Origin of the sequence: Kitasatospora sp. NPDC092948, from assembly GCF_044754805.1 — a bacterium.
In the GTDB taxonomy this organism is placed as follows: domain Bacteria; phylum Actinomycetota; class Actinomycetes; order Streptomycetales; family Streptomycetaceae; genus Kitasatospora.
Window position 1 is genome coordinate 228544 of record NZ_JBIVPU010000001.1, and the last position, 115343, is coordinate 343886.

General features: G+C 73.4%; 95 protein-coding genes and 1 pseudogene (1 of these 96 running past the window's edge). 40 read left to right on the top strand and 56 right to left on the bottom strand.

The genetic code is table 11. The annotated features are described in order from the left end of the window. The 4 genes from ACIQF6_RS00750 to ACIQF6_RS00765 all read right to left on the bottom strand — a co-directional run. Positions 1–105, bottom strand: the 5' end (the start) of a protein-coding gene (locus tag ACIQF6_RS00750; RefSeq protein WP_400888406.1) for a hypothetical protein. Its footprint begins 147 nt before the window's first position; 105 of the gene's 252 nt are visible here — the first part of the coding sequence; it begins with the start codon at positions 103–105; the stop codon falls past the left edge of the window. A gap of 582 nt (positions 106–687) precedes the next feature. Continuing rightward, a complete protein-coding gene (locus ACIQF6_RS00755) occupies positions 688–1539 on the bottom strand; it encodes a helix-turn-helix domain-containing protein (RefSeq protein WP_400890057.1) in 852 nt (283 codons plus the stop codon). Then, on the bottom strand, positions 1536–1988 hold the full coding sequence (locus ACIQF6_RS00760; protein ID WP_400888408.1) for a DUF6879 family protein: 453 nt from the start codon (positions 1986–1988) through the stop codon (positions 1536–1538). Before ACIQF6_RS00760 ends, ACIQF6_RS00755 begins: the two co-directional genes overlap by 4 nt. 43 nt (positions 1989–2031) lie before the next feature. Further along, complete coding sequence (locus ACIQF6_RS00765; protein ID WP_400888410.1) at positions 2032–2259, bottom strand: hypothetical protein; 228 nt, start codon at positions 2257–2259, stop codon at positions 2032–2034. Positions 2260–2481: 222 nt separating this feature from the next. Here ACIQF6_RS00765 and ACIQF6_RS00770 point away from each other — a divergent pair, with 222 nt between their 5' ends. After that, entirely contained in the window at positions 2482–4296 is a 1815-nt protein-coding gene (locus ACIQF6_RS00770) for an APC family permease (RefSeq protein WP_400888412.1), read from the top strand. Positions 4297–4321: 25 nt separating this feature from the next. Here ACIQF6_RS00770 and ACIQF6_RS00775 read toward each other — a convergent pair whose 3' ends face one another. The 4 genes from ACIQF6_RS00775 to ACIQF6_RS00790 form a co-directional block, all read right to left on the bottom strand. Continuing rightward, entirely contained in the window at positions 4322–4585 is a 264-nt protein-coding gene (locus ACIQF6_RS00775) for a hypothetical protein (RefSeq protein ID WP_400888413.1), read from the bottom strand. Between the two features lie 135 nt (positions 4586–4720). Next, a complete protein-coding gene (locus tag ACIQF6_RS00780; RefSeq protein ID WP_400888415.1) occupies positions 4721–5545 on the bottom strand; it encodes a carbohydrate ABC transporter permease in 825 nt (274 codons plus the stop codon). Then, positions 5542–6501, bottom strand: a complete 960-nt coding sequence (locus tag ACIQF6_RS00785) for a carbohydrate ABC transporter permease (protein ID WP_400888417.1) — start codon at positions 6499–6501, stop codon at positions 5542–5544. Before ACIQF6_RS00785 ends, ACIQF6_RS00780 begins: the two co-directional genes overlap by 4 nt. Next, entirely contained in the window at positions 6491–7780 is a 1290-nt protein-coding gene (locus ACIQF6_RS00790) for an extracellular solute-binding protein (protein ID WP_400888419.1), read from the bottom strand. The genes ACIQF6_RS00785 and ACIQF6_RS00790 overlap by 11 nt, the downstream gene beginning before the upstream one ends. Positions 7781–7868: 88 nt before the next feature. Between ACIQF6_RS00790 and ACIQF6_RS00795 the strand changes: the two genes are divergently transcribed. Continuing rightward, positions 7869–8003 (top strand): hypothetical protein, encoded by a 135-nt coding sequence (locus ACIQF6_RS00795; protein ID WP_400888421.1) that lies wholly within the window; start codon positions 7869–7871, stop codon positions 8001–8003. Here ACIQF6_RS00795 and ACIQF6_RS00800 read toward each other — a convergent pair. The 8 genes from ACIQF6_RS00800 to ACIQF6_RS00835 form a co-directional block, all read right to left on the bottom strand. Continuing rightward, positions 7990–9180 (bottom strand): cytochrome P450, encoded by a 1191-nt coding sequence (locus ACIQF6_RS00800; RefSeq protein WP_400888423.1) that lies wholly within the window; start codon positions 9178–9180, stop codon positions 7990–7992. The genes ACIQF6_RS00795 and ACIQF6_RS00800 overlap by 14 nt on opposite strands. A 115-nt stretch (positions 9181–9295) precedes the next feature. Further along, positions 9296–10258, bottom strand: a complete 963-nt coding sequence (locus ACIQF6_RS00805) for a DUF2332 domain-containing protein (RefSeq protein WP_400888425.1) — start codon at positions 10256–10258, stop codon at positions 9296–9298. Then, complete coding sequence (locus ACIQF6_RS00810) at positions 10246–11304, bottom strand: polyprenyl synthase (protein WP_400888427.1); 1059 nt, start codon at positions 11302–11304, stop codon at positions 10246–10248. The genes ACIQF6_RS00805 and ACIQF6_RS00810 overlap by 13 nt, the downstream gene beginning before the upstream one ends. A 124-nt stretch (positions 11305–11428) precedes the next feature. Continuing rightward, the gene (locus ACIQF6_RS00815; RefSeq protein ID WP_400888428.1) at positions 11429–11581 is read right to left on the bottom strand and encodes a hypothetical protein; all 153 of its coding nucleotides are present in this window, start codon (positions 11579–11581) and stop codon (positions 11429–11431) included. Between the two features lie 195 nt (positions 11582–11776). After that, positions 11777–12637 carry an alpha/beta fold hydrolase gene (locus tag ACIQF6_RS00820; RefSeq protein ID WP_400888429.1) on the bottom strand — a complete coding sequence of 287 codons (861 nt, stop codon included), beginning with the start codon at positions 12635–12637 and terminating at the stop codon, positions 11777–11779. Positions 12638–12800: 163 nt separating this feature from the next. Next, positions 12801–13967: a glycosyltransferase family 4 protein gene (locus tag ACIQF6_RS00825; RefSeq protein WP_400890059.1), complete on the bottom strand. Its 1167-nt coding sequence runs from the start codon at positions 13965–13967 to the stop codon at positions 12801–12803. 41 nt (positions 13968–14008) lie between these two features. Beyond that, positions 14009–15073, bottom strand: a complete 1065-nt coding sequence (locus tag ACIQF6_RS00830) for an acyl-CoA desaturase (protein WP_400888430.1) — start codon at positions 15071–15073, stop codon at positions 14009–14011. 243 nt (positions 15074–15316) lie between these two features. Then, positions 15317–15898 carry a TetR/AcrR family transcriptional regulator gene (locus tag ACIQF6_RS00835; protein ID WP_400888432.1) on the bottom strand — a complete coding sequence of 194 codons (582 nt, stop codon included), beginning with the start codon at positions 15896–15898 and terminating at the stop codon, positions 15317–15319. A gap of 137 nt (positions 15899–16035) precedes the next feature. On the opposite strand from ACIQF6_RS00835, the gene ACIQF6_RS00840 reads away from it, so the two are divergent. Beyond that, on the top strand, positions 16036–16704 hold the full coding sequence (locus ACIQF6_RS00840) for a DsbA family oxidoreductase (protein WP_400888434.1): 669 nt from the start codon (positions 16036–16038) through the stop codon (positions 16702–16704). Then, positions 16701–17852: a hypothetical protein gene (locus ACIQF6_RS00845; RefSeq protein WP_400888436.1), complete on the top strand. Its 1152-nt coding sequence runs from the start codon at positions 16701–16703 to the stop codon at positions 17850–17852. The genes ACIQF6_RS00840 and ACIQF6_RS00845 overlap by 4 nt, the downstream gene beginning before the upstream one ends. 20 nt (positions 17853–17872) lie before the next feature. Here the strand turns inward: ACIQF6_RS00845 and ACIQF6_RS00850 are convergent, their stop codons facing one another. The 5 genes from ACIQF6_RS00850 to ACIQF6_RS00870 form a co-directional block, all read right to left on the bottom strand. Further along, complete coding sequence (locus tag ACIQF6_RS00850; RefSeq protein ID WP_400888438.1) at positions 17873–18559, bottom strand: alpha/beta fold hydrolase; 687 nt, start codon at positions 18557–18559, stop codon at positions 17873–17875. A gap of 72 nt (positions 18560–18631) precedes the next feature. Next, the gene (locus ACIQF6_RS00855; protein ID WP_400888440.1) at positions 18632–19147 is read right to left on the bottom strand and encodes a (2Fe-2S)-binding protein; all 516 of its coding nucleotides are present in this window, start codon (positions 19145–19147) and stop codon (positions 18632–18634) included. Continuing rightward, positions 19144–20103 (bottom strand): FAD binding domain-containing protein, encoded by a 960-nt coding sequence (locus ACIQF6_RS00860; RefSeq protein ID WP_400888442.1) that lies wholly within the window; start codon positions 20101–20103, stop codon positions 19144–19146. Before ACIQF6_RS00860 ends, ACIQF6_RS00855 begins: the two co-directional genes overlap by 4 nt. After that, the gene (locus ACIQF6_RS00865; protein ID WP_400888444.1) at positions 20100–22397 is read right to left on the bottom strand and encodes a xanthine dehydrogenase family protein molybdopterin-binding subunit; all 2298 of its coding nucleotides are present in this window, start codon (positions 22395–22397) and stop codon (positions 20100–20102) included. The genes ACIQF6_RS00860 and ACIQF6_RS00865 overlap by 4 nt, the downstream gene beginning before the upstream one ends. Before the next feature lie 182 nt (positions 22398–22579). Further along, entirely contained in the window at positions 22580–22876 is a 297-nt protein-coding gene (locus ACIQF6_RS00870) for an SAV_915 family protein (RefSeq protein WP_400888446.1), read from the bottom strand. A 305-nt stretch (positions 22877–23181) separates the two neighbouring features. Here ACIQF6_RS00870 and ACIQF6_RS00875 point away from each other — a divergent pair, with 305 nt between their 5' ends. After that, positions 23182–23385, top strand: a complete 204-nt coding sequence (locus tag ACIQF6_RS00875; RefSeq protein WP_400888447.1) for a hypothetical protein — start codon at positions 23182–23184, stop codon at positions 23383–23385. Positions 23386–23461: 76 nt separating this feature from the next. Further along, positions 23462–24808 (top strand): diaminopimelate decarboxylase, encoded by a 1347-nt coding sequence (gene lysA / locus ACIQF6_RS00880; protein ID WP_400888449.1) that lies wholly within the window; start codon positions 23462–23464, stop codon positions 24806–24808. 16 nt (positions 24809–24824) lie between these two features. Here the strand turns inward: lysA and ACIQF6_RS00885 are convergent, their stop codons facing one another. Both ACIQF6_RS00885 and ACIQF6_RS00890 read right to left on the bottom strand, forming a co-directional pair. Next, complete coding sequence (locus ACIQF6_RS00885) at positions 24825–25538, bottom strand: TNT domain-containing protein (RefSeq protein WP_400888451.1); 714 nt, start codon at positions 25536–25538, stop codon at positions 24825–24827. A gap of 145 nt (positions 25539–25683) precedes the next feature. Beyond that, positions 25684–27072: a BTAD domain-containing putative transcriptional regulator gene (locus tag ACIQF6_RS00890; RefSeq protein WP_400888452.1), complete on the bottom strand. Its 1389-nt coding sequence runs from the start codon at positions 27070–27072 to the stop codon at positions 25684–25686. 210 nt (positions 27073–27282) lie between these two features. Between ACIQF6_RS00890 and ACIQF6_RS00895 the strand changes: the two genes are divergently transcribed. Then, positions 27283–27834: an RICIN domain-containing protein gene (locus ACIQF6_RS00895; RefSeq protein WP_400888454.1), complete on the top strand. Its 552-nt coding sequence runs from the start codon at positions 27283–27285 to the stop codon at positions 27832–27834. A 58-nt stretch (positions 27835–27892) separates the two neighbouring features. Here ACIQF6_RS00895 and ACIQF6_RS00900 read toward each other — a convergent pair whose 3' ends face one another. The 5 genes from ACIQF6_RS00900 to ACIQF6_RS00920 form a co-directional block, all read right to left on the bottom strand. Next, on the bottom strand, positions 27893–29227 hold the full coding sequence (locus ACIQF6_RS00900) for a flavin monoamine oxidase family protein (RefSeq protein ID WP_400888456.1): 1335 nt from the start codon (positions 29225–29227) through the stop codon (positions 27893–27895). Positions 29228–29272: 45 nt separating this feature from the next. Beyond that, entirely contained in the window at positions 29273–32245 is a 2973-nt protein-coding gene (locus tag ACIQF6_RS00905; protein ID WP_400890061.1) for an aminotransferase, read from the bottom strand. 50 nt (positions 32246–32295) lie between these two features. Further along, positions 32296–32733, bottom strand: coding sequence for an Lrp/AsnC family transcriptional regulator (locus tag ACIQF6_RS00910; protein WP_400888458.1), 438 nt, complete (start codon positions 32731–32733; stop codon positions 32296–32298). Positions 32734–32902: 169 nt separating this feature from the next. Continuing rightward, the gene (locus ACIQF6_RS00915) at positions 32903–33676 is read right to left on the bottom strand and encodes an ABC transporter permease (protein WP_400888461.1); all 774 of its coding nucleotides are present in this window, start codon (positions 33674–33676) and stop codon (positions 32903–32905) included. Next, positions 33673–34656: an ABC transporter ATP-binding protein gene (locus ACIQF6_RS00920; RefSeq protein WP_400888463.1), complete on the bottom strand. Its 984-nt coding sequence runs from the start codon at positions 34654–34656 to the stop codon at positions 33673–33675. Before ACIQF6_RS00920 ends, ACIQF6_RS00915 begins: the two co-directional genes overlap by 4 nt. Positions 34657–34820: 164 nt before the next feature. Between ACIQF6_RS00920 and ACIQF6_RS00925 the strand changes: the two genes are divergently transcribed. The 3 genes from ACIQF6_RS00925 to ACIQF6_RS00935 all read left to right on the top strand — a co-directional run bounded on the left by ACIQF6_RS00925 (position 34821) and on the right by ACIQF6_RS00935 (position 38084). After that, positions 34821–36071 (top strand): sensor histidine kinase, encoded by a 1251-nt coding sequence (locus tag ACIQF6_RS00925; protein WP_400888465.1) that lies wholly within the window; start codon positions 34821–34823, stop codon positions 36069–36071. After that, positions 36068–36736, top strand: a complete 669-nt coding sequence (locus tag ACIQF6_RS00930; RefSeq protein ID WP_400888467.1) for a response regulator — start codon at positions 36068–36070, stop codon at positions 36734–36736. The genes ACIQF6_RS00925 and ACIQF6_RS00930 overlap by 4 nt, the downstream gene beginning before the upstream one ends. 109 nt (positions 36737–36845) lie before the next feature. Beyond that, complete coding sequence (locus ACIQF6_RS00935; protein ID WP_400888470.1) at positions 36846–38084, top strand: alpha/beta hydrolase family protein; 1239 nt, start codon at positions 36846–36848, stop codon at positions 38082–38084. Positions 38085–38105: 21 nt separating this feature from the next. Here the strand turns inward: ACIQF6_RS00935 and ACIQF6_RS00940 are convergent, their stop codons facing one another. Beyond that, complete coding sequence (locus ACIQF6_RS00940; protein ID WP_400888472.1) at positions 38106–38540, bottom strand: hypothetical protein; 435 nt, start codon at positions 38538–38540, stop codon at positions 38106–38108. 311 nt (positions 38541–38851) lie between these two features. On the opposite strand from ACIQF6_RS00940, the gene adhP reads away from it, so the two are divergent. Then, on the top strand, positions 38852–39868 hold the full coding sequence (gene adhP / locus ACIQF6_RS00945; RefSeq protein ID WP_400888474.1) for an alcohol dehydrogenase AdhP: 1017 nt from the start codon (positions 38852–38854) through the stop codon (positions 39866–39868). Positions 39869–39908: 40 nt separating this feature from the next. Further along, on the top strand, positions 39909–40349 hold the full coding sequence (locus ACIQF6_RS00950; RefSeq protein ID WP_400888476.1) for a universal stress protein: 441 nt from the start codon (positions 39909–39911) through the stop codon (positions 40347–40349). A gap of 59 nt (positions 40350–40408) precedes the next feature. On the opposite strand, the gene ACIQF6_RS00955 is transcribed toward ACIQF6_RS00950, so the two are convergent. The 7 genes from ACIQF6_RS00955 to ACIQF6_RS00985 all read right to left on the bottom strand — a co-directional run bounded on the left by ACIQF6_RS00955 (position 40409) and on the right by ACIQF6_RS00985 (position 56646). Then, complete coding sequence (locus ACIQF6_RS00955; protein ID WP_400888478.1) at positions 40409–40912, bottom strand: peroxiredoxin; 504 nt, start codon at positions 40910–40912, stop codon at positions 40409–40411. After that, entirely contained in the window at positions 40875–41990 is a 1116-nt protein-coding gene (locus tag ACIQF6_RS00960; RefSeq protein WP_400888479.1) for a Rieske 2Fe-2S domain-containing protein, read from the bottom strand. The genes ACIQF6_RS00955 and ACIQF6_RS00960 overlap by 38 nt, the downstream gene beginning before the upstream one ends. 32 nt (positions 41991–42022) lie before the next feature. Then, complete coding sequence (locus ACIQF6_RS00965; protein WP_400888481.1) at positions 42023–43078, bottom strand: MDR family NADP-dependent oxidoreductase; 1056 nt, start codon at positions 43076–43078, stop codon at positions 42023–42025. 19 nt (positions 43079–43097) lie between these two features. Further along, positions 43098–44756 (bottom strand): phytoene desaturase family protein, encoded by a 1659-nt coding sequence (locus ACIQF6_RS00970; RefSeq protein ID WP_400890063.1) that lies wholly within the window; start codon positions 44754–44756, stop codon positions 43098–43100. A gap of 20 nt (positions 44757–44776) precedes the next feature. Then, positions 44777–46411 carry a phytoene desaturase family protein gene (locus ACIQF6_RS00975; RefSeq protein ID WP_400888482.1) on the bottom strand — a complete coding sequence of 545 codons (1635 nt, stop codon included), beginning with the start codon at positions 46409–46411 and terminating at the stop codon, positions 44777–44779. Then, positions 46398–55688, bottom strand: coding sequence for an amino acid adenylation domain-containing protein (locus ACIQF6_RS00980; protein WP_400888484.1), 9291 nt, complete (start codon positions 55686–55688; stop codon positions 46398–46400). Before ACIQF6_RS00980 ends, ACIQF6_RS00975 begins: the two co-directional genes overlap by 14 nt. Positions 55689–55749: 61 nt before the next feature. Beyond that, positions 55750–56646: a sterol desaturase family protein gene (locus ACIQF6_RS00985; RefSeq protein ID WP_400888485.1), complete on the bottom strand. Its 897-nt coding sequence runs from the start codon at positions 56644–56646 to the stop codon at positions 55750–55752. A 184-nt stretch (positions 56647–56830) separates the two neighbouring features. Here ACIQF6_RS00985 and ACIQF6_RS00990 point away from each other — a divergent pair, with 184 nt between their 5' ends. From ACIQF6_RS00990 to ACIQF6_RS01010, 5 genes are all read left to right on the top strand, one after another. After that, on the top strand, positions 56831–57991 hold the full coding sequence (locus ACIQF6_RS00990) for a cytochrome P450 (protein WP_400888487.1): 1161 nt from the start codon (positions 56831–56833) through the stop codon (positions 57989–57991). 94 nt (positions 57992–58085) lie between these two features. Next, on the top strand, positions 58086–60827 hold the full coding sequence (locus tag ACIQF6_RS00995; RefSeq protein ID WP_400888489.1) for an AAA family ATPase: 2742 nt from the start codon (positions 58086–58088) through the stop codon (positions 60825–60827). Positions 60828–61107: 280 nt separating this feature from the next. Further along, entirely contained in the window at positions 61108–62709 is a 1602-nt protein-coding gene (locus tag ACIQF6_RS01000) for a tannase/feruloyl esterase family alpha/beta hydrolase (RefSeq protein ID WP_400888491.1), read from the top strand. Positions 62710–62777: 68 nt separating this feature from the next. Then, entirely contained in the window at positions 62778–63926 is a 1149-nt protein-coding gene (locus ACIQF6_RS01005) for a hypothetical protein (protein ID WP_400888493.1), read from the top strand. Positions 63927–63928: 2 nt separating this feature from the next. Further along, entirely contained in the window at positions 63929–65164 is a 1236-nt protein-coding gene (locus ACIQF6_RS01010; protein WP_400888495.1) for an ATP-grasp domain-containing protein, read from the top strand. Positions 65165–65171: 7 nt separating this feature from the next. Here ACIQF6_RS01010 and ACIQF6_RS01015 read toward each other — a convergent pair whose 3' ends face one another. The 4 genes and pseudogenes from ACIQF6_RS01015 to ACIQF6_RS01030 form a co-directional block, all read right to left on the bottom strand. After that, positions 65172–65351, bottom strand: a complete 180-nt coding sequence (locus ACIQF6_RS01015) for a hypothetical protein (protein WP_400888497.1) — start codon at positions 65349–65351, stop codon at positions 65172–65174. Next, positions 65348–66442 carry an alpha/beta fold hydrolase gene (locus ACIQF6_RS01020; protein ID WP_400888498.1) on the bottom strand — a complete coding sequence of 365 codons (1095 nt, stop codon included), beginning with the start codon at positions 66440–66442 and terminating at the stop codon, positions 65348–65350. The genes ACIQF6_RS01015 and ACIQF6_RS01020 overlap by 4 nt, the downstream gene beginning before the upstream one ends. A 32-nt stretch (positions 66443–66474) precedes the next feature. Further along, positions 66475–66660 (bottom strand): annotated as a pseudogene (locus ACIQF6_RS01025) (response regulator transcription factor); the annotation flags it as partial. Between the two features lie 1085 nt (positions 66661–67745). Further along, positions 67746–68351, bottom strand: a complete 606-nt coding sequence (locus ACIQF6_RS01030; protein WP_400888500.1) for a VOC family protein — start codon at positions 68349–68351, stop codon at positions 67746–67748. Between the two features lie 212 nt (positions 68352–68563). On the opposite strand from ACIQF6_RS01030, the gene ACIQF6_RS01035 reads away from it, so the two are divergent. From ACIQF6_RS01035 to ACIQF6_RS01050, 4 genes are all read left to right on the top strand, one after another. Further along, positions 68564–69973: an AAA family ATPase gene (locus ACIQF6_RS01035; RefSeq protein ID WP_400888502.1), complete on the top strand. Its 1410-nt coding sequence runs from the start codon at positions 68564–68566 to the stop codon at positions 69971–69973. A 129-nt stretch (positions 69974–70102) separates the two neighbouring features. Then, positions 70103–70675 (top strand): hypothetical protein, encoded by a 573-nt coding sequence (locus tag ACIQF6_RS01040; protein ID WP_400888504.1) that lies wholly within the window; start codon positions 70103–70105, stop codon positions 70673–70675. A 261-nt stretch (positions 70676–70936) separates the two neighbouring features. Continuing rightward, a complete protein-coding gene (locus ACIQF6_RS01045) occupies positions 70937–73846 on the top strand; it encodes an AfsR/SARP family transcriptional regulator (RefSeq protein WP_400888506.1) in 2910 nt (969 codons plus the stop codon). A gap of 167 nt (positions 73847–74013) precedes the next feature. Then, positions 74014–74418 carry a hypothetical protein gene (locus ACIQF6_RS01050; RefSeq protein WP_400888507.1) on the top strand — a complete coding sequence of 135 codons (405 nt, stop codon included), beginning with the start codon at positions 74014–74016 and terminating at the stop codon, positions 74416–74418. Here ACIQF6_RS01050 and ACIQF6_RS01055 read toward each other — a convergent pair. The 10 genes from ACIQF6_RS01055 to thpR all read right to left on the bottom strand — a co-directional run bounded on the left by ACIQF6_RS01055 (position 74396) and on the right by thpR (position 85553). Continuing rightward, a complete protein-coding gene (locus tag ACIQF6_RS01055) occupies positions 74396–75760 on the bottom strand; it encodes an acyltransferase (protein WP_400888509.1) in 1365 nt (454 codons plus the stop codon). The genes ACIQF6_RS01050 and ACIQF6_RS01055 overlap by 23 nt on opposite strands. A gap of 109 nt (positions 75761–75869) precedes the next feature. Further along, positions 75870–76784, bottom strand: coding sequence for a JmjC domain-containing protein (locus ACIQF6_RS01060; protein ID WP_400888511.1), 915 nt, complete (start codon positions 76782–76784; stop codon positions 75870–75872). Further along, positions 76781–77269 carry a hypothetical protein gene (locus ACIQF6_RS01065; protein ID WP_400888514.1) on the bottom strand — a complete coding sequence of 163 codons (489 nt, stop codon included), beginning with the start codon at positions 77267–77269 and terminating at the stop codon, positions 76781–76783. Before ACIQF6_RS01065 ends, ACIQF6_RS01060 begins: the two co-directional genes overlap by 4 nt. An 89-nt stretch (positions 77270–77358) precedes the next feature. Next, positions 77359–77601 (bottom strand): DUF397 domain-containing protein, encoded by a 243-nt coding sequence (locus ACIQF6_RS01070; protein ID WP_400888515.1) that lies wholly within the window; start codon positions 77599–77601, stop codon positions 77359–77361. A gap of 145 nt (positions 77602–77746) precedes the next feature. Next, positions 77747–78214, bottom strand: coding sequence for a hypothetical protein (locus ACIQF6_RS01075; RefSeq protein WP_400888517.1), 468 nt, complete (start codon positions 78212–78214; stop codon positions 77747–77749). 94 nt (positions 78215–78308) lie between these two features. Then, the gene (locus ACIQF6_RS01080) at positions 78309–79436 is read right to left on the bottom strand and encodes a helix-turn-helix transcriptional regulator (protein ID WP_400888519.1); all 1128 of its coding nucleotides are present in this window, start codon (positions 79434–79436) and stop codon (positions 78309–78311) included. Between the two features lie 179 nt (positions 79437–79615). After that, positions 79616–82366: an alkaline phosphatase family protein gene (locus tag ACIQF6_RS01085; protein ID WP_400888520.1), complete on the bottom strand. Its 2751-nt coding sequence runs from the start codon at positions 82364–82366 to the stop codon at positions 79616–79618. A gap of 5 nt (positions 82367–82371) precedes the next feature. After that, positions 82372–83724 carry an ABC transporter permease gene (locus tag ACIQF6_RS01090; RefSeq protein WP_400888522.1) on the bottom strand — a complete coding sequence of 451 codons (1353 nt, stop codon included), beginning with the start codon at positions 83722–83724 and terminating at the stop codon, positions 82372–82374. Next, positions 83721–84638: an ABC transporter ATP-binding protein gene (locus tag ACIQF6_RS01095; protein ID WP_400888524.1), complete on the bottom strand. Its 918-nt coding sequence runs from the start codon at positions 84636–84638 to the stop codon at positions 83721–83723. The genes ACIQF6_RS01090 and ACIQF6_RS01095 overlap by 4 nt, the downstream gene beginning before the upstream one ends. Before the next feature lie 297 nt (positions 84639–84935). Further along, complete coding sequence (thpR, locus tag ACIQF6_RS01100) at positions 84936–85553, bottom strand: RNA 2',3'-cyclic phosphodiesterase (RefSeq protein ID WP_400888526.1); 618 nt, start codon at positions 85551–85553, stop codon at positions 84936–84938. Between the two features lie 262 nt (positions 85554–85815). Here thpR and ACIQF6_RS01105 point away from each other — a divergent pair, with 262 nt between their 5' ends. The 3 genes from ACIQF6_RS01105 to ACIQF6_RS01115 all read left to right on the top strand — a co-directional run bounded on the left by ACIQF6_RS01105 (position 85816) and on the right by ACIQF6_RS01115 (position 91610). Beyond that, entirely contained in the window at positions 85816–88455 is a 2640-nt protein-coding gene (locus tag ACIQF6_RS01105; protein WP_400890065.1) for a glycosyl hydrolase, read from the top strand. Between the two features lie 236 nt (positions 88456–88691). Continuing rightward, a complete protein-coding gene (locus ACIQF6_RS01110; protein WP_400888528.1) occupies positions 88692–90533 on the top strand; it encodes a glycoside hydrolase family 15 protein in 1842 nt (613 codons plus the stop codon). A 51-nt stretch (positions 90534–90584) separates the two neighbouring features. After that, complete coding sequence (locus ACIQF6_RS01115; protein WP_400888530.1) at positions 90585–91610, top strand: alcohol dehydrogenase catalytic domain-containing protein; 1026 nt, start codon at positions 90585–90587, stop codon at positions 91608–91610. 5 nt (positions 91611–91615) lie between these two features. Here the strand turns inward: ACIQF6_RS01115 and ACIQF6_RS01120 are convergent, their stop codons facing one another. Together ACIQF6_RS01120 and ACIQF6_RS01125 are read right to left on the bottom strand one after the other, a co-directional pair. Further along, complete coding sequence (locus tag ACIQF6_RS01120; protein ID WP_400888532.1) at positions 91616–93628, bottom strand: HAD-IIB family hydrolase; 2013 nt, start codon at positions 93626–93628, stop codon at positions 91616–91618. Positions 93629–93943: 315 nt separating this feature from the next. After that, positions 93944–94867, bottom strand: a complete 924-nt coding sequence (locus ACIQF6_RS01125) for a carbohydrate kinase family protein (RefSeq protein ID WP_400888534.1) — start codon at positions 94865–94867, stop codon at positions 93944–93946. A gap of 140 nt (positions 94868–95007) precedes the next feature. On the opposite strand from ACIQF6_RS01125, the gene ACIQF6_RS01130 reads away from it, so the two are divergent. The 4 genes from ACIQF6_RS01130 (at position 95008) to ACIQF6_RS01145 (ending at position 99372) form a co-directional block, all read left to right on the top strand. Next, complete coding sequence (locus ACIQF6_RS01130) at positions 95008–95742, top strand: SDR family NAD(P)-dependent oxidoreductase (protein WP_400888536.1); 735 nt, start codon at positions 95008–95010, stop codon at positions 95740–95742. Positions 95743–95959: 217 nt separating this feature from the next. Then, a complete protein-coding gene (locus ACIQF6_RS01135; RefSeq protein ID WP_400890067.1) occupies positions 95960–97129 on the top strand; it encodes a UDP-N-acetylglucosamine 2-epimerase in 1170 nt (389 codons plus the stop codon). A gap of 2 nt (positions 97130–97131) precedes the next feature. After that, on the top strand, positions 97132–98256 hold the full coding sequence (locus ACIQF6_RS01140; protein ID WP_400888537.1) for a DegT/DnrJ/EryC1/StrS family aminotransferase: 1125 nt from the start codon (positions 97132–97134) through the stop codon (positions 98254–98256). 15 nt (positions 98257–98271) lie between these two features. Beyond that, complete coding sequence (locus ACIQF6_RS01145) at positions 98272–99372, top strand: Gfo/Idh/MocA family oxidoreductase (protein ID WP_400888539.1); 1101 nt, start codon at positions 98272–98274, stop codon at positions 99370–99372. Here ACIQF6_RS01145 and ACIQF6_RS01150 read toward each other — a convergent pair. Then, positions 99362–100027, bottom strand: coding sequence for a TetR/AcrR family transcriptional regulator (locus tag ACIQF6_RS01150; protein ID WP_400888540.1), 666 nt, complete (start codon positions 100025–100027; stop codon positions 99362–99364). The two genes, ACIQF6_RS01145 and ACIQF6_RS01150, sit on opposite strands and share 11 nt — an antisense overlap. A 78-nt stretch (positions 100028–100105) precedes the next feature. On the opposite strand from ACIQF6_RS01150, the gene ACIQF6_RS01155 reads away from it, so the two are divergent. Both ACIQF6_RS01155 and ACIQF6_RS01160 read left to right on the top strand, forming a co-directional pair. Then, positions 100106–101059, top strand: coding sequence for an MBL fold metallo-hydrolase (locus ACIQF6_RS01155; RefSeq protein ID WP_400888542.1), 954 nt, complete (start codon positions 100106–100108; stop codon positions 101057–101059). After that, complete coding sequence (locus ACIQF6_RS01160) at positions 101056–101640, top strand: carboxymuconolactone decarboxylase family protein (RefSeq protein WP_400888544.1); 585 nt, start codon at positions 101056–101058, stop codon at positions 101638–101640. Before ACIQF6_RS01155 ends, ACIQF6_RS01160 begins: the two co-directional genes overlap by 4 nt. Positions 101641–101702: 62 nt before the next feature. On the opposite strand, the gene ACIQF6_RS01165 is transcribed toward ACIQF6_RS01160, so the two are convergent. Continuing rightward, positions 101703–102989 carry a cytochrome P450 gene (locus ACIQF6_RS01165; protein WP_400888546.1) on the bottom strand — a complete coding sequence of 429 codons (1287 nt, stop codon included), beginning with the start codon at positions 102987–102989 and terminating at the stop codon, positions 101703–101705. A 17-nt stretch (positions 102990–103006) separates the two neighbouring features. Further along, positions 103007–104362, bottom strand: coding sequence for a glutamine synthetase family protein (locus tag ACIQF6_RS01170; RefSeq protein WP_400888548.1), 1356 nt, complete (start codon positions 104360–104362; stop codon positions 103007–103009). A 315-nt stretch (positions 104363–104677) separates the two neighbouring features. Here ACIQF6_RS01170 and ACIQF6_RS01175 point away from each other — a divergent pair, with 315 nt between their 5' ends. The 10 genes from ACIQF6_RS01175 to ACIQF6_RS01220 all read left to right on the top strand — a co-directional run bounded on the left by ACIQF6_RS01175 (position 104678) and on the right by ACIQF6_RS01220 (position 114697). Beyond that, positions 104678–104866: a ferredoxin gene (locus tag ACIQF6_RS01175; protein WP_400888550.1), complete on the top strand. Its 189-nt coding sequence runs from the start codon at positions 104678–104680 to the stop codon at positions 104864–104866. 5 nt (positions 104867–104871) lie between these two features. Beyond that, a complete protein-coding gene (locus tag ACIQF6_RS01180) occupies positions 104872–106083 on the top strand; it encodes an NAD(P)/FAD-dependent oxidoreductase (protein ID WP_400888551.1) in 1212 nt (403 codons plus the stop codon). Between the two features lie 9 nt (positions 106084–106092). Continuing rightward, positions 106093–106902, top strand: a complete 810-nt coding sequence (locus ACIQF6_RS01185; protein ID WP_400888553.1) for an acetoacetate decarboxylase family protein — start codon at positions 106093–106095, stop codon at positions 106900–106902. A gap of 29 nt (positions 106903–106931) precedes the next feature. After that, a complete protein-coding gene (locus tag ACIQF6_RS01190) occupies positions 106932–108395 on the top strand; it encodes an aldehyde dehydrogenase (protein WP_400888555.1) in 1464 nt (487 codons plus the stop codon). Next, a complete protein-coding gene (locus ACIQF6_RS01195) occupies positions 108388–109323 on the top strand; it encodes a 3,4-dihydroxyphenylacetate 2,3-dioxygenase (RefSeq protein ID WP_400888556.1) in 936 nt (311 codons plus the stop codon). The genes ACIQF6_RS01190 and ACIQF6_RS01195 overlap by 8 nt, the downstream gene beginning before the upstream one ends. Positions 109324–109336: 13 nt before the next feature. Further along, positions 109337–110182, top strand: coding sequence for a fumarylacetoacetate hydrolase family protein (locus ACIQF6_RS01200; protein ID WP_400888557.1), 846 nt, complete (start codon positions 109337–109339; stop codon positions 110180–110182). Between the two features lie 28 nt (positions 110183–110210). Further along, positions 110211–110843: a TetR/AcrR family transcriptional regulator gene (locus ACIQF6_RS01205; RefSeq protein ID WP_400888559.1), complete on the top strand. Its 633-nt coding sequence runs from the start codon at positions 110211–110213 to the stop codon at positions 110841–110843. Between the two features lie 147 nt (positions 110844–110990). Further along, positions 110991–112442 carry an APC family permease gene (locus ACIQF6_RS01210; protein WP_400888560.1) on the top strand — a complete coding sequence of 484 codons (1452 nt, stop codon included), beginning with the start codon at positions 110991–110993 and terminating at the stop codon, positions 112440–112442. A gap of 57 nt (positions 112443–112499) precedes the next feature. Next, positions 112500–113978 carry an aldehyde dehydrogenase gene (locus ACIQF6_RS01215; RefSeq protein WP_400888561.1) on the top strand — a complete coding sequence of 493 codons (1479 nt, stop codon included), beginning with the start codon at positions 112500–112502 and terminating at the stop codon, positions 113976–113978. Further along, positions 113975–114697, top strand: coding sequence for a gamma-glutamyl-gamma-aminobutyrate hydrolase family protein (locus tag ACIQF6_RS01220; protein ID WP_400888563.1), 723 nt, complete (start codon positions 113975–113977; stop codon positions 114695–114697). Before ACIQF6_RS01215 ends, ACIQF6_RS01220 begins: the two co-directional genes overlap by 4 nt. A 39-nt stretch (positions 114698–114736) precedes the next feature. Here the strand turns inward: ACIQF6_RS01220 and ACIQF6_RS01225 are convergent, their stop codons facing one another. After that, positions 114737–115309 (bottom strand): MarR family winged helix-turn-helix transcriptional regulator, encoded by a 573-nt coding sequence (locus tag ACIQF6_RS01225; RefSeq protein ID WP_400888564.1) that lies wholly within the window; start codon positions 115307–115309, stop codon positions 114737–114739. Between the last annotated feature and the right edge of the window lie 34 nt (positions 115310–115343).

Here is a 115343-nt window from a genome sequence, read left to right on the forward strand (position 1 = left end):
CAGCGTCTCGCGCCGGCAGACCCACCAGGTCCCCTGGCGGTAGCCGTCGGGCCGGTCCTGAACACGGCCCTCGCCTCGCTCGTGGACGGATCTCGGGGTGCTCACTCCGTGGACTCCAACTCGGTCAGCAGAACCAGCTCCGGGTACACGTCGGAGGAGGAATCCCTGTTCACCCAGGCGCGGTTGGCGTGTTAGCCCGGGGTCTTCGCGACGGTGCCCGTCCCGCCGTCCTCGCGGTGCCGGACCGGATCGCCCCGGAACACACTGTTCACAGTTGCGCCTCTCCATCGAGTCGTTGGGTGTGGGGCGTTGAGCCGGCCGCCCTCGGGCCGACAAGGCCGACGGGTCGGTGCGGCGGGTCGTGCAGGTGGGGTAGGCAAAGGTGGAGCGCACGGGGCGATCTGGGCAGCGTTCCGACGGACGGGGCTTGACCGGCCGCGTTGGCCGCTCGGTGGTCGTCCAATGGGCTCCAACCGGCGGGGAACTCAGTCCGCTTGGGCTTCATGGACTGGGCCGGGTCTCCGTGGACGGGCTTCGCCCTGCGCCGCCTCGGAGTCGTCATCGAGGACTTCTCGGACTGCTTTGCCATGGTGACGCTCCCTCCGTCTCAGCACGTCCGGTGCCGTGTAAAGACGGTAGGGAGAAGCACGGTGCGCGGTCGATGAACTTGCTTGAGCGTGCTCGTATTCACCCGAGTGCGTTGACGGCTCCAGTGATGAGCGATCTTGCATCAGCGCCGTAGACAGCGATGCCGGCCAACTCGGAGAAGGCCTGGCCGTACTCCGAAATCTCGGCCGGCTGGGTGATGGTGAGGTGGGCGGAGACGAGCTCGACGTTCACCTGTGTGTCGTCATAGATGGTGAACGACTCAACCGGCCAACCGGCGCCTCTGGTCGAACCGAGGGGAATCACCCCAAGACTTACCGAGGGGAGAGAGCCGACGGTGATGAGGTGGCCGAGCTGACCGGCCAGGATGTCCGGAGTTCCAATGACGGTTCGCAGCACCCATTCCTCGATCAGGATGGCGAACCGATGATTTCCCGTGTGCAGCACCTTCTGGCGCTCCATTCGTACGGCGACAGCGTCGTCAACGTCGTCGGGAGTGCTGCGCAACGAGACGATCGTGCTCAGTACTTCGCGCGTGTAAGCGGCAGTCTGGAGCAGTCCGGGCACAACCCATGACTGGTACATCCGGAATCTCCGTGTGCGCTCGAACAGGGGGCGCACGGACTCCTGTGCTCGTTTGAGGCCGGCGCGCTCAAGGCGCCGCCACTCGACGTACATTCCCTCGATGTTCCGGGCTGCCGCGATGAGGTCTGCGGCCTGATCCGGGACGCCGCAGATGGTCGTCCAGGCGCGTAGGTCTGCTTCCGAGGGCATCACCCGGCCGCTCTGGATCTTGGAGCACTTCGATTCGTGCCATCCCGCAGCTTCGGCCAGCGCCCGCGCGCTGAGCCCGGAGTCTCGCCGGATGTCGCGCAGACGCTGGCCGAGGGCCTGCTTGGCCTGCTGAACGGTGGAGGATGCGGACACGGTCAGCGCGGCCGGAAGTCCTCGTGCGGGACAGCCCGTTCCCAGACGGCCTCGAAGGCTGAAGCGCAGAGCTTCACAGTCTGCGGATCAGTGGTGACCTCATCGTCCACGAAGTCGCCGTCGCCGCTGAAGTGGTGAACCAGGAGAAGCTGTCCGTCGATCAACCAGAAGTCGTTGCCCGGAAGCGCCAGGCCGGTTGCCTGCCGGCGAGGAAGCCACCTGACCTGCTCACCGGAGGCGACGTTCCGGAACGTGATCTCGTGCTCGAACCGGATGTACTCGCTCACCGGTTCCGAGACGACCCGTGCGCGCAGCACGTCAACGCCACGGCTCGTGGTCTCCTCGATGAGCTGCAACCAGGGACTCCACCACGACGGGCGGTCCGCAGGGTCGTCCCGTCGACCGCTGAGCCAGCGGAGGAACAGGGGGTCGTCCCGCATGTATCCGTCGCGCATTTCCAGGTGGAGAGCCGAGCGGGTACAGGTCCGCAGCAGGGCCTCAAGCGACGGGGGCGCTGCCACCGTTCACCTCCGGGAAGAACCGCATCATGCGCCTGGGGAATTCGATCACTGTCTCGTGCCCGGGAATGTCCATCTGTGCGAGACGTTCCGGGTCGAGGACCTTCCAGCCCTGGAGGATGTAGTTGCCGGTCGTGTCGTCGAAGTAGACCGTCGGGGACTTGCCTTCGGGGCTGTTGGGATCCTGCCCGAGCTTGTGCAGTGCCACGGTGAGCCTCCTGACAGGTCGGAGTCGATCGCCTTGAACGATCTTTCCGGAGAAGTCGTCGCCCGCGCCATGAACTTGCTCGAACTTGCCCGCGGCTGATCCCGCATGCCCCGGCCCGGCTGTGACGGCTCGGCCCGTCGCGCGTCGCGCGTCGCGCCGTCCGGATCGCGGCGATGCCGCTAGCGTCGGCCCGTTCGGGACGGTCGAGGCGGAGGTCCGGGAATGGCGGCAGATGCGGTGCCGGGAGACGTGCCCGTGGCGGGGCGCGAACGGGACCGGCTGACGGTTCCGCAGGGGATCGCGGCGCTCTCGCTGGACGCGATGGCGTCGGTCGCCTACGGCCCCGAAGCGATCGTGCTGGTCCTTGCGACGGCCGGCACGCAAGGACTGGGGTTCACCCTTCCGGTGACGGCCGCGATCGTGGTGCTGCTGATGGTGCTGACCGTCTCCTACCGGCAGGTGATCGCGGCGTTCCCGAACGGCGGCGGCGCGTACGCGGTGGCGCGGACGCACCTCGGGCGGCGGGTGAGCCTGGTCGCGGCGGCGTCGCTGGTCATCGACTACGTGCTGAACGTCGCCGTGTCGGTCTCCGCCGGAGTGGCCGCGCTCACCTCGGCGTTTCCGGGGCTGTACCCGGAGCGGGTGGCGCTGTGCGTGGTCGTCCTGGCGCTGATCACCGGCGTCAACCTGTACGGCATCGCCGAATCGGCCCGGGCGCTGATCGTGCCGACCGTGGTGTTCGTCGTGGCGATCTTCACCGTGATCGCCGTCGGCCTGCTGCGCGCGCACCCGGTGACCGAGCCGAACCGGGTGGCGGAGGCCACCGGGACGGTCGGGCTGCTCCTGCTGCTCAAGGCCTTCGCCTCCGGGTGCGCGGCGCTCACCGGCGTGGAGGCGATCGCCAACGCGGTACCGACGTTCCGGCGGCCCCGGGTGCGGCGGGCGCAGCGCACGGAGCTCGCCCTCGGTGGGCTGCTGGGGGCGATGCTGATCGGGATCGCGTTGCTGATCCAGCGCTGGCACGTCGTCCCGAGCAGTACCAAGACGGTTCTCGCCCAGCTCACGGACGGCGCTCTGGGCCACAATCTCGGCTTCTACGTCGTCCAGTTCGCCACCGTGGCGCTGCTGGCGCTGGCGGCCAACACGTCCTTCGGCGGGATGCCGGTGCTGGCGTCGCTGCTCGCCCGCGACCACCACGTGCCGCACGTCTTCGGCCTGCGGGCGGACCGTCAGGTCTACCGGTACGGCGTGCTGGTACTGGCCGGTGCGGCGCTGGTGCTGCTGATCGGGGCGCGGGGCGACACCCAGGCGCTGGTGCCGGTGTTCGCGATCGGGGTGTTCATCGGGTTCACCATCTCGCAGATCGGCATGGTGCGGCACTGGCATGCCGAGCGCGGCCCGGGATGGCGCGGCCGGGCGGTTCTCAACGGGGCCGGGGCGGTGCTGACGGCGGCGGCGACGGTGATCGAGCTGGTCGCAAAGTTCGGCGAGGGCGGGTGGCTGGTCTTCGTCGCGGTGGCCGGGCTGGTGACGCTGTTCGAAGCGGTGCACCGGACGTACGGGCGGATCGGCCGGGCGCTGCACGTGGGCGAGCTGCCGGGGCCGCCGCGGGAGCGCCATTCGCTGGTGCTCGTCCCGGTCGGCGCGGTGAACCTGCTGACCCGGGAGGCGATCGGGGCCGCGCTCTCCCTGGGCGACGAGGTGCGCGCCGTGACCGTCGTGCACCCGGACGACACGGAGGCGCCGAGCGCGGAGCGGGTGCAGCAGCAGTGGGCGGCGTGGCACCCGGGCGTCCCGTTGACGGTGCTGACCGGCCGGGCCCGCTCGTTGACCCGGCCGATCGTCGACCACCTGCGCTCGCTCGCGGTGGAGGAGGAGTACGACGAACTGGTGGTGCTGATCGCCGAGATGCACCTGCCCCGCCCGTGGCACCGGCTGCTGCAGAACCAGCGCGGTGCGGTCCTCGACCGGGCCCTGCGGCGCCACACCGACGCGGTGATCTGCCGGTTGCGCTTCCGGATCGACATCCCGCACTGAGCGGGCCCGGCCGGGACCGCGCGGGTCAGGCGTAGATGCCGCCGTAGCCCAGGAGGGTGACCAGGTTGCTGCCCGGGATGCCCTGGACGCACTGGAAGGAGTCGAAGATGCCCGATTCGCGGCCGGCCCGGCCGGCTGCCTGGCAGTCGGTCAGGGCGGTGGGGCCGTAGAAGGACTGGCGGTAGCTCGGGGCGCCGCCCTGTGCGTGGGCCGCCGTGGCGGGGACCAGGACGAGGCCGGCGGCGGCGAGGGTGAGGGCGGCGAGTCGGCGGCGCACGGGGGTGGTCATGTGTCGGCCTTCCTGTAGCGGCGGGGGGACGGGGCGTCCGGCCGGACGCGGTGGTTCCGCTGCGTCCGGCCGGCTCAGCATTCTCCGCACCTGACAGGTCGTCAATGAGGTTGGAAGGAGGTGGAGTTGACGGGTTTAGCCCTTGATTGCGCCGGCGGCCAGGCCGGAGGCGATCCTGCGGTGGATGACGAGGAAGAAGACCACGACGGGCAGGGCGGTCAGCGTAGCTCCGGCCATCAGACCGCCGTAGTCGGTACCGAAACTGGTCTGGAAGGAGACCAGCCAGATGCTGACGGTCTGCTTCTTTGGGCTGGACAGCAGGACGTAGACGAGGACGTACTCGTTCCAGGCCTGGACGAGCGCGAACACCGAGGTGGCGACGATGCCGGGGGCGAGCAGCGGCAGTACCACCCGGCGGAACGCGCCGAGGCGGCTGCAGCCGTCGATCATCGCCGCCTCCTCCAGTTCGACGGGCACGCCGGCGATGAAGCCGCGCAGCATCCATACCGTGAAGGGCAGCGTGAACACCAGGTAGGTGAGGATGACGCCGGTGAGGCTGTCGGTCATGCCGACGTCGTTGAGCAGCAGGTACAGCGGGATGATCAGGGCCGTCAGCGGGACCATCTGGACGATCAGGATCACCACCACGAACGCTCGGCGGCCCCGGAACCGGAACCGGGCGAGGGCGAACGCGGCGAGCGAGCCGACCACCAGGGACAGCACCACCGTGCCGAGCCCGATGACCGTGCTGGAGCGGACGTTGGCCCAGAACGTCTCGGTGTGCAGGGCCCGGGAGAAGTTCGCGAGCGTGGGCCGGCCCGGCCAGAACTCCGGTGGCAGCCGGAGGATCTCGGTGGCCGGGCGGAACGCCGTCAGCACCATCCAGTAGACCGGGAAGCCGATCACGGCGGCGACCAGCAGCCCCAGCAGGTCGTGGCCGAGCGAGCGCCGCCTCCTCATTCGACCTCTCCCGTCCGGAACATCTGCCGCAGGTGGACCACCGATCCGGCGAGCAGCAGGACGACGGTCACCAGCGCGATCGCCGCCCCGACGCTGTACCGGTTGACGGCGAAGGACTCGATGAAGGAGTAGATGCCCAGCAGGTAGTACTCCCGTTCGGGCTGGCCGCCGCGCATCAGCCAGATCTGGTTGAAGACCCCGAAGTCCCAGATCGCCGACAGCGTGGTGACCATGACGAGGACCGGCCTGATCGTCGGCAGGGTGACGTGCCGCAGGACCTGGGTCGGCCGCGCCCCGTCGAGGACCGCGGACTCCTCCAGTTCCGGCGGGACCTGGGCCAGCGCGGCCCGCAGGGTGATCGCGGCGAACGGCAGCGAGCCCCACACCACGACGGCGACGATGACGGCGAACCCCTGCCAGGGATCGGTGAACCAGTTGTGCTTGGCGAGGTCGATGCCGGGCAGCCGGGAGAGCAGCCAGTTCACCACGCCGTAGTCCGCGTCGAACAGCCAGCGGAAGATCGACGAGGCGACCATCACGGGCATCGCCCAGACGGTGACCAGCATCCCGGCGATGACGGTGCGCACCCACGGCGAGACCCGGTGCATCAGGTGGGCGGTGAACAGCCCGCAGAGCACGGTGAGGGCGACGCACACGGCGGTGAAGACCACCGTGCGCGCCACCACCGTCCAGAAGAACCCGTCGCCGAGGATCCTGCGGAACTGCTCCAGCCCGGCCCACGGCGGCGACGCGCCGCTGAACAGTTGCTCGCGGGTCATGTCCTGGAAGGCGAGCACGACCATGTCCACCAGCGGGTAGCCGAGCACCAGGACGAGGGCGAGGACGGTCGGTGCGATCAGCAGGTAGGGCAGCAGCCGCGGACGGCGTCGCCGTGCGGGGCGCCGCCGTGGGGGGTGTCGCCGCCCGGCCCGGTCGGCGACCCGGTCAGCGCTCATTGATCACTTCGTCGATGCGCTTGTCGGCGTCCCGGGTGGCGTCCTGCACCGACGCCTTGCCGGTGGCGATGCGCTCCAGCATCTCGGGCAGGATGTTGGACTTCTCCACCGAGGTCCAGCCCGGGGCGAACGGGGTCATCCAGCCCCCGGTGGCGGCGGCCTGGGCTGCGGGGCCGTTGATGCCGCCGCCGGCGACCTCGGCCAGCTGGGTGGTGTTGTTGGGCAGGGCGTCGGCGGCGATCAGCGCCTGCTGCGACTGCCGGTCGGTGAACAGCTTGATCCAGTCCGCGGCCAGGTCCTTGCGGGTCGACTTGGCCGGCACCGCCAGCGTGGAGCCGCCGAGGAACGGCGGCAGCAGCTTCCCGGACGGGCCGGGGAACGGGAACGTGCCGAACTTGTCCTTCAGCTTCGGGTCGCCGCCCACGGTCGGGTCGGCGGCGCCGCCGGCCTCCCAGGTGTTGCCGTAGAAGACGCCCACGTGGCCCTGGCCGACGACGCCCGGCTGGTCGCCGTTGTCCTTGGCGCGGTCGCCGACGTAGTAGGTGTCGATCAGCCGCTTCCACTCGGTGAGCCCGGCGACGGACTTCGGCGAGGAGAGCGAGGACTTCCACGTGTCGCCGTCCTTCGCCGCGATCTCGCCGCCCGCGTCCTTCACGAACGCCATCGCCGCGTACCAGTAGCGGCCGGGCATGTAGAGCGCGGAGAAGTTCGGGTCCTGCGCGCCCTGGACGGCCTTGAGCCGGTCCAGCGCGGCGAGCAGCTCCGGGTACGTCTTCGGCGCGCCCGGCACGCCGGCCTGGGTGAAGTAGTCGGTGCGGTAGATCCCGACCCGGGCGCCGACGTAGTACGGCACGCAGTAGGTCTTCCCGTTGGCGCGGCAGGCGTCGGCGAGGGCCGGCAGCCAGGCGTCCGACTGGTCGTAGCCGGCCGGGTCGAGGGCGGCGAACGCGCCGTTGACGATGTAGTTGGTGGTCTCGCTGTTGCCCATCTCCACCACGTCGGGCACGTTCTTCCCGGCGAGGACGGCGTCCAGCTTCTGGTTCTTCGTCGTCCACTGCTGGTACTGCACCTCGACCTTGACCCCGGGGTGCGCCTTGGTGAAACGGTCATTGGTGGACTGGACCAATTCCGGCCAGCTCTCCTGGGCGTCCACGGCCAGCCATACCGTCAACTTGCCGCCGGAGCCGGACCCGCCCCCCGGGCCGGAACTGCATCCGGCGACGGTGAGGGCCAGGAGAAACGTGAGCACGAGGGGGCGGCAGCGCGCGCGAATGGTCATGGGGGTCTCCAAATCCACTGTGGGGGTGGTGGTTTGAATACCCGTCAGATTGCGGCGTGGTACGGAGGTCTAGACATTTGGCTGGAACGTGGCGCTCTTCGCGGCGCGGCGGCCGATCATCCTCCACGAGGTGCCGCCGGGTCGCCGCCTCGGCTTCGAGGTCCGCCCGAACGGCACCGTACAGGTCGGCCTTCGAGGCCGCCCGACCATCAACTCCCGGTAGTGACAGGGAGGTTGTCCCATCCGCGGAAGGTGAGGCGGTCGCGGCGCGTGGCGGTGCCGGCCCGCCGCATGGCGGGCAGCCGGTCCAGGAGCAGCGGGAGGGCCACTCGGGCTTCCAGACGGGCCAGGGCCGCGCCCAGGCAGTAGTGCGCCCCGGCGCCGAACGAGAGGGCCGGCGCGGCGTCCCGGAACGGGTCGAACCGGTCCGGGACGGGGAAACGCGCCGGGTCGTGGTTCCCGGCCCCGAGCAGGATCAGGAGTTGGCTGCCCCGCGCGATCGTGCCGAGGCCGTCGATCTCGATCGTCTCGGGCGCCCACCGGCTGGTGAGTTGCAGGGGGGCGTCGAACCGCGTCACCTCCTCGACGTACCGGTCGGCGAGGCCGGGCTCGGCCCGCAGGCGGTCGGCCAGGTCGGGGTGGTCCAGCAGGGCGGCGAGGCCGTTGCCGAGCAGGTTGGCGGAGGACTCGAAGCCCGCCAGCAGCAGGAAGACCAGGTTCGCGACGAGTTCGCGGGCGGACAGCTCGGCGTCGTCGCCGTCGTGCGCCCGCACCAGTGCGGTGATCAGGTCCGGCTCCGGAGCGGCGCGTCGGAGGCGGATCAACTCGCCGATGTACGCCTCCAGTTCGCGGGCCGCACGGTCGGCCTCGGGGGCCGGTCCGGCGGGCCGCAGCGGCTCCAGGACGACGGTGGTCCGCTGGGCCAGCTCGCGCAGCCGCCGGTGCTCGTCGGCGGGGACGCCGAGCAGCGAGCCGATGATCCGGATCGTCAGCGGGTAGGCGAACTCGGCCATCAGGTCCACGGGTTCGCCGTCCCGGCCGAGCCCGGCCAGCCGGTCGGCGAGGGCGGTCGCGTGCGCGGTGACGGTCTCCTCCAGGCGCTCGCTGCCGCGCGGCGAGAAGGCGTTCGCGGTGAGCCGACGGATCCGGGCGTGGTCGGGCCCGTCGGCCTTCAGCACCGAGTCCGCGATGAGGCCGGCGGCGGCGCCGCCCGGCAGGCCCCGGGCCGCCAGCCGCGGCTCGCGCAGCAGCGCCTTGATCGCGTCGTACCCCGTCGCCGCGTAGCCGCCCGGCCACAGCTGCACCACCGGCCCGTGGGCGCGGAGGGCGGCGTACGCCGGGTACGGGTCCTGGCGGCCGGCGGGGGACGCCAGGCGGTGGAGTGCCTCGCCGAGCTGCATGTCGGAGTCCTTACGCGGGGAGCGGTCGATCGGGTGGGCGGGCGGATGGCGGGCGGGCGGCTGAGGGGTGAGCGGCTGATGGGCGGGCGGATGGTGGGCGGGCGGCCGGCGGGCCTCAGGAGTACTGGGTCAGCTGGAGTCGTGGCGGCATCGTCCAGTGGTACGGCTCGAAGGCGATGCGGGTGAGCGCGACGGTGGCGGCGGCGTCGGTCATGATCTGCTCCAGGGCGTCCTGCCGGCCGGCGTCGAGGAACTCCCAGAACAGGCTGTGCCAGACCACCGTGCGGACCGCCGGATCGGTCGGCACCGCCAGCTCGCGCCGCAACCAGTCGACCGCGTCCGCCTGTTCGACCCGGACGGGGACGCGGGCGGCGAGGCCGAGGGCGTCGTCCAGGGTGGCGTGCAGGAAGGCGTGCTCGAACGGCAGGTAGCTGCGGACGATCCGTGCGTCGGTCGGGTCGGCGGGGTTCCGCGGGCGCAGGTCGCAGCCGGCCCGCGCGACGATCCGGACGTCCCCGGGATCGGGGCCGAACGCGGGCAGCCGGACCGGCGAATCGGGGTCGCCCCACTCCCAGTCGGGCCCGAACCACCGGTAGCGGTCGATCAGCAGGTTCAGGCCCGCGCAGGCGCCGAGTTCGAGCAGCCGGATCCGCGGGGCCCGCAGCAGCGCGAGGCCGTGCACCAACGCCGCGGCCCGGACCGGCTCGTGCTGCTGCACCGGGTTGTCCAGGGCGGCGGCGATCTCGGCGGGATGGTCGGCGATCGCCCGGACGAACAGCTCCCAGGGCCGGTCGGCGCCGCGCGGGTCGAGACCGTCCGCGGCACCCGACCCGTCCAGGAGCGCGGCGAGTTCGGGGAGCCGCCCGGCGGTCAGCAGGCCCTGCACGCCGGCCAGCGCCCGGATGCCGAACAGCGGTGCACCGGCCTGGGGATGACCGCCGATCAGCCGGGTCACCGGCCCGTCGCGCTCGATGTCGTCCGCGAGCTTGGCCAGCAGCCCCGCCGCGACGGGCGCGGTCTTGGCGGACCGCCCGGCCATCGACCGCAGCAGCTCCGGCCGATCGATCAACTCGCGCACAGGGCACCTCCGTTCGTCACCGGAAGGACAGAGGTGTGGACGAGCGCGTGCAGCAGGTCGCGGTACGGGCCGGCCGGGGCCAGCCGGTCGAGCAGGGCGCAGCAGTGCTGCCGCAGCGACTCGACCCGCAGCCGGTAGCCGTCGAGGACGGACGGGTCGCGCAGGGCGGCCTTCAGCTCCGTGCGGGCGACCGGATCGGCGCCGGCCCGGGTGCGCAGCTCCAGCAGCCGGATGCGCTGCGCGGGCGCGGCGACCTCCAACGCATGGGCCAGCAGCAGGGTCCGGGTGCCGTTCGCCAGGTCCTCGAACTCCTGTGCCGCGCTGGGCACTTCGTCGTTGCCGAGCTGCCGCAGCACGCCGAACAGCTCGCCGAGGATCCGCCAGGACCGCAGCACCTCGGGACGGTCCGTGGCGAGCCGGGCCGCCATCGCCGCGTCGCGGCCGTAGGCGGCGCCGCTCTTGCCCCGGTAGCAGGCCATGACGGACCGCCACGTCACGCTGTCGTCGATCGGTCCGGCGTCGTCGGTCGGCCCGGCGTCGTCAGTGGGCCCGGCGTCTTCGGTGGGTGCGGCGATGTCCGCGAACTGGCCCTCCAGCGCGTCCAGGGCGGTGCGCACCAACTCCCGTTCCCAGTCGAGGCGGATTTCCGGAGCCGCCGGGTGCCGGTCGGCGACCCAGTGCGGGAGCGTGCTCCCGCAGGCCAACGCCGCCAGCACGGTGCGCGCCAGCTCGGACCGGGGTGCGGCCGGGCCCTGCCCGTCGGCAAGGTCGTCGAGGGCCTCGGCGCCCGCCCACCACAGCCGGGAGATCGCGCACACCGGGGCCGCCGACCGCGGATCACCGCCGAGCGCGCCGAGGACGGCCATCCCCAGCAGGCGGAACGGGCTCGGGCCGCCGCCGTCCGCCGCCAGCAGGTCGGCGGCGGCGTCCGCCAGGTGCGGGCGGTCGAGGCGCAACTCCTCCAGGGCCACGGCGACTTCCGCGCCCACGGCCGCGAACCAGTCGGGGGGAACCGTCAGCGGTTCGGCCGTCTCGGTGGGACTCATCTGTGTCCTCTGTGTCCTTGTGGTCGGGCCCGTCGGCACTCCGGCGGCCGTGGCGTCGCGGGGGGAAGGTTCGCCGCGTACCCGCCCGGCGTGGCCGTCGGGCGGGTACGGGCAGGTGCACCGGTCAGCAGAAGGTGTAGCCGCCCGACATGGTGGCGATCCGCTGGTCCGCGCAGTCGGACGACGCGCCCGCCTCGGTGGGCTGCTCGCCCGCCAGCAGGCGCTCCGCGGCCTCGATCACGGCGGTGGTGTCCTCGGCAAACATGGTCTGCGACAACGCAGTTCTCCTCTCGGAACGGCGGACCGCCGGCCCGCCGCCGGATGCGGGTCGGGCCGACAGTCCGAACTCGTTGCGACGCTACGGCGGTGCGAGGCGGGGAAGTTGTGCGTCCGTGCACGGGAAATGCCTGAGGGCGGCAGCGAATTGACGCATCGTCGACACCAGTAGCGCCGTTCGGTCCGGGCGGGCCGGTCAGGGGCGGCGAGGCTCCGCGACCAGGGCGCGGACGGCGGCGGCCACCGCGTCCGGGTGTTCCTGCATGGCGACGTGCCCGACACCGGGCAGGGTGAGCAACCGGGCGTCGCGGAAGGCGGCGTAGGCCCGCGCCGCCGTGCGGAACGGGACGAGACGGTCGTCGCGGCCGTAGACGAGCAGGGTGGGCGCGGCGACCCGGCGGGCCTGGCGCCAGGGCGCGGCACCGTCCGGCCGCCATCGGTGGGCGCGGACGACGGCCCGTACGCCTTCGGCCATCATGGCGTGGACATAGGGGAGTTCGGCCCGGCGCAGCCGTTCGCGGGCCTCCGTCGCGCGCTGGTCGGCGGTGACGCGGGACGGGTCCGCCCAGATCAGCGCGTAGAGCTCGTCGAGCTGCCGGTCGGGGCTCTGGGCGGACAGCCGGCGCGCGTACAGCCGGGACGCGCCCGGCAGGCCGAGCGCGGAGATCCGCAAGGCCTGCGCCGAGGGGACGGCGGGCAGGACCGGGGAGACCAGGGTCAACGTGGCGACCAGATCGGGGCGGTGCGCGGCGAGGTGCAGGGCAGTCAGACCGCCGAGGGAATTACCGACCAGGTGCACGGGGGAGAGCCCCGCCCGGCCGTCGAGGTGCCGGGCGACGGCCGCAGCCTGACGGGCGACTGTGACACGGCCGTCGGGCGGCGGCGCGGACCGCCCGAACCCGGGAAGGTCGAGCGCCAGGCAGTGCACGGACGGGCGGAGCCGCTCGATCAACGCGGCCCAGTTGTGGGTCCAACCACCCAGCCCGTGCAGGAACACGGCCGTCCCGGCGTCGGGGCGGGTGCTGGGGGTGTACGCGGTGGCGAGCGGCGGATTCATGACGGCCTGCTCCGCGTGTTCCCCCGCACCCGGCCCGACGGTTCGGCGTGCGGGTGGTGGCGTGGGGTGGGTGCGCGCCGGTCCATGACGGCCTGCTCGCCGGAACCGTCCCGGGCTCCGCGGTCCGGCGTCGGGAGGGGCCTCGGGTGGGTGCGCGGTGGCTTCATGACGGCCCGTTCGCCGGCACGGTCTCGCGCCCGGGCGACGCCGCGGCCGCGAGCCGGTAGTGGTCGAGCAGCCGGTCGCCGACTGCCTCCCAGCTTCGTTCCGTCACCGCGGCCCGGCCTGCCCGGCCGAGGGCTCGGCGTAGGCCCGGGTTGCGGGCGAGGTGGTCCACCGCGGTCCGGAAGCCGGAGCCTGCGCCGGGTGGGACGAGGAAGCCGGTGCGGCCCGGGTGGACCAGGTCGAGTGGGCCGCCGGTGGCCGGGGCGACCACGGGGAGGCCGCTGGCTATGGCCTCCTGGAGGGTCTGGCCGAAGGTCTCGAAGGGACCTGGGTGGGCGAAGACGTCGAACGAGGCGTAGAGGCGGGCGAGTTCGGGTCCGGAGCGGAGGCCGAGGAACAGGGCGTCCGGCAGCGCGGCGGCCAGCCGGGCGCGGCAGGGGCCGTCGCCGACGACCACCAGGCGTACGCCCGGCAGCCGGGAGACTTCGGCCAGGCGTTCGACCTGCTTCTCCGGTGCGAGCCGTCCGACGTAGCCGACCAGTACCTCGTCGGGGCGGCCGAGGCGGCGCCGCAGTGCCTCGTCGCGGTGGCCGGGGTGGAAGCGTGCGCAGTCGACGCCGCGCGGCCAGAGGTGGACGCGTGGGACGCCGTGGGCGGTCAGGGCGTCGAGCGAGGCCCGGGACGGCGCCAGGGTTCGGGCCGCCGTGGTGTGGATCCGCCGCAGCCGGTGCCAGGCGAGCCGGGCTCCGGCCGCGCCGGCGAACGGCAGGTACGTTCGGGCGAAGGCTGCGAAGTCGGTCTGGTAGACGGCGACGGCGGGGACGCCCGCGCGAACGGCCGCCGCGGCCCCGGCCGCCCCGAGGGCGAACGGGCCCGCCAGGTGGACCACGTGCGGGCGGTGCCGTTCGAGGACATCGGCAACGCGATCACGGCCGGGCAGAGCGACCCGCACCTCCGGGTAGCCGGGCATCGGGACGGACGGGACGCGGACCACCTCGTAGCCGTACGCCGACCCGTCGGGCCGGGCCCCGGGCCGCCGCGCGTCCGGCGTCACCACCAGCGGGACATGCCCACGGGCCAGCAGGTGTTCGGCGGTCCGGACCACGCTGTGGGCCACGCCGTTGACCTGCGGGGCGAAGGACTCGGTGACGATCAGCACCCGCAGCCGCCCGCCGTCCCCTGCCGTCGGCCCGGGCGGTCCCGCGCTCACCGGGCGGCCTCCGCCGCCGCCACGGTCGCCGGTGGGGCCGCGACGGACCGGCCGACGGCGTGCAGGTCCCGCAGGATCTCCCGGAAGCAGCCGGTCAGCCCGGCCTCGGCGTACGGCACGCCGACCTCCGCGCAGTACGCGCGGACGATCCGCGCGGCCGGGCGCAGCGCCGCCACCGGCATGGCGGGGAACAGGTGGTGCTCGATCTGGTACCCGAGGCCGCCGAACAGGAAGTGGACGAACCGTCCGGCCCGCAGGTTGCGGGAGGGCAGCACCTGCCGCCGCAGGAAGTCGGTGCGCCCGGCGTCGGGGCCGCTCATCGGCATGCCCTTGTGGTTGGGGGCGAAGATGCAGCCCAGGTAGACGCCGAGCAGCGCCCCGAACAGCGCGGTGAAGGCGAGCGCCCGGAGCGGGGAGAGGACGAGGACGGCCAGGGCCACCGCGAGGACGTGGTGCAGTGCGGCGAGGGTGCGTTCCAGCACGGGGTGCCGGACGTCGCCGCGGACGAGGGTCAGGGCGGTGACGAGCAGCAGACCGAGCGCCTGGAAGGACAGCAGCGGGAAGAACAGCGCCGCCTGGTGCCGGGCCACCAGACGCCGCAACCCCCTGGTCCGGCCCGCCTGTTCGGCGGTCCGGGCGAACAGCAGGGAGTCGGCGGCCGGGTCGTGGCCCATCCGGTTCGGGTGGGCGTGGTGCCGGTTGTGGTCGTCGACCCACCAGCCGAAGCTCATGCCGACCACCAGGTTCCCCAGCACGACGCCCACCAGGTCGGTCGTCCGGCGGTCGGCGAACACCGCGCCGTGCCCGACGTCGTGGCCGAGCAGCGCCAACTGGCCCATCACGAAGGCGAACAGCGGTGCGAGGGCGAGCTGCCACCAGCTGTCGCCGAGCGCCGTGAACGCGGCCAGCAGGCCAGCCAGCGCGGCGAGCAGCGCCGCGCTCCGGCACGCGTAGTACAGCGGACGCCGGCGCAGCAGACCGGCCTGCGTCACCCGCCGGTGCAGCTCGGCGAACTCTCCGCGCCGGGTCGGCCCGGCACTCGGTGCGTCCTGAACGGCCATGCCGCCCCTCCGTTCCCGGGCCGCCCCGCCGGGCTCCGCCCGGGAACGGCCCGGCCCGTCGTGTCCGTGGGTCGGGAGGCCCCGAGTCTTCCGCACCCGTCCCGCCGCGGCCCCGAGGCACGGGCGAAAGTGCCCCGATCGGCCGACCGCCCGGCACGGACCGCCCCACACTGGCCGACCGCCCCACACTGGCCGACCGCCCGGCACCGGCCGGCCGCCCGGCGTCGGGGCGACGGCCTCGGGTCAGGGCGCGGAGCCGCCCGCCGGGCCGGTCGGCAGCAGGCGGGCGGCGGCCGTGCGGGCGGTGCGGGCGGCCTCGGTGTCGCCGAGGCCGATCCGGGTGCAGGCGGCTCCGTCGGCGAGCATCAGCACCGTCGCCGCGGCCCGCTCGGGGGAGGCGAGGCCGGCGGCGGAGGCGAGGCCGGTGAGGTAGTGGAGGATCTCGCGCTTGTGGTCGCGGACGGCGGCCCGGACGGGGTGGTCGGGGTCGGGGTACTCGGCGGCGACGTTCACCAGGTCGTTGCCCCGGTAGGCGGGGTCGGCGAACTCCTCGGTGAGCAGGTCGAAGACGGCGAGCAGCCGGTCGGCGGGCGTGCGGCGGGTCTCGGCGAGCGTGCGCAGCCGCGCGCACCACTCGTCGTTGCGCTGTCGCAGGACCGCCTCCACCAGGTCGTCCTTGGAGCGGAAGTGCTGGTAGAGCGTCGACTTGGCGACCTCTGCCGCCCGCCAGATCTCGTTGATTCCCACCGCGCGGACGCCGCAGCGGGTGAACAGGTCGGCGGCGGCTTCGACGATCTTGCTGCGGGTGGCCTCAGGGCCGGCCATCGGTGCCTCCGGGGGTGCGGGAATGGGTTCGGGCCCACTGTCGTTCGGATCGTACAGACCGGTCGGTTCGATTGACTGGAAGCGGCCGGGAACGGCCGGAAGCGGTGGGAAGTGGGTGGTCGGAAATGGAGGGTCCTGTGTTCACCATTGATGTGTTCGGCGATCTGATCTGCCCCTGGTGCTACATCGGCGGGCGCCGCCTGAAGCGGGCGGTCGACCTCGCCGGAGGGCGGACCGGCGCCGAGTTCCGGATCCGGCACCGCGCGTTCGAGCTGAACCCGGCCATGCCCCCGGCGGGGATGGACCGGCGCGCCTACCGGAGCGCGAAGTTCGGCAGTTGGGAGCGGTCGCGGCAGCTCGACCACGGCACCGTGCTGGCCGGGCGGGACGACGACGTCGCGTTCGACTACGAGAGGATCGCCAGGACGCCGAACACCCGGGCCGGGCACCGCCTGATCGCCCTGGCGGAGCACGAGGCCGCGGCGGGCGCGGCGATGGCGGACCGGCTGTTCGCGGCCTACTTCGCCGAGGGGCAGGACATCGGCGACGTGGCGGTGCTGGCCCGGCTCGGCGAGGGCGAAGGCCTCGCCCCCGGCGTGGCGGAGCGGCTGGACGGCCCGGCGCCGGAGCGGGCCGTGCGGGAGGACGAGGCGCTCGCCGAGCGGCTGGGCCTGCGCGGCGTGCCGCTGTTCGTCGTGGGCGAGCGGGTGTTTGACGGCGCGGTTCCGGTCGGGCAGCTGGTCGAGGCGCTGGAGCAGCAGGCCGGCCCGCGCCGTGCGGGGGCGGAAGGGGGGTGGGCACGATGACCGCCTCGGCGCCCTCCGGCCTCAGCTCGGTCGGCATCGTCGGCGGCTCGCTCGCCGGTCTGTTCCACGCGGTCGCGCTCACCGCGCTGGGCCTGGACGTCGACGTGTGGGAGCGTTCCGGCGGCCGCCCCGCCGACCGCGGCGCCGGCATCGTGCTCCAGCCGGCCGTCGCCCGGTTCCTGCGCGAGTTCTGCGGCGTCGAGCCCGACCGGGTCACCGTCCCCGTCACCCACCGGCAGTACTTCGCGGCGGACGGCGGCGTCGACGTCCTGCCGATGCGCCAGCAGATGATCTCCTGGGGGACGATCCACCAGGCCCTGCGGGACGCCCTGCCCGCCGGGCGTTACCACGGCGGACAGCCGGTGACCGGCCTCGCGCACCGACCCGACGGGGCGACCGTCCGGGTCGGCGGCGCGGACCGGGCCGTCGACCTGGCGATCCTCGCGGACGGCTCCGGCTCCCGGCACCGCGGCCTGGTCGCCCCGGCCGGCGCCCCGCGCTACGCCGGGTACGTCGCCCACCGGGGCGTCGTCGACGAGGCCGACCTGCCCCGGGAGCTGGTGGCCCGCTTCGACGGCCGGTTCAGCTTCTGGGACGGCGACCGCAGCCAGTTCCTCTGCTACTTCATCCCCGGCGACCACGGCGCCGTCGCGGCGGGCCGCCGCCGGCTGAACTGGGTCTGGTACGCCCGCGCCGACCGGTCCGAGCTCGACCGCCTCACCACCGACCGGCACGGCGTCCGGCACGGGCTGTCGCTGCCGCCGGGGCTGCTCGATCCCCGGGTCGGCGCCGACCTGCTGGCCCGGGCCCGGGCCACGCTGCCGGAGCCGCTGCGCCGGCTGGTGGAACACACCGCGGAGCCCTTCGTGCAGGCGATCCTCGACGCGCACGCCGACCGGATGCGCGACCGGCGGATCCTGCTGACCGGGGACGCCGCCTTCGTGGTCCGGCCGCACACCGCCGCCGCCACCGAGAAGGCCGCCGCCGAAGCCCTGACCCTGCACCGGGCGCTGCGGGAGGCGCCGTCCACCGACGCCGCCCTCCGGGCCTGGGAGCGCCTCAGCCTCGCCGAGGCGACCGCCATCCACCGTCAAGGGGTGGGCCTGGGGCGGCGGTTGGGCCTCGACAGCCCGGAGGCGACGGGTTAGGCCCGGGTGGAGACGGGCGCCTACGCCTCCAGGGACTTCGCGGCGTCGCGGATGACGTCGAGGACGAAGTCCGGGTGGGAGAGCATCGGCACGTGGCTGCTGTCGACGGCGTACGTCTTGGCGCCCATGCGCGCGGCGGCGGCCCGCTCCAGGTCCGGGCTCACCGTCCGGTCGTGGTTCGCAACGATGGACCAGCTCGCCTTGGTGCGCCAGGCGGTGCCGGGCACCTGCTGGTCGAACAGGTCGGGGACGGGCACGGCGCCCACGGCCAGGACGAGCTTCTGCTCGGCCGGCGGCAGGTCGCCGCAGAAGTCGGCGGCGCCCGACTCCTTGAGCCAGATCCGGCCGTCGGCGACTTCGGTGTGAGCGAACACGGGCGTGCGGGGGAACTTGTTCTGCTCGTCCTGCGAGGTCTCGTCCTCGTCCGGGGCGAGCGCGGCGATGTAGACTAGTGCGCCCACGCGGTCGTGCACCCCGGCCTTGGTGATCAACGTCCCGCCGTAGGAGTGGCCGACGAGCACGACCGGGCCGGGCACGTGGTTGATGGAGCGGGTGACGCAGGCTACGTCGCTTTCGAGCGAGTCGAGGCCGTGCTGCGAGCTGGAGACCGCGTGCCCCTCGGCCAGGAGCGCGGGGATGAGCTTGTTGAAGCACGATCCGTCGGCCCAGAGTCCGTGGGCGAAGACGATGCCGGCCTTGCTGGCCATGGGCTCCTCATTTCTCGTCATCGGGCCGGTCATCGAGCCATGATGATCCGACTGTCACACTGAGTGGCCACGCTATGGCTCATGGTGGTCGGCTGCGACCGCTGGCCCCGAGGGGCGGGCCCGGTGTTCCCGGGCGGCGCGCAGGATCGCCCGGCGGATGGGTGCGTAGCCGGTGCAGCGGCACAGGTTGGAGCCGACCAGGGCGTCGATGCGGTCCGGGGCGTCGGCGAGGTCGGGATCGGCGGCCAGGGCGCCGGCGGCGACCATCAGGAATCCGGGGGTGCAGAAGCCGCACTGGAGGGCGCGTTCGGCGGAGAACGCGCGCTGGAGCGGGTGGGGCTCGCCGTCGGGTCCGGACAGGCCCTCGACGGTCTCCACCGAACTGCCGTCGCACTGCACCGCGAACACCAGGCAGGAGCGGACCGCCTCGCCGTCCACCAGCACCGTGCACGCCCCGCAGACGCCGTGCTCGCAGCCCAGGTGGGTGCCCGTCAGCCGGCAGTTCTCGCGCAGGACGTCGGCGAGGATCCGGCGGGGCTCCACGTCCAGCGGGTGCGGCGCGCCGTTGACGGTCAGGGTGATCCTCATGCGCGGTCTCCGTCCGGCGAGATCCGAAGGCGACGGTCCAGGTCCCGGGCCGCCCGGTGCAGGGTCCTGGCGACCAGGACGGCGATGGCGTGCCGCCGGTACTCGACGTCGGCGTACGGCTCGGGCACGGGCGCGGCGTCCTGTTCGGCGGCGATCCGGCCCGCCCGGGCGAACGGGTGTCCGTCGGCGCGTTCGCGGGCCGCGGAGCCGAGTTCGCGGGCCTCGGTGTCGAGTTCGCGGGCCGCGGTGCCGAGCAGCGACCGCTCGGCCGCGCGGGCCCGCAGCGGCCGGTCGGCGCAGTTGGCGAGCCCGATCCGGGCGTCGGCGACCACGCCGTCCCGGACCGTCAGGGCGGCGGCGACGGCCACTTGGGCGAAGCAGAAGTGCGTGCGGCGGTGTTCGATGAAGCCGACCCCGGTGTCGTCGCCGAGGAGCGGGAAGGTCACGGCGGTGAGCAGTTCGTCCGGGCGGCGGGCGGTCAGGTGCGGACCGCGGAAGTAGTCCCGGGCGCCGACGGTGCGGGTGCCCCGGGGGCCGGACAGTTCGAGGTCGGCGTCCAGGGCGGCGCCCACGGCGCACCACTCGGAGGCGGGGTGCGCCCAGGCGAAGCTGCCCGCCATGGTGCCTCGGGTGCGGATCGGCGGGTGGGCGATGTGCGCCGCCGCGCCGGCCAGCAGGGCGCCGAGCGGGCCGGGGACGGCCCGCTCCGACTCGAACGTGCGGTGCCGCACGAGCGCGCCCACCCGCAGCGTGCGGCCGTCCGGGTCGAGGCGGTCCAGGCCGGGGATCCGGTTGATGTCGACCAGCAGCGTCGGGCGGGCGCGGTGCAGGCGCAGGTCGAGGACCAGGCTCTGTCCGCCGGCCAGCACCTGGGCCGCCCCGTCGGCGGCGGCGAGCAGTTCGACGGCCTCGGGCACCGTGCACGGGACGGCGTAGTCGAACGCGGGCGGTTTCACCGGGGGGCCTCCGGGAGCTTCGGGGCGCGGGCGGCGCGCCACACCACGTCCGGGGTGAGCGGCATCTGCAACAGGTCGGGGTCGGCGATCCGCAGCGCGTCGGCGACGGCGTTGACGACCGCCGCCGGGGTGCCGATGCAGCCCGACTCGCCCGCGCCCTTCGCGCCCAGTGGGGTGCCCGGAGCCGGCGTGCAGGTGTCCCGGAGCTCGATGGGCGGGATCTCGGCGAAGGTCGGCAACAGGTAGTCCAGCAGCCCGGACGCCAGCAGCGGCACACCGTCGTCCCGGTGCGGGATGCCCTCGTACAGGGCCTGGCCGAGGCCCTGCACCGCCGAGCCGAGGGCCTGCCCGCGGACGGCCGCCGGGTCGAGCTGCACCCCGCAGTCGTCCACGGCCACCACCCGCAGCAGCCGTACGGTGCCCAGCTCCGGATCGACCTCGGCCACCGCGGCGTGCGCGCCGAACGGGAAGGCCATGCCCGCCTCGTACCGCTCCTCGATCCGCAACGGGCCGGTGGCGCGCACCAGTTCGGCCAGGTCGAGGCGGGCCGAGCGGCCGAGGTGCGCCGCGCCGTCCGACCACCGCACCGCTGCGGGGTCGGCGCCCCACAGCCGGGCGGCCCGCCCGCACGCCTCCTCGGCCAGTCGCCGGGCGGCGTGTTGCAGCATCGCGCCGGCCACCTGGGCGGAGCGGCTGCCGAACGAGCCCAGCCCCTCGGGCTGTTCGTCGGTGTCCCCCTCGACCAGCCGGACCCGGCTCGCATCCACGCCCAGCGCCTCGGCCACCAGCGCGGGGAAGACCGTCTCGTGGCCCTGGCCGGCGGGCGCCGCGCCGCACCGGGCGACGACCGTGCCGTCCGCCGCCGCCTCGACGCCGCCGAACTCGTGCAGCCCGCCCGGCTCCCCGCCGGAGCGCTCCACGTAGCAGCACAGGCCGATGCCCAGCGGCAGCGCGGCCGGATCGGCCCGGCGGCGGGCCTGCTCGGACCGCCAGCCGTGGTAGTCCAGGGTCTCCAGCGCCAGGTCCAGCGCGGCGGCGTAGTTCCCGCTGTCGTAGCACCGGCCGGTGGGCGTCCGGTACGGGAAGCGGTCCGGCGCGATGAAGTTGCGCCGCCTCAACTCGGCCGGATCCAAGGCGAGTTCGCGGGCAAGCCGGTCCATGGCCCGCTCCAGGGCGATCGCCGCCTCCGGCCGGCCGGCGCCGCGGTACGGGTACGTCACCATGGTGTTGGTCAGCACCGAGCGGACGGTCGCGTGCACCTGCGGGGTCGCGTACGGGCCGGTCGCGGCCCAGGCGGTCTGCATCGGCAGCCCGGCCCCGAGGTGCGGATAGGCGCCCACGTCCGCGTCGACCTCCAACTCGTGGGCGAGCAGCCGCCCTTCGGCGTCGGCGGCGAGCCGCACCCGCTGATCCTGCCCGCGCCCCCGGGAGGCGGCCGTCATCGACTCCAGCCGGTCCTCGATCCACCGCACCGGCCGGCCCAGCCGCACCGCCAGGTGGGCGACCACCACGAACTCCGGCCACGCCGCGCTCTTCGACCCGAACGCCCCGCCGGTGTCCGGGACCACCACCCGCACCCGGTCGGCCGGCCACCCGAGCAGCGCCGCCAGCTCGCGCCGCAGCCGGTGCGGCATCTGGTGCCCCGACCACACCGTCAGCCGGCCGTCCTCGGGCACGGCGAGGAACGTCCGGCACTCCATCGGGGACGGCAGCAGGAGCTGCTGGCGGTAGCGGCCCTCCACCACCGCCGCGGCCTGCCGCCACACCGACGGGTCGATCGGCGTGCCCGCCGCGCCCCGGAACGCGGTGTTGCTCAGGCCGTCGAACAGCCGGATCCGGTCCGTCGCGGCGGCCGCCGCGGTGACCACCGCCGGCAGCGGGTCGATCCGGACGGACACCGCGGCGGCCCCGTCCTCGGCCCGGTAGCGGTCCTCGCCCAGCACCACCGCCACGGCCTCGCCCGGGTACCGCACCCGGTCGCGGGCCAGCGCCGGCCACTCCCGGCCGGCCACCGCCTCCGCCGTGGACAGCCCGGCCAGCGAGGTGTGCGGCACCGCCGGAAGGCCCCGCACCGTCCCGGGCGGGCCGGGCTCCGACAGCTCCGCCGCCGACCACGCCCCCACCACCCCCGGCACCTCCCGGGCCGCCGCGCAGTCCACCGCACGCAGCACGCCGTGAGCGACGCCGCTGCGGACGAACGCCGCGTCCAGGCAGCCCGGCACCTCGAAGTCGGCGACGAAACGCCCCCGGCCGGTGAGCAGCCGCCCGTCCTCGCGCCTGGTCCACTGCTCCACCGTCGAACCTCCACGACTCGCGCCGCCCGCACGGGAGTTGGCCGCCGCACCGGGGCTCTCGGGCCCTCGGCCGCACCCGAGGCATCCCACCGTACGGGCCGCCCGCCCCGCCGCGCGGGCAACACACGGACCGGTTCCGGCCGGCTTTCGCCGGTCGCCGGCCCGGGGTCAGCGGGGCGGGGTCAGCGGGGCGGGGCGGCGACGAGTTGAGGGTCGACGACGAGCGCGGTGACGCCCAGCGGCTCGAACAGGGCGCGCAGGGCCGGCTCGGCGAGGGTGATCCGGGGATGGTCGGGGCCGAGGACGGCCGCCAGGTGGAGCTCGGAGGAGAAGGCGACCGCGGTGCGGCTGCCGAGGGCGGTACGGAAGATGCGGAGCGTGTGGCCCCGGGGGCCCGGCCGGACGGGTACCAGCAGACGTCCGGTCGGGGTGCGTTCCGAGGGCTTCGAACGTTCCGGGCACAGCTGCTGCTGCTTCACGGGACACCTCCAGGGTCGGTAGGGCGGAGCGCCGCTCACGGGCGCAGCAGTGACGCTATCCCCGCCCGCCGCCCGCGGTGGCGGGTTCCTGTCGCGTTCCTGATCGCGAGGGGCGCGATCCGTACGGCACGTTGACGTGGCGGGGCGCCGGCCGCGCCGGGGCGTCAACGTCGCGTCAGGGGGGACCCGATCGGTGTAGCCGCCGCGTCAAGAACCGGTGCGGGCGGCGGGCGGCGGGCGTGCACTGGAGTGGTGGACGGGGCCGCTCCGAAGGCCCCGTCGCCGATGGCCGAAGGGATCCCGCCATGACCGACGTGCAGCTTGCCCCCGTGAACCACGGGCCGACCGGGCCGGACGACCGGGCCGACGACGCGACGCTCCGCCGCCTGCTGCGCGGATCGGTCTTCGACACCTGGTCCCGCGCCGCCGCCGAGGAACCGCCGGCGCCCGACCGGGCCCGTCGCCCCGCCGCCGGGCACTGCCGCTTCACCATGCACTACGACGACTGACGGCACGTCAGTGCCGGGCTCCCCGGCCCGTCGAACCGACCCGAATCCTCCCGTCCGGACCAGGAGAACCCCTGCGATGACCACCCTGTCCGCCCGCCCGCCCGTCGACCTGCCCGGGCCCCGGCCGCTCGGCAGCCCCTGGCCCGCGTCCGCCACGGCCGGGCGCGGCGGCGACCTGAGGATCGGCGGTGTCGGACTGCGGGAGGCCGCCGAGCGTTTCGGGACACCGCTGTACGTGCTCGACGAGGCCGAGGTCCGGGCGCGGGCCCGGGCCTACCGTCGCGCGCTGCCGCACGCCGACGTGCTGTACGCCGCGAAGGCGTTCCTGTGCACGGCGATGGCCGACTGGATCGCCGAGGAGGGCCTGGGCCTCGACGTCTGCTCGGCCGGGGAGCTGCGGCTGGCCGCCGCCGCGGGCTTCCCGCCCGAGCGGATCCTGCTGCACGGCAACGCCAAGACCCCGGAGGAACTGCGCCTGGCCCGCCGCCTGCGGGTCGGCCGGATCGTGGTCGACAACCTCGCCGAGATCCCGCGGCTGGCCGCCCTCACCGCGGCCGACGCCCCGCAGCGCGTCCTGGTGCGGGTGCTGCCCGGGGTCGCCGCCGGACACCACAGCGCCGTCCGGACGGGCGTCGACGGGCAGAAGTTCGGCTTCTCGATCGCCGGCGGGGAGGCCGCCGAGGCGGTCCGCCGCATCCTCGGCCAGCCCGGCCTCCGGCTGGCCGGCCTGCACTGCCACCTCGGCTCCCAGATCGCCGACACCGCGCCCTACCTCACCGCCCTCGACCGGCTGGTCGCCCTGCTCGCCGCAGTCCGCGACCGGCACGGCGTCGAACTGCCCGAACTCGACCTCGGCGGCGGCCACGGCGTCCGCTACCTCCCCGGCGACCCCGAACTCACCCCCGACCGGCTGGCCGCCGAGACCACCGCGCACCTGGCCGCCCGCTGCGCCGAACACGGCCTCGCCGTACCGAAGTTGACGGTGGAACCGGGCCGGGCGATCGCCGCCCCGGCCGCCGTCGCCGTCTACCGGGTGCTCTCCGTCAAACACACCGCCGACGGACGCTCCTTCGCCGCCGTCGACGGCGGCATGAGCGACAACCCCCGGCCCGCGCTCTACGGCTCCGCCTACACGGTGCGGGCGTTCGGCCGGACCGGCGCCGGCCCGGCCAGGCTGTTCGACGTGGTGGGCTGCCACTGCGAGGCCGGCGACGTGCTGGCCCGCGACGCGCTGCTCCCCGCCGACCTGCGGCCGGGCGACCTGCTGGCGGTCCCCGCGGCCGGCGCGTACCACCTGTCGATGGCCTCCAGCTACAACCTGGTGGGCCGCCCGGCCGTCGCCGCGGTCCGCGACGGCCGCGTCCGGCTGCTGATCCGCCGGGAGACCGTCGACGACTACCGGGCCCGGGAGGTCGGCCGCTGACCGGGGCGACGAGCCGTCAGAAGCCGGTGGGGGTGACCACGCACTGGTCGGCGGAGACCTCTTCGAGGTACTTCTCGTGGATCAGGTTTTCGATCTTGTAGTCGCCGGTGAAGCCCTCGGGCTTGAGCGTCGCGTCGAGCCACTCCTGGACGCCGCCGCCGGGCATGCCGAAGAAGGCCCCGGTGTGGCCCCGCTGCACCTTGAACTCCTTCAGGGCGTTCAGGCAGTGGTAGATCTTGCCGTCCGCCTGGGGGTTGAAGGCGTCCGGCGTCATCGAGCGCTGAACGAACGGCGTGCCGGCGTCGGAGAGGTAGCCGCCGTCGCGCTTGCCGAAGCGGTCCAGCTTGGTGCCGACCGGAACGGTCCACACCGTCTCGTCGACCTTGCCGTTGAGCCGCTGGAAGCCGCGGTCGGGGGCGAACTGCCAGTCGCCGTCCGCCTTGGCGTACAGCGTCACGAAGTGCGGGGCGCTGAGGCCGCCGAACCGCTGGTATCCCCTCAGGAGGTTGGCGACGGGCTCGGTGTTGGGCAGGTCGGCGAGGCCGAGCCGGGGGTCCTTGCAGTAGTACAGCTCCGCGTGCTCGACCGGCGGGACAGTGCGGGTCGGACAGTCGTCGGGGAGGACGGTCCGGACGTCTCGCGGCTGGGCGGTGGCGGTCCCGACGGCCGCGACGCCGGTGAGCGGCAGGGCGCAGGCGAGGGAGACGGTGAACAGCGAGCGAAGTCGCATGGGTGCTCCGTGCGGTGAGGAGTCTTCGGGCTGGTGAAGCACCACGGAACGTAGTCGATTGTGTGCGAATTCCTCGGCATCCGCCGCCGTCCGTACCTCTGATGGACCCGGGATCCGGCGACCCGGCCGCGGGCGCGGGTGCGGCTCAGGGCGCGAGGAGTTGGTCGAAGTCCGCGACCCGGGTGCCGTGGCGGGTCCGGGCGTGGTCCAGGACGGCGGCCTCCAGGGCGGCGGGACGCACGTCGGCGACGGCGCGGGGGGAGGGCAGCCCGGGGGTGCGCTCGTAGGCGCGGACGACGGCGTCGAGGCAGACGGGGGCGGTGAAGCGCCAGCCGCGGAGCAGGATCACCTGGGAGATCGCGGGGTAGGGCGTGTCGGCGGGGCGGCCGAGCCAGTCGAGCAGGGTGCGGCGGGGGACGGTGAAGTCGACGCCGGCGCGGGCCAGCGCGGGGAGGGCGGCGGGGGCGAGGAGCGGGGCGTTGCGGTCGGGGTCGAGGGCGACGAGTTCGGCCCACAGCCGGGCCGCGTCCGCGACGGTCGCCCGGGCGTCGTGGGGGCGCTGCTGCTGGTCGAACGCCTCGGCGGCGGCGAAGAGTTCACGGGCCCGGCCGACCGACGCCGCCGGTGGGGCCGGGCAGCCGGCCGGGCGGAGGGCGTTCGCCCAGCCGGTCGCGGTGGGCAGCAGGGTGGCGGCGAGGACGGCCAGCAGGGTGCGCCGGTGGGGGCGGTCGGCGGACGCGACGAGAGCCGCAGCAGCGGCAGTCGAGGGCGGCGGGGGCAGGTGCGGGGGCGGGGCCCCGGCCAGCAGGGAACGGTGGAGGGCCTGGAGTTCGCGGCCGGGGTCGGCGCCGAGTTCCTCGGCCAGGCGCCGCCGGACGAGTCCGTAGCGGTGCAGGGCCTCCGCGCCCCGGCCGGCCGTGTGCAGGGCCTGGATCAGGACGTGTTCCAGCGGCTCGGCCAGCGGATATTCGGCGGTCAGGTCGGGCACGGCGGAGATGACGGCGGCGGCGCGGCCGAGCCGTAACTCGGCCTGCGCCCAGCGCAGTACGGCGTCCAGGCGCCGCCGGTGCCAGCCCGCCCGGACCTGCGCGGCCCAGGCGCCCGAGAGGCCGGCCAGCGGCTCGCCGCGCCACAGCCGCAGCGCCTCGGCGAGGGTCGCGGCCCGGGCCCCGTCGTCGGGCTGCCGGTCGGCGTGCTCGACCAGGCGGCGGAAGCGGTGGAGATCGACCACGTCGGGGTCGACGTCCAGCACGTAGCCGGCGTGGCGGCGTTCGAGCCGGGCGGCCGGGCCGCCGTCGGGGGCGGCTGCCCGTCGGAGCAGCGCGCGGATCCGGCTCAGGTGTGCGTACAGGACGGGGCGGGGGCCGGCCGGCGGGTCGTGGCCCCAGACCCGGTCGACGAGTGCCTCGATCGGGAGCGGTCTTCGGGCGTCGACGAGCAGTGCGGCGAGGACCAGTTGCTGTTGCGGAGTCCCGACGTCGAGCGGCCGGCCCGCCGACCGCACCTCGATCTCGCCCGACAGCCGGACGTCCACCTGCACCCCCCCGTGTGATCAACGGCGCCCCCGACATGCCCAACTCCCCATGCTGGCGCGGCCCGCAAGGTGGCCGCAAGGTCGGTGCACAGGCCGCGACGGCAGGGTGGGGGGCCGGTGAACTCTCACGGAGGGAACAGCATGCGGATACCTCTGCTCCGAAGGTCCGACCGCCCCGGCGGGAGTGCGGCGAGGCGTCTTCGACTCGTCATGGCAGCCCTGTCGGCGGCCGTGGCGTTCGTCGTGGTCGGGGCTCTCGCCCCGGTGCCCGCCCATGCGGCGGATCCCGCGCACTACAAGCTGGTGAACGTCCGGACCGGGCTGCGCGCCGACGTCATGTGGGCGTCCACGGCCTCGTACACCGGTGTCTTCCTGTGGCCGGACAACACCAGCCTCTCCCAGCAGTACGAGGTGCTCGACAGTGGGAACGGGTACTTCAGGCTCAAGGCCCTGCACTCCGGCCAGTGCCTGATGCTCGACTGGCGCGCGGGGACGTACTCGAACGGCACTCCGGTCATCCAGTACCCGTACTGCGACGCCGGCTACGCGCCGTCCGAGTGGACCGTCGTCTGGGTGGGACACACCTGTATGTGCTTCCCGACCACCCAGATCTTCAAGAACCGGGCCACCGGCAGGTGCCTGGACGCGAACGCCCCGTCCGGCACGCCCGGGCAGCAGGCGGTGCTGCAGCAGTGGGACTGCATTCCGAGCGACGACTACTGGAACACGGCCAACCAGAGCTGGAACCTGCAAGCGGTCTGACGATTCGTCAAGTGGACGGCGCGGGGCGGGCGGTGGCCCGGCCCGCGCCGTTCGGGTGTCAGTTCGCGGGCTCCAGTGCCCCGGTGAGGCCGGCCAGCGGCAGCGGGGCGCCGAGGACGCGTTCGGCGGCGCGGTGGCCGGAGAGCAGGGCGCCGTGGACGGTGGCCGGCTCCTGGCCGTAGGTGGCCTCGCCGGCGAAGTGCAGGACGCCGTCGACGGGTTCGGCCATCGCGTCGTGGTCGTGGTGGGAGGAACCGACGGCGACGTAGGAGTACGAGCCGAGGGCGAGCGGGTCGGAGGCCCAACGGGTGATCCAGTGCGCCACGGGGGTGGGGGCGGCGTCGCCGTAGATGTCGCGCAGGGAGCCCATGACCGAGGCGACGATCTCCTCGTCGGTCTGCTGCTCGATCGCCCGGGCGTAGTCGCCGCCGGCGAAGGTCAGCAGCATCGGGTGGCCGCTGACCGCGGAGACGTCGTACCAGGAGTGCCAGGGGACGCCGGGCCGGCCGTGGCGGCGGATCGCGTAGACGCCGTCCGGCCAGAACCGCTCGGGGAAGCGCAGGAAGACCTTGTTGAACGCGCCCATGCCGAGGCGGGCGATCGGCCCGGCGACGGCGTCGGGCAGCGCGGGGGTGAACGCGATCGTCCCGGCCTTCAGCACGCCCAGCGGCGCCGTGACGATCACCTGGGCGGCCTCGAAGGATCCGCCGTCGGTGTCGACCCGGACGCCGTCGGCGGACCGGGTGACGGCGGTGACGGTCGTGGCCAGACGGATGTCGAGGCCCTTCGCGAAGGCGTGCGGGATGGCGTCGTAGCCGCCCGGGAAGATCACCTCGTCGCCGTCGATGGCGTCCTCGTCGAGGGCGTGCGCGGCGACCTGCTCGATGTCGGCGCCGCACTGCTCCTCGGTGCGGTGTCGGAAGAACTGCCGGAGCCGGTCGGCCCGTTCGGCGCCCCAGCCGGTCTCGGCGAGGGTGCGCTCGGTGGCCTCGGCGTAGGTCTCGTCGTCGCCGGAGTCGGCGATGGCCCGCTGGAACAGCGCGTCCGCGGTCTCGACGTCGGCGAGCCACTGCTCGGTCGCCGCCCGGTCCATCAGCTTCCGCGACTCGTCGTGGTCGGCGATCGGACGCCCGCCGGCCTGGAAGCTGCCGACCGTGAACTCGACCGTGTCCAGGCCGAGTTCGGCGACGATCTCGGTGAGCGGGTTGTCGGTGAGGCCGTGGATCCAGGAGGCGCCGCGGTCGACCGAGAAGCCCGCCGTGCGGTCCGTCCACATCCGGCCGCCGACGCGGTCGCGCGCTTCGAGCACGACCACGCGCTGTCCGGCGGCGTGCAGCAGCCGGGCGGCGGTGAGGCCGGCGATTCCGGCGCCGACGACGATGGTGTCCAACATCTGTACCGTTCCAGGGAGTTCGTGGGGGAGGGGGAGGGGTGGGGGTCAGCCGAGCTGGGTGAGGGCCAGGTCCAGGGTGTCGGCGAAGAAGTCCGCGGCGGCGGTGTCCAGGCACAGCGGGGGCTTGATCTTCAGGATGTTGAGGTGGTCGCCGGTGGGCTGGACGACCACGCCGAGGTCGAGCATCCGGTCGCAGAGCTCGGCGGTCTCCTCGGTGGCGGGCTCCAACGTGCCCCGGTCGCGGACCAGTTCGAGCCCGAGGTAGAGGCCCGAGCCGTGCACCGCGCCGACGACCGGGTGGCGGTCGGCCAGGGCCCGGAGTCGGTTCTTCAGGTGGCCGCCGACCCGGACGGCGTTGCCCTGGAGGTCCTCGTCGCGCAGCGCGTCCAGCACCGTCAGGCCGACCACGCTGGAGACCGGGCTGCCGCCGGTGGAGGAGAAGAAGTAGCCCTGCTCGCGGTAGCGTTCGGCGATCGCCCGGGTGGTGACGACCGCGCCCAGCGGATGCCCGTTGCCCATCGCCTTGGCGACGCAGACGATGTCCGGGACGACCTGCTGCTGTTCGAAGCCCCAGAACCAGTGCCCCAGTCGGCCGTAGCCGGCCTGCACCTCGTCGGCGACGGCCAGGCCGCCGTGCCGGCGGACCGCCGCGTACACCTCGGCGAGGTAGCCGTCCGGCAGCGCCACTCCGCCGGCGTTGCCGTAGAAGGTCTCGCTGACGAACGCCCCCACCGGGCTTCCGGCGGCGGCCAGTTCGTCGATCGCCGCGACCGCCTCGGGCGCGTAGCGGGCCGCGTCCGCGCCGCGGTGACGGCCCCGGTAGGAGTTCGGCGAGTCCACGGTGTGCACCCAACCCGGGCGGGTGGCAAGGGCGTTCGGGTTGTCCTGGAGCGAGGTGGAGACGGCGTCGGAGGCGTACGTCCAGCCGTGGTAGGCCTCCCGGAGAGCCACCACGTCGGGCTGCCCGGTGGCGCCGATGGCCAGCCGCAGCCCCAGATCGACCGCCTCCGAACCGGAGTTGACCAGGAACACGGTGTCCAGCGGCTCGGGCAGCAGGGCGGCCAGACGCTCGGTGAACTCCACCACCGAGGCGTAGTGGAAACGCGAGTTGGTGTTCAACCGCCGCAACTGCCGGGCCACCGCCCGCTCGACGCCCGGGTGGGCGTGGCCCAGCGGGGTGACGTTGTTGACGATGTCGAGGTACGAGCGGCCGTCGGTGGACAGCAGGTGGTGGCGCCAACCCCGCTCGATCCGGGGCGGGGCCGCGTAGTAGTGCCCCTGCACGGTCGCGAACACGGCGCCGCGCCGCTCCAACAGATCACCCTGCTCGGCGAGTTCGGCCCCTATTTCGGCCCCGGCTCCGGCTCCGGCCCCGGCTTCGGTGATCGCCAGGCCCAGCAGCGGGGCGGGGTCGGCGGTGAGCGGCAGCCAGCCCGCGGCGTACTCGGGGCGCACCAGCGGCGGGACGGCCGGGCCGTCGGCGTCGCGCACCGCCAGGTGCACGGCGGCGCAGGCCGGGAGCCGGACGAGTTCCTGGCCGGCCGCGACCTCCGCGCCCGCGGCCACCAGCGGGTCGACCGAGGCCGCGAAGGAGAGCGTCAACACGCCTCCGCCCTGGGCGAGTTCGAGCCGTCCCGGCCCGGCGGCCAGCACCCGGCCGGCCTCGGGCGCCTGCGCCACGGCGGTCCGGCCGAGCCACAGGTCGACGCCGGTGGCCACGGTGGCGGGGGAGATCGCGGACAGCGCGGGGGCCTGCGACAGCCGGACGCCGGCGTGCGGGGTGCGGACCGCCGCCGCGCCGCCGGCCAGCGCTGCTGCCGCCGCCCGGTCCTCGGCGTCGGCTTCGAGCCAGGCCCCGCCGTCCATCGTGTCGGCGTCGGTGGACAGGTCGAGGACGGTGAACTCGTCGACACCGGGCAGCAGTTGGCGGGTCGGCGGAGAGACCGGGGCCGGTCGGCGGGCGAAGCCCGTCGCGTCCAGCACGAGATGGGTCAGCACTGCCGGCGGCAGCCGGGTGGCCTGCTCGAAGATCCGCCACTCCCGGTCGAGCGCGGCCGTCGCGTAGGCGTTGTCCGCGTCGACCGCCGCCTGCTGCCGCCCGCTGACCACCAGCACGGCGGAGCGCAGCACCACCAGCGGCCAGAGCGCCCCCGCCTCGGCGGCGGACAGCGGCCGGACGGCGTGGAAGGCCCGGACGGCGGGCAGCACCTGGTGCGGCTCGACGCCGTCGTGGTGGAGCATCGAGGAAAGCGTCACGGCGAGCTCGCCGACCGCCCAACTCGTCGTCAGATCACCGAAGTCGATGATCCCGTCGGGCATCGGCGGACGGCTGTCGGGGCGGCGGATCAGGTTGTCGTCGGTCAGGTCCAGGTGCACGGCCTGCAACGGCAGGTCGGCCGCGACCGCCTCGACCCGCGCCCAGGCCTCGGCGGTCGCCGCCAGCACGGCGTCCCGCCGGTCCGGCTCGGCGACGTGCTCGGCGAGCCTGGCCACCACCCGGTCGGCATGCCGCAGGTCCCACTGGAGGACGCGGTCCAGGCCGGGGTGCCGGAAGTCCCGCAGGGTGGTGCTGACCTTGCCCGCGATCGTGCCCATCGCCGCGACGGTCGCCGCGGACAGGTGCCGCGGTCCGGACAGCGCACCGCCGGGCAGGTGCCGCAGCAGCCGGGCGATCCCGCCGCCCACGTCGGCGCGGCGCGGCGAGCCGTCGGGCCGGCGCAGCACGGTGGCGACCCGCAGGTCCGGGTGAGCGGCCGCGATCAGGTCGGCGGCGGCGTCCTGGGCCTCGACCTCGACGGCGCCGAACGCCGGGTTGGCGATCTTCAGCACCGCGCGGATGTCCCCGTTCCCGCCGTGCAGCAGGAAGTTGGCGTCCTGCTGGCTGCCCAGCGGCTCGGCGCGCCCGGCGATCCCGAGCTGTCGGGCGGCGAGGAGTTCGGCCTCGGCGGGGGTGACGACGGGGACCGGAAGGGCGTCCTCGGCGAAGAAGTCGACGGTGCGGTGCTCGGCGTGGGGCATGGCGAGGTCCTCGGCGTGGTGCGGGTTCGGGTGCGGGCCGGCGGCCCGGCTCAGGTGTGCCACAGGAAGCGGTGGGTGTGGATCGCGAAGTACGGGAAGTTCTCCACCGACACGACGCCCTCGACGGTGCGCACCACGTCGTTGACGAAGTCCAGCAGGTCGTTCGGCCGGTCGCACACCACCTCGACGAACAGGTCGAAGCTTCCGGCGGTCAGCACCGCGTACACGACCTCCTCGTGCCGCGACAGCTCGTCCGCCACCGCCCGGGGGTCCCCGTCCACGCGCAGACCCAGCAGCGCCATCGACTGCCGCCCCATGGTCATCGGATCGGTCACCCCGACCACCTGCACCGCCTTGGCGTCGATCAGCCGCTGCACCCGCTGCCGGGCGGCGGACGGCGACAGCCCGACCTTCGGCCCCAGCTCGGCGTAGGGGATCCGGCCGTCCACCTGGAGCTCCCGCAGGATGGCCCGGTCGATCTCGTCCATGAAGCAGAACCCTCCACTGCGCAGCCACGGCGGAAACGGCAGCCCGGAGCGCCGTGAAGGACACCCTGCCGGATTCGGACGCTCGAATCAACGGTTCAGACGATCGAATCGAGCGTCACGGCGCGCGGATCGAGCGCCGGGCCCGCATCCGGGGGGGCGAACGCCGGGCTCAGACGTCGCGCCGCCGGACCAGCAGGGCCGCCGCGCCGAGCAGGACGGCCGGATACAGCGCGCAGGCGGGCAGGGCGGTGGCCGACGGGGCGTGGTTGGCGGTGGTGACGGTGCTGGTCATCGACTCGAAGGCGCCCTGGAGGGTCCACTGCGACGCCCTGTCGCTGACCGTGCCGAGCAGCGGCGGCAGGACGAAGAACAGTCCGAACAGCAGGGCCACGGCACCGGCCGAGCGGCGGACCAGGAAGCCGAGGGCCAGGCCGACCAGAGCAAGGACGGCGAAGAACAGCCCGGTCTCCAGGACGGCCCGCAGCACCCGGGGAGCGCCGAGGCCGACGTCCAGGTGGTGGCCGGCCAGCTGGGCCTGGCCGAGGAAGTAGGTGGTGAAGGCGAGGAGTTGACCGACGGCGAGGGCCAGGACGCCGACCGTGCACACCTTGGCGGTGAAGACCTGGCGGCGGCGCGGAGTGGCGGTCACGGTGGTGCGGATCAGGCCGGTGCCGTACTCGGCGGAGGCGCTGAGGACGCCGAGCACGCCGACGGCGAGGACGGCGATGTAGAAGCCCCCGCTGAAGCCGTAGCGGACCGGATCGAAGGTCGCGCGCCGCTCGGGTGCCCAGGAGTCCCAGGCGTGCGCGGCGGACGCCGCGTCGAGGGTGCCGACCAGGACGGAGACCGCGGCGGCGAGCAGCAGCGTGAGATAGGTGGAGCGGACGGTGCGGAGCTTGATCCACTCGGCGGCGAGGGCTCCGCGGGTGGTGAGGGCGGTCATGAGGCGTGGGTCCCGTCTGTGGTGGTCGTGGCGGCGGTGCCGGTGGTGGAGCCGGCGGCAGTGGCGGTGGCGCCGGTAGTGGTGGCGCGGTACTCGACCGCAGTGCCGGTGATCTCCATGAAGGCCTCCTCCAACGAGGCCGTCCGGACGGCGAGTTCGTGCACACCGAGGCCGGCCGCCGCGGCCAGCTCGCCGATCGTGCGCGGGTCCAGGCCGGTGACGGCCAGCGCGTTCCCGTCCTCGCGACGGACCGAGGCGCCCTGATCGGCCAGCAGCCGGGCGAGGCGCTCGGGTGCGGACGAGCGGACCAGCACGTCGCTCCGCGCGGCAGCGGCCAGGAAGTCGGCCGTCGGGGTGTCGGTGATCAGCCGTCCCTGGCCGATCACGATCAGATGGTCGGCGGTGAGCGCCATCTCGCTCATCAGGTGCGAGGAGACCAGCACGGTGCGCCCGTCGGCGGCCAACTCCCGCATCAGGGTGCGGATCCAGTGAATGCCCTCGGGGTCCAGGCCGTTGACCGGCTCGTCGAGCAGCAGGACCTCCGGGTCGCCGAGCAGCGCGACGGCGATGCCCAGCCGCTGCTTCATTCCCAGCGAGAAACTGCCGACCCTCCGGCGCGCGGCGGACGCCAGCCCGGTCAGGTCCAGAACCTCGGCCACCCGCCAGGCCGGCAGCCGGTTGCTCGCCGCGACGGCCGCGAGGTGACTGCGGGCACTGCGACCGGGGTGGGCGGCACCGGCGTCCAGCAGCGCGCCGACCCGCCGCAACGGCTCGCGCAACTCCCGGTACGGCCGGCCCAGCACCAACGCCCGCCCGCCACTGGGCCGTTCCAGGCCCAGGATCATGCGCAGGGTGGTGGACTTGCCCGCGCCATTGGGCCCGAGGAAGCCGGTCACCCGGCCGGGCGCGACGGTGAAGGTCAGACCGTCGACCGCCGTCCTCGGTCCGTACCGGCGGCTGAGATCGCGGATCTCGATCACGGGAATGCTCCAGGTGTCGACTGCGGTGTTGGGGCCCCAGATTGCCTGCGTCTCACGCCTGTTGACGTCGGGCCGGGGCCGGAGCGGTCGGCCGCCGGATGCGACCGTGGTCATAGCCCGCAGGACGGATGACCGCCGCCCGGCGGCGTCACTACGCTGGGCCGGTGACCGAGGAACCGCGCCCGCCGCTGACCGGGCGGCTGCGCGCCGCCCACTGGATCGGGTTGGACGCCGGGCTCGCCCTGCTGCTCGGTGCGGTGACGTGGCGGCGGGTGCTGGCCTACGCGGCCGACTACCGCCCGCACGGGCGCGAGTTGCCAGAGCCGGCGGGCTGGCAGGTGGCCGTGGTGCTCGGCTGCGTGGTGGCGCTCGGCGTGGCGCTCGCCGTCCGGCGGGTGCGGACGACGCTCGCGGTGGCGCTGGTGGCGGCCGCCTGGGTGACGGTGGTGGCGACGGCCGGGCAGCTGATGATCGCCAACATCGCAGGGGTGCAGGTCGTTCTGACCGGGGCCGCCGTCGTCTACCTGGCGGCCGCGACCAGGTCGACCCGCGACGGCCTGATCGGGCTCGGACTGGCGCTCGCCGCAACCCAGTTGACCTGGTTCGGTTCCTACGAGCTGTGGCACAACTGGCTGGTCGCCGCCCTGGCCCAACTCACCGCCTGGGCCCTGGGCGCCGCCGTCGGACGGTACCGCGCCCACGACGCGGCCCTGCGCCGCCACCAGGCCGACGCCCTGTGGGCCGAACTGACCGCCGAGCGGATCCGGCTGGCCCGGGAACTGCACGACGTGATCGCACACTCGATGAGCGTGGTCAACGTCCAGGCCGGATACGGCCACTTCGTCATCGACCAGGACCCGCAGGGAGCCAAGGCCGCGCTGGCCACGATCCGCAGCACCAGCCGCGACGCGCTGCGCGAGATGCGCGGTCTGCTGGACGTCCTGCGCGACGGAAGCCAGCACGACGGAAGCCGGTCCGTCGGCGGCGGCAGCCCGTCCGACACCGCAGCGCTGCTCCCCGCACCGACCATGGCCGACCTGGACCGCCTGGTCTCCAGCGCCGCGGACGCCGGCGTCCGGGTCGAGCTGACCGTCACCGGCGCGCGCCGCGAGCTCTCGCCGGCCCTGGAACTGACGGTGTACCGGATCGTGCAGGAGGCGGTCACCAACGTGGTGAAGCACGCGGCCACCGACACGGCCCGGGTGCGCATCGAGTACCGGCCGGACGCGCTGCTGCTGGAGGTCGGCGACCGGGGCCGGGGCGCGCAGGCGGCCGAGGTCGAGGCGGCGGACGGGCACGGCCTGGCGGGCATGCGCGAACGCGTCGGCCTGTACGGCGGCACCCTGGAGGCCGGACCGCGGTCGCCCCGGGGCTTCCGGGTACGGGCGCTGCTCCCGACCGGGGGCGCGCGGTGACCATCAGGGTGCTCGTGGCCGACGACCAGGCGCTGGTGCGCGCCGGGTTCTGCGGGATCGTCGACGCGGCGGACGGCTTCACGGTCGTCGGGGAGGCCGCGACCGGCGCCGAAGCCGTCGAACTGGCCCGGCAGACCGCGCCCGACGTGGTGCTGATGGACATTCGGATGCCCGAGCTGGACGGGCTGGCGGCGACCCGGCTGATCACCGCGTCCCCGCCGGTGGCCGACGTGAAGGTGCTGATCCTCACCACGTACGACCTCGACGACTACGTGTACACGGCACTGCGGGCCGGGGCGAGCGGCTTCCTGCTGAAGGACACCCCGCCCGAGGAACTGCTGGCCGCGATCCGGGTGATCGCCGCCGGGGAGGCGCTGTTGGCGCCCAGCGTCACCCGGCGCCTGATCCGCGAGTTCGCGGCCCGGCCCGAGCTGCCGGTGGGCGGAAACCCGGACGCCGCAGCGCAGTTGGCGTCGATCACCGAGCGCGAGCGGGAAGTGCTGACCCTGATCGGCCAGGGCCTGACCAACCACGAGATCGCCGAGCGCCTGTTCATCACCACCGGGACGGTCAAGACCCATGTCGGCCACCTGCTGGCCAAGTCGGCGGCCCGCGACCGGGTGCACCTGGTGATCCTCGCGCACCGTGCCGGACTCGTCGGCTGAACCGGCGGGCCGGTACCGGCGGCCTATGGCCGTGGGCCGACGCGCCGGGGTCCGCACCTCGGGCACGGTGGAACCTCCGGAACATCAACACACCTGGAGGAAGGTCAATATGACGATACGTCAGCACCGAATCCCGCTGATCCGGTCCGCCGCCCTGCTCGCCTCCGCCGTCCTGACCACCGCCACCCCGGGCGCGATTGCCGCCGCCACCCCCGGTGCCGCCTCCGCCGCCTCCGCCGCCCCGACGGCCGGGCAGTTGCGCCTGACCCTGCCCGCACCCACGGGGAAGTACCGACTCGGCACCACCGCACTGCACCTGGTCGACCGCGCCCGCCCCGACCCGTGGGCACCGACGCCCCGGGCCCGCGAGTTGAAGGTCCAGCTCTGGTACCCGGCCACCAGCACCGCCGGCCACCCGGCCGTCCCCTGGATGAGCCCCGGTGAGCAGGCGCACCTGGAGTCCGACTACTTCGGCATCCCGACCGGTCGCCTCGCCTGGCCGCTCACCCACGGCCACGACGGCGCTCCCGCCGACCACGCTGCCCGCCACCCGGTGATCCTCTACTCGCACGGATCGCGCGGCGACCGCTCGTTCGACACCGCCCTGGTCGAGGAACTGGCCGGCCGCGGCTACGTCGTCGCCACCATCGACCACACCTTCGACGCCGGAGAGGTCGAGTTCCCCGACGGTCGCGTCGAAGTCCGCAACACCGCCGCCGTGCACGCGATGAGCGACGCCGAGATCGTCGCCGTCCGCACCGCCGACACCCGCTTCGTCCTGGACCGGCTCACCGCCCTTGCCGCCGGCGCCGACCCCGACGCCGAACACCGGCCCGTGCCACCGGGCCTCGCCGCCGCCCTCGACCTGACCTCCGTCGGCATGTTCGGCCACTCCATGGGCGGCGCCACCACTCTTCAGACCCTGCACGACGACCCGCGCGTCCGGGCCGGCGCCACCCTCGACGGCCCGGTCTTCGGCACGGTGGCCACCGACGGCCTGGCCCAGCCGCTGCTGCTGATGAGCTCCGCCTGGGACAGCCCGGCCCGGGACGCCATGTGGGACGCCCTGTGGCCCCGACTGGCCGGCTGGCGGCGGCAGTTGAACCTCAAGGACTCCGGGCACCTGTCCTACTGCGACCTCGAACTGCTCATCCCGCAGGGCGAACCCGTCATCGGCTGGTCCGCCGAGCAGCTCGACCACTTCCTCGGCACCGGTGACGGCCCGCGCGCGGTCACCGCCCAACGCGCCTACCTGCGCGCCTTCTTCGATCTCCAGCTGCGCCACCGCCGCACCGACCTGTTCGCCGGCCCGTCGCCCCGCTACCCGGAGATCGCCTTCACCCGCTGACCGGCCCCGGGCGGCTCCCGCTCAGGTGCCGAAGACCAGCAGGAAGGCCACCCCGGCGGCCAGCAGGTAGGCCGCGACGGCGACGAGCAGCACGGGCCAGGGCGAGCGCCCGCGCCGGCGGGCCCGGACGGCGCCGACGGCGGCGATCAGGACGGCGGCCAGCAGGCCCGCCCAGGGGAGGACGACGACGAACGCCCAGACGGCCGGGTTGCACACCAGGGCCGAGCCGGCGCTGGTGCCGCAGCTGTCGGTGGCGAACAGCATCCCGAACGAGAAGAGCGCGTCGACCAGGCCGCCGAGCACGGCGAACACCACCACGACCACGATGTATCCGATCGGCGCCCCCGGCCGGGGCGTCGCCGGCGGGCCGTACCCGGGCATCGCCGGCGGGCCGTACCCGGGCGTCGCCGACGGGCCGTAGCCGGGCGTCGCGGGCCCGCTTTGGTAGTCCCCCACTGTTCCTGCTCCTCCTCGCAGTCCGGCGCCTCTCCCCGACGCGCCGTGTCCTCAGGGCGGCACACCTTATCCACTCGTCCTCGGGCCTGTCATACGGCAGTTGACGCCTGATCGCAGGGCATCGGCGCAGGCCCGGGCGCGGACGGATCGGTCGCAGGGAGACCATCGCCGCCGCCCGGGGGACCTTCGGCCTCGAACCGGTGCACCGCCCGGCCCCAGCGGACACCCGGGGCGGGGAGGTGGGATGGAGTCAGCGCGGCAGCCGGTCGGTACCGGGGCCGCCTCCGTCACGGTCAGAAGGGCAGGACACCATGAAGGCCGCCGTCGTCCACGCGTTCACCGCGCCGCTCACCGTCGAGGACCGCCCCGTTCCGACCCCGGGTTCGCGGCAGGTGCTGGTCCGGATGGAGGCGTGCGGCCTGTGCCACACCGACATCCACGCCGCCCGCGGCGACTGGCCGGTGAAGCCCGCGCTGCCGTTCGTCCCCGGCCACGAGGGCGTCGGCATCGTGGAGGCGGTCGGCGAGGAGGTCCGGCACGTGCGGATCGGCGAGCGGGTCGCCATCGCCTGGCTCGCCGACGCCTGCGGCCGCTGCGACCACTGCGTGGCCGGCCAGGAGACCCTCTGCCTCGCCCAGCACAACAGCGGCTACTCGGCGGACGGCGCGTACGCCGAGTACGCGCTCGCCCACGGCGACTACGTGGTGCCCGTGCCCGACGGCGTCGACCCGCTGGACGCGGCCCCGCTGACCTGCGCCGGCGTCACCACCTACAAGGCGCTCAAGGTCTCCGGTGCCCGGCCGGGCACCCGGGTCCTGATCTCCGGCATCGGCGGCCTCGGCCACCTCGCCCTCCAGTACGCCCGGATCTTCGGCGCGGAGACCATCGCCGTCGACGTCACCGACGAGAAGCTGGCACTGGCCCGCGAACTCGGCGCCGACCACGTCCTGGACGCCCGGTTCCAGGACGTCGCGGCCGAGGTCCAGGCGCTCGGCGGTGCCCACGCGGCGGTCGCACTCGCCGTCAGCAACGACTCCTTCCGCGTCGCGTACGGCGCGCTGCGGCGCGGCGGAACGCTCGTCCTGGTCGCGCTCCCGGCCGACGGGACGCTCGAACTCCCGGTGTTCGACACGGTGTTGAACGGCACCTCGGTGGTCGGATCGATCGTCGGCACCCGCGAGGACCTGGCCGAGGTGTTCCGCCTGCACTCCCTCGGGCGCACCCGGGTGATCCGCGAGACCCGGCGGCTGGACGAGGTGAACGGCAGCTTCGACGAGGTGCTGAGCGGCAAGGTCGCCGCCCGCCTGGTCTTCGACCTGCGCGGCTGAGCCGCGCCCCGAAACCCCCGCAGAACCGAAAGGAACCACCATGGACAGCAGGACGGCACAGCGGCGGATCGTGGTCGGCGTCGACGGATCGGCGGCCTCCCGGACGGCCCTGCGATGGGCGGCCCGGCAGGCGGCCCTGGTCGGCGCGACCGTCGAGGCGGTCACCACCTGGCAGTACCCGGCCGCGTTCGGCTGGAGCGTCCCGGTCGTCGACACGGACGTCGCGGCGGACGCCGCGAAGATCCTGGCCGAGACCGTCGCCGAGGAGGCCGCGCAGTACGGCGTCGAGATCCGCGAACGGGTCGAGTCCGGCAACGCGGCCCAGATCCTCCTGGAGGCCGCCGAAGGCGCCGATCTCCTGGTCCTCGGCAACCGGGGCCACCACGGCTTCGCCAAGGCCCTGCTCGGCTCCGTCAGCCAGCACTGCGTCCAGCACGCCACCTGCCCGGTCGTCGTCGTCCGCGAGGACGCCGAGCAGTAGCCCGCGCCGGCCGTGAGCCTCCGCCGACGGCGGAGGCTCAGGGCGTTTCCGGCGGTGCGTCAGCCGGTCGGGCTCGCCTCGGCGTCGCCCAGTGCGGCGAGTTGCTCGATCAGGGTGTCGGTGCTGCGGAAGGTCAGGCCGGCCAGGGCGATGTGGCGCCAGCGGACGGTGCCGGTGGCGTCGAGGACGAAGACGGAGCGGCGCAGGCCGATGCCCGGGGCGGTGAGGCCCCAGGACTTGGCGAGGGTCTCGCCGGTGTCGGAGAGCAGGGGGAGGGTCAATGCGCGTTTGCGGGCGAAGCGTTCGTGGCTGTCGAGGTCCTGGCCGCTGATCGCCCAGACGGTGGCGCCGAGGTCGGTGAAGCGGTCGAGGTCGGCGTTGTAGGAGCAGAGCTGGCGGGTGCAGACCAGGGTGTCGTCGCCGGGGTAGAAGGCCAGCACGAGCGGGCTGCCCTTGGCGTCGGCGAGGCGGTACTCGCGGCGGTGGACGGTGTCCCCGTCGAACCGGATGCCGGGCAGGGTGAAGTCAGGGGCGGGCGTGCCCGGTTCGGGTGGCTTGGGCATCCTGGTGTCCTCCGAGAGGGGTGGTCGGCAGCGGGAGCGGTCCGGTGGCGGTGGGCGGGTAGAACTGCCGGGACCAGCGCCGGAACGGTCCGATCGGGCCGTCGCCGGCGGTGAGCCTGGGGCGGGAAAGGTACTGCTTGGTGGACCAGATCGGGAAGTCGGCGGCGGTGAACTCGCAGCTGAACCTGAACATCGGCCCGGCCAGCAGCCGGGTCAGCGAGCGGCCGACGGTGCGGGCCAGGGCCGGCGGCAGGCTCGACGGTTCGGCCACCAGGAAGCGGCTGGCCTGCCGGAACTGCATCCGGCCGGGGGCGATCTGGGTGGCCAGGACCAGCGAGCACATCTTCAGGCCGAGGGCGGGCGTGTGGATGTCGGTGTGCAGGCAGCTGAGGCCGTGGCCGTCGACCTCGACGTCGACCTGGCGCCGGCCGATCAGCGGGAACTGCTCCTGCACCCGCATCGAGACGTGGAAGGTGACGCCGTCGAAGGCGACGGGGGCGGCGAGTTCGCCCTGCGACCAGCCGTGCAGGGTCTGGAAGTGCCCGACGTCGACGGAGTTCTCCATGACGTCCTGGGCGTACCCGGCCATCTCCCAGGTGGCGTACCGGGCCGGCAGGTTGCCGAGGACGTGCCAGGCGGGGATCTCCCAGTCGGGCTCCCGGCCGTCGTGGTGGCGCCAGACGAAGACCGCGTCGTTGACCTCGAGGACCGGGAGGTGCGTCAGGGCGGCCTTGGGCGGCGGGGTGCCGTAGCCGGTGCGCACGCAGCGGCCGTCGGGGCCGAACGCGAAGCGGTGGAACGGGCAGACCAGGTCGTTGCCGTCCAGTTCCGCCAGGCCGAGGTGGGCGCCCAGGTGCGGGCAGAACGGGCGGACGGCGCGGACGCGGCCGTCGCGCTGCCGGTACAGCACGACGTCCTCGCCGGCGAGCCGGCGGGTGAGCACGGTGCCGCGCGGCAGTTCGGCGGTGAAGGCGAGCGCGGACCAGCCGTCGGGGTAGGGCAGCGCGGGCGGCAGCGCGGCGTCGCTCGGGGTCGGGCCCCGGTGGGTGACCTGTCCGAACTTTCGGGACGGTCGCACGGTTCCTCCTGTGGGCTGGGCGCCCGGTCGGTTCAGAGCTCGACGACGACCTTGCCGCGGTTGCGGGAGCGGTCGCTGCTGTACAGGCTCCGGTAGGCGGTGGGGATGGCGTCGAAGCCGTGGTGGACGGTCTGTCGGTGGAAGATCTCGCCGCTGCGGACCAGTCCGCCGACCTCGGCGCGGAGGGCGGCCCAGTTGGGCTCGGTGAACCACTCGGGGGCGAAGATGCCGCGGATGGTGGTGCGCGGGAACAGGATGTACGGCAGCAGGCGGGGGCCGGTGTGGTCGTTGCCGACCTGGGTGGCCCACTGCCAGCAGACCGCGACCTGGCTGTCGACGTTCAGCATGGTGAACGCGGCGTCGGTGATGGCGCCGCCCAGGTTGTCGAGGTAGCGGTCGATGCCGTCGGGGGCGGCCTTGTTCAGCAGTTCGCCGATCCGGTCGGGTTCGTCGCCGTGCCGGTAGAGGAGGGGCTCGATCCCCAGGTCGGCCAGGTAGTCGGCCTTCTGCTCGGAGCTGGTGGTGCCGATCACCCGGGCCCCGGCCCGGCCGGCGAGCTGGCCGAACAGCGAGCCGACCGCGCCGCTCGCGCCGCTGACCAGGACGGTGTGGCCGGGGCGGACGGTCATGAACTTGGTCAGCGTGCCCCAGGCGGTCATGCCGGGGCCGCCGAGGATGCCCAGCGCGGTGCTGATCGGCAGGGTGTCGTCGTAGTGCGCGGGGTCGAGGCGGCGGAACTCCGGGAAGATCATCGGGAACGTCCCGGTCTGCCACAGCCGTTCGTCGCCGTTGGCGACCAGGTGGGTGCACCAGCCGCCGTAGCCCTGGACCAGGTCGCCGACCGCGAACCGGGCGCGCGGGCCGGCCGCCAGCACCTCCATGACGGCGTCGCCGCCCATCAGGTCGCCGAGCGGGGTGTCCAGGGTGATGCCCTGGAGGTAGGGGTCGAGCGAGAGGTAGCGGGTGCGGAACAGCATCTCGTCGTCGGCGAGGTCGACTTCGACGTCCTCGACCACCTTCCGGTACATCCGGTCGACGTCGGGCACCCCTTCGAGGTGTTCCTGGACGACCCACTTGGCGATCTGCACGCGTGCTCTCCTCAACGGATCAACTGACCGACGGATCGAGGGCGCTGCGGCCCACGGGGACGACGAGATGGGTGGGCGGCGGGGCGTGGCGGTCGATCTCGGCACGGAACGGCCGGCCGTCGTCCCGGCAGATGAACTGCATGACGTGGCGGCCGGCGGCGGCGGCGCGGATCAGCCCGCCGGTGGTGGCCCAGACCCCGGAGAGGTAGAAGTTCCGCAGGCCCGGCAGGACGGGGCCGTTGCGCTTCATCTCCTGCTCCAGGGTCTCGCCGCTGGTCACGAACGGCTGCCAGCCGAGCACGGTGCCGTCGTAGTTGCCGGTGTAGCGGACCTGGGTGAGCGGCGTGGAGACGTCCTTGACCGCGACGGCGGCCTTCAGGCCGGGGTGGCGCCGGTCGAGGAAGTCGACGATGGTGTCCCGGACTTGGCGCTTGGCGGTCTGGTAGGCCTTGCCGCGCCCGGTGGGCAGGGTGTGCACCTCCTCGCCGCGGCGCATCCGGCTCTGCTGTTCGGGGCCGGTGCTGAGGGCCCGCCAGGGGGCGATGTCGCAGAAGTAGCTGGCGTAGATCACGGTGGTGTCGGCGGGCGACAGTTCGGGGTAGTGCCGGCTGCGGAACTGGACGTTGATGCTGGGGTGGCGGATGCCGGTCAGGTTGGCGGCCAGCTCCTCGTCCAGCAGGTAGGTGGTGCACGGGTCGCCGTCGGGGAAGGGGCGGCGCAGGCCGAGGAAGACGGTGACGTAGCCGGGGAAGACCATGCCGGGCTCTTTGATGGTGTCGGAGTACAACTCCCGGTAGGTGTCGCCGAGGTAGCGCCCCTTGAGGAGGTCCATCACGGTGGTCCGGCCGTCGGCGGCGGAGACCACGATGTCCGCGAAGAGCTCGCGCCCGTCGCTGAGTCGTACGCCGATCGCGCGGTCGTCCTCGACCAGCACCTCCGTCACCTTGGCGTTGTACCGGATCTCGCCGCCGAGCCGCCGGTAGCGCTGTTCGATCGAGTGGGCCAGGCCGAGCGAGCCGCCCTCGGGGACACCGGCCGAGAGGTCGGCGTGGCAGGCGAGTTGGAAGTAGAACGGCAGCACCGGGAAGGCGGGGTGGCGCTCGTACAGGATGTAGTTGAACGCCTCGCGCAGCAGCGGGTGCCTGAACTTCGCCGAGTAGTCGGTCATCAGGGTGCCGATGGAGCGCCGGATGACGTTGAAGTAGGGCAGGAAGCCGGCCAGCATCCGCCAGCGCTCCACCGTGCCCATCAGTCCGACCGGCTTGAGGAAGGGGTAACTCGCCAGGCAGGCGCGGAACTTGCGCAGGCCCGCGCAGAACCCCCGGATCTGCCGGGCGTCCTCGGGGGAGATGCCCAGCAGGTGGGCCTCCAGCCGGTCCGGGTCGGAGTAGAAGTACACCTCGCCGTGCTCGGTGCGGACGATGTTGAAGACGTCGAAGTGGCGCATCTGCTTGCCCTGGAGCGCGCCGAGTTCGAGCCAGATCTGGTGCATCTCGTTGCCCGGTCCGCAGCCGAGCAGCCAGCTGATGCAGCAGTCGAAGGTGAAGTTGCCGCGCTCCCAGCCGGTGCAGCAGCCGCCGGGGATCTCGTGCATCTCCAGGACGGTGCTGCGGTAGCCGTTCATCTGCGCGTAGCAGGCGGTGGAGAGCCCGCCCAGGCCGCCGCCGATGACGAGCATGGTCTCTCTGCGTGGTTCCGTCATGCCGACGCGCTCCAGCGGGCGAGTTGGGGCAGGTGTCCGAGCTTTCCGGGGTGCCAGGGCTCCTGGTCGTCGCTCTCCCAGGCGCGGAATTCCAGGCCGAGTTCCTCGCAGAGGTACTGGACGGCGAACCGGCCGCTGGACGCCGCGCGGATCAGGCCGCCCAGGCTGGCCCAGTGGCCGGCCATCGAGAAGCCGCTCAGCCCGGGCAGCCGCATCCGGTCCCGGTTGATCAGCTTGGTGATCAGGTCGTCGGCGCCGGAGAACGCCTTCCAGGCGAGGATGCTGCCGTAGCTGTTGCCGGTGTAGCGCTCCATGGTGGCCGGCGAGGCGACCTCGATCAGGTCGATGCGCTCCCCGAGGCCCGGGTGGCGGCGTTCCAGGAAGGCCCGGACGACGTCGGCGGCGCGCTGCTTGTGCGCCCGGTACTCCTTGCGGTCCCGGGTGCGCAGGTTCTTCCAGTAGTCGTAGTCGCTGAAGTAGGTGCAGTGGATCACCGACTTGCCGGGCGGGGCGAAGCCGTCCGAGTAGCGCGAGCGCTGCTGCACCACCAGGCTGCGCTGGAGCGCGCCGGGCAGTTCGGCGGCCTGCTCGGCGGGGAGCAGGTAGGTGGTGCAGTGCGGGTCGTCGGGGTCGAGTTCGCCGTCGATGCCGAGGAAGACCGAGCACACGGCGGGGAACAGGGTGCCCGGGCGGTGCAGCTCCTCCTGGTAGAGCCGGTCGATCCGGGGCCCGGTGTACTTGCCCTCCAGCAGACGGTAGATGGTGGTCCGGCCGTCGGCGGCGGAGACCACGTGGTCGGCGTAGTGCTTCTCGCCGTTCTTGAGTTCCACGCCGATCGCCCGCCCGTCCTCGACCAGCACCCGTTCGACCCGGGCGCGGTAGTCGATCCGGCCGCCGAGCGAGGTGTAGCGGTGCTCGACCGAGCGCGCCAGGCCCAGCGAACCCCCTTGCGGGAAGCCCGCGTTGAGGTTCCGGGCGGCGGCCATGCTGTACAGGTAGGGCAGCAGCGGGAAGCCTTCCGGGTCCTGGAACAGGATGTTGCGGAACGCCTGCCGCAGCAGTGGGTCCTGGAACCGGTCGGCGAAGGTGTTGAGCGGGGTCGCCGCCGTCCGCCACAGCAGCCGGAACGAGGGCAGCACCGCCCGCAGGGTGTCGAGCTTCTCGCGGGTGGTCTTCAGGGCGGAGGGCTTGAGGAACGGGTGCAGGTCGAGGGCGGCGAACCGCCTGAGGTCCCGGCAGAAGCCGCGGATCGGCCGGGCGTCGGCGGGCGAGAGGTCGAGGAGGTGACGCTCCAGCAGGTCGGGGTCGTTGTAGAAGCTGACGGCGCGGCCGTCCTCGTCGACCACGCGGTTGAACAGGTCGAAGTTGGTGACGGTCTTGCCGTCGAGGGCGCCGAGCTCCCGCCAGACGCGGTTGGCGTCGTTGCCGGGCGCGGTGCCGATCAGCCAGTCGATGCAGTAGTCGAACAGGTAGCCCTTGCGCGACCAGGCGGTGCAACACCCGCCCGGCAGCACGTGCTTCTCGAAGATCCGGCTGCGCATCCCGCTCATCTGCGCGTAGCAGCCGGTGGCGAGGCCCCCGAGGCCGGCGCCGATGACGATGACCCGGGGCCCGGCCTCACTGCTCGGCACCGGTCGCTCCTCCCGTGAGGATGCCGCGGGTCAGTTCCGCGTTGCGGGCGGCGAAGTCCTGGTCGAGCATCTCGGCGTGGCTGCCGAAGCCGCGGAACACGGTCGTCCGGACCGTCGAACTGCCGTGCCAGGTGCCCTGGTTGCCGGCCGCGTAGAACGGCACTTTCTCCTGGTCGGAGATCACGCTGATCAGGCCGCTGACCGCGCCCAGGTTCGGGGTGCGGGCGCAGAAGTCGAGGTACTCCCGGGCCTGGCTGAGGGTCTCCTCGGCGACCAGGTCCGACCCGGTGTGCCGGAGCAGGTGTTCGCGCAGCTCCCGCTCGAACGCGTCGAGGTGCTCGGGTTGGAGGGCGAACGCCTCGGTGATCCGGTAGGAGTCCACGATCAGCACGTGCGGCACCTGGTGGGAGCGCCGCTCCAGCTCCTTGGCGACCTCGAAGGCGAGGTTGCCGCCGAGGGAGTAGCCGAGCAGGGTGCAGGAGCTGTGCTCCGGGAACGACTCGATCAGATCGGCGTAGCGCGCCACCTTGTCGTCCCCGGTCAGGTAGTTGAACGCGACGAACCGGTACTCCGGCAGGTGCGCCGCGATCTGCCGGTACACCAGGCCGTGCCCGCCGGCCGGCGGGAAGCAGAACACCGTCTCGCCGGCCGTGTCCTGCGCGTTGAAGCACAGGTACGGCTGGGCGCCGTCGATCCTGCCGGTGATGACGTGTTCCAGGGTGCGGGCCATGCCGCGCAGCGTGGTGGACTCGAACAGCAGGCTGACGGGGATGGAGACGTTGAACTCGGACCGCAGGTGGTGGATCAGCTCGATCAGTTTGATCGAGCTGCCGCCGGCCTCGAAGAAGTCGTGCTGGAGGCCGACCCGTTCCACACCCAGCAGCGACTTCCAGTGCTCGGCCATCCGCACCTCGAACAGGGTGACCGGAGGCTCGGGTTCGCCGTCCCCGGGATCGAAGGCCGGGGCCGGCAGCGCGGCGGTGTCCACCTTGCCGTTCGGGGTCAGCGGCAGGACGGGCAGCTCGGTCAGGTGCGAGGGCGTCATGTACGCGGGCAGCCGGTCGGCGAGCTGCCGGCGCAGCTCGCGCGGGTCCGGGCTCGCCCACGGCTCGGCGACGTAGTAGGCGCACAGCACCCCGCCGCCCTCATCGACCTGGCGGACCGTCACCGCGCACTGGGCGACGCCCGGCAGTGCGGCCAGCTGGGTCTCGATCTCGCCGGGTTCGATCCGGTGGCCGCGCACCTTGACCTGGTTGTCGGCCCGGCCGAGCAGCCGCACGGTGCCGTCGGCCGCCCAGTGGGCCAGGTCGCCGGTCCGGTACAGCCGCACCGGCCGCCCGCCGAGGGTGCGTTCGACGAAGCGCTCGGCGGTCTGCTGCGGGTCGCCGAGGTAGCAGTCCGCCACGCCGGCGCCGCCGACCCAGAGTTCGCCCGCCACCCCGGGCGGCACCGGCTCGCCGTGCGCGTCGAGGACGTACAGCGCGCTGTTCGGGAACGGCCGTCCGATCGGCACCATCCGGCCCGGTTCGACGCCGTCCGCTGGGCCCTCGTACCAGGCGCTGTCGATGGTCGCCTCGGTCAGCCCGTAGGAGTTGGCCACCCGGGTGTCGGGGCCGCACAGCGCGTGCAGGCGGCGGTGCTCCTCGACCTTCCAGGCGTCCGAGCCGACGATCAGCAGCCGCATGAAGTCCAGCCGGTGGCCCTCGCGTTCGCAGTGCGCGAGCAGGCCGCGGGCCACCGCCGGGACGAACTCGGCGCAGTCGACCCGCTCCTGCACCATCGTCCGGTACAGCCGGGCGGTGTCGAACAGCAGGTCGCGGTCGACCAGCACCAGGTTGCCGCCCGAGCACAGCGCCCGGACCAGGTCGCCGGTGAACACGTCGAACGACTGGGCGGCCATCTGGAGGTGCACCCGGACGTCGCTGTCCAGCCGGTACGCGGAGCGCCAGCCGGCGTACACCGCGGCGAGGTTGCTGTGGCTGACCCGGACGGCCTTGGGGCGGCCGGTGCTGCCGGAGGTGTGGATGACGTACGCGGGCGCGTCCAGGTCGACGACCGGCTCGGGGGCCGTGCCGTCGGCGGCCCGTTCGAGGGCGTCGACGGTCAGCACCTGCGGGGCGAGGCGGTCCAGCTCGGGCCGGTCCCGGTCGGTGAGCAGCAGCACGGCGTCGGCGTTGCCGGTCAGGTAGGCGAGCCGGTCCACCGGGTGCTCGGGGTCCAGCGGCAGGTAGGCGCCGCCGGCCCGGAGCACCGCCAGCAGGGAGACGATCAGCTCGGGCGACTTCTCCTGGCAGACGGCCACCACCGCGCCGTCCTTGACGCCGAGTTCGCGCAGCCGGGCGGCGGCGCGGTGGCTGCGCCGGTCGAGCTCGCCGTAGGAGAGCCGCCGCACGGTGCCGTCGGCCAGCGGCAGCGTGACGGCGACGGCCTCGGGCCGCTCGGCGGCGACCCGGGCGATCAGCCGGTGCACCGGCACCTCGGCGGGCTCGGTGCGCCCCGCGCCGCTCCACTCGTCGAGCAGGCGCTGCTGCTCGCCGGCGTCGAGCAGCGGCAGCCGGTCGGCCTGCCGGTCGCCGGGGGAGCGGGTCAGCGCGTCCAGCAGGTTGCGGTAGTGGCCGGCCATCCGGGCCATCGTGGCGGGCTCGAACAGGTCGGTGTTGTACTTGAACACGCAGTGGTAGGTGCCGTCCGCCCGGTCCTGGTAGGCCGACAGCGTGATGTCGAACTGCCCTTCCTCCTCCGGGAGTTCGATGTAGTCCAGGTGGTAGCCGTACTTGTCGGTGGCCACCTTGTGGGTGAGCAGGATGAACATCGCCTGGAAGACCGCCGACCGGCTCGGGTCGCGCTGCAGCCCGAGCTGCTCGACCAGCAGCACGAACGGGTACTCCTGGTTGTCCAGGCCGCCCAGCACCGTCTCCCGGACCCGGCCCAGCAGTTCGGCGACCGACGGCCGGTCCGCCAGGTCGAGGTGCAGCGGCAGCGGGTTGACGAAGTAGCCGTAGACCGAGCCGAACTCCTCGCGGGTGCGGCCGGTGACCGGGCTGCCCACGATGATGTCGTCCTGCCCGGAGTACCGGTGCAGCAGCAGGTAGTACGCGCTGAGCAGCACCATGAACACCGTGACGTCGTGCTCGCGGGCCAACTCCTGCACGCGGGCGCTGAGTTCCTCGTCCAGCCGGAAGAACTCGGACGCCCCGTTGTGGGTCTGCACGGACGGGCGGGGCTTGTCGGTGGGTAGCCCGAGGACGGGCGTCTCGGCCGGCAGGTGGGTCCGCCAGTACTCCAGCATCCGCTTCGCGTCCGGCCCGGCGAGCAGGCCGTTCTGCCAGTTCAGGAAGTCCAGGTAGCGCGAGGGCACCGGCGGCAGCTCGACCGGGCGGCCGTGCCTGCGGCCCTCGTAGAGGGTGAACAGCTCGTCGATGAAGGTGAAGGTGGAGATCGCGTCGGAGACGATGTGGTGCACCGCCTTCATCAGCACCCAGCGGTCCGGCCCGCGCTTGAACAGCCGCAGCCGCACCAGCGGGTCCCGCTCCAGGTCGTACGGCTTGCGGTACTCCTGGACGATCATGTCGTGGATGTCGTCCCACTCCCGGTCCTGGACGTCGAACAGGCCGGTGTCCGGGCGCGCCTCGGGGTGGATGACCTGGACGGCCCGGCCGTCCTCCAGCAGGAAGTTGGCCCGCAGGGCGGGGTGGCGCTCCAGCAGCACCCGGAAGGCGTCGAACATCAGCTCCGGGTCGAGCTCGGTGCGGATCTCGACGGCGCCGCCGATGTTGTAGGCGAAGGCATCCGGGTTGAGGTGCTTGAGGAACCACAGCGCCTTCTGATTGTGCGTCAGCGGGTACCGCGACTCGTCGGTGTGCAGCTCCACCTCCGCCCGCTCCTCGGGCCCGTCGTCGGCCGCCGAATCCAGCAGCGCCGCGTACAGCCGCTCGACCAGCTCGTCCAGCGGATCGCCGCTGAGCAGCGTCACCACCGGGAGCGCGACGCCCAGGTCGGCGTGGATGCGGGCGCGCAGCTCCATCGCCAGCAGCGAGTCCAGGCCGAGGCTGTTCAGGCCCGCCGCCGGGTCGATCCGCTCCGGCTTCGCCCGCAGCACCGCCGCGACGATCTCGGTGAACCGCTCGGCCAGCAGCGGCCGGCGCGCCTCGGGCGCGGCGGCCCGGAACGCGGCCGGGAACCCGCCCGCCACCGCGGCCTGCGGGACGTCCGCGGCGGCCGCCAGCTCGGCCACCAGCTCCGGCGGCGAGGCGTACCAGGCCTGGAACACCGGCCAGTCGACGACGGTGGCGACCAGCAGCTGCGCCCGGTCCTGGCCGATGATCCGCTCCAGCACGGCCATGCCCGCGGCCGGCGGCAGCGAACTCATCCCGCGCGCCTCGCGGTAGTGGCCGACCAGGCCCAGCTCCTCGATCATGCCGGTCGCCCACGGGCCCCAGTCGATGCTCAGCGCGGGCAGGCCGCGGGCCCGCCGGTGGTGCGCCAGCGCGTCCAGGAAGGCGTTGCCGGCGGCGTAGTTGGTCTGCCCGGCGGTGGTCAGCAGCGAGGCGATCGAGGCGAACAGCACGAAGTGGTCCAGCGGCTCGTCGCGCAGCTGCCGGTGCAGGACCTGCGCGCCGACCACCTTCGGCTCCCAGGCGGCGTCGAAGACCGCCCGGTCCAGCTCCGGCACCAGTGCGTCCCTGACCTGCCCGGCCAGGTGGAACACGCCGCGCACCGGCGGGAGCTGACGGCTTCGGTAGTCCGCCAGCCAGCCGGCCAGGGCGTCCTCGTCGGTGATGTCCAGCGGCACCGGGACGGGGTGCGCGCCGAGCTCCTCCAGCTCCCGCAGGAACGCCACCCGCCGCCCGGCCGGGCTGTCCGGGTCGACGTCCGCCCACTGCTCGCGCTCCGGCAGCGCGGTGCGGCCGACCAGGATCAGCCGGCGGGCGCCGCGCTTGACCAGCGTCCGGCACAGCAGCCGCCCGAGCGCGCCGAACGCGCCCGTCACCAGGTAGCTGCCGTCGGCGCGCAGCCGCAGCGGCAGCGGCCGGGTCAGGTCCTCGGGGCGGCGCAGCCGGCACGTGCGGCGCCGCTCGCCGCGCAGCGCGATCTCCTCCGCGTCGGCGACCGCCAGTTCGCGCAGCAGTGCGGCGGCTTCGGCGGCAGGCTCGGCCGACGCCGCGAGGTCGATCAACTTGCCGCGCTGCCCGACGAGTTCCTGCTGCCACAGGACCCGCCCGATGCCCCAGGCGGGCGCGCCCAGCGGCTCCACCGGATCGTCCTCGACGACCGCCTGAGCGCCCCGGGTGACGATGTGCAGCCGCCCGTTCGGCCGGGCGGCGGGCAGCACCTGGGCCAGCGTGATCAGCGACCAGCCGCCGAGGGTGCCGCAGTCGGCCAGCTGCTCGCGGCCGACCGCGTCGAGCGACGGCAGGTCCAGGTTCCACAGGTGCACGACGGTGTCGAAGGCCTCGTCGAGGTCGGCGAACAGCCGGCGCAGGTCGTCCGCGTCCTCGGGCCGGACGGTCGAGGCGTCCTCGCCGTGCCAGTACTCCGTCCCCGGGCGCACCAGGTGGCAGCTGCCGCCGCGCCCGCGGACCTGCGCGGCGAGTTCCTCGGCGAGGCCGTGCGCGTCGGCGAGCACCACCAGCCGGTCCGGCGGCGGCGCGTCGGTGTGCTCCAACTCCTGGTCGATCCAGGCGGGTTCGGCGAGCCAGCCGTCGATCGCGGCGAGCCCGACGGAGGCCGCGGCGCCCTCGACGCCGGCCGCCCGGAAGCCGGTGACCCGGCCGAGCAGGGCGCCGTCGTCGGCGTGCAGGGCGAGGTCGCCGATCAGCTCGTCGCCGTCCTCCCGGGTGACGGTCGCGTGCACCCAGAACGGCCGGTCGCCGATCCGGTCGAGGCCGACCTCGCCGATCGACAGCGGCAGCCGGATGCCGTTCTCGGGGCGCTCCTCGGTGAGCAGTTGGGGCGTCAGCAGGGTCTGGAAGCAGGCGTCCAGCAGCGTCGGGTGGACGTGGGCGGTGTCGGCGTCCACCGGGCGGGGCTCGGCCGGGGTGATCCGCGCCAGCGCCTCGCCGGGGCCGATCCAGACCTCCGCGATCCGCCGGAACGCCGGGCCGTACCCGTAGCCCAGCCCGGCCAGCTCCCGGTAGCAGTCGGCCCCGGCGAGGTGCCGCCGGGCGCGCGCGCGGACCGCGTCGAAGTCCGGCGCGGGGCCGGCGCCGCGACGCTGGTCGGTGCGGACCACGCCGGACGCGTGGACGGTGCGCTCGGCGCCGACGGAGGCCACCGAGAACGTCACGCCGTCGGAGTCGAAGCCGAGTTGGATGGTGGAGGGCTGCGCCTCGGAGAGGAACAGCGCCTTGGACAGCTCGATGTCGGCCAGTACCGTCCGGTCGGCGCCGGTCAGCACCCGCACCGCCTGCGCGGCCATCTCCAGGTAGCCGGCGGCCGGGAACACCGCGTTGTCCTCGATCCGGTGGTCGGCCAGGTACGGCAGCCGCTCCAGGTCGAGCTGGACCTCCCAGGTCGGCCGGACGTTCGCGGTGCGGCGGCCCAGCAGCGGGTGGTCGAGCCGCCCGAGCCGGACCTGCTCGACCGGCCCGGGCTCCACCCAGTACCGGTCCCGCTTCCACGGGTAGCCCGGCAGCGGCACCGGGGCGCCGTCCGGGTGCAGCGCCGCCCAGTCCAACTCGACGCCCAGGTTGTGCAGTTCGGCGAGCGAACGGGCGAAGCGCTCCGGCTCGTCCTCCTCGCGGCGGATCGACGGCACCGTCCAGCCGGTCGCCTCCCGGCCGTCCAGGCACTCGCGGATCGCGTGGCCGAGGACCGGGTGCGGGCCGACCTCCAGGAACACCTGGTGGCCGTCGTCGACCAGCAGGTCCACGGCGGAGCGGAACCGCACCGCCTCGCGGACGTTCTGCCACCAGTAGCCGGCGTCCAGCTCGGTGCCGTGCGCGCGCCCCTCACGGGCCGTCAGGTACAGCGGGACCTCCGCCGGGCGCGGCTTCAGGTCGGCCAGCGCGGCCAGCAGGTCGTCCCGGATCGGGTCCATCCGCACGCTGTGGTACGGCACCTGCACCGGCAGGAAGCGGGCGAAGACCTGCTCCCGCTCCAGCTCGGCGCCGAGCTGCGCGAGGGTGTCCCGGTCGCCGGAGAGCGTCACCGAGGAGGGGCTGTTGACGGCGGCCACCGAGACCCGGTCGACGCAGGAGCGGATCCGGCGGGCGGCCTCCACCTCGGTCAGACCGACGGCCAACATCGTGCCGGTACCGGCCAGTTGGTGCTGGAGGCGGCTGCGGTGCAGCATCACGCCGACCGCCTCGGCGAGGTCGTACACCCCGGCCTGGTGGAACGCGGCGGCCTCCCCGGTGGAGTGCCCGACCACCGCGTCCGGGCGCACCCCGTAGCTGCGCCACAGCGCGGCCAGGCCGACCTGGACGGCGAAGTTGGCGGGCTGGGCGAGCCAGGTCTCGGCCATCCGCGAGTCGGCCTCGTCGCGGTGCATCTCCTCCAGCAGCGACCAGCCGCCCTGCCGGCGGATCTCGGCGTCGCAGGCCTCGACCGCCTCCCGGTACACCGGCTCCGCCTCGAACAGGCCGCGGCCCATGCCCCACCACTGCGGGCCCATGCCGGTGAACACCCACACCAGGCGGCGCTGCGCGCGCTCCAGCCGGCGGCCGGTCAGCACCCGCGGGTGCGGCTCGCCGCTCTGGTGGGCGGCGAGCGCCTCGTCCAGCTCCTCCCGGGCGTCCGGGGCGTCGGGGGAGTACACCACCGACAGCCGGTACTCGTGGTGCTCGCGGCGCCGGGCCAGGGTGTGGCCGAGGTCGGCCAGCGCCACCGGGGCGCCGTCCGCGCCCGCCAGCTCCTGCCGGACGCCGGCCACCAGCTCCGACAGCCCGGCCGGGTCGCGGGTGCTCAACGGCAGGACGGTGCGGGCGGGCCGACGCGCGGGCGGGGCGGCGGCCGGGCGTACCGGTGCCTCCTCCAGCAGCACGTGGGCGTTGGTGCCGCCGAAGCCGAAGGAGTTCACGCCCGCCCGGGCGGGGCCGTCGTGCGCGGGCCACTCCACCGCCGTGGTCGGGACCTCGAACGGCAGCGCGGCCCAGTCGATCGCGTCGGTGGGCCGCTCCAGGTTGATGTGCGGCGGAATCTGCCGGTGCTTCAGCGCCAGCACCGTCTTGACCAGTCCGGCGATGCCGGCCGCCGCCTCGGTGTGCCCGATGTTGGTCTTCACCGAGCCGACGTAGCAGCGGTCGCCGGGCCGGCGGCCCTCGGCCAGGACCCGCCCCAGCGCCTGCGCCTCGATCGGGTCGCCGACCGGGGTGGAGGTGCCGTGCGCCTCCACGTACTGGAGGCTGCCCGGTGCGATGCCCGCCTCGGCGCAGACCCGGCGCACCAGGGTGACCTGCGCGTCCGGGTTGGGCACCGTGATGCCGTCGGTGCGGCCGTCCTGGTTGACGCCGCTGCCGAGCACCACGGCGTGGACCGGGTCGCCGTCGCGCAGTGCGTCGGAGAGCCGCTTGAGCGCGACCACGCCGACGCCCTCGGCCCGGACGTAGCCGTCGGCCGTCGCGTCGAACGCCCGCGAGCGGCCCTCGGCGGACAGGAAGCCGCCCTTGGTCTCGGCGATGGTGTACTGCGGCGCCAGGTGCAGCAGGGTGCCGCCGGCCAGCGCGAGGTCGGTCTCGCCGCGCAGCAGGCTCTGCCGGGCCAGGTGCAGGGCGACCAGGGAGGAGCTGCACGCGGTGTCGATGGAGACGCTGGGGCCGCGGAAGTCGAAGCAGTGCGAGATGCGGTTCGACACCATCGTCATCATGGTGCCGGTCGCGGTGTGCGCGGCCAGCGTGTCGAAGCTCAGGTCGGCGAACTGGAGGATCTTGTAGTCGAGGGTGAACGCGCCGACGTACACGCCGACTTCGCGCCCGGCGAGCAGGCCGGGCAGCTGCCCGCCGTCCTCCAGGGCCTCCCAGGCCACCTCCAGCAGCTTGCGCTGCTGCGGATCCATGTGGGCGGCCTCGCGCGGGCTGATGCCGAAGAACTCGGGGTCGAACTCGTCCATCCCGTCGATGTAGCCGCCGCGCCCGCCGATCAGGCGGCCCGGTTTGGTCCGGTCCCGGCTGCCCAGGGTGGCGGTGTCGTAGCGGTCGGCCGGGGTCGGCACGATGCAGTCCCGGCCCTCGATCAGGTTGCGCCAGAAGCCCCGGTGGTCGCGGACTCCGCCGGGAAACCGGCAGCCGATGCCGATGATCGCGATCCGGTCCTGTTGGTCGTCGGTCGAGTCCGTCATGGTCCGTTCCGTGTGTCGTGGCGCCCCGGGACGGGACGGCTGGGCGGGGGCGGGGGCCGGGTCAGCCGGCCGAGTCGGTGGTGGCGTCGGCAACGGGACGCCAGGGGTGCAGCAGGCTGGCGAGCACGCTGGTGGTGGGCGGGAAGCTGGCCGGGTCGCTCAGCCCGACCGCCGCCGGGACCTGTCCGGGCCGCCAGGTGAAGCTGCCGAACAGGTGGTCCCAGACGGCGAGGTCCGCGCCGTAGTGGCCGGCCTCGGCGAGGTCGGTGCTGTGGTGCAGCCGGTGCTGCTCCGGGCTGCCGAGGACGTGGTTGAGCCAGCCGAGTCGGACGTCGATGTTGGCGTGCACGAAATACCCCTGGGCGACCACGAACAGCGTGGCGCAGAAAATTGATTCCCGGGAGAAACCGAGCCAGGCCAGCACCAGTTGGACGGCGGCCTGCCCGAGCAGGACGTCGAGCACATGGTTGACGCCGTTGTTGGTGACATTCACCTTGTCCAGTCCGTGGTGGACGCCGTGCAGCCGCCACAGCCAGGACTGGTGGTGGGACCAGCGGTGGAAAAGGTACTTCGCCAGCGAGCCGGCGAGCAGGGCGAGCGGGATCTCGGCGCCCAGCGACAGCGTCGGATGCGGCGGCGCCAGGCGGGCCACCAGGGCCGCGACCAGCAGCTGGCCGATCGCCCCGCCCACCATCGTCAGGACGAAGTAGACGCCGTAGCACCGGAGTTCACGCCCGCCCGGGTGCCACTCCCGGCGGTAGGGGATGAGCCGTTCGAGGGCCCAGAGGTAGCCGATGACGCCGAGCTGGTGGAGTACGAGGACGCGTCCGATGTCCCAGTGCTCGCGGAGGGTGGCAATGGCCGCCACGGGTACCGCGAGAAGCAGGACGGGATAGGCGGTGTATCGCAGAACAGCGATGGATCCGACTCCCGGACCGACGGCTCTCTCTGGGCTCAACGCACGGCCCTCCGGATGAATCGTCACCGAACTGAACGGGAAACGATGCTAACCACAGGGGAAGCGGACTCGGCGGAACCGACATGGCTCGGCCTGAAAGAAATCTGATGGTCAGTCAGGTAGCGTAATCGGCAATTCCTGCCCCATTCGGAGCACCGGCGACCGCCGCCGACCTGGAGGTGCCATGTCCACCCATCTGCCGCCGCTGCACGCACTGGACCTCCCCGAGGCCGCGCCGCCGTACCTGAGCACCCTGCGGGACGGCGCCCCCGCCTGGGTGGTGACCAGGTACCAGGACGTACGGCAGGTGCTGACCGACCCGCGGTTCGTGCGCGCCGAGGACGGCGCTCCCGCCGGCGATGCCGCGCTCAACGTGTCCACCGACCCGGCGTCGCTCTACAACCAGAACGGCTCCGACCACCAGCGGTTGCGGCGTACCGTGCAGGGCGCCTTCACGCCCCGGGCGGTCGCCCGCTGGCAGCCCTGGGTGGAGACGGTGGTCGGGCGGCTGCTGGAGGAGCTGGTGGCGGTCGGGCCGCCGGCCGACGTGGTCGCCGAGTTCACCGGCGTGCTGCCGTTCGCCGTCGCGGAGCGCCTGATGGGCCTGGACGGCCTGGACTACCGGCAGCTGCGCCGGTGGGCCGCCTGCCTGACCGCCGACGGTGCCGAATCGGACGGCCAGGTCTCGCAGGACCAGCGGGAGTTCGCGAAGTTCGCGGCCGAGCTGCTGGCCGAGCGCCGCCGCCGGCCCGGCGAGGACGTGGTGAGCCGCCTGGTGCAGGCCGCCGACGAGGCCGGCGGCATCCCCGAGGAGCAGCTGACGTTCCTGGTCGGCGGACTGGCGGCCAGCGGCAGCGACAGCGTCGCGGCGGTCCTCGCCAACTCCCTGCTGTACCTGCTCGGCGAGCGGCCCGGGAGCTGGCCCCGGCTCGCCGAGGAGGAGCAGGCCGGGCACGCCACGGAGTGGCTGCTGCACCACATCCAGCTGGGCGACGACAAGTTCACCACCCGTCAGGCCGTGCGGGCCGCCGAGGTCGCCGGGGTGCCCGTCACGGCCGGCGAGACCGTCGCCATCTGCCTCGGCAGCGCCAACCGCGACCCGGCGGTCTTCCCGGACGGCCTGGCGGGCGACCTGTTCGCCCCCCTGCCGTCCCCCACCCTGGCCTTCGGCGCCGGCCCGCACTACTGCCTGGGCACCTGGCTGGCCCGCACCCAGCTGAGGACCGCCCTGCACCGCCTCGCCGCCCGGCTCCCCGACCTCCGCCTCGCCGACCCGTCCGCCCCCGTCGACTGGCGCCTCGGCGCCACCACCCGCAGCGCGCGCAGCCTGCGGGTGCGCTGGTGAGCGGACGCGCCGATCACCGACCTGCCGAGCCGCCCGCGAACTGACGGCGCATCGGGGAGGTGCCGCGCCGGTTCGTAGGATGGGACGCGGCCGGATGCGCACCGGAGGGGACATGGTGGACCAGGCGAAGCGTCAACTGCTCGGGCGGGAGCGCGAGTCGGAGCTGCTCGACGACCTGCTGCGCGAGGTGCGCGACGGGCGGAGCCGGGTGCTGGTGCTGCGCGGCGAGGCGGGCGTCGGCAAGTCGGCGCTGCTCGACCGACTGGCCGAGCGGGCCGGGCGGTCGCAGGTGGTGCGGGCGGCCGGGGTGGAGGCCGAGGCGGAGTTCGCGTACGCGGCGCTGCAACGGCTGTGCGCCCCACTGCTGGCGGGGCTGGAGGGACTGCCGCCGGTGCAGCGGGACGCGCTGCGGGTGGCGTTCGGGCTGAGCGCCGGGAACCCGCCCGAGATGCTGCTGGTCGGCATGGCGGTGCTCGGCCTGTTCGCCGAGGCCGCGGCCGAGGCGCCGCTGGTGTGCCTGGTGGACGATGCGCAGTGGCTGGACCTGATGTCGCAGCGGATCCTGGCGTTCGTCGGACGCCGGCTGGACTCCGAATCGGTGGCCCTGGTCTTCGCCGAGCGGACCGCCGACGGGGAGAGCGGCGACGAGGGCTTCGCCGGCCTGCCGGACCTGACGCTGCGCGGTCTGGGCGACTCCGACGCCCGGGCGCTGCTCGACCGGGTGCTGCCGGGGCCGGTGGACGCCCGGGTCCGGGACCGGATCGTCGGCGAGACCGGCGGGAACCCGCTCGCCCTGCTGGAACTGCCGTCCGGACTGACGGCCGCACAGCTGGCCTTCGGCCTCGGCGGACCGGGGGCCGGCCCGCTGACCGGCCGGGTCGAGGCCGGCTTCCGCCGCCGCATCGAGGCACTGCCCGCCGACACCCGCGCACTGCTGCTGGTCGCCGCCGTCGAACCGGTCGGCGACGGGCCGCTGCTGTGGCAGGCGCTGCGCCTGCTGGGCATCGGCGCGGACGCGGCGGCACCCGCCGAGGCCGCCGGCCTGATCACCGTCGGCGCCCCGGTGCGGTTCCGGCACCCGCTGGTGCGCTCGGCCGTGTGGCGCGCCGCCGACGCCGCCGCGCTGCGCGCGGCCCACCGGGCGCTGGCCGACGCCACCGACGGCGGGCGCGACCCCGACCGGCAGGCCTGGCACCGGGCGCACGCCGCGACCGGCCCGGACGAGGACGTGGCCGCCGCCCTGGAGCACTCCGCCGACCGGGCGCTGGCGCGCGGCGGCCGGGCCGCCGCCGCGTCCTTTCTGGAACGGGCCGCCGCGCTCAGCCCCGACCCGAAGGGGCAGGCGCGGCGCGCGTTGGCCGCCGCGGCCGCCCACCTGGCCGCCGGCCTCGCCGACCGGGTGCCCGACCTGCTCGCCGCCGCCGAACTCGGCCCGCTGGACCCGCTTCAGCAGGCCGACGTCCACCGGCTGCGGGCCCGGGCGGCCACCCTGACCGACCAGGGGTCCGGCACGGTGGGCCCGCTGCTCGACGCCGCGGACCGGCTCGTCGACCTCGACCCGGCCGCCGCGCGGGACACCTGCCTGACGGCGTTCGGCGCCGCGATCCGGGCCGGCCGCCACGACGAGCGGGCGCTGCGGCGGGTCGCCGACGCGGCCCGCGCGCTGCCGCCGGGCGACGAGCCGGCCGGCGTCCTGCTGCGGGCGCTGAGCGGCTGGGCCGTCGAGGGGACGGCCGCCGCCCGGCCGCTGCTGGCCGAGGCGCTGCGCCCGCGCGCCGTCGCCGAGGACCCGTCCCTGCTGTGGGCGGTCGCCGACGTCGCCGCCGAACTGGGCGACCTGGCGGCCTGGTTGGACGTCACCGACCGGGCGGTGCGGACCGCCCGGGAGACCGGCGCGCTGTCCACCCTCGCGGCGGCGCTGCCGAACCGGGCGACCGCCCTGGCCTTCGCCGGGCGTTTCGCCGAGGCCCGCGAGCTGCTGGCGGGAGCCGCCGCCGTCGAGACCGGCGGGGAGGCGGCGATGCGGGCGGGCACAGCCGCGCTGCTGGACGCCCACCAGGGGCCGGAGCGGCCGACCCTGGCGGCGATCGAAGCGGTGGAACGGGACGCCGAGCGGCGCGGCCTGGGCCGGCTCGCCGCCACGGCGGCGCTGGCCCGGGCGGTGCTCCACAACGGCCACGGCTCCTACCCGTCGGCGCTGGACGCGGCGCTGCGCGGCACCGGGCACCGGGATCTCGCCGTCCACCACTGGACGTGTGCCGAACTCGTCGAGGCCGCGACCCGGGCCGGCGACCTGGACGCGGCGGCCCGGGCCCGCGAGCAGCTGGCCGAGCGGGCCCGGGCCGGCACCCCCTGGGCGCTCGGCGCGCACGCCGTCGCCGACGCCCTGGCCGGGCCGCCGGAGCAGGCCGAGGACCGCTACCGGGAGGCCGTCCAGCACTTCGCCGCGGGCGGACTCGCCGTCTTCGAGGCCCGCGCCCGGCTGCTGCTCGGCGAGTGGCTGCGCCGGCAGAACCGCCGCGCCCGGGCCCGCGACGACCTGCGCGCCGCGCACGACGCGTTCGCGTCGATGGGCATGGAGGCGTTCGCGGAACGGGCCCGGCAGGAGCTGCTGGCCACCGGCGAGACGGTGCGCAGGCGCGAGGTCGGCGCCCCCGTCCTCACCCCGCAGGAGACCCGGATCGCCCGCCTCGCGGCCGGCGGCCACCCCAACGCGGAGATCGGCGCGCAGCTGTTCCTCAGCCCCCGCACCGTCGAGTGGCACCTGCGCAAGGTGTTCACCAAGCTGGGCGTCTCCTCCCGCCGCGAGCTCGACGGCGCGCTGTCCGCCCGCTGACCGACCGTCAACGGCAGGACCGCGCGGGCTCCGCCACCGGACGGTGAGGCGGAGCCGCGCGCCCGCCCCGGCCGGGGCGGGGTCGTCGACGGCGACGGTCGGGGCGGCCGGGCCGCCGGTCGCAGGGCCCGTTCGGCTCCGTCAAGGCCCGGACGCCCTCCGCCCGCAGCGGACCGGACGGATCGCGGCCGCGGGAATCCGCAGTCGGATGACTGATGTGCCCGGGTCGGCGCGCGGGCGAGGGTGGTCACGCGCGATTCCCGAGTTCGAGGAGAAAGACATGGATCGACGGCTTCTGAGGCTCGCGGCGGCAGGCTTTTCGCTGGCGGCGGCCGCGGCCGTCAACGTGCCGGCGAGCGCCGCTCCGGCGGCCGCCGGCTCCGCCCCGCCGGCCTGCGCCCCCGTCCGTCCCGCGGTGCCGGACGGCGCCGCCGTGGCGTCGGTGACGGCGACGCCCGTGCCGGCGGGGACGTTCCAGGTGCCCGGAACCCCGCCGCTGGGCGGCGGCCAGGTCGCGGACGTGCCGGCGCACTGCGAGGTGACCGTCACGCTGACCCACCCGGGCGCGAACGACCTTGCCACGGTGCGGATCTGGCTGCCGGAGTCCGGCTGGAACGGGCGCTTCCAGGCGGTCGGAGGCTCCGCGTACGCCGCCGGGAACATCGGCTCGGTGGCCGCGGCGGTCAAGCAGGGCTACGCGGCGGGCACCACCGACGCGGGCGTGGACACCAGCGGCCTGGACAGCAGTTGGGCGCTGAACGGGCAGGGCCGGGTCGACACCGCGCTGCTGGAGAACTTCGCCTCGCGCTCGGTCCACGAGCTGGCGGTCGTCGGCAAGCAGGTCGTCGACGGCGCCTACGCCCACACCGCGTTCCACTCGTACTTCAACGGCTGCTCCACCGGCGGACGCCAGGGCTACATGGAGGCGCAGCGGTACCCCACCGACTTCGACGGCATCAACGCCGACGCCCCGGCCGTCAACTGGAACCAGTTCGAAGTGGCCTCGCTGTGGCCGCAGGTGGTGATGAACGAGCAGCACACCTATCCCACCGCCTGCGAGTTCAACCTGTTCAACCAGGCGGCGCTGAAGGCCTGCGACAAGCTCGACGGCGTGGCCGACGGCCTGATCGGCGACCCGAACCGGTGCGACTTCGACCCGCGGCGGCTGATCGGCGCCAAGGTGGTGTGCGAGGGCAAGGAGTACACCATCGGCGCCGCCGACGCCGAGGTGGTCCGCCGGATCTGGGACGGCCCGCGCGACAGCGACGGCCGGCGGCTCTGGTACGGGCTGCCGATCGGGGCCGACTTCCTCCCGCTCGCCGCCAGCACCACCGCGGACGGCGTCACCACCGGCTCGCCGTTCGTCGTCCCCGCCCAGTGGGTCGCCAACTTCGTGCAGAAGCAGCCCGGTTACAGCGCGGCGAACCTGACGTACCCGCAGTTCGCGGAGATCTTCAAGAAGGCCCGCGCCGAGTTCGACCCGGTCATCGGCACCCGCGACGCGGACCTGTCCGCGTTCCGCAGGGCCGGTGGCAAGCTGCTCACCTGGCACGGCGACGCCGACCAGCTGATCCCCACCCGGGGCACCGTCGACTACCGCAAGCGCGTCGAGGACCGGATGGGCGGCAGTGCGAAGGTCGACGACTTCTACCGGGTCTTCCTGGCGCCCGGCGTCTCGCACTGCGCCCTGAACGACGTCGACGACCTGGCGGCGCTGACCGCCTGGGTCGAGCAGGGCAAGGCGCCGGACGTGCTGCACGCCACCCTGCCCACCGCGGACGGCCGCACCGTCGCCCGCGAGGTGTGCCGCTACCCGATGGTCTCCCGCTACACGCACGGCGACCCGAACGCGGCGAGCAGCTTCCGCTGCGTCAAGCCCTGATCCGACCGCAGGCGGGCCGGCGACGCCCTCGCCGGCCCGCCGTCCTCCGTCGCGGACAAGGAGTGCACGTGGACCGAACCGAACTCTTCAACGGCACCGCGCCGGGCCGCCCGGCGCCCGTCCGTTCGCCGTCGCCGCTTCGCGACTACGTCCTGCACGAGCTCCCGCAGGACCTCGCCGAGGTGGCACGCGGCGATTTGACGCACCATCAACTGGCCCTGAAGCAGCGCGAATTGCTGACCGGAGTCGGCCCGCTCGGGGACGACCCGCGCGCGGCCCGCGTCACCCAGCTCGACCTGCTCTTCATGCTCAGCGGGTTCGTGCCCGGTGGGCCGCACGCCGCCCCCCGCGAGCTGACGGAACTGATCTCCGCGCAGTGCGCGCGGTTCCCCGGCCTGGACCCGCACCTGAGCTACGAGCTGCTGATCGACGTCAACAGCGAGGAGTTCGAACGCTGCGGCGACATCCGGGTGTTCTCCGAAGGCCGACTCGGCGCGCTGGAACGGGACTTCTACCTCGGCCACCACCTGTCCGAGCCGTGGGTCAGGTCCGCCGCCTACGGCCTGCGGGCCCTGGTCGCCGCGCCGGACGCGGTGAAACCGGCCGCGGTGCTGGACGAATCCGCCCGCTGCGTCGCGGAGTTCACCTCGCACATGGCGAGCTACCGCAAACTGTCCGAGCAGGCGTTCGGCCACTTCCGGCCGTACCACATGGGCCACCCCGGCGGCCCGCGCGGAGCGAGCGGGGCGTTCATGCCCAGCGTCCAGCTCCTCGAACTGGTGCTGCTGCCCCCGACCGAGGAGTACGGCAGCTACCTGGACCAGGCGATGTCCTACTTCCCGTCCTGGGCCCGGCCGGTGGTCGCCCAGTGGCGGAGCGCCTCCAGCCTGGGCCTGAACGTGGCACAGTCCGTGCGCAACGGCCGGCTGGTGCTCGACGAGGCCGGCACCGCCCGACTGGTCCGGCTGATCGACCGGTTCGTCGACTTCCGGATGGTGCACCTGGGCATCACCCGGCGCATGCTGCCGGAGGCGTTCACGGACCGGACCGGGCTCACCCGCCGGGAGATCGGCGCGCAGGCCGGCGAGCACGGCATCCTGAACGCCGAACACCCCGGCACCTCCGGATTCAGCGTGCGCCACGTCCTCACCAACGCCGTCCACCGGCTCCTCGAACTCCGCCGGGAGATCCTCGCCGGCCCGACCCGCAGGGGGTAGCGATGGCAGCGTTCCGCGTGGCGGTCGTCGACGCGTTCGGCGCGGCCCACGGCCACGTCGACGCCTTCGGCGCGGTCGGCGGCGAAGTCGTCCACGTCCGGAGCACACCCCGACTGCCGTTCGGCGTCGACCCGGTGGACGAGACGACGTTCGGCCGGGTGCTGATCCACGACGGCGACACCGCCGCCACGGCCGCCCGGCTGGCGGCGCTGCGGCCCGTCGCCGTCCTGCCCGGCCGGGAGACCGGGGTGGAACTCGCCGACGCCCTCTCCGAACGGCTCGGCCTGCCCACCAACGGCACCGCGCTCAGCGCGGCGCGCCGCGACAAGTACCTCCAGATCGAGGCACTGCGGGCCCGCGGCGTCCCCGCCATGCGCCAGATCCGCACCGCGGACGAGACCGAACTACGCGCCTGGCACGAACAGTTGGGCCGCCGGGCAGTGGTCAAACCGCTGCGCAGCTACTGGGGCGACGGCGTGACGTTCTGCGACTCGCCGGACCAGTCCGTCACCGCGCTGCGCCGGCTCCGCAGCCGTGGCACGGTGCACGGCGAGCCGATCGACGAGGTGGTGGCGCAGGAGTACCTGGTCGGCGCCGAGTACATCCTGAACACCGTCAGTAGCGCGGGGACGCACCAGTTGACCGACGCCTGGCGCACCGAGCGGATCTCCGCCAACGGGGTGCGGGACCTGGTGGTGGCCCAGGTGCTGGTGCGCGCCGACGAGCAGCCTGTCCCCGAACTCGCCGGGTACGGCCGCCGGGTGCTCGACGCGCTCGGCATCCGGCACGGCGCCGCCCACCTGGAGATCAAGCTGACGCCGGACGGCCCGCGGCTGATCGAGGCGGGCGCCCGGATGTCGGGACTGCCGTACTACACCGACGACCTGCTGGGCGAGGGCCAACTGGAGTGGATCGTCGACGCCTACGCCCGCCCGGAGCGGTTCCGCGCCCGGGCCGGCCGGGACTACCGGCGGCGGCACGCGTTCGCCTGGGCCGCACTGGTCTCGCCGGCCGCCGGGCGGCTGATCCGCTACCGGGCGCTCGACCGGATCCGCGCGCTGGAGAGCTTCCGCGACCTCACCGTGCTGGTCGAACCCGGCGACCCGATCACCCCGACCACCTACGACCGGGGCTACCCGGCCACCCTCACCCTGGAACACCCGGTGGACGCGGTGCTCCAGCGCGACCTCAACACGGTGCGGTACCTCGACGGCGACGGCATGTACGACATCGGCTGACGCCCGCTCAGAGGCCCAGGTCTGCCGCCAGGCAGGCGAAGCGAACCGCCTGGGCGTCGGGGTCGTACCCGGCGCCCGGCCGGGCCGCCGGGGGCTGCTCCTGGACCAGGTCCGCGAACGCGACCCGCTCCGGGAGCGTGCCGAACCGGGCCCGGCGTTCCGCCGCCGCCCGCTCGTCGGCGGTCACCGGCGCACCGCCAGGCGGTCGGCGTCCAGCACGGCCCGGGCGAACTCCGCCGGGGCCTCCTGCGGCGCGTTGTGGCCGACGCCGGCCAGCACGCGGTGCTCGTACGGGCCGGTGAAGAACTGCCGGTACCCGCTGCCGTCGGTGGAGGCCAGGAATGGGTCCAGCGCCGGGTCCAGGGCGACGGTCGGCACCGCGACGGCCGGCCGGGCGGCGAGCAGCCGCTCGTACCGGTCGTAGCGGCGCTCGCCGTCGGCCAGACCCAGCCGCCAGCGGTAGTTGTGGATCACGATGGCGGCGTAGTCGGGGTTCTCGAACGCCGCCGCGGTGCGCTCGAAAGTGGCGTCGTCGAAGTCCCAGGTGGGGGAGACCTCGTCCCACACCAGCCGGCACAGGTCGTGCCGGTTCTGCCTGGTCTCCATGGCGACACGGCCGCGGTCGGTGGCGAAGTAGTACTGGTACCACCAGGTGTGCTCGGCCTTCGGCGGCAGCGGGTTGCGCTGCGCCGCCACGTCGGTGATCAGGTAGCCGCTCACCGACACCAGCGCCCGGACCCGCTCGGGCCACAGCGCCGCGATGATGTCGGCGGTCCGCGAACCCCAGTCGAAACCGGCCAGCACCGCCTGCCGGATCCGCAGGGCGTCCATCAGCGCGACGATGTCCAGCGCGATCGCCGACTGCTGCGCGTTGCGGACCGTGGTCGGCGACAGGAACGCGGTGGTGCCGTGGCCCCGCAGGTACGGCACGATCACCCGGTAGCCGGCGTCCGCCAGCAGCGGGGCCACGTCGACGAAGCTGTGGATGTCGTACGGCCAGCCGTGCAGGCAGACGACCACCGGACCGTGCTTCGGCCCGAGCTCCGCGTAGCCGACGTCGAGCACGCCGGCCCGCACCTGCTTCAGGTCGGTGAACGCGGTGAGGGCGCTCTGCGCGGTCGGGGTCGGTGCGGTGGCGGACGCGGTGGCGGACGCGGGGGCGTGCGGGGCGGCCGAGGCTGCGTCGGTCGGGGACGCGTTGGCCGGTACGGCGGTGGTGCCGAGGCCGAGGCCGAGGCCGAGACCGACCGCCGTGGTGAAGGTACGCCTGCTGATCATGTGTGGTCCTTTCCGGAGAAGCACCGGGGCCGTCAGCCCGCGGCGCGGGTCAGCGCGTCGCGCAGGGCCGCCCGGGTGGTGATGCCCAGCTTGGGGAAGACGCGGTACAGGTGCGAGCCGACGGTGCGCGGCGACAGGTGCATCCGCACACCGATCTGCTTGTTCGTCAGACCGCCGGCCGCCAGGTCGGCGACGCGACGCTCCTGCCAGGTCAGCACCCCCGGCTCCGGGGCGACGGCCTCCTCGGGGCGGGCGGCGAGCGCCAGTTCGGGCAGCGCGGCGGCGTCGAAACGCGACGGCAGGCCGTCGCGGACCGCGACCAGCAGCCGCACCGGCCGGCCGGCCAGCCGCCGGCCCACGAACCCGCAGACATCGGCGCTCGCGTCGTCCAGCCACTGCCCGTCGTCCAGGACCAGCAGCAGCGGACGCTGCTCGGTGGCCAGCGCCAGCAGCCGGAGCACGGCCAGGCCGAGCGTCATCACCGACGGCGGACCGTCGCACGCCCCGCCGAACACGCCGTCGAACACCGCCCGAGTGCCCTCGTCCAGCCGCGCCACGTCGGCGAGCAGCGGGAGAAGCAACTGGTGCAGTCCGGCCCAGGGCAACGCGGACTCCACCTCCACGCCGGCCGCCCGCACCACCCGCTGGCCCTGCTGCTCGGCCAACGCGACGATCCGGGCCAGCAGCGCAACACGGTCGGCCTCCGCCGAGCCACGCACCACGAGAGCCCGTCCGGCGGCGGATTCCATGAACGCTGCCAGTTCCGCCTGCCCGCCGTCGCGGCCCGGGGTGGTGGTGTTGTTGTCGTGCTGGCTCGGCTGCATCTGTCCGATCCGGCTCTTCGTTGCGCGGTTTGCTTCGCGTGTCCTGTTGGTGGGGAGTGGGTGTCGTCCGGACCGGGTCACCGCGTTGCGGCCCGGGGTGGTGGTGTTGTTGTCGTGCTGGCTCGGCTGCATCTGTCCGATCCCGCTGTTCGTTGCGTGGTTCGCTTGGCGCGTTCCGTCGGCGATTGGCGGGTGTTGTCCGGCCCGGGCCACCGTGCGGTCCCGCTGTCTGGCTTCATGGCCCGCTGTCGTCGCGGTGCCGTCGCATCGGCTTGGCTGCATCTGTCCGATCCCGCTCTTCGTCGCGTGGTTCGCTTGGCGCGCTCCGTCGGTGAGCAGCGGGTGCCGTCCGGCCCGGGCCACCGTGCGGCCACGCTGCCCGGCGTCCCGGCCCGCAACCGTCGCGGTGCCGTCGCACCCGCTCTCCGCTGACACGGCGCGCACCCGCTTTTCCTGTGCTTCGTCGTGCGGCCGGCCGCTCAGTTGTCCAGGCCGGCCGCGTGGGCCATGTGCGCGGCGTACCACGCGGGCCACTCGGCGTCGGGGTGGCCGAGTTCGTCCTCGTGCTTGTCGTGGGCGGCGGCCGCGTCGCGCAGTGCCGACTCGAGTTCGGCGGCGGAGCGGTAGACCACGTGGTCGGTCCGGCCGGGGCCCCGGGTGGTGACTTCCTGGAGGACGAAGGTGTTGCCGTCCGGGTCGGCGAAGGACAGGAACGAGCCGTACGAGCGCCGCTCCGGGTGCGGACCGGCCAGCCGCTCGGCCGTCCCGGCGTGGTGGAAGACCCCGCCGGCGTCGTGGAAGACCTCGCTGACCTCGACCCCGGCCGCCGTCAACTCGGCGCGGGCCGCCACGATGTCGTCGACGATCAGGTGCACGCCGTGCTCGGAGCCCGGCGCCGCGTCGGTCACGCCGCTGCCGATGATGATCGACGCGGCCGAGCCGGGCGGGGTGAAGTGGACGACCCGGAAGCCGCCCGGGCCGGAGTGGTCGACGTCCTCGCGGAACCCGATCCGGGTCCAGAACTCCTTGGACCGGTCCACGTCCGCGACCGGGAGGACCACAACCTCGATCTTGAATTCCACCATCGTCGGCTCCTCTGTCGGGGAGGCCCCGTCGGCCTCCTGCCACCGCTCACGATCCCGGGATCGCGGGCCGGTCGAGCCCGTGTCGAACACGGGCCCGAACGCGGGCCGGAACGCGGGCCCGGGCCCTGGACCGGACGTGGGCCGGGGGCGTGGGACCGGGGTTTCGGGCCCTGTTCCGGGGCCCGGCGGGCGGCGTGACGGAGAGCGATAACATGACGGAACGTCAACATGATCACCGCGGGGAGGACGCGCTGGAGCTCCACTTCACCACCCTCGGCCCCCTGACGGCCCGGCGCGCAGGCCAGGAGCTGCGGATCAACCGGGCCCGGGACCGGGCGGTGCTCGCCGTGCTCCTCGCGCACGCGGGCCGACCGGTGACGGTCAGTGAGATCATCGACGGGGTCTGGGGCGAAGAGGGGGACGACGCACCCGACCGGGCCGGAGCGCTCCCGGGCAACATGTACCGGCTGCGCAGCGCACTGGGCGGCGACGGGAAAGTCCTGCGGCACGTCGGCAAGGGGTACTGCCTGGACGTCGACCCGGCCGTCATCGACCGGACGGCCTTCCTCGCCGCGCTCGCCGACGCCGCCACCGCCCGCCTGAACTGGCAGCCGCAGCGCGCCCGCGAACTGCTGACAGCGGCCCTCGGCCTCTGGCACGGCACCGCCCTGGACGGCGTCCCGGGCCCGTTCGCCGAACACGAGCGCCGAATGCTGGCCGGGCGGCGGGGCGAGGCACAGCGCGCGCTCCGCGAACTCGACCCGCATGCACCGATACCGGCGCACACGCAGAAGCAGGCGCAGGGGGCGGCCGGGCCCACCGCGCGACCGGCCGCCCGACCGGTCCTGCGCCCCTTTCAACTCCCGCCCGACCCCGGCGACTTCACCGGACGCCGCAGCCAACTCGCCAGAATCGCCGAACTGTTGGCCGGGCCCCGGAGGGCCTCGTCGCCGCTGGTCACCGTCACCGGCCCGCCCGGTGCCGGGAAGAGCGCGTTGGCGGTCCGCGCCGCCCACCTCGCGGCCCCGGACCACCCGGACGGGCAGCTGTACGCCGACCTGCACGGCACGGACGCCCGGGCCGCCGCCGGCTTCCTGGCACCGTTCCTGCGCGCCCTGGGCGTGGCCGAACAGGCCGTACCGGCGAGCACCGCCGACCGCCGCGCCCTGTACCTCCGGCTGCTCGCCGACCGCCGGGTCCTGGTCGTGATCGACGGCGCCACCGGCGTCGAGGACGTCCGGCCGCTGCTGCCCGCCGGGCCCGGGAACGCCGCCGTCGTCGTCATCGACGGCCGGGCGGGGGACGGGAGTCCGAGCACCGTCCCGGTCGGACCGCTGACCCCGGACGAGGCGCTGGAGCTGCTCGCCCGGATGATCGGCCGGGAGCGCTCCGACCGCGAGCCGGCCGCCGCCCGGGCGCTCGCCGCCGCCTGCCACCACCTGCCCGGCGCGCTGCGGGCCGCCGCCGACCGGCTGGTGCGCCGCCCCGCCTGGCCGATCTCCGCCGTGCTCCCCGCCCCGCTCCCCGTCGGGTCGTCAGCCGGCCCGTCAGCCGGCCCGTCAGCCGGCCCGTCAGCCGGTTCGTCAGCCAGGTCGCCAGCCGGGTCGTCCGCCGACGCCTAAACGCCACCGTTCATCGCGCGTCAATCCGCGCGTCCCAGAATCCCGTCTGCGAGGTGATCATCAGCCCGTAGACGCAGGTCACGGGCATCGCCACCCGTTGTGGACAGCACCACCGAAAGGAACGACAAGTTGAGCCGCACCACCGTACGAGCCACCCGGGGACTCGGCGCACTGGCAGCCGTCGCACTGGCGGCAGCGACCGTGCTGACCGCCCAGGGCACCGCCCACGCCGTGTACGACCAGCCGACCGCCAGCATCTGGGACGGTGAACAGCTGCTGGCGAGCAACAACGGTCACATAGACAACCCGGGCCAGTTCGGCACGGCGCGGCTCATCATGCAGCGGGACGGGAACCTCGTCACCTACTACGCGCCGAACAACGACTTCTCCCACCAGCAGGCGACCTGGGCGTCCGGCACCGTCAACTGCGGGGCCAAGGCCGTCATCCGCGAGGACGGCGACCTGGTCGTCCTCAACGCGAACGGCGGGCTGTGCTGGGAGAGCGGCACCGCCGGGAACCCGCACGCCCGGGTGACGCTCTGGCGCAGCGGCGACCTGCTGATCACCGACACCTGCAACCGCGTCGTCTTCGAACGGCAGCCCGGCATCACGTACGTCCCGGGCCAGCTCCACGGCGGGATCATCAGCCCCAGCTCGGTCGAGAGCCCCTACGTCATGCTGCCGCCGCTCACCGGCTGCTGAACGACCGCGGCGGTGCCCGGGGCGCGCAGTCCCCGCCCCGGGCCCGCCGTCCGGTCGCACCCCATGCACCACCCCGGGCCGCCCGACTCCGCGCACGCGGGCGGCGCCCACCGCCCCTGAGTGCCCGCCGCCCGCGAGCGCCCGCTTCCGGTGAGCGCCCGCCGCCCGCGAGGGCCTGCCGCCCGCGAGCACCTGCTGCCCGCGAGCGCCCGCTTCCGGGGGCGTCGGCCCGGGCGGAACGAGTACGGAGAAAGACCTGACATGGAGACAGCCGCCGCCCCGCAGGGGCTCCGCTTCCGACTCCTCGGCCCGCTCGCCGCCTGGAGCGGCGACCGACAGCTGGAACTCGGCCGCCGCCAGCAGCAGGCGTTCCTCGCCATGCTGGTCGCCGCGCCCGGACGGGTGCTCACCGCCGACCGGCTCGGCGACGGCGTCTTCGACGAGGACAACCCGCCGGGCAACCCCAGGTCCGTGCTCGCCACCCATGCCTACCGGGTGCGCCGGGAGCTCAGGAACCACGACGCCGGGCACCTGCTGGTCACCGTCGACGGCGGCTACCGGCTGGACGTCCCCGCCGAGTCGGTGGACGCCGTCGCCTTCGACGGCCTGGTCGCCCGCGCCGAGGAGGCCCTCGCCGCCAGTGAACGGCCCCGGGCGCGCGACCTGCTCGCCCGCGCACTGGACCTGCACGCGGGCGAGCCGCTGGCCGGCCTGCCCGGCCCGCACGCCGCCGAACTCCGCCGCCACCTGACGGAACGCCGGCTGGACGCACTGGAGACCAGGCTCGGCCTGGACGTCGAACTCGGCAGCGGCCCGTCCTGCCTGGTCGAGCTCGACCAGGCGGTCTTCGCCCACCCCTACCGGGAGCGGTTCCGCGCCCTGCTGATGCTGGAGTACCACCTGTCCGCCCGGCCCGAGGAGGCCCGCGCGGTGTACGAGGACGCCCGGCGGTTCTACCTCGCCGAGGGGCTGACCTGCGAGGACCTCGACGACCTGCACCGGCGCATCCGCCGCGCCGACCCGAGCCTCGCAACCGCCGCCCGGCCCGTTGCCGACCCCCGGCCGACCGGACCGGCGCCCACCGCCGTGCCCGAGCAACTGCCCGCCGGGATACCGGACTTCACCGGCCGCCAGGCGGACGTCGCCCGGCTGGCGGCGGCGCTCGCCGAGCCCGACCCGGGCGCCGTCGTCATCTCGGCGATCAACGGCCTCGGCGGCGTCGGCAAGACCAGCCTGGCCGTGCACGTCGGCCACGCGCTGCGCGCGGACTTCCCCGACGGGCGGCTGCACGTGGACCTGCGCGGCGCGCAGGCCGTGCCGCTCGACCCGGCCGAGGCGCTGGCGGGCTTCCTCACCGCCCTCGGCGTCGCCGACCGTGACGTCCCCGCCGACCTCGCCGAACGCGCCGCGCTGTTCCGCACCACGGTGACGGGCCGCCGGCTGCTGATCCTGCTCGACAACGCGGCCGGCGCCGAACAGGTCGCCCCGCTGCTGCCCGGCTCCCGGACCTGCGCGGTGCTGGTCACCAGCCGCGGCTGGCTCACCACGCTGCCCGGCGCCCGCCACCTGCCGCTCGACGCGATGGCCACCGACGAGGCGCTCGACCTGCTCGCCGCCGTCGCCGGCCGGGCCCGGATCGACGCCGAACCCGAGGCGGCGGCCGCCATCGTCGCCGCCTGCGGCCGCCTGCCGCTGGCCGTGCGGGTGGCGGGCTCCCGGCTCGCCGCCGACCCCGGGCAGCCGCTCGCCGAGCTGGCCGCGAGCCTCGCCGACGAACGCACCCGGCTGGGCGAACTCGCCCACGAACAGGCCGCGGTGGAGCCCGTCCTGGCCCTCTCCTACGCCCGGCTCACCGCCGAGCAGGCCCGCGCGCTGCGGCTGCTCGCCCTGCCGGACGCCCCCGACCTGCGGGTCGCGGACGCCGCCGCACTGCTCGACCGCGGCCCCGAGCAGACCCGCGACCTCCTGGAGGCGCTGGTCGACCTCAACCTGCTCCAGTCGCCCGCCGCCGACCGGTACGGCTTCCACGACCTGCTGAAGGTGTTCGCCCGCCGGCGCGGCGCCCAGCAGGACACCCCGGCCTCCGTCACCGCCGCGTTCGCCCGGCTGCTGGACTTCTGCGTGGCCAGCGCGCGCAACGCCGAACGCACCGCGCACCGCGACCGCGCCGGGGACGGCCCGAGCGGGCAGCGCTTCGCCACCATCGAGGAGGCCACCGCCTGGATGCGGGAGCGGACCGCCCTGCACCGCACCGTCGTCCACCGGGCCTGCCAGGACGACGGACTGCCGCTGGCCGACACCGTCGACCTGCTCGACACCATGAGCTCCATCCTGTTCGGCCGCAGCTACGTGTTCACGGTCGCCGACCTCGCCGGCCAGGTCGCCGCCGCCGCCGGCGCACGCGGCGAACGGGACGCCGAGGCGCTGGCCCGCTCGGTCCGCGGCGGCATGCTGTGGCACGCCAACTCCTACGCGCAGGCCGGCCGGGAACTGCGCGGCTGCCTGGCCCTGTGCGACGGCGAGGACCGGCTCCGGCTGCGCGCCGACACCCTGAAACTGCTCGGCGCGAATGCCCGCGCCCTGCGCGACTACGCCGAGGCCGTCGCCTGCCTGGAGCAGGCCGCCGAGCTCTTCCACCGCCTCGGCGACGAGAACGCCGAAGGCCTGGTGCTCGGCGAACTGGCCTTCAACCAGGCCCAGTTGGGCCACCTGGCGGAGGCCCGCAGGACCGCCGAGCAGTGCGCCGAACTGACCGGCCGCCAGGTGTCGATCTCGGAGTCCGTCGGCCGGTACTACCTCGCCCGGGTGCTGCACCTGTGCGGCGACCTCGAACCCGCCCTGGCGCAGGCCGCCTACGGGCTGGAGCGGTTCCGCTCCTTCGGCATGGCGGCCTTCGTGGCCGCCACCGGCAGCCTGATCGCCCGCATCCACCTCTCGGCCGGCCGCGACCGGGCCGCCGTCCGGGCCGCCGAGGAGACGCTGCCGCACGCCCGCCGGATCGGCAGCCTGCTGGAAGGCACGGTCCTGCGCACCCTCGGCGAGGCCCTGACCCACCTGGGCCACCCCGACCGGGCCCGGATCTGCCTCCAGCAGTCGCTGGGCCACTACCGCCGGCTGGAGCTGACGGGCGACGCGGCCGAGGTCGAGGAGCTACTGCGCGGCCTGGCCTGAGCCGGACCTGCCGGACCTGCGTGCCTTGCCCGCCATGCCGGTCGTGCCGTGCCGGTCGTTTCGTCCATGTCGGTCATGCTCATGCTCATCGAATGTCCATCGTGGTCGACGAACCTTCTGCACGTGCCCGGCCGACCGGCCGGATCGACTGAGAGAGGGGAACGCTCATGTCCTTCAAGGGAGTTCGGAAGGCCACCCTGGCCCTGGCCACCGCCGCCATGGCCGGCGGCATCGCGCTGACGGGCGCCGGTGCCGCCTCGGCCGCCAGCGGCGGCGGCTGCGGCGGGCCGGCCTGGGAGCAGGCCTGCATCGGTGCCGGCTCCGGCCAGGTCACCGCCACGGTGAACACCAACTTCGCCAGCAACAACTGCACCGAGCAGATCATCATCTGGGACTACACCACCCAGAGCCAGGCGCTCTCCACCACGATCGCCTGCAACTCCGGCCAGTCCAGCTACGCCCTCACCCTCACCAACCCGAGTGCGGGCCACGACTACAAGGCCGAGGCCCGCTTCTACTGGCAGCCCGGCTCCGGCTACGAGTACCAGATCAGCCCCGACCTCTGGTACTGACAGCCCGACTCCCCGGCCCGGCGTCTCCCCGGACGCCGCCCCCGCCCCGCCGCCACCCCCCTGCGGCGGGGCGGACCCGTTGCCGCAACCGGCCGGAGCGCACCACCAGGCCGAACCCGCACGCGTAGGCCGCGAGCGCGAGTACGGCCGGCCGACCGGCCGGGGCGAAACCGTTGAGGGCCAGCCAGCCGAGGGCCGGCAGCACGGTGGCGAGGCCGCTGACGAGCAGGGCGGGGGAGTGGCCGGCGGCGGGCGGCAGGCGGAGCAGGGGCCGCTGCGCCCGTTGCAGCACGGTGACCACGGCGATCAGGACTGCCGTCAGGACGGCGAACCAGGCCGGGCGCAGGGCCCACCACTGCCAGGTCCCGATGGCCGGCTGCGGCGCGAGTCCGGCCGGGTAGAGGGTGACGGCGACCAGCACCACCGGGACGGGGTGCCACAGGTAGACGGTCATCACCGCCCCGTTGGCCCGGGCGAGACGGCGCTGCCGCGCGGCCGAGGCCAGCAGTCGCCGCCCAGCGGGCTCCGCCGCCAGCAGCAGGCCGCACTGGGCGGCGGCGAAGGCCAGCAGCGCGATCGACGGGGGCGTGGTGTTCCCGGCGTGCAGGCCCGCCCCGACCATGTCCACCGGGAACGGGCCCCATCTCAGCAGAGCCGCGAGCAGTACGACACCGCCGAACGCGAGCCCGAGCGGACGGCGCCCCCGGGTGAGGCTGCCGTCGTGCCACGCGAACCCCCACTGGTGCATGGCGCCCCACACCAGCAGATAGTTGGCGAACCCGAGCAGCGGCAGCCGCGGTCCCAGGATCGCGACATCCACCGGTGCGGCGCCGACCGCCATCACGGCCGGCACGGCCAGCCCCCAACGGGCATGCGCGGCATGCAACGCGGGCGTCAGCGCGATCAGCAGCAGATAGACCGGCAGGAACCACAGGTGCAGCGCCAAGTACCAGCCGGTCTGCGCCAGTTCCGCCGGTCCCGCGCCACCCGCCCAGGCCGCGGCGGCAGCCAACGCGACCACCCCCACATACACCGTCGTCGGCCACAACAACCGCAGAGCCCGACGCTGCACCCACCCCGCCCAGCCCCCACCGCCGTCACGGTGCGCCGTCCACGACACGGCATTGGCATACCCGCCGACCAGAAACACCACCGGCATCACCTGGAACAGCAGCGTCACCCACCGCCCCCACCCGACAACCTCCAACGCATCCTGCCCCGAAACCCGCCCGCCCCGGTACGTGATGTCGGTCAACAGCCAGTGCCCCAGCACGACGGCACAGATCGCGCCCACCCGCAGCAGGTCCGCGTACTGGTTGCGATCGGTGGGGCGGTGGGGCATGGGGATCAGCGCCGGAGTCGAGAACTTTTGGCCCGTACACCTCATTATCCGACCGATGCGCGAAACACGGCCCCCGGTTCCGCACCCGCCCGCGCCCCGGCCTCTGCCCCTATCCGGCGGGTTTCGGGAACAGCGCCGCACGGACGGTGTTCGCAACGTCTGCCGGGGAAGTGGTGGCCAGATACCGGACAATCTGTGTCTGCGTGTCTGTAAGTGTGTCGGGCAGGTTCTCGGGGGTGAGTCGGATCGGTGCGATCCCTGTCCGGAACTCGGGACGATCGAGTGCGGTGCGCACCAGGGCTTCCGCGAGGTCGAGCGACATCCGCTCCCGCAGCGCGAAGGTCAAGTGCAGCGAGGGGTCGGGATCGCCCGGGAGGCAGTGCGGGCTGTGGACCCATCCGCGCGGCATGACCAGCGTGTCACCGGGTTCCAGGTCGAACACCATGTACGGCTCGGTGCTGTTCCACCGCTCCTGCATCTCTGCTGTCCACATGGTGGGGGATGCAAGGTACTCGTCCACCGGGAACTGGACTTCGGGATGCCAGAGCGGCCAGCGCTTGCGGCCGTGAAGCTGTGTCACCACGGCCAGGAACTGATCCCAATGGTGCGTGAGTCCCTGTGCACCGGGCGGGGTGACCAGGCCCGAGACGAACATCGTGTAGCCGGTCTCTGCTTCGATCTCGCGGCACAGTTCGGCCAGGTATGGCACTCGCGTTTGCAGGTGCCGCAGATTGACCGTGTGCCCGCCCTCGAACAGCTCCCGCAACTTCCCGGGACGCAGCTTGCCGTCCCGGGAGAACCGTCCAGGGTGCGCGGCCTTCCCATCCTTGACAGCGGCGGTGAACGCGGGATCCGTCAGCCCGTGGTCGATGTACGCCCCGATGAGCGGAAGCGTGATCCGCTCGTCCAGCTCGGATCCGCCGCGGCGGTACACCGCAGGTTCGACCGGGCAGGCCCGCAACAGTGCTTCGGTCCCCCGGGGGCCGATCAGCGTGGCAAGCGCCATGCAGTCTTCTCCGATCACGAGAGAGGGTATGGGCACGGAGTGTGCGGGTGGAACCGGTTCGGGCATGCGACTACCGAAGCGCTGAACATGCGTTCGCCAGGCAGGTAGTGGACCCACACCACGTCGGTGCCGTGGGTAAGGGCCGTCGTGGCGCACCCCGCCTTTGCCGCGGTTCCGATGTCCGTCGGAGCTCCGTCCGTGCGCTGAGCTGGCGGGTACTGGTCGTACATGCCTGCCAGCCACTCGGCGGCTTCCTTGGGCTCCGCCCAGGTCTGCCGCCCAAGGTAGGGCGGGCGACGCAACAGCCAGTGCCCCGTCTGCATGGGCGGGATCGTCCGTTGCTCGAATGGCAGGTGCGCTTCCTGGTCCGGCGACTTCATGCTGGAGACCATCGCTTGCCAAGTTGCGTCGAACGGGGCGGGGCGCCGCAGATACTCGGCGTGGTACTGGTCGGGCCTACCGATCCACGGGCCGTAGCCATGGAAGTGGGCGAGATCGGTCACGGGTATCCTCCACGGAGCGGGAGTCGCTGGTCTGACTGAGACTCAGACCAGCGACCCCCGCGTGATTCAGTGGTGCGTCAGCCTGAAACTCAGGCCGCCGTGGCCCTGATGACGTTGATCCGGGCGGCAAGGGCGTCGAGCTCGGCTCCGGTGAAGCGGAGCAGCGGCGAACCGGCACCCAGCTTGCTGTCACCGAGCGCGTAGGCGTCCACCGTGCCCGGGATGGTGCCGATGGTCGCGCACGACTCGGACTCGCCGTCGCCGCTGTTGCCGCCGCACGCCTTGGCCAGCGCCAAGCCCACGGTCGGGAGCTTGTACAGGTCGGTCTTCATTTCCCCTCCTGGGGGGATCGAGTGTCCGGCCGACCGGGTGACCGGCCGGGTGGTGCACCCGCTTCGCTCGCGGGGTTGGCACGCGACCCGAGCGGGAGCCGTCGAGGGCTGATCGGTGAGGCAGGCCGGGACGCGACAAGGTCCGTCAAGGCAAGCCGAGCGCGGCACCGCTTATCCCCTCCTCGCCGATGACGGCCGCCATGTGGGTGCGGACCCGTTCGTTGACGGTCGGCTCCCTTACCTTGAGCGGATCGGCTGTCCACGGCTCGCCGTTGCCGAACGCCCCGGCGAGCCGCCACAGTTCGCCCTCCACGCCGCGGAACCTGCCGAGTCGGCCCGTAGCCGTGTCGACCAGCAGTTCGTCGGCGTTCGGGACCGCCTTGATCGCGTGGAGCACCGGTGCACCTGCGAGAACGGCGAATGCCAGCCTCTTGCCGGGGCCGATGTCCAAGTTGCCGAGTACCAACCGGCAGTCGCCCGAGGCCGTCTGCTCCACCTTGAGTCCCGGCAGGGCGACACCGATGGAGTTGAGCGCACTGCCCAGGTGGGCGCACGCCGTACGCGCCTGCTCGAACTGCTCTGCCCGAAACTGTGCAAGTAGCTCGTTGGTCACGCTGTCCCCGATCGCTCCGAACCGTGCGGGACACAACTTTGCGTGCCACCACAGGTCGTCGGGCAGGGGGTAGCCGCATGGGGTAGCCGGACCGTTAGGCCGCCTCCACCTCGGCCATCAACAGGCGCAGCGTCAGGGAGCGCTTGTTCGGCGGGAGTTGGCTCAGTGCCGCCCGTGCGTACGCCACTCCACCGGCGCGATCGCCTGCCTGGGCGAGCATGAGCCCGCGGTGCAGCTCAAGATGCGTGGCGAACCGCGGAAGTGAAGGTGGAAGCAACAGACGTGCTTGCTCCTGGGCGTGTTCGGCGCGTTTCTCCTCACCGAGCCGAGCGAGCAGCAGGGACGAAAAGACGTTCATCCGCCACTCGGGCACCGCGTAGTCCGACTGCTCGTTCGCCGGCGAGGCGACCCGCTCGAAGACTCGCCATCCCTCGTCGTTGAGTTGCAGGGCTGCCCGCCGGTCGCCGCGGATCGCGGCAGCGTGCGCCTTGCCCATGAGTGCGTTGAGTCGGCCCAGGGACGGACGCGAGTCGATCGCCAGGGCCTGGTCGGCGAGCCGTTCCGCGACTGCCAGCGAGGCGCCTTCATAGCCGAGTGCGATCGCAGCGCGCCCCCGTACCCAGACCCGAGCAGCCTGGTCGTCGGACCGGTCGGCCGCAGTTGCCGCCATGCCGTACCAACCCGTGGTTCTTGCCGCGTCGGTGCCAGGGAACGTCTTGGCGAACAGAGTTGAGAGTCGAGCAGCCACCTCCCACATGTGCGGGCCCTCGGCCTGTCGCTGGAGCACCACCATGTCCGCGGCGAGACGGCGTTGGATCTCCTCCGCACCGGACGACATGTAGTCCTGGCCGTAGATGTAGAGCCGTTCCTGCCAATCGTCCAGGGACGGCCCGCCGTGGAGAGCAGCCGCGAAGCCGTGGGACAGCAAGTCCGAGGCGGTCGCGGGTGCTATGGCGGTCGCGGCAACGTTCGTCAGAAAGGCTCGTCGGTTCACGTCCGCACTCTCGAGAGCGTGAAGGGGCACCTGCAAGGCGGTAGCCAAATGACGTAGCCAGAGCGGGCCGGGCTTCCGGCCCTGGTATCCGTTCTCCCATCGGCTGATCAACTGCCGTGTCACTGTTGTACGGTTGCCCAACTCATTGAGTCTCGCCGCAAGTTGATCCTGAGACATGCCCAGTCCACGGCGCAGCTCTTCGATCAGACTCCCCACCGCCGTCGTCATGACCGGCAGCCTACGCCGGACTGCGCCACAGGGCCCTCCACCTGATTCCCCCCAACGGGGGATGCAGCGGCTGTGAAGGCCGGGCGTTTCGACGAGGCGCGAGCCGGTCCGTCGGCCGGTCTGGGGCCCCACCACCCGCTCGGGCAGTGGGGCCTCGTCAGGCCCGGGAAATGAAAGCGTCAGCCGTCGAGTTCCGCGGAGGGCAGGGTCGCGCCGGGAACGTCCGCCGGAGCGAGGAGCGTTTGTTCGCCGGGGTAGGGGGTCTTCCAGTCGTGGGCCTCGTACCAGGTGAGGTGGTTCATCTGGGCGGGGTTGGCGCGGTCGGGGGCGGCGTCGATGCCGGTGAAGTGCTGGTGCTGCTTCCACTCGGTCCACTGCTGGACCAGGGCGGCCTGGTCGGCGGGGACGGTGCCGGTCGCGGCGCGCGGGGCGGCCGGGTCGGGGGTGGCCGGGACGTCGAGGCCGCAGGAGGGGGCGGTGGCGAGGCCGTTGGTGAGGGAGGTGCGGTTGGGGAGGGCCGTGAACGGCGTGTAGTCGGGGGTGTTGGTGAAGGCCGAGGTCATGGGGGTGGCCGCGGTGTCCTTCTGGTTCATCGGCTTGATGCCGAGGATCTGCTCGATGGTGCGGATCATGTTGATCTGCGAGTAGTACTGGCTGTCGACCGCGTCGTGCTGGGCGTAGGGGCTGATGATCTGGATCGGGGCCCGGTGGCCGTCGACGTGGTCCAGGCCGGCCTGCGAGTCGTCCTCGACGACGAAGATCGCCGAGTCCTTCCAGTAGGGGCTGTGGCTGATCTCGTCGACGATCCGGCCGACCGCGAGGTCGTTGTCGGCGACCTGGGCGGCGGCGTTGGCGGGGCCGCCGGTGTGGTCGCTGGACAGCCACAGCATGTTGAGGTTCGCCGGGCCGTTCTGTTCGAAGTCCTGCTTCCAGATCTGCTCCCGGTAGATGTCCGGGACGCTGGTGTCGAACATCGGATAGGCCGGCACCGACACCTTGTTCAGGGACGGGATCGGCGAGGAGGAGGTCAGCCGGTAGGCCGAGCCGTTGCCGGTCGCCTGCATGGTCCTGGCGTCGCAGTACAGGTTCTGCCAGGTCGCGTCGGCGGGCTTGGTGAGGAACTGGTGGAACTCGCCGAAGTCCCGGACGGTCTTCCCGGAGGCCTGGGCGCCGCTCCACAGGGTGCCGCTGGCCTGGTGGCCGAGGGCGTCGTTCTCGGTGTCGTAGCTGCGGATGTACTCGCCGGCCGAGGACTCGGTGTACTCCGGGTTGTCCGCCTGCATCAGCCAGTTGTGGCCCTCGGCGGAGTTGGTGCCGATGTCGTACGTGTTGTCGTACAGGCCGAACTGCCGGGCCAGCGCGTGCTGGTTGGGCGTCACGTTCTCGCCGAACTGGGCCAGCGTCGCGTCGCCGTTGCCCTGCGGCAGGTCGCCGTAGACCTGGTCGTAGGTCCGGTTCTCCTTGACCAGCAGGAAGACGTGCTTGATCGTCGACGGGTCGCCGATCTTGTTCGGGACGGGAACGGCGTGGGCCTTGTTGCCGGTGGCGAGCTTGGCCGCGTTGTTGGTCCAGTTGTTCTGCTCGAAGACCTTGGCGGTCTGCTTGCGGATCTCCTTGTCGCTGGGCAGGGCGAACCGCACCACGCTGGAGGTGGTGTCGTGGGTGCCGTGCGCGCCGCTCACCCGGCGGGCGTCGATGCCGCGGGTGTTGGAGACCAGGATCTGGTTGCCGGACGAGGAGATCTCGGCGGGGAAGTAGTCGGTCGGCAGCAGGCCGAGGTAGCTCGCCGGCTCCTTGGGGCCCGCGTACTTGTAGACGGCGATCGCGTTGGCCCGGCCCAGGGTCACCAGCAGGTGGCCGTCGTCGGTGAGGGTCACCGCGTTGGGCTCGTAGCCGATCGACGCCTCGGACCAGGGCTGGGTGGCGATGGTCTGGACGACCTTGTCCTGCTTGCCGTCGATCACCGAGACACTGTTGGTGGCGGTGTTGGTGACGAACACCGTGCCGTTCTTGGCGTACACGGCGGTCGGGTGCAGGCCGACGTCGATGCTGCCCGGCGCGGCGGACGGGTTCGCCAGGTCGATGACGCTGACCGTGCCGGTGGTGGTGGCGGCGGTGTTCGGGTCGGCCGGGACGTCGGTGCCGTACGAGTTGATGGTGGACTCGCCGGGCTTGGCCGGGCGGCCGCCCTCGTTGCTGACGTACAGCTTGCCGCCGACCTGGACCAGGGCGCGCGGGGCGATGCCCACCGCCCAGCTCTGCTTCACCGTGCCGGTCGCGGTGTCGATCGCCACCACCCGGTTCTGGCCGTTGACCGCCGCGTACGCGGTCGCGCCGTCCGCGGCGAACACCAGGCCGGCCACCAGCGACTGCTGCGAGCCGACCTTGGCGATCTTGACGACCTTGGGGTTGGCGACGCTGCCGTCCGGGTTCACGTCGAACCGGGTGTACCCGTCGGGCTGGCCCAGCCACAGCTGCTTGCCGTCGGGCGAGTACGTCGGGCCTTCCTGGCCCACGCTGTTGGTGCTGATCTTCGGAACGGAGGTCGCGGCGCTGGAGACCAGCTGCTGCACCTTCCAGTTCCGCACGTCCACGATCGCCAGCGCCGCGCCGCCGTCGGTGACCGCCGCCGCGAGGTGGGTGCCGTCCGGGCTCACCACGGACGACATGATCTTGCCGTTGTCGATGACCAGCCGCTCGCCGTACGGGGCTATGTACTGGTTGCTGGAGACCAGTTCGCCCTGGTCGTAGACCTGGCCGACCTGGTTGCTGCCGAAGGCGTCCGACTTGGCCCAGCCGACGCCCGCGCCGGCCGCGAGGACCACCGCGGTGGCGGCGGCCGTGACCAGCGTCCGGCGGCGGGTCCTGCGACCGCCCGGCTGCTGCGCGTCCCCCGTACTGTCCCCCGTGCGACGACGTGTGACCTGCATGGTTGTTATCCCTTCGAAGGTGCCGGAAGCAGCTCGACGTTGCCGTCGAACTGCCAGAGCGGGTTCGGCGCGTCGCCGGTGGCGGTGCGCACCAGGAAGTAGCCGTTGACTTCCTTCGGGCCGTCGCCGTCGGCGACGAACCGCCCGTCGGGGGCGACGTCGAGCTGGTAGACGGCCGTGCCGGTGGCCTCGACGTCCGGCAGGTGCCAGGTCACCACGCAGCGCCAGTCGTTGCCGGGGCCCTCCGGCTCGACCCGGGTGCTGCCCTTGTCGCACGCCGCCGTGACCTGGAGCTGCGCCTCCGTCACGTCGGGACGGTTCAACTCGGCGGTCTGCAGCCGGTACAGGTGGGCAAAGGCGGTGGCCACCGAGCGCTGCACCTTGTCCTGCTCGATCCCGGAGCCGGTCGTGCCGACGGCCGGGGTGAGCACGCCGACGGTGACGGCGAGCAGGGCGAGCGGCGGCAGCACGGCGAGGAGCAGCGCGCGGCGCCCGGGGCCGTCGTGCGCCGGGTTGGTGAAGTCCCGCCGCAGGAACAGCAGTCGGGCCAGCAGCGTGGTGCCCACCGCCCACACCAGGGCGACCGCCACGCCGATCAGCAGCGGGCCGACCTGCACCGGCCCGGTGAACAGGCCGTTCCAGGAGATGAACGCGTAGCCGGGCAGGGCGAGCCGCACGCCGACCGGCAGCGGCATCAGCTGGGCGAGCTGCATCGCCAGGGCGACCAGCGCGGGCAGCAGCAACCCCATCGGGGAGCGGCCCAGAGCAACCGAACCGAGCAGGCCGATGCCGGCCAGCGCCAAGGTCGGGGCGAGCGCGCACAGCCAGGCCAGCAGGACGTTCAGCGCGGCGTCGCCCGGCGACAGCAGGTGGCCGTCGAGACCCACCAGCGGATGGTTGCCGACCGCCAGCAGGCCGCCGACGGTGGCGGACACCGCGAGGCCCGCCACCAGCACCAGCAGCACGGTCAGGCTGGCCAGCGCCTTCGCGGCGAAGATCCGCCGGGGCGAGCGGACCGCCACCAGCAGGTGCCGCCAGGTGCCGAGCCGGTCCTCGGCGGCGAACACGTCGCCGGTGACCATCGAGGTCAGCAGCGGCAGCGCCCAACTGCCCGCGAACCCGAGCGTCACCAGCGGACCGGCCCAGCCCGTGGCGTGCATCCAGCGGCCGAACAGGGTGTCGGTGGGGAGCGTGTTCTGCTGCGCCACGCCGGCGACGAAGAGTGCCGGGGCCAGCCAGCAGGCGAGCAGCAGCAGGCGGATGCGCCACTGCGCGACCAGCTTGACCAGCTCGAAGCGGTAGGCGCGAACCACCGGCACCCGGCGGGTGGTCGGGGCGACGGAAAGGGTGGCGGTCATCGGCCGTTCTCCTGCGGCTGCTCGGTCAGGGCGAGGAAGGCGGCCTCCAACGGCGAGACCACGGGCGCGAGTTCGCGCACCGCGATACCGGCCTGCACCAGCCGCACCACCAGGTCGTCCAGCGCGGGCACCGGCGCGCGCACCACGAGCCGCTCGCCGCCGTCGGCGACGCGGACCCCGGCGGTGCCGGCGGCGGTCCGGCGGGCCGCCGCCGGGTCGGAGGTGAGCAGCCGGTAGTCGAGTTCGTCGTTCTGGGCGGCCAGCTTGTCCAGCGGGCCGGAGAACACCACCCGGCCGGTGGCGAGAACGGTGACCTCGGAGCAGAGCGCCTCCAGGTCGTCCATCCGGTGGCTGGACAGCACCACGGCGGTGCCGTTCGCCGCCAGCCGGTCAAGCACGCCGTGCACGTGCCGCTTGCCGGCCGGGTCCAGCCCGTTGGACGGCTCGTCGAGCACCAGCAGCCGGGGCTCGGTGAGCAGCGCGGCGGCCAGTCCGAGCCGCTGGCGCATGCCGAGCGAGAAGCCCCCGACCCGGTCGTCGGCGACATCGGTCAGCCCGACCTGGTCGAGCGCCTCCGCGACCCCCGCGGCCCGCCCCCGGAGCGCGGCCAGCGCGGCCAGGTTCTGCCGGGCCGTCAGCGCGGGGTAGAGGCCCGGGCCGTCCACGAACCCGGCCACCCCGTCCGGCGCGGCGAGCGCCCGGCCGACCGGCGTGCGCAGGATCTCCAGGCTGCCGCTGTCGGCGACCGCCAGCCCCAGCAGCAGGCCGAGCAGCGTCGTCTTCCCGGCGCCGTTCGGCCCGACCAGGCCGTGGATCCGGCCCTGCGTCACCTCCAGATCGACGCCGTCGAGCGCGACGACGTCACCGAAGCACTTGGTGATGGCCCGGGCCCGGACCGCGAGGAGTGTGTCCATGTCTGACTGTGTGCCTTCCGCCGAAACCGTTGCAGACCCTAGGCAGTTGACGCGACGCGATCAGGAGCCGGTCTCTGAACGTTCGTAGAACGGAAGGCGGAGATTGTGCAGAGCAGTTGACGCACCGTCACCCGATTGATGGATGGGTGCGGAAATCCTCCGATTTGTCGGCGAGGGCGAGGGCGAGGGCGAGGGCGAGGGCGAGGGCGAGGGCGAGGGCGAGGGCGAGGGCGAGGGCGAGGGCGAGGGCGGGGTTAAGGGTGCCGTGCCTCCGTGCGGTGGGCGTGCGTCCGTCGGCTACCGGTCGGCGGGCGGGGCGCTGTCGCCGGGGTGGGTGGTGGGGGCGAGTGGCCAGGAGTCGAGGTCGCGGTAGCGGATCGGGCCGGGGCCGCGGGCGGTGTTGCTGGCGACCAGGTGGAGGCGTTCGGCCGACCACGTCCGGCCGGCGAAGTCGGCGAGGCCGGCGGCGGCCAGTGGCACGCCGGTGGGGTCCTCGCGGCGGGCGCGGGCCAGGGTCAGGTGCGGGCGCAGCGGGCGGTCGGGGAAGTCGAGCCCGTGGGATCGGATCAACTCCCGTACGTCGGTGGAGAGTCGGTGCAGCCCTTCGAGGTCTCCGGTGATGCCGCTCCACAGCGTCCGCCCGTCGAAGTGGCCGCCGCCGCGCAGGCCCAGCCGCAGGGCGGGGTGCGTGGCGGCGGCGCCGGGCAGCGCCGCGCGCAGCACCGGGGCGGCGGTGGAGGGGAGTTCGCCGAGGAAGACCAGCGTGATGTGCCAGTCCGCGATCCGGTTCCAGCGCAGCAGCGGATAGGCGGCGTAGGCGGGTTGCAGGGCGCGGGCCAGCTCGTCCTTGGCCTCGTCGGGCGGGGCCAGGGCCACGAAGAAGCGCCGGGTCGGGGGCTCGGGGTGATCGTCCACCAGGGATTTCTAGCACCCTGCCGTCGTCCGGCCGGGTCATGGTGCAGGCGGACACGCCCGTCCGGGGCGGACAGCTGACTGATGCAGCGTCAATTGCTTTGCGTGCGACACTTTTTAGGCATCCGTTATGTACGCGCTCTTCACGCTTGCGGTGCGAACCGGAAAGCTGCCACTGGTTCACCGGGCCATGCGATCGCGCGGCCCGGAACGCTCCAGGGGAGGACACCGCATCGTGCCCAACAGGCAGCGACGACGGCTACTGATGTGCGCCGTCACCATCACCGCGCTCGGACTGACCACCGCCCAGGCCGTCGCGGCGCCCACGCCCGCGCAGCGCCCCTGGCAGGCCCGCCACCTGGCGGACCTCGGCCGGTCGCCCGCACAGCAGGCCAAGGCCGGGGCGGCCGCGGCCCGGGCCGGCGGCGAGGACGGGTCGGACGAGGCGGAGAACTCCGCCGAGGCCACCGAGCAGTTCACCGAGGCCCGCACCGCGCCCGGCCTGGTCGCCCCGGGCGCGTACAGCGCGGCCTGGGCGCAGCTCCAGTCGCTGCCGCACACCGTCGGTTCCTGGACCCACGTCACCGACAAGCCGTACAACTCCGACGACCCGCGCTACCGGGACACCGACTCCAACTCCGGTGCGGGCGCCGGAAACGTCACCGGCCGGGTGACCGGAATCGCCGCCGACGACGCCGGCAACGTGTACGCGGGCGGGGCCAACGGCGGTGTCTACCGCTCCCGTTCGGGCGGCGGCCACTGGCAGGCGATCTCCGACAGGCTGCCCTCGCTGTCCACCGGCGCGCTGAGCCTCGACGGCTCGGGCCGGCTCTGGTACGCCACCGGCGAGGCGAACACCGGCGGCACCGCGTACGTGGGCACCGGCGTGTACGTCCTCGCCGACCCCGAGCACGGCGAGTTCCGGCCCGGCGACCGGATCGGCGGCACCGAGCTGGAGTCGACCGTCATCCACGCCCTGCGGTTCAACGGCGACAAGGTGTGGGCGGCGACCAGCCGCGGCGTGTGGACGCACTCCACCACCGACCTGTCCGGGCCCTGGAAGCTGGAGTTCGCGCCCAACCCGACATTCCTGCCCGGCGGCGCCGACGCCAAGGCGGACAACGCCCCGTACAAGAACATCGCCAACGACATCGCGTTCGACCCGAAGGACCCGTCGAAGGTGGTGCTGGCGTTCGGCTGGCGCAGCGGCGACGCCTACAACGGCTTCTACAGCCGGGCCGCGGACGGGAGTTGGCAGCGGCTGAGCTCGCTCGGCGACCTGCCGACCGACGCCGCCGACGTCGGCAACGTCACCTTCGAACGGTCCAAGGACGGCTCGCGCTACTACGCCGTCGACGAGTCGCCGACCAAGCTGGCGAGCGACCCGGACACCAACCTGCAGGGCGTGTACGTCTCCAAGTCCGGCTCGCCGCTGGGCCCGTGGACCCTCGTCGCGGACTCGGACAAGCTCAAGGACTCCGGCTCCGCACAGCAGGACGACTACTACCACCCGGGCATCCAGTCCTGGTACAACCAGTTCCTCCAGGTCGACCCGAACGACGCCGACCACGTCTACCTGGGGCTCGAAGAGGTCTACGAGAGCCGCAACGGCGGCGCCGACTGGACCACCCCGGGCCCGTACTGGAACTTCTACTTCCCGTGCTGGGACATCGACCCGGCCAAGCGGACCTGCTCGCAGACCCCGCACTCCGACCAGCACGCCGTCGCCCTCGGCAGCTACCAGGGCCGGACCACCGTGTACGTCGGCAACGACGGCGGCATCTACAGCCGCCCGCTGAACGGCAGGGCGGACTCCCTCGGCCACGCCACCGACTGGACCTCGCTCAACGACGGCACCATGGACACCCTCCAGTACTACTCGGTGGGCGTGGGCAAGGACCCGGCCGACCGCTCGGGCAAGGGCGTCATCGTCAGCGGCGGCCTCCAGGACAACGGCCAGTCGATCCTGCGGGCCCACGACAAGGTGATGGGCTCCAACTTCGGCGGCGACGGCGGCGACAGCATCGTCGACCCGAACAACGGCTGCAACATCGCCGCCGAGTACGCCTACCTGGAGATGCGCGCCACCCAGAACTGCGCCGTCAACGACGGCTCCTGGGAGGACGACCCGTCCAAGGCCACCACCTACGACATCGCCCCGCCGGACAACGACACCCACGCCGCCCGGTTCATCGCGCCGATCGCCGCCGACGTGAAGAACGCCAACACCTGGGTGGCCGGCGGCCAGCACGTCTGGGTGCAGAGCAAGGGCTTCGCGATCCGCAGCAGCGACGAGTGGAACGCCGCCTACGACCTCGGCGCCGGCCACGTGGCCACCGCCGTCGCCTCCTCCGGCGGCACCGTGTACGCCGGCTGGTGCGGCCCCTGCAACAACCAGGGCTTCACCCGCGGCATCGCGGTCGGCAACGCCGACGGCACCGGCTGGCACCAGCTGAACCTGCCCGTCGACGGCACCCTGCCCAACCGGTACGTCTCCTCCTTCGCCGTCGACCCGGCGAACGCCAAGCACGTCCTGGTCACCTTCAGCGGCTTCTCCCGGGCCTGGACCGAGGGTCCCGGCGCGGGCATCGGCCACGTCTTCGAGAGCCGTGACGGCGGCGCCACCTGGACGGACATCTCGGCCAACCTGCCCGACGTCCCGACCAACACGCTGCGCCTGCTGCCGAACGGCGGCCTCGCCCTCGGCACCGACCTGGCCGCGTTCTACCGCGCGCCCGGCCGGAAGAACTGGAAGGTGATCGGCGACGGTCTGCCCACCACCACGGTGATGCAGCTCCGGACCGGCCCCGACGGCCTGCTCTACGCCGGCACCCACGGCCGCGGCATCTGGTCGTACGACCTCGACCGGCTCGGCAGCGGCGAAGGGGACGACAACCAGCAGTGACCTTCTGACACTCTCGGCAACGGTGCCCGGCCCCGCTCACCCGAGCAGGCCGGGCACCGGCGTTCCCGGCGGCCCAGGAGCCCCCGGCGTTCCCGGCGTTCCCGGCGTTCCCGGCGTTCCCGGCGGGTTCGGAGCGGTCGGAGCGTTCGGCGTGTTCGGCACTCGCGCGGGCCTCGATCTAGCATGAAACAGAAGGTTCGGCTCGATGCCCCGCACCGATCGGGTGAGGAGGCCGCATGGGACGGCCAGGCAGCACTGGCGGATTCGACCGGCTCGGCGGTTACCGGTACCTGCCGATCTCCGAGCACGGCCTGATCGGCGACCTGCGGACCGCCGCGCTGGTCGCGACGGACGGCACCATCGACTGGTACTGCTGCCCGCGCTTCGACGCGCCGAGCATGTTCGCGGCCGTGCTGGACGCGGACCGCGGCGGCCGCTTCGAACTGGCGGCGGACGCGCCGTCCCGGACCAGGCAGTTCTACTTCCCCGACACCAACGTGCTGATCACGCGGTTCTTCGCGGCCGACGGCGTGGCGGAGATCCAGGACTTCATGCCGGTCGTCGACGAGTCGCGCGAAGCGGACCGGCACCGGCTGATCCGCCGCGTGGTCAGCGTCCGCGGGACGCTGCCGTTCCGGGCGACGATCGCCCCGCGCTTCGGCTACGGACAGGAGCCGCACACCGTCGAACTCGTCGACGGCCACGCGGTGTTCCACTCTCCGTCGCTCGACGTCGCACTCACCGCGACCGTGCCCGTCGAGACCGACGGACAGGACGTGACCTCGCACTTCAAACTGCTGGAGGGCGAATCCGCGGTGTTCGCCCTGGACCGGGTGAACGACGAGATCGGCCCACGCGCCTGCCCCCGCCGGGAGGCGGAGCAGGAATTCGAGGCCACCGTCCGGTTCTGGCGGCGCTGGCTGTCCCAGTCGCGGTACCACGGCCGGTGGCGGGAGATGGTGCACCGCTCCGCCCTGCTGCTGAAACTGCTCACCTACGCGCCCACCGGCGCGATCGTCGCCGCCCCGACCACCAGCCTGCCCGAGCAGATCGGCGGCGAGCGCAACTGGGACTACCGCTACGTCTGGGTCCGCGACGCCGCGTTCTGCATCTACGCGCTGCTCCGCCTCGGCTTCACCTCGGAGGCCGACGCGTTCATGGGCTTCCTCTCCGAGAACGGGATCATGCGCGGCACCGGGGACGAAGGACCGCTGCAGATCATGTACGGCATCGACGGCCGCCACGACCTGCCCGAGATCGAACTGCCGCATTTCGAAGGCCACTTGGGGTCGTCCCCGGTGCGGGTGGGGAACGCGGCCACCGGGCAGCTCCAGCTGGACATCTACGGCGCGCTGATCGACTCCGTCTACCTGTACGACAAGTGGGGCCAGCCGATCAGCAGCGCGCACTGGGACGAGGTCGGCGGGGTGGTCGACTGGCTCTGCGAACACTGGGACCAGCCCGACGAAGGGGTCTGGGAGACCCGCGCGGGCCGGCGCAACTTCGTGTACTCGCGGCTGATGTGCTGGGTCGCCCTCGAACGGGCGATCCGGATGGCGAACCGGCGCGGCCTGCCCGCCGACCTGCCCCGCTGGCAGCAGGCCCGCGACGCGATCTACCGGCAGATCATGGCCCGCGGCTGGTCGGGCGAACGCGGCACCTTCGTCCAGGACCTCGACGGCACGGTTCTCGACGCGTCGCTGCTGATGATGCCGATGGCCAAGTTCGTCTCACCCACCGACCCCAAGTGGCTCTCCACCCTCGACGCCCTCACCTCGGACCTGGTCTCCGACTCCCTCGTCTACCGCTACGACCCCGCGGCCAGCCCCGACGGCATGCGCGGCGCCGAGGGCACCTTCTCCATCTGCTCCTTCTGGTACGTCGAAGCCCTCGCCCGGGCCGGCCGCCTGGAAGAAGCCCGGCTGGCCTTCGAGAAGATGCTCACCTACGCCAACCACGTCGGCCTGTTCGCCGAGGAGATCGGCCGCACCGGCGAACAACTCGGCAACTTCCCCCAGGCGTTCACCCACCTCTCGCTGATCAGCGCCGCCTTCAACCTCGACCGCGCCCTCGGCTGACGGCGCGGCCCTCCTCCGAATCACCGTCACCTCACCCTGGAGCGCAGAGACATGGGCATGTACCGCGTCATGCAGGCGACCGCCCCGAACGGCACGTTGGAGTCGGCCGAGCGGGAGGTGCCACGGCCGGGGCGGCGGCAGGTGAGGATCGGGGTGGAGGCCTGCGGGGTCTGCCACAGCGATGCGCTCTTCCTGAGCGGGGCGCTGCCCGGGGTCTCGTTCCCCGAGGTGGCAGGGCATGAAATCGCCGGCCGGGTCGAGGAGTTGGGGGAGGAAGCGGCGGACTACGGATGGCAGGTGGGGGACCGGGTGACGGTCGGGTGGTTCGGCGGCAGCTGCGGGCACTGCCTGGCCTGCCGGGAGGGCGACTTCATCGTCTGCCCGAACCTGAAAGTACCGGGCTGGGCGTACGACGGCGGGTTCGCCGAGAAGGTGGTCGCGCCGGTGGACGCGTTGGCCCGGATTCCCGATGCGCTGACGGCGGCCGAGGCCGCGCCGATGTCCTGCGCGGGGGTGACGGTCTTCAACGGCATGCGGCGCGGCTCCGCCCGGCCCGGGGACCTGGTCGCGGTGCTCGGCCTCGGCGGGCTCGGGCACCTCGGGGTGCAGTTCGCCGCCGCGATGGGCTACGAGACGGTGGCGATCGCCCGCGGTCGGGAGAAGGCCGCGTTCGCCGAGAAGCTCGGCGCCCACCACTACGTCGACAGCACCTCCGACACCCCCGTCGCCGAAGCGCTGCAAGCCCTCGGCGGGGCCCGCATGGTGCTGGCGACGGCCGCCAACGCCGACGCCATGACCGCCACCGTGGACGGCCTTGCCCCGCGCGGCGAACTGGTCGTCATCGGCGCGGACGTCACCCCGCTCGCCGTCACCCCGGCCCAGCTCCTGATGGCGGGCCGGAAGCTCCGCGGCCACCCCTCCGGCACCGCACAGGACGTGCAGGACACCATGGAGTTCAGCGTCCTGCACGGCATCCGCCCGATGATCGAGACCCTCCCGCTGTCCCGCGCCGACGAGGCCTACCACAAGATGCTCGACGGCCGGGCCCGCTTCCGGATGGTCCTCACCACCGGCTGACGCTCTCAACTGCGGTGCGGCGCCTGCCGGATGGCGGCGATGACGCGGGTGGCCCAGTCGACCGGGCGGTCGTGGGGGAGGAGGGCGGAGAGGCGGGCCATGCGGGTGCGGCGTTCGGCGGGGGTGGTGGTGAGGGCTTCGGCGAGGCGGGCGGTGAGGTCCTCGGGGGAGCGCGGGTCGGTGAGGAGGGCCGCGTCGGCGAACTCGGCCGCGGCGCCGGTGTGACGGGAGAGCACCAGGACGCCCGGCCGGGGGAGGGCGGACCGGGCGGCGATGAACTCCTTGGCCGTCAGGTTCATTCCGTCCTGGAGCGACGTCACCCAGAACACGTCGGCCGCCAGGTACTCGTCGACCACCTCGGCGAACGTGAGGCTGTCCGGGCGGTACTCGATGGGCTGCCAACTCGGCCGACACCAACGGGTGTTGACGTCGGCGATGCGCTGTTCGAGCAGGCGGCGGGTGGTGTCGTACGCGGTGATGCCCGGTTCGGGCGGCGGGCAGATCAGCCGGAAGGTCACCCGGCCGCGCAGGTCGGGGCGGGCGGTGAGCAGGCGGTCCAGGGCGTCGACCTTCTGGACGGGGGCCTTGGCGTAGTCGAGTCGTTCGACGGACAGCACCAACTGACCGACTGCCGGTCGGGGCGCGGGAGTTCGGGTGCGGGCGAGGGCTTCGACGGCCGGGCGGTCGATGCCGAGGGGGTGGACGCCGGTGCGGGGCGGGGACGGCAGCGACCGGCGGAAGTGCGCGGCGAAGGCCGCGGTGTGGAAGCCCGCCCAGTCGAGTCGGGTGAGGGAGGCGCGCAGTTCGGCGGCGACCGGGAGGGCGGCGAAGACCTCCGGTGCGGGGAACGGCGTGTGGTGGAACAGGCCGATGCGCAGGTCGGGCCGGGCGTCGCGGAGGAGTCCCGGGACCAGCCAGAGGTTGTAGTCGTGCAGCCACACGGTCGCGCCGGGCGCGGCGCGGGCCGCGAGGTGGTCGGCGAAGCGGGCGTTGACGGCGCGGTAGGCGGACCAGGAGTGCGGGTCGAAGACCGAGCGTTCCGGTTCGGACATCAGCACCGGCCAGAGCGTTTCCTTGCAGGCCCGGTGGAAGTAGCCGCTCCACTGCTCGGCGCTCACCGGCACCGCGGAGAGCGGCGGTTCCTCGTCCGGGCGCCCGGTCGTGGCGGCCACCCAGAGCCCGGGTAAGCCGTCGGCGAAGGCGCTGGTCAGGGTGGGCAGGATGCCGTTGGGGCTGGCGGGCGGCCGGTGCCGCGGCGGCGGGCGGTGGTAGCCGACGACGAGCGCGTGCCGGGAGGCGTCGCGGGCCACCCAGCCCAGGGCCTGAAGCGCCGTCAGGATGCCTGCCGCACCCGGCCGGCCCGGTCGGTGCACCAGTGGGTCGGCGCCCACTGCGGTGTCGAACGCGGGTTCCGCGCCGCCCACGACCACCCCGTGCGCGCCGAGCCGGAACAGCGACAGGTCGTTGAGCGAGTCCCCGGCCACCAGGATCGACTCGGCCGGCCAGGACAGCTTCTCCGCCAGCGCGCGCAGGGCGCCGCCCTTGGACGCCTCGGCCGGCAGCACGTCGAAGTACCGCTCCCCGGAGTACACCCACGTCAGGCCCAACTCCTCGACGGCCGAGACGAGTTCGTCGGTCAGCAGGTCCGGGTCCAGGAAGTACGAGCAGCGGCCGTCCTGCGGCACCCCGTGCTGGTACCGCAGCGCCGGAAACCGCGACAGCGCGGCGCGCACCCGCGACGGCCCAGGCCAGCCCGCGCGCAACTGCCCCTGGAGGGGTTCGACGGGGGAGAAGTCGACGCCGTCGAGGAGGGTGGCGCCGACGTCGGCGATGATCCAGCGGGGACGCGGGATGAGCGGGTCGCGCAGCACGTCCCGGACCGATTCCGGCCCCCGGCCGGTGGCGAAGACCACCGTCACTTCGGGGTGGCGGTCCAGCGCCTCCCGCAGCCGCAGCCGGTCCTCGGCGTCGCCGCCGAGCAGGGTGCCGTCCAGATCCGTGACCAGAATCCTCGACATTCGACGGACGCTAACACGACAACCCGATGTGGTGAAGAGGTCACCCGAGGATGCCCAGGCCGACGCGTCGGCCGTCGACGAGGTCCGCTGCGCGGAGGGCGACGTCGGAGCCCGGGGCGGTGGTGGGGCGGAGCCGCAAGGGGGGGGTGGCGAGGTTCGTGACGGGGGTGATTCGCGGTCGGGGCTGGCCTTGCGGGTTGCGGGAGTCGTGTCAGCCGGTCGGTGAGGTGCGCTGCGCGGTGGGCCGGGTCGGAGCTCGGGGCGACGCTCGGGCGGCATCGGGCGGCGGGCGGCGTGGTGCGGAGTGGGCGATGGTCAGGGGAGTCGTGTCAGCCAGTCGGCGAGGTCCGCTGCGTGGAGGGCGGCGTCGGAGCCCGGGGCGGTGACGGCGGCGGAGCCGCAGGCGGAGGCGATGGCCAGGCAGGTGGGCAGGTCGTGGCCGGTCAGTAGGGCGTGGACGAGGCCGGCGTTGAAGCAGTCGCCGGCCGCTGTGGTGTCGACGGGGTGGACGGGGACGGCGGGGACGGCGTGGCGGCGGCCGTCGTGGAGGGCGATCGCGCCGTCCGCGCCGCGCTTGACCACCACGGTCGGTACCAGCGCGGCGAGTTCGGCGAGGGCGTCGTGCGGATCGGCGGCGCCGGTCAGGCGGAGGGCTTCGGCGGTGTTCGGGGTGAAGACGTCGACCTCGGCGAGGATGCGGCGCACCGCCGGGTCGGCTAGGGAGGCCGGTACGTCGTGGCAGTCCATCACCACCAGGGCGCCGACTCGGCGGGCGGTTCGGACGGCCTCCAAGGTGGCCTCGTCCCAAAGGAGTTGGGGAAGCATCAGGGCGCGCGGCCGGTGGCGGTGCAGCAGCGGCGCGAGCGGGGGCGCCGCCACCTGGTCCTGGTAGCTGACCATCGCCCGGTCGTCCGGCCCGGAGAGGGCGACCGTCAGGCTCCGCACCGGCGAGGGGTGGTGGCGGAACGCCCGCTCGTCCAGGCCCTCCGTCCGGGCCGCCGACAGCACCTCGGCGCTGAAGACGTCCGTGCCGAAGTCGGCGCTCCACAGGGCCCGGCGGCCGAGCCGGTGGACGGCCATGGCCAGGGTGTACGCGCCGCCCGGCACCAGCGCGAAGCCGGCGGCGAACACCTCGCCGCCGGGCTCGACGGGCCGGGGCAGCCCGTGGAACACCAGGTCCGCGAAGTAGGGCCCCGCGACCAGGACTTCGCAGTCGCGCTCGATGCCGTCGGTCTCCATCGGGGGAGCATACGGTCGGCGCGGTCGGCCGGGGGACGCCAATCGGGCCATCTTCGATCGTCCACGGGCGGGTTCCGGCCGCCCCCGGCGGTGCCGGAGGCAGCATGGCCCTGCACGTACCCGAGGACGGAGGAGCAGGGATGCCGGAGGCCGCGAGCGCGCTGGTGCTGGGTTCGTCGCGGGGGATCGGTGCGGCCACGGCGCGGGCGCTGGACGCGCAGGGCTGCCGGGTGGTGCTGCACGGGCGGACGCCGAGCGCGGGGCTGGCGGAGCTCGGGCGGGAGCTGGGAGCGCCGACGGTGGCGTTCGACCTGGCGGACGCGGCGGCCGTGCGGCAGGGGGTCGCGGACGCGGTGGCCGCGCACGGGCTGCCCCGGGTGGTGGTGTTCAGCGCGGGCGTGAACCGGGTGGTGGCGTTCGAGGAGGCGTCGCGCGCGGACGTCGCGGACGCGTTCGCGGTGAACGTGTGGGGTGCGGTCGGGGTGCTTCAGGAGCTGCTGCCGAAGATGGTCGCGCAGGGTGGCGGGGCGGTGGTGCTGGTGTCGTCGATCCGCGGCGTCGACGGCCTGGCCAGCGACCGGACGGTGTTCTACTCCATGGCCAAGGCGGCGCTCGGCAACCTGACCGTGTCGCTGGCCAAGCGCTACGCGCCGACGGTGCGGGTGAACGCCGTCGCTCCGGGCTTCACCGTCACCGACATGGTCGCGACGTGGAACGACGGTGCCTGGCGGCAGGCGCGCGGCAACCTGCTGGGCCGTCCCGCGGAGCCGGCGGAGATCGCGTCGGCGGTGGCGTTCCTGGCCTCGGACGCGGCCCGGCACATCACCGGCCAGACCCTGGTCGTCGACGGGGGTTACGGCCTGGCCGGCAAGTAGAGCGCCGGGGGTTTCACTCGAACGAGTGGCGGCGGCGTGGCCGCGCCCGCACCGGCACGGCCGGAAGAGGCGGTGCGGGGCCCGAGGCCGGCGGGCCCGGCGGGGCCGGGCGGCCGATCGGCGCAACCGTCGGCCCGGCCCGCGCGGGCCGAACCTAGGCTCCTCGGTAGCTCGACGAACAGCCCCACCAGGGCTGCGAGGAAGGCAGGTGGGAGACATGGACACCGGCCCGACGATCACCGTCTACCTGGGCGCACGGCCCAACACCCCCAAGGTCTGGACGTTCCAGCAGGCGGTCGGCAAGATGCGCACGCCAGGCGCCGCCTGGTCGTACGTGCACACCGGCCAGCACTTCGACCCGCGGCTCGGCCAGGGCCTCTGCGACGAGCTCGACCTGCGGGTCGACCGGTGGCTGCGCTGCGGCGACGCCGCCAGTGACGCCGAGCAGCTCGGCCGGCTCTGCACCCTGGTCGAACGCGACCTCGACCAGCACCCGGCCCAGGCCGTGGTGGTGGTCGGCGACGTCAACTCCACCGTCGCCGCCGCCCTGGTCGCCGCCCGCCGGGGCACCCCCGTGATCCACCTGGAGGCGGGCCTGCGCTCGCCCGACCGCACACCCGAGGAGGCCAACCGCCGCATCGTCACCTCCTGCACCGAGCACCACCTCGCCACCACCGCCGAGGCCGTGGACGCCCTGCACGGCGAGGGCATACCGGCCGAGCGGGTGCACTTCGTCGGCAACCCGATGGCCGAGTGCCACCTCGCGCACCACGACCCCGACCAGGACGCCACGACCCTGGAGAGCCTCGGCCTCACCCGCGGCGGCTACGTGCTGGCGACACTGCACAAGCCGGCCGCGCTCAGCCACCCCAAGCCGGTGCTGGACGTGCTGCGCGACCTCTCCGCGCACGGCCTGCCGCCAGTGCTGCCGCTGCACCCGCGGGCCGCTGGGCACCTGGCCGACCACGGGCTGCTCGACCGTAGCCTGAGTGAACGGGTGCTGCCGCCGCAGCCGTACCTGGCCTTCGGGGCGCTGCTGCGCAACTGCGCGTTCGTGGTGACGGACTCCGACGGCGTCCAGGAGGAGGCCGCCGCCGCGAAGGTCGCCTGCCTGGCGACGGTGCCCGGCAGCGCCCGCGAAGTCACCCGGGCCTGCGGCAGCACACACTTCGCCGACAGCTGGCTGCACCTGCCCACCCGGGACATCCTCGCGCTGGCCGCCGGCCGGCCCACCCGGCGGCCCGAGCGCTGGGACTCCCGGGTCAGCGACCGCATCGCCGCCGCCCTCGACGGCATCCTCCCGGCGCTGCCGCACCGCGGCGTCCACCCCCGCGCGGAGCGCCTGGGCCACCGGTCCGCGTCGGAGACCTCTCGGACGGAGAGCTGACCATGAGCAGAGTCCTGAAGGTGCCGTTCACCGGCGCCGACCGCGAATTCGACGACATCGGACCGGAGATGATGGCGGCGATCGAGAACGTGTTCCGCTCCGGGGTGGTGATGAACGGCGAGTCCGTCCAGCGCCTGGAACAGACCCTGGCGGACCTGTCCGGCCGCCGCCACGCCCGGCTGGTCAACTCGGGCACCGACGCCGTGTACTTCGCCCTGGTCGCGGCCGGCATCGGCCCGGGCGACGAGGTGCTGGTCGGCGACATCTCGTTCGTCGCGACCCTGCACGCGATCGTCCGGACCGGCGCCACCCCGGTGTTCGTCGACGTCACCGACGAAGGCACCATCGACCTCGACCTCGCCGAGGAGGCCGTCGGGCCGCGCACCAGGGCACTGGTGATGGTGCAGCTGTACGGGCGGATGGCCGAGCCCGACCCGGTGGAGAAGTTCGCCCGGGCGCACGGCCTGGCGCTGGTCGAGGACGCGGCGCAGTCACTGGGCGCCGAAGTGTCCGGGCGGCGCAGCGGCACGCTGGGGCTGGCCGGCTGCCACAGCTTCGACGCGATGAAGGTCATTCCCGCGCCGGGGACGGGCGGGGTGGTGCTGACGGACGATCCGCAGGTCGCCCGGAGCGTCGAGCAGCTCCGCCGCTGGGGGTTCGAGCAGGGCACGGCGGGGCCGGTGGTGCGGCTGGGGCACAACTCGCAGATGTCCTCGCTGACCGCCGCCGTCCTCGAGGTCAAACTCGCCCAGGAGGAACGGTGGTTGAAGCAGCGCCGGGCGACCGCCTCGACCTACTCGGCGGGCCTCGGCGACCTCGGGTGCGGACTGCCGGAGCACGGCTCGCTGCGCGAGAACATCTTCCACAAGTACGTGCTGCGCACCCCGAAGCGCGACGAGCTGGCCGCCGCGCTGAAGGCCGCCGGCGTCGAGACGCTGGTGCACTACCCGTACGCGCTGCACGAACTGCCGTTCCTGGCACGGCATCCGCACCGGGTGGTCGGCGACGGCCGGGCGAAGAAGCACGCCCGTGAGGTGATCTCGCTGCCGATCCACCCGTACCTCACCGACGAGGAGATCGACCACGTCGTGACCAGCACCCGCGCGGCGCTCGCGGCGGCCGACTGAGGAGGCGGGAAGACCATGACCACAACGGACTTCGACGGGCCCGTCCGCTACCAGTTCGAGTACGAGGACCCGATCCGCTGCGCCTTCATCGGCGCGGGCGGGCACTCCTACCGGAACGTCTACCCGTCGTTCCAGTACGCCCCGGTCGACCTGCGGGCGATCTGCGACCTCGACGGCGACCGGGCGGCCAAGTACGCGCGGATCTTCGGCGCCGCCCACGCCTACACCGACCACCGGGAGATGCTGGAACGGGAGCGGCCGACCGCGGTGTTCATCGTGACGGCGTACGACCCGGACGGGAGGCTCCAGGCCGTCGACCTGGCACTCGACTGCCTGGCCGCGGGGGCGCACGTCTGGATGGAGAAGCCCACCGCGACGTCCAGCGCCGAGGTGGAGCTGCTCCAGGACGCGGCACGGCGGGCCGGGCGCGTCGTGGTGACGGGCATGAAGACGGTGTTCTCGCCGGCGATGACCAGGGTGAAGGAGATCGTCTCCGGGGCGGAGTTCGGCGGGCCGTCGTCGATCTCGGTCCGCTATCCGCTGTCGATGCCGGCGTTCGAGCGGCGCACCGACCTGGTGGAGATGAACTGGTTCCTCGACTGCATCTTCCATCCGGCCGCCGTGCTGCTCCACCTGATGGGCCCGCTGGACCGGATCAGCCACGAGTGGGAGGAGCGCACCGGGGCCAGCGTCACCGTGATGCGGTTCGAGTCCGGCGCGATCGGGACCATGCACCTCACCGCCGGGGAGTCGCCGAGCAGCCCGTCCAGCCGGGTGGAGGTCATCGGCGACAACGCCAACGTGCTGGTGGAGAACGGGAATTCGGTCACCTACTACCGGCCGACGCCGCCCCGCGCGTACGGCCGCACCGGGTCGTACCTGGTGCCGACGGAGAGCGCGCCGCTGCACTGGGAGCCCGAGTACACGTACGGGCAGCTGTACAACAAGAACCTCTTCTACCTGGGGTACGTCGACGAGATCAGGTATTTCTGCGACTGCGTGCTGAACGGCACGTCCCCCGAACTCGGGTCGCTCGACCAGGCGTTCCACATCCTGCAGCTGTTCGAGGCCTACCGCCGGTCCGAGCCGGGGACGTGGACGACGGTCAAGGTGTAGCGGCGAAGCCCCGGACGGCCAGCTCGGCCTTGGTGCGCAGCATCCGAGCCAGCGGGAAGCCGTCGTCGGCGCCCTCCAGCCAGCGCTGGAGGGTGCCGATGTAGCTGTCGAAGAGCATCTCGGCGGCCACCGCGACGTCCAGGTCCGGGGCGAGTCGGCCGGCGTCCCGGGCCAGCGTCAGCAGGGTGGCGAGGGCCGGGGGCGGCGGCGCGCCGGGGAGGAAGCCGCGCACCAGGACCCCGGCGGTGTACAGGGCGCGGGCCACGGCGCGTTCGCGGTCGTCGAAGTCGGCCATGGACTCGAAGAGTTCGGTCAGGCGCAGCAGCGGCGGCCGGTCGGGGTCGGCGGCGGTGTCGGCGGCGAGCGCGTCGAGGCGGTCGCGGCGGGCCTGCACCCAGGCGGTGACCAGGTCCTCCTTGCGCGGGAAGTGGTTGAAGACGGTCTGCCGGCCCAGGTCGGCCCGCTCGGCGATCAGGTCGTAGGTGGTCGCCTCGTAGCCGCGCTCGACGATCAGGTCGATGGCTGCGGTGAGGATCCGGTCCCGGGTCTCGCGCTTGCGGCGTTCCCGGCGATCGGGCTGGGCGGTCTCGGGTCGGACGGTGGTCCCGGGGCGGGCGGTCTCGGGCTGGGCGGTCTCGGGTTGGGCGGTCGTCATGCCGGGAGTGTACTTGACCACCAAAGTGTACCTGGGTATAGCTTTGGATCTGAGTCCACATCAGGAGGGGGTTCAACCATGGCAGTTCCGTTCGCCTTCGGCTGGCAGCAGGTCGCCGAGGCCACCCATGCCTATCTCCAGCCCGACGGATCGTGGGGGTGGAGCAACGCCGGCCTGGTGGTCGGCGACGACGGCAGCGCGCTGCTCGTCGACACGCTGTTCACCGTTCCGCAGACCCGGCGGATGCTGCTGGAGGCCCGCCGGGTGCTGCCCGGCGTACAGATCACCACGCTGGTGAACACCCACAGCGACGGCGACCACTGGTGGGGCAACCAGCTGCTCGCCGTGCGCGAGATCGTCGCCTCCGCCGCGGCCGCCGAGGCGATGCGCCGCGACGAGTTCTCCGCGCTGTTCGCCCGGATCGGCGGCGATCCCGCGCTGTGGGGGCAACTGCCGCCGGTGGCACGGAAGATGGCGGAGACCTTCGACTTCGCCGGGATCGTCCCGACGCCGCCGACCCGGACCTTCAGCGGCGAGCTGGAGCTCGCCGTCGGCAGCCGGACGGTGCGCCTGATCGAGGTCGGGCCCGCCCACACCGCGGGCGACGTGCTGGTGCACGTGCCGGACGCGGACACCCTGTTCGCCGGGGACATCCTGTTCGTCGGCGGCCACCCGGTGATCCACACCGGTCCGATCGAGGGCTGGATCGCCGCCCTGGACGTGATCCTGGCGCTCGGCGTGGCCACCGTCGTCCCCGGCCACGGCCCGGTGGTCGGCCCGGCCGAGGTCCGCCGCCAGCGCGACTACCTGCTGCGGGTCCGCGACCACGCCACCGCCGCGTACGCCCTCGGCCAGGCCGCGCTGGAGGCGGCCGGCACGTTCGACACCACCGACTTCGCCGACCTCGACGACGCCGAGCGCCTGGTGCTGAACATCGGCGCCGTCCACCGCGAACTCAGCGGCGACGGCACCCCGGACGAACTCGGCCTGATGGGCTGCATGCACCGCTACCACGAGCAGGTGCGGCCGTGACCGCCCCGCAGCCGCCCCGCATCGCGCCGCTGGAGCCGGCCCGGATCCGCGACCTCGTGGCCCGTCAATTCCCGGACGCCGAACAGCTGTTGACCGCTGCCGGCCTCGACGGGAGGCCGATCCTCAACGTGCTGGCCACCCTCGCCGCCGACCCCACCCTGCTGGCCGCGCTCTTTCCGCTGCTGGACCGCCTCGGCCGCGGCACCCTGCCCGACCGCGACCGGGAGACGGTCGTCCTGCGGGTGGCCTGGCGCACCCGCTCCGCCTACGAGTGGGCGCACCACGCCCGGTTCGCCGACGAACTCGGCCTGACCGGCGAGGACCGCGCCCGGATCGCCGAGGGCCCGGACGCCGACGGCCACACCGACCGCACCCGTACGCTGCTGCGCGCCGTCGACGAACTGCACCGCGACGCGGCGCTCGGCGACGACACCTGGCGCGCGCTCGGCGACAGCTGGACCGAGCCGCAGATCCTCGAACTGCTCACCCTGGTCGGCCTCTACACCCTGGTCGCCTACGTGCTGAACTCCTGCCGGGTGCCGCTCGACTCCTGGCTCCCGGACCCCGAACCGCTGCCGTAGCAGCCGCCGATGCCGTGCTTCCCGCCCCAACGGCGGGAAGCACGGCCGGAGACGACGGGCCGTCAGGCGAGGGTGACCGAGACGGGCAGCTTCTTGATGCCGTTGACGAAGTTGGAGCGGACCCGGGGGACGTCGCCGGCCAGCTCGATCGAGGCCAGGCGGGGGATCAGCTCCTCGAACATGATGCGGATCTCGGTGCGGGCCAGCAGGTTGCCCAGGCACAGGTGCGGGCTGCCCTTGCCGAAGGTGATGTGGTCGTTGTCCTTGCGGGTGACGTCGAAGTCGTAGGGGTTGCCGAAGACCTCCTCGTCGCGGTTGCCGGAGGCGAACCACATGACGACCTTGTCGCCCTCCTTGATGTTCTTGCCGCCGACCTCGACGTCCCGGGTCGCGGTCCGGCGGAAGTGGTAGACGGGGGACGCCCAGCGCAGGAACTCCTCGACCGCGGCGGGGATCAGCGACGGGTCCTGCTGGAGGCGGGCGAGCTGCTCGGGGTGCTGGAGCAGAGCCAGCATGGAGTGGCTGATGGTGTGCCGGGTGGTCTCGTTGCCGGCCACGACCAGCAGCAGGAAGTAGTTGTCGAAGTCCTGCGCGGACAGCGGCACGCCGTCCTTCGGCACCTCGTTGACCAGGCGGGAGATCAGGTCGGTGCCGGTGCCGCCGCGGCGCTGCGCGGCGAGTTCGCGGCCGTAGGCGAAGACCTCCAGCGAGGCGGGGGAGCGGAACGGCAGGTCGCGGTACTTCTCGCTCTCCGCGCTGTGCAGCAGGACGTCCGCGTAGTCGGGGTCGGTGTTGCCGATGATCCGGTTGCCCCAGTCGATCAGCTGCTGGTTGTCCTCCGGCGGGACGTCCAGCAGCCGGGCCAGCACGTTGATCGGGAAGTCGGCGGAGACCTCCTTCACGAAGTCGAAGGTGCCCTTGGCGAGCGCCGCGTCCAGCGTGGTGGCGGTCAGGCCGCGCAGGAAGTCCGCGTAGCTGTTGATCACGCTCGCGCCGAACTGGCGCTGGAGCAGGCTGCGCAGGGCGCGGTGGCGGACGCCGTCGAGCTCCAGGATGGAGGCGCGCTTCTTGATCTGGTCGTCGTCCACCTCCTCCAGGTTGACGAACCGGGCGGAGGTGAAGGTCTCGGCGTCGCGGTCGACGCGGGCGATGTCGGCGTGCTTGGTGAGCGCCCAGAAGCCGGAGTTGGGGGCCTCCTCCTCCTGCCAGTGCACCGGGTCCTGCTGGCGCAGGGTGTGGAACATCCGGTACGGGGTGACGCCGTCGGTGAAGTTGTCGAGATCGGCCAGGTTCACCTGGTCCAGCGGCATCGGCTCGGGCACGGCACCGGAAACGGCAGCGGTGGTCATGGGAATCGCTCCTCGGCTTACAGGTGGTAGGCGTACTCGGTGAACTCCCAGTCGGTGACGTGCCGATGGAAGCGGGCGACCTCGTCGCGCTTGTACGAGAGGTAGGCGGTGGTGAAGTCCTTGCCGAGCACCTCGGTCAGCGCGGTGTCGGCCTCCAGCGCGTCGAGCGCGTCGGGCAGCGACTGCGGCAGGATCGGGGACTTGGCGGGGTCGTAGCCGTAGCCCTCCAGCGGGGCGGGCGGCTCGTCGCCGGCGATCACGCCGAGCAGGGCCGCCGCGACGGTGCCGGCGATCAGCAGGTAGGGGTTGGCGCTGGCGTCGCCGAGGCGCAGCTCGAAGCGGGAGCCGGCGCCGCGCTCCGGCGGGATGCGGACCATGGCGCTGCGGTTGTCCAGGCCCCAGTCGATCAGCCAGGGGGCGAGGGTGTCGGGGCCGAAGCGCTTGTAGGAGTTGATCGTCGGGTTGGAGAGCGCGGCGAGCGCGGGGGCGTGCGCGAGGATGCCGGCCACCGCGTGGCGGGCGGTGGCGCTCAGGCCGTACGGCGCGGCCGGGTCGTCGAACAGGTTGCCGCCGTCCTCGTCGGTGCAGGACAGGTGCAGGTGGAAGCCGGAGCCGCCGGCGCCCAGGAACGGCTTGGCCATGAAGGTGGCCAACCGGCCTTCCTTGCGGGCCAGTTCCTTGACGGCGGCCTTGAAGCGGAAGGCCCGGTCGGCGGCCGACATGGCGTCGGAGTGGGTCAGGTTGATCTCGAACTGGCCGCCGTCGAACTCGTGGTTGCCGCTGGTGACGTCGATGTCCAGGTCGCGCAGCAGGCGCAGGGTGCGCAGCAGGTGGTTGTCGCCGTCGGCGCGCAGGCCCGCGGTGTAGACGACGCCCGCGGCGTCGCTGTAGCGGCGCCAGCCCCGGGCGGTGCCGGGGTCCTCCTCGCACAGGTAGTACTCCAGCTCCGGTCCGACGATCGGGTGCAGGCCCACCTGGCGGGCCTTCTCGACGACGGCGCGCAGCAGGTCGCGGGGCGACTCGGGGGCGGGGCGTCCGGTGGCCGGGTCGGTGACGTCGCCGAGGCAGCTGGCGACGCCGGGCTCCCACGGCAGCGGGGTGAGGGTGTCCAGGTCGGGGCGGACGCTGATGTCGGGCAGGCCGGCGTCCAGGCCGCCGGGGACGGCGACCACGTCGCCCTGCGGGCTGGTGTGGTAGACGGCGCGGCAGAACGCCAGGCCGTGGGAGGTGGCCGAGGGCAGGTGGTCCAGCAGCACGTCCCGGGCCCGTTCGGTGCCGATCAGGTCGGGATAGGTCACCCGGACCACGTCGATGCCCTGGGCGGCCAGCCGCTCCATGTGGTGGCGGACGGGCGGGGTGTCGGATGCGCTCACCGGTGTCTCCTGTGGGGAAGTGTGGGGCGCCGCCCAGGGTGCGCGGGGGTACGGCTGCTCGACGTGCCGAGACCGGGGCGCGCGGCCCTGGGGGGTGGGGGAGCGGCGGCGTCAGGACTGCGGCCAGCCGCAGGAACCGCCCGCTGTTGGTGGCCAACCGTAGAGACGCAGGTCACCGGCCCGCAAGGGGTCGGACACAGAAATTTATCCATCCGTATAGCTATTGACCCGGGGTCGACCGGTTCCTATGTTGTTTGACGCCAAATGACTTTCCCGGCGCCCCCTCAGCCCCACCCACCCCCAGGAGGACCGGCCATGCAGGTCGTCGTCGACATGAACAAGTGCCAGGACCACGGCCAGTGCGTCTTCGCCGCCCCCGACGTCTTCTCCTTCGACGAAACCGGCCGCCTGGCGTACGTCGCCGACCCCGACGAGACGCTGCGCGCCGACGTCGAGGAAGCCGCCGACGTCTGCCCGCTGCAGGCCATCCGGATCGAAGGCTGACCCCGGTGAACGCCGCACCCGTTGTGGTCGCCGGCGCCTCCATGGCCGGCCTGCGCACCGCCGAACAGCTGCGCGCCGCCGGCTGGACCGGCCCGATCACCCTCGTCGGGGACGAACCCCACGCGCCGTACAACCGGCCCCCGCTGTCCAAGGAGGTCCTGGCCGGCAAGGCGTCCTTCGAGTCGCTGGCCTTCCGCCCCCGGGCCGCCGTCGCCGACGTCGAATGGCGCCTCGGCACCTCGGTGGTCCGCGCCGACCTCGACCGCCGGACCGTCGGACTCTCCGACGGCTCCGAGCTGGCCTACGCCGCGCTGGTCGCCGCCACCGGCATGCGCTCGCGCCGCCTGCGCTGCCCCGGCCCCACCGCCGGACGACACACCGTCCGCACCCTGGACGACGCCCAGGCGCTGCGCGACGCCCTGACCGTCCCCGGCGTGCGCGTCGTGGTGGTCGGCGCCGGCTTCATCGGGTGCGAGGTCGCCGCCACCGCCGTCGCCCTCGGCGCCGCCGAGGTCACCGTGGTCGACCCGCTGCCGCTGCCGATGGCAGGGCCCCTCGGCGACTTGCTCGGCGGTGCGCTGAAGCGCCGTCACGAACAGCGCGGCGTCCGCTTCGCGCTCGGCTGCGGCGTCACCGGCTTCGAGGGCGAGGAGCACGTCACCGGCGTGGCGCTCGCCGACGGCCGGGTGCTGCCCGCGGACGTGGTGGTGGAGTCGGTCGGCTCGGTCGCCAACACCGAATGGCTCGACGGCAACGGCCTCGACCTCACCGACGGCGTCCTCACCGACCGGCACCTGCGGGTCGGCGGCCGGCCCGAGGTGGTCGCCGTCGGCGACGTCGCCCGCTTCCCCAACGCCCGCTACGACGGCGTCCCCCGCCGCGTCGAGCACTGGTCGATCCCCACCGACAGCGCCAAGCACGCCGCCAAGGTGCTCGTCGCGCACCTCACCGGCGCCGAGCCGGACCTCGACGCGTTCGCGCCGCTGCCGACCTTCTGGAGCGACCAGCACGACTTCCGCCTCCAGTCCTTCGGCGCCCCCGCCCTCGGCCGCGACGACGTGCGCGTCCTGGACGGCGACCTCGACGGGGACGTCCTGGTCGGCTACCACCACGGCGGCCGCCTGGTCGGCGTCGTGGCCCTCGGCGGCCAGCAGGCCGCGGCCGCCGCCGCCCGCCACCGCGCCGAGCTGCTCCAGCAGCCCTCCCTCACCGCGTAAGGAATCCAAGTGGCCGATGTCCGTGGGTACTTCCACCCCAAGACCGCGACGGGCAACTCGTCGCTGATCCCCTCCCCGCCGTGGCGCTACTCCGGCGACCTGCTCACCATCGAGTACCGCACCGACCCGGAGCGGGTGCGCGAACTGCTGCCCGCGCCGCTGGAGCTCGCCGACGAGGACCCCGGCGCGGTCGCGCTGATCTGGGCCGACTGGCAGTCCTGCTCCGCCTCCGGGCAGGAACTGCTCGACCCGGTGCTCGCCCAGTACAAGGAGGCCTTCGCGGTCGTCCGCTGCAAGTTCCAGGGCCAGACCTACTCGCGCTGCGTGTACATCTGGGTCGACAAGGACTTCGCGATCGCCCGCGGTCTGCACCAGGGCTACCCGAAGAAGCTCGGCTCGATCCACCAGACCCGCCCCCACCCCTACGGCCCCGCGCCGCGGATCGAGGCCGGCGCCCGGTTCGGCGCCACCCTCGCCGCCGCCGACCGGCGCCTCGCCCAGGCCGTCGTCACGCTGCGCGAGCCGTCCGAGAGCAACGGCTTCGTCAACGGCCACCCGATGGCGCACCACCGCTGGCTGCCCTCCGTCGAGAAGGGCCAGGGCCTCGCCCTGGACGAGCTGATCGCCACCGGCGCCGCCTCCTTCGAGGCCGGACCGGCCTGGGTCGGCGACGCCGACCTGGAGCTGTTCGAGTCGCCCACCGAGGAACTCGCCCGGCTGGAGATCCGCGAACCCATCGCCGCCTACTACCGGCAGGTCGGCGTGGTCTGGGACGGCGGCCGGCTGCTCGCCTCCAACACCACCACCGTGTCCGCGTAACTCCCCTGCACCACAAGGAATCTGACGACATGACCGGACACCTCACCACCGTCGCCGGGGTCCCCGTCGACACCCGGCACTGGATCGGCGGCGAACGCGTCGCCTCCGCCGAGACCTTCACCGACGTCTCGCCGATCGACGGCGGCGTGCTCGGCGAGATCGCCCGCGGCACCGCCGCCGAGGCGCACGCCGCCGTCGCCGCCGCCAAGGCCGCCTTCCCCGGCTGGGCCGCCACCCCGCGCGCCGAACGCGCCCGGCTGCTGCACGCCGTCGCCGACGGCGTCGAGCGGCGACTGGAGGACCTCGCGGTCGTGGAGACCGCCGACAACGGCGCGCTGCTGCGCTCGCACCGGCGCGGCGTCATGCCCCGGGTCGCCCACAACTTCCGGTTCTTCGCCGACTGGCTGCTCACCCTCGACCACGAGGACTTCGACACCCGCGGCCACACCAACCACGTCAGCTGGGACCCGGCCGGCCCGTGCGTGCTGATCACGCCGTGGAACGCGCCGCTGATGCTGGCCACCTGGAAGATCGCCCCCGCGCTGGCCGCCGGCAACACCGTCGTCCTCAAGCCCGCCGAGTGGACGCCGATGACGGCCTCGCTGCTCGCCGACATCGCCGCCGAGGCCGGGCTGCCCGCCGGCGTGTTCAACGTCGTGCAGGGCCTCGGCTCGGAGATCGGCGACGCGCTGACCTCGCACCCCGACGTGCGCCGGATCAGCTTCACCGGCTCCGTCCCCACCGCCAAGCACATCGCCGCCTCGGCCGCCGCCCAGCTCACCCCGCTCAGCCTCGAACTCGGCGGCAAGTCCCCGCTGCTGGTGTTCGCCGACGCCGACCTCGACCTGGCCGTCGAACTCGCCGTCGAGCAGTACGACAACGCCGGGCAGGTCTGCCTGGCCGCCACCCGGCTGCTGGTCGAGGAGTCCGTCGCCGAGGAGTTCACCCGCCGGCTCGTCGAGAAGGCCGCGCAGCTCGCGCAGGGCGACCCGCGCGACCTGTCCACCGACATCGGCCCGAACATCCACGAGCGCCAGCTGGAGAAGATCGACGGCTTCGTGCAGCGCGCGATCGCCGCCGGCGCCCGCGCCGTCATCGGCGGCCACCGCCTGGCCGGCCGGTTCTACGCCCCGACGCTGCTCGCCGACGTCGCCCAGGACTCGGAGATCGTCCAGGAGGAGGTCTTCGGCCCCGTCCTGACCCTCCAGACCTTCCGCGACGAGGCGGAGGCCGTCCGGCTCGCCAACGACACCCGGTTCGGCCTGGCCGCCACCCTCGCCACCGGCTCGCGCGAGCGCGCCGAGCGCGTCACCGGGCAGCTGGTCGCCGGCACCGTCTGGGTCAACTGCTTCTTCGTCCGCGACCTCCAGGCCCCGTTCGGCGGCTCCCGGCACTCCGGCGTCGGCCGCGAGGGCGGCACCTGGAGCTTCGACTTCTACTGCGACCTCAAGAACACCGTCACCGCGCCGAAGGGATGGCAGGAGAATGGGTGAGATCGTCGGGGCGGGCCTGCTCGCCCACGTCCCCACCGTGGTGCTCCCCGAGGAGATCCGGCGGGAGCTGAACGAGGGCAGGGAGATCACCCTCGTCACCGGCCTCCAGCAGCTGCGCCGGGAGGTGTTCGAGCGCGACGACTACGACACCGTCGTGGTGCTGGACTCGCACTGGGCGACCACCGTCGAGTTCGTGGTCAGCGCGCAGCAGCGCCGGGCCGGGCTGTTCACCTCCGAGGAACTGCCGCGCGGCATGTGCCGGATGCCGTACGACTTCGCCGGGGACCCCGAACTCGCGCACAACATCGGGAAGTTCGCCGACAAGCACGGCACCTGGATCACCCCGATCGACGACCCGTACCTGCCGATCTTCTACGCCACCGTCAACCTGTGGAAGTACCTCGGCGAGGGCCTGCCGGACAAGCGCTGGGTGACCATCGGCGTCTGCCAGACCGGCGACGCCGAGGACCACCTGCGGCTCGGCCGCGCGCTGGCCGACGGCATCGCCGCCACCCCCGGCCGCCGGGTGATCGTGATCGCCTCCGGCGCGCTGTCGCACACCTTCTGGCCGCTGCGCGAGCTGCGCAAGCACGAGTCCAGCGACCCGGTGCACATCTTCACCCCCGAGGCGCGGGCCGCCGACGAGCAGCGGATCGCCTGGTTCAAGGAAGGGCGGCACGACCGGGTGCTCGACACCATGGACGAGTTCGGGCAGTACAAGCCCGAGGCCAGGTTCGCCCACTACCTGATGATGGCCGGCGCCCTCGGCGAGCAGGCCTGCACCGCCAAGGCCCGCCAGTACGGCGAGTACGAGAACTCGATCGGCACCGGGCAGGTGCACCTCTGGTTCGACCGGCCGGACGACGGCTGGACCGGCAGCGGCCTGCCCGACGAGAACGCCCCCCGCAATCCCCACCGCCTCGCCTAGAAAGGCCCCCACCGTGCCCGAGTACCGCCGCATCCTCCTCGACGGCGCCGTCGTCGAGACCGTCCGCGACGGGGACGACCTGGTCGCCGGCGACGGCCGCCGGGTCGCCGTCGCCGACGCGCAGCACCTGCCGCCCGTGGTGCCGTCCAAGGTGATCGCCGTCCACCTCAACCACCGCAGCCGGGTGGACGAGTTCCAGATCGGCCTGCCCGACACCCCCACCTACTTCCACAAGCCGACCTCCTCGCTGAACTCGCACGGCGGCGCGATCGTCCGCCCCGAGGGCTGCAAGTGGCTCAACTACGAGGGCGAGGTGGCGATCGTCATCGGGAGGACCGCGCGCAACATCTCCCCCGAGGAGGCGGGCGACTACATCGCGGGCTACACCGTCGCCAACGACTACGGCCTGCACGACTTCCGGGACACCGACGCCGGCTCGATGCTGCGCGTCAAGGGTGCCGACACGCTGTGCCCGCTCGGCCCCGGCCTGGTCACCGACTGGGACTTCCGCGGCAAGCAGCTGCGCACCTACGTCAACGGCGAGGTGGTCCAGGACGGCTCCACCGACGAGATGACCTGGGACATGCACTACCTGGTCGCCGACATCGCCCGCACCATCACGCTGTACCCCGGCGACGTGCTGCTCTCCGGCACCCCCGCCAACTCCCGTCCGGTGCATCCGGGTGACGTCGTCGAGGTGGAGGTCGAGGGCCTCGGCCGGCTCACCAACCACATCGTCACCGGCCCGACGGCGATCCGCACCGACGTGGGCGCGCAGCCCACCGAGTCGGAAGAGGTGCTGTCCACCGCGCTCGGCGGGGACTGGGAGTTCCGCGGCATCCGCCCGCCGAAGCGCTGAACCGGTGCCTCCCGGTAGGGTCACGGCCATGACCGACCCCAAGCCCACCACCCGCAAGCGCGTGAAGAACTACGGGACGGGCCGCACCGCGCTGCTGGAGGCGGCGGTGCGGGTGGTGGCCCGGGGCGGCCTGCGCAACCTCACCTACCGGGCCGTCGCGGAGGAGGCCGGGGTCACCCACGGCCTGGTCGTCCACCACTTCGGCTCACGGGACGCGCTGATCGAGGAGGCGGTGGCGCACGCCATCCGCTCCTCGATCAGCTCCAGCGCGCTGGAGGCCGGCGCGGACGGCCCGGCGGAATTCGCCACCGGCCTGGTCGACATGGTCGAGGCCGGGCCCGAACTCCAGGTGTTCCAGTACGAGTTGATGCTGGAGGCACGCCGCCGGCCGGAGCTGCTGGCGCACCTGCGCGGGCTGTACGAGGAGTACTTCGAGGCCAGCCGGCGCGAGCTGGGCCGGATTCTGCCCGGCCCGGTGAGCCCCGGCCTGTCCCGGCTGGTGTTCGCCGCGCTGGAGGGCCTGGTGCTGCACCAGCTGGTGTTCGGCGAGCGGGCGGCGACGGAGGACGCGCTGGCCGAACTCCGGGCGCTGCTGGCGGGGTTGGCGTCGCCCGTTGCCCCTGCTGACTCGGGGTCGGACTCGGGGTCTGACTTGCGCTGACCTGCGCGCCTGCTGCCCGTCGTCTCGTTCAAACCGTTACCGCGCGAGCGGCGTCAAACCCTTGCCAAACGGATCGCCTGCCTCCACGATGAGGCAACTCGTTTGACCTGAAACGATTCCCCCACTTCGATCTGGCAGGTGATCCGTGTGGACAGTCAGACGGCTTCCCACGAACGGACCGTGCGGCACGCCCCCACCAGTGCCACCCTCAAGCCCAATGCCCTCGGCGTCCTGGGCATCCTCTTCTTCGTCCTGTCCGGCCAGGCCCCGCTGACCGGCATCGCCGGCGCCGCCCCGATCTCGGTCGCCATCGGCAACGGCTCCGGCACCCCCGCCGCCTACGTGGTCGCGGGCGTCGTCATCCTGCTGTTCTCCGTCGGCTTCATCGCGATGGGACGGCACGTCGTCGACGCGGGCGCCTTCTACACCTATATCGGCACCGGCCTCGGCCGGACCGCCGGAGCGGGCGGCGCCAGCGTCGCCCTGTTCGCCTACTGCGCCATCCAGGCCGGCATGTACGGCCTGTACGGCTCCATCGTCTCCTCGCTGGTCTCCGCCCACACCCCGCTGCATCTCCCGTGGTGGGTCTACACGTTGGTGACCATGGCCGTGGTGCAGGCGCTCGGCGCCGCCGGCATCGAGATGGGCGCCAAGGTACTGGCCGCGTTCGTGCTCGCCGAGTTCAGCATCCTGCTGGTCTTCGGCCTGGTCACGCTGTTCAAGGGCGGCGGCCCCGAGGGCCTCGGCGCCGCCGAGAGCTTCTCCCCGTCGGCTGCTCTCCAGGGCGCGCCCGGCATCGCCGTGATGTTCGCCCTGGCGTCCATGTTCGGCTTCGAGGCCACCGCCATCTACGGCGAGGAGGCCCGCGACCCGAAGAAGACCGTGCCGCGCGCCACCTACCTCTCGGTGCTGGTCGTCACCGGATTCTTCGCTCTCACCTCCTGGTCGCTGATCTCCGCGCACGGCGCCTCGCAGGCCCCCGCGGCGGCCAACGCGGCCCTGGAGGCCGGCGACTCCGCCGGATTCGTGTTCGCCCCCATCGCCGACCTGTTCGGCGGCTGGGTGAACAACGTGCTGCCGGTGCTGCTCGCCACCTCGCTGTTCGCCGGCGTGCTGACCTTCCACAACTCCGCCGCCCGCTACCTGTTCTGCCTCGGCCGCGACGGCCAACTCCCCGCCCCGCTCGCCCGGTTGAACGGCCGGCACGCGCCCGCCACGGCCGGCCGGGTGCAGACCGTCATCGCCGTGCTGCTGATCGTGCCGTTCGCGATCGCCGGCCAGGACCCGGTGCTCACCCTGTTCTCCTGGTTCAGCGGACTCGCCGTGCTCGCCATGATGCTGCTCTACCTGCTGACCTCGGTCTCGGTCGTGGTGTTCTTCCGCCGCAACCGGGTCGACACCCGGCTGTGGAACACCGTGATCGCCCCCGTGCTCGGCGCCCTCGGCATCGCCGGCGCCATCTGGCTGATCCTCGCCAACTTCACCACCCTGATCGGCGGCCAACTCGGCACGGCCCTGTGGCTGATCCTGTCGGTGCCCGTGGTGCTCGCGGCCGGCGTGATCAACCAGCGGATCCGCCAACGGCGTTCGCAGACCTGATTCAACCCGCGGTGCGCGCCCGACAGTTGGGCGCGCCCGCCCGTTCTGGAGGACCCCATGACCCACGAGGACTGGCTGCGCCGGGCCGAGGCGCTGCGCCCCGTCACCACGCACCTGATCGACGGCGCCGACGAGGCCGGCGGCGGGGCGTTCGCCGTGGTGTCGCCCCGGGACGGCCGGGTGCTGGCCGAGGTCGCCGACGCCGGTGAGGCCGAGGTGGACGCGGCCGTCGCCGCCGCCCGCCGGGCCTTCGACCACGGCCCCTGGCCGCGGCTCGCCCCCGTCGAACGCGGCCGGGTGCTGCTGCGCTTCGCCGACCTGCTGGAACAGCACCGGGCCGAACTCGCGCTCACCGTCAGCCTGGAGATGGGCAAGCCCGTCACCGACGCGCACGACATCGAACTGCGCGCCGTCATCAACACCTTCCGCTGGTACGGCGGCCTCGCCGACAAGCTCACCGACGAGGCCCCGCACACCGCGTCCGACGCGCTCGCCCTGGTCACCCGCGAGCCGGCCGGCGTGGTCGGCGCGGTCGTCCCGTGGAACTTCCCGCTCACGCTGGCCGGTTGGAAGATCGCGCCGGCACTGGCCGCCGGCTGCACGGTGGTGCTCAAGCCCTCGGAGAACTCGCCGCTGTCCGCGCTGCGGCTCGGCCGGATCGGCCTGGAGGCCGGACTGCCGCCCGGCGTGCTCAACATCGTGGCCGGCAACGGCCCGGTCGCCGGGCGGGCCCTCGGCCTGCACCCCGACGTGGACGTCCTCGCCTTCACCGGCTCCACCGCCGTCGGCCGTCAATTCCTGCACTACGCCGCCGACTCCAACCTCAAGCGGGTCTGGCTGGAGCTCGGCGGCAAGTCGCCCAACATCGTCCTGCCCGACGCCCCCGACCTGGACCGGGCCGCCGCCACCGCCGCCTGGGGCATCTTCTTCAACCAGGGCGAGATGTGCACCGCGCCGTCCCGCCTGCTGGTGCACCGCTCGGTCGCCGAACAGGTCACCGAGGCCGTGGTGGCCCGCGCCCGCGCCCTGCGGATCGGCGACCCGCTCGACCCCGCCACCGAGATGGGCGCCCTCGTCGGCGAGAGCCACCTGGGCCGCGTCCTCGACCACGTCGGCACCGCCCTCACCGACGGCGCCCGCCTGCGCACCGGCGGCAGCCGCACCCTCGCCTCGACCGGCGGTTCCTACCTCGAACCCACCGTCTTCGACCAGGTCGCCCCCGGCAGCCGCCTCGCCCGCGAGGAGGTCTTCGGCCCCGTCCTCTCCGTCCTCGCCTTCGACGACCTCGACGAGGCCGTAGCCCTCGCCAACGCCACCGAGTACGGCCTCGCCGCCGGCCTGTGGACGTCCGACCTGTCCACCGCGCACCGGGTCTCCCGCCGCCTCAGGGCCGGTACGGTCTGGGTCAACTGCTACGAGGAGGGCGACCTCTCGGTGCCCTTCGGCGGCATGAAGCAGTCCGGCAACGGGCGCGACAAGTCCGCGCACGCGCTGGAGAAGTACACCGAACTCAAGACCACCTGGATCCAGTTGTGACCTACCGCCCGCTGATCGCGATCCCCGCCCGCTTCGCCGCCAACACCTCCGCGCTGCGGTACGCCGCCGAGGTCAACGCCCGCGCCCTGATCGAGGCCGTCTGGCGGGCCGGCGGCGAGCCCGTCACCCTGCACCCGCACGCGCCCGGCGGCGTCGCCGACCCGGCCGAGGTGCGGGAGAGGCTGGCCCGGTTCGACGGGCTGCTGCTGCCCGGCGGCGGCGACCTCGCGCCGCACCGGTACGGCGCGCCCGACGTGCACGACGCCGTGTACGACGTCGACGACGAGCAGGACGCCTTCGACCTGGAGCTGGCCCGGGCGGCGATCGGCGGCCGGGTCCCGACGCTGGCGATCTGCCGCGGCCTCCAGGTGGTCAACACCGTGCTGGGCGGCACCCTCCACCAGGACATGGGCGGCCCCGAGCGCGAACACCGGCACCTCCGGCACGCCGTCCCGCTCACCCCCGGTTCGGCGCTCGCCACGGCCACCGGCGCGGACACCGTGGACGCCTCCTGCTACCACCACCAGCACGTCGACCGCCCCGGCAACGGACTGACCGCCACCGCCAGGGCCGCCGACGGGGCCGTCGAGGCGCTCGAACTCACCGGCCACGAAGGCTGGTTGGTGGCCGTCCAGTGGCACCCGGAGGACACCGCCCACCAGGACCCGGCGCAACAGTCGATCTTCGACATGCTGGTGCGGGAGGCTGCGGGCTCCTAACCCCGGGGGCCGTCGGCCGCTGCGGTGCGGGGCCGGCTCCTAAGCGCGGGGCCGCCGGCCGCTGCGGCGCGGGGCCGGCTCCTCGCCGTTCAGCAACGAGCGGCGCCGGTCCTCGCCGTGCTCCTCGACCTGGCGCACCACCCGGCGCAGCCCGTCGGCCAGACTCTCGCACTCGGCGTCGCTCAACTGCGCGGTGACGAACGACTCCTCCTCGTTGAACGCGGGAAACACCCCCTGCATGAACTCCTCACCCTCCGGGGTGAGCGCCAGCAGCACCAGCCGCCCGTCCGTGGGGTGGTCGACGCGCCGCAGCAGCCCACGCGACTCCAAGGTCCGCGACACCCCGGTCAACGTCCCCTTGGAGATGCCCGCCTCCTCGGCGACCCGCCGCGTCTCCGACTCGCCCCACACCCACACCACCCACAGCACCACGAACGCGGTCCACGTCAGGTCCGAGCCGCGCAGCACCGAGTTCTCCAGATGCTGCCGCACCGCGGACGCCGCCCGGTAGATGTTGGCCACCGCCGCCATCCGCTCCGCCCGGACGGGAATCCCGCCGAGCTTCGCCCCGACGAGCCGCTCCGCCTCGTTGATGGACCGTTGGCTGGGCACCGGGCTCCCTCCGTCCATGTCGCCACCACAAGCC

Coding starts and splice junctions, on each gene's coding strand:
- ACIQF6_RS00760 (WP_400888408.1), bottom strand. CDS start 1,988: ATGCGCGACGGATACATGCGGGACGACCCCCTGTTCCTCCGCTGGCTC.
- ACIQF6_RS00770 (WP_400888412.1), top strand. CDS start 2,482: ATGGCGGCAGATGCGGTGCCGGGAGACGTGCCCGTGGCGGGGCGCGAA.
- ACIQF6_RS00775 (WP_400888413.1), bottom strand. CDS start 4,585: ATGACCACCCCCGTGCGCCGCCGACTCGCCGCCCTCACCCTCGCCGCC.
- ACIQF6_RS00780 (WP_400888415.1), bottom strand. CDS start 5,545: ATGAGGAGGCGGCGCTCGCTCGGCCACGACCTGCTGGGGCTGCTGGTC.
- ACIQF6_RS00785 (WP_400888417.1), bottom strand. CDS start 6,501: ATGAGCGCTGACCGGGTCGCCGACCGGGCCGGGCGGCGACACCCCCCA.
- ACIQF6_RS00790 (WP_400888419.1), bottom strand. CDS start 7,780: ATGACCATTCGCGCGCGCTGCCGCCCCCTCGTGCTCACGTTTCTCCTG.
- ACIQF6_RS00800 (WP_400888423.1), bottom strand. CDS start 9,180: ATGCAGCTCGGCGAGGCACTCCACCGCCTGGCGTCCCCCGCCGGCCGC.
- ACIQF6_RS00810 (WP_400888427.1), bottom strand. CDS start 11,304: ATGAGTCCCACCGAGACGGCCGAACCGCTGACGGTTCCCCCCGACTGG.
- ACIQF6_RS00820 (WP_400888429.1), bottom strand. CDS start 12,637: ATGAATCCGCCGCTCGCCACCGCGTACACCCCCAGCACCCGCCCCGAC.
- ACIQF6_RS00830 (WP_400888430.1), bottom strand. CDS start 15,073: ATGGCCGTTCAGGACGCACCGAGTGCCGGGCCGACCCGGCGCGGAGAG.
- ACIQF6_RS00835 (WP_400888432.1), bottom strand. CDS start 15,898: ATGGCCGGCCCTGAGGCCACCCGCAGCAAGATCGTCGAAGCCGCCGCC.
- ACIQF6_RS00845 (WP_400888436.1), top strand. CDS start 16,701: ATGACCGCCTCGGCGCCCTCCGGCCTCAGCTCGGTCGGCATCGTCGGC.
- ACIQF6_RS00850 (WP_400888438.1), bottom strand. CDS start 18,559: ATGGCCAGCAAGGCCGGCATCGTCTTCGCCCACGGACTCTGGGCCGAC.
- ACIQF6_RS00855 (WP_400888440.1), bottom strand. CDS start 19,147: ATGAGGATCACCCTGACCGTCAACGGCGCGCCGCACCCGCTGGACGTG.
- ACIQF6_RS00875 (WP_400888447.1), top strand. CDS start 23,182: ATGACCGACGTGCAGCTTGCCCCCGTGAACCACGGGCCGACCGGGCCG.
- lysA (WP_400888449.1), top strand. CDS start 23,462: ATGACCACCCTGTCCGCCCGCCCGCCCGTCGACCTGCCCGGGCCCCGG.
- ACIQF6_RS00885 (WP_400888451.1), bottom strand. CDS start 25,538: ATGCGACTTCGCTCGCTGTTCACCGTCTCCCTCGCCTGCGCCCTGCCG.
- ACIQF6_RS00895 (WP_400888454.1), top strand. CDS start 27,283: ATGGCAGCCCTGTCGGCGGCCGTGGCGTTCGTCGTGGTCGGGGCTCTC.
- ACIQF6_RS00900 (WP_400888456.1), bottom strand. CDS start 29,227: ATGTTGGACACCATCGTCGTCGGCGCCGGAATCGCCGGCCTCACCGCC.
- ACIQF6_RS00905 (WP_400890061.1), bottom strand. CDS start 32,245: ATGCCCCACGCCGAGCACCGCACCGTCGACTTCTTCGCCGAGGACGCC.
- ACIQF6_RS00910 (WP_400888458.1), bottom strand. CDS start 32,733: ATGGACGAGATCGACCGGGCCATCCTGCGGGAGCTCCAGGTGGACGGC.
- ACIQF6_RS00915 (WP_400888461.1), bottom strand. CDS start 33,676: ATGACCGCCCTCACCACCCGCGGAGCCCTCGCCGCCGAGTGGATCAAG.
- ACIQF6_RS00935 (WP_400888470.1), top strand. CDS start 36,846: ATGACGATACGTCAGCACCGAATCCCGCTGATCCGGTCCGCCGCCCTG.
- adhP (WP_400888474.1), top strand. CDS start 38,852: ATGAAGGCCGCCGTCGTCCACGCGTTCACCGCGCCGCTCACCGTCGAG.
- ACIQF6_RS00950 (WP_400888476.1), top strand. CDS start 39,909: ATGGACAGCAGGACGGCACAGCGGCGGATCGTGGTCGGCGTCGACGGA.
- ACIQF6_RS00955 (WP_400888478.1), bottom strand. CDS start 40,912: ATGCCCAAGCCACCCGAACCGGGCACGCCCGCCCCTGACTTCACCCTG.
- ACIQF6_RS00970 (WP_400890063.1), bottom strand. CDS start 44,756: ATGCTCGTCATCGGCGGCGGCCTGGGCGGGCTCTCCACCGCCTGCTAC.
- ACIQF6_RS00980 (WP_400888484.1), bottom strand. CDS start 55,688: ATGACGGACTCGACCGACGACCAACAGGACCGGATCGCGATCATCGGC.
- ACIQF6_RS00990 (WP_400888487.1), top strand. CDS start 56,831: ATGTCCACCCATCTGCCGCCGCTGCACGCACTGGACCTCCCCGAGGCC.
- ACIQF6_RS00995 (WP_400888489.1), top strand. CDS start 58,086: ATGCGCACCGGAGGGGACATGGTGGACCAGGCGAAGCGTCAACTGCTC.
- ACIQF6_RS01000 (WP_400888491.1), top strand. CDS start 61,108: ATGGATCGACGGCTTCTGAGGCTCGCGGCGGCAGGCTTTTCGCTGGCG.
- ACIQF6_RS01010 (WP_400888495.1), top strand. CDS start 63,929: ATGGCAGCGTTCCGCGTGGCGGTCGTCGACGCGTTCGGCGCGGCCCAC.
- ACIQF6_RS01020 (WP_400888498.1), bottom strand. CDS start 66,442: ATGATCAGCAGGCGTACCTTCACCACGGCGGTCGGTCTCGGCCTCGGC.
- ACIQF6_RS01030 (WP_400888500.1), bottom strand. CDS start 68,351: ATGGTGGAATTCAAGATCGAGGTTGTGGTCCTCCCGGTCGCGGACGTG.
- ACIQF6_RS01035 (WP_400888502.1), top strand. CDS start 68,564: ATGACGGAACGTCAACATGATCACCGCGGGGAGGACGCGCTGGAGCTC.
- ACIQF6_RS01045 (WP_400888506.1), top strand. CDS start 70,937: ATGGAGACAGCCGCCGCCCCGCAGGGGCTCCGCTTCCGACTCCTCGGC.
- ACIQF6_RS01050 (WP_400888507.1), top strand. CDS start 74,014: ATGTCCTTCAAGGGAGTTCGGAAGGCCACCCTGGCCCTGGCCACCGCC.
- ACIQF6_RS01055 (WP_400888509.1), bottom strand. CDS start 75,760: ATGCCCCACCGCCCCACCGATCGCAACCAGTACGCGGACCTGCTGCGG.
- ACIQF6_RS01070 (WP_400888515.1), bottom strand. CDS start 77,601: ATGAAGACCGACCTGTACAAGCTCCCGACCGTGGGCTTGGCGCTGGCC.
- ACIQF6_RS01080 (WP_400888519.1), bottom strand. CDS start 79,436: ATGACGACGGCGGTGGGGAGTCTGATCGAAGAGCTGCGCCGTGGACTG.
- ACIQF6_RS01085 (WP_400888520.1), bottom strand. CDS start 82,366: ATGCAGGTCACACGTCGTCGCACGGGGGACAGTACGGGGGACGCGCAG.
- ACIQF6_RS01090 (WP_400888522.1), bottom strand. CDS start 83,724: ATGACCGCCACCCTTTCCGTCGCCCCGACCACCCGCCGGGTGCCGGTG.
- ACIQF6_RS01095 (WP_400888524.1), bottom strand. CDS start 84,638: ATGGACACACTCCTCGCGGTCCGGGCCCGGGCCATCACCAAGTGCTTC.
- ACIQF6_RS01105 (WP_400890065.1), top strand. CDS start 85,816: ATGTGCGCCGTCACCATCACCGCGCTCGGACTGACCACCGCCCAGGCC.
- ACIQF6_RS01110 (WP_400888528.1), top strand. CDS start 88,692: ATGGGACGGCCAGGCAGCACTGGCGGATTCGACCGGCTCGGCGGTTAC.
- ACIQF6_RS01115 (WP_400888530.1), top strand. CDS start 90,585: ATGGGCATGTACCGCGTCATGCAGGCGACCGCCCCGAACGGCACGTTG.
- ACIQF6_RS01120 (WP_400888532.1), bottom strand. CDS start 93,628: ATGTCGAGGATTCTGGTCACGGATCTGGACGGCACCCTGCTCGGCGGC.
- ACIQF6_RS01125 (WP_400888534.1), bottom strand. CDS start 94,867: ATGGAGACCGACGGCATCGAGCGCGACTGCGAAGTCCTGGTCGCGGGG.
- ACIQF6_RS01130 (WP_400888536.1), top strand. CDS start 95,008: ATGCCGGAGGCCGCGAGCGCGCTGGTGCTGGGTTCGTCGCGGGGGATC.
- ACIQF6_RS01135 (WP_400890067.1), top strand. CDS start 95,960: ATGGACACCGGCCCGACGATCACCGTCTACCTGGGCGCACGGCCCAAC.
- ACIQF6_RS01140 (WP_400888537.1), top strand. CDS start 97,132: ATGAGCAGAGTCCTGAAGGTGCCGTTCACCGGCGCCGACCGCGAATTC.
- ACIQF6_RS01145 (WP_400888539.1), top strand. CDS start 98,272: ATGACCACAACGGACTTCGACGGGCCCGTCCGCTACCAGTTCGAGTAC.
- ACIQF6_RS01150 (WP_400888540.1), bottom strand. CDS start 100,027: ATGACGACCGCCCAACCCGAGACCGCCCAGCCCGAGACCGCCCGCCCC.
- ACIQF6_RS01155 (WP_400888542.1), top strand. CDS start 100,106: ATGGCAGTTCCGTTCGCCTTCGGCTGGCAGCAGGTCGCCGAGGCCACC.
- ACIQF6_RS01165 (WP_400888546.1), bottom strand. CDS start 102,989: ATGACCACCGCTGCCGTTTCCGGTGCCGTGCCCGAGCCGATGCCGCTG.
- ACIQF6_RS01175 (WP_400888550.1), top strand. CDS start 104,678: ATGCAGGTCGTCGTCGACATGAACAAGTGCCAGGACCACGGCCAGTGC.
- ACIQF6_RS01190 (WP_400888555.1), top strand. CDS start 106,932: ATGACCGGACACCTCACCACCGTCGCCGGGGTCCCCGTCGACACCCGG.
- ACIQF6_RS01195 (WP_400888556.1), top strand. CDS start 108,388: ATGGGTGAGATCGTCGGGGCGGGCCTGCTCGCCCACGTCCCCACCGTG.
- ACIQF6_RS01205 (WP_400888559.1), top strand. CDS start 110,211: ATGACCGACCCCAAGCCCACCACCCGCAAGCGCGTGAAGAACTACGGG.
- ACIQF6_RS01215 (WP_400888561.1), top strand. CDS start 112,500: ATGACCCACGAGGACTGGCTGCGCCGGGCCGAGGCGCTGCGCCCCGTC.